The 112,960-nt window shown below is 68.7% G+C and carries 100 protein-coding genes and 1 pseudogene (2 of these 101 cut by a window edge); 36 read left to right on the top strand and 65 right to left on the bottom strand.

Translation table 11 applies throughout. The annotated features are described in order from the left end of the window. Window positions 1-1,018 carry the 3' portion of a benzoate/H(+) symporter BenE family transporter gene (locus SLW52_RS07900; protein WP_295929006.1) on the top strand. Its footprint begins 161 nt before the window's first position, so 1,018 of the gene's 1,179 nt are visible here — the last part of the coding sequence; its start codon lies beyond the left edge, outside the window; the stop codon is at window positions 1,016-1,018. 21 nt (window positions 1,019-1,039) lie between these two features. Here SLW52_RS07900 and bphP read toward each other — a convergent pair whose 3' ends face one another. The 5 genes from bphP to SLW52_RS07925 all read right to left on the bottom strand — a co-directional run bounded on the left by bphP (window position 1,040) and on the right by SLW52_RS07925 (window position 8,586). Further along, the gene (gene bphP, locus SLW52_RS07905; RefSeq protein ID WP_295957480.1) at window positions 1,040-2,944 is read right to left on the bottom strand and encodes a bacteriophytochrome BphP; all 1,905 of its coding nucleotides are present in this window, start codon (window positions 2,942-2,944) and stop codon (window positions 1,040-1,042) included. Further along, entirely contained in the window at window positions 2,941-3,540 is a 600-nt protein-coding gene (locus SLW52_RS07910) for a biliverdin-producing heme oxygenase (protein ID WP_320739922.1), read from the bottom strand. Before SLW52_RS07910 ends, bphP begins: the two co-directional genes overlap by 4 nt. A gap of 157 nt (window positions 3,541-3,697) precedes the next feature. After that, window positions 3,698-4,948 carry a TCR/Tet family MFS transporter gene (locus SLW52_RS07915; protein WP_209248015.1) on the bottom strand — a complete coding sequence of 417 codons (1,251 nt, stop codon included), beginning with the start codon at window positions 4,946-4,948 and terminating at the stop codon, window positions 3,698-3,700. A gap of 691 nt (window positions 4,949-5,639) precedes the next feature. Then, complete coding sequence (locus SLW52_RS07920) at window positions 5,640-7,925, bottom strand: lytic murein transglycosylase (RefSeq protein ID WP_320739923.1); 2,286 nt, start codon at window positions 7,923-7,925, stop codon at window positions 5,640-5,642. A gap of 268 nt (window positions 7,926-8,193) precedes the next feature. Beyond that, a complete protein-coding gene (locus tag SLW52_RS07925; RefSeq protein WP_082028817.1) occupies window positions 8,194-8,586 on the bottom strand; it encodes a YchJ family metal-binding protein in 393 nt (130 codons plus the stop codon). A gap of 96 nt (window positions 8,587-8,682) precedes the next feature. Between SLW52_RS07925 and SLW52_RS07930 the strand changes: the two genes are divergently transcribed. After that, window positions 8,683-9,456, top strand: coding sequence for a TSUP family transporter (locus SLW52_RS07930; protein ID WP_017912277.1), 774 nt, complete (start codon window positions 8,683-8,685; stop codon window positions 9,454-9,456). Here the strand turns inward: SLW52_RS07930 and SLW52_RS07935 are convergent. The 6 genes and pseudogenes from SLW52_RS07935 to SLW52_RS07960 form a co-directional block, all read right to left on the bottom strand. Beyond that, window positions 9,362-13,375, bottom strand: a pseudogene (locus SLW52_RS07935) (SbcC/MukB-like Walker B domain-containing protein); the annotation flags it as partial. The gene SLW52_RS07930 and the pseudogene SLW52_RS07935 overlap by 95 nt on opposite strands. Window positions 13,376-13,470: 95 nt before the next feature. After that, complete coding sequence (locus tag SLW52_RS07940) at window positions 13,471-14,160, bottom strand: DUF4194 domain-containing protein (protein WP_267084947.1); 690 nt, start codon at window positions 14,158-14,160, stop codon at window positions 13,471-13,473. Further along, complete coding sequence (locus SLW52_RS07945) at window positions 14,147-15,616, bottom strand: DUF3375 domain-containing protein (protein WP_153753350.1); 1,470 nt, start codon at window positions 15,614-15,616, stop codon at window positions 14,147-14,149. Before SLW52_RS07945 ends, SLW52_RS07940 begins: the two co-directional genes overlap by 14 nt. A 31-nt stretch (window positions 15,617-15,647) precedes the next feature. Beyond that, the gene (gene folE / locus SLW52_RS07950; protein ID WP_017909619.1) at window positions 15,648-16,247 is read right to left on the bottom strand and encodes a GTP cyclohydrolase I FolE; all 600 of its coding nucleotides are present in this window, start codon (window positions 16,245-16,247) and stop codon (window positions 15,648-15,650) included. A 169-nt stretch (window positions 16,248-16,416) separates the two neighbouring features. Then, the gene (locus SLW52_RS07955) at window positions 16,417-17,766 is read right to left on the bottom strand and encodes an MFS transporter (protein WP_017909620.1); all 1,350 of its coding nucleotides are present in this window, start codon (window positions 17,764-17,766) and stop codon (window positions 16,417-16,419) included. Window positions 17,767-17,862: 96 nt separating this feature from the next. After that, window positions 17,863-18,408 (bottom strand): YdeI/OmpD-associated family protein, encoded by a 546-nt coding sequence (locus SLW52_RS07960; protein WP_295931599.1) that lies wholly within the window; start codon window positions 18,406-18,408, stop codon window positions 17,863-17,865. A gap of 337 nt (window positions 18,409-18,745) precedes the next feature. On the opposite strand from SLW52_RS07960, the gene SLW52_RS07965 reads away from it, so the two are divergent. The 5 genes from SLW52_RS07965 (at window position 18,746) to SLW52_RS07985 (ending at window position 25,080) form a co-directional block, all read left to right on the top strand. Beyond that, entirely contained in the window at window positions 18,746-20,854 is a 2,109-nt protein-coding gene (locus tag SLW52_RS07965) for a methyl-accepting chemotaxis protein (protein ID WP_320739927.1), read from the top strand. A gap of 222 nt (window positions 20,855-21,076) precedes the next feature. Then, the gene (locus tag SLW52_RS07970; protein WP_320739929.1) at window positions 21,077-21,982 is read left to right on the top strand and encodes a type II toxin-antitoxin system RelE/ParE family toxin; all 906 of its coding nucleotides are present in this window, start codon (window positions 21,077-21,079) and stop codon (window positions 21,980-21,982) included. A gap of 782 nt (window positions 21,983-22,764) precedes the next feature. Then, window positions 22,765-23,220, top strand: coding sequence for a hypothetical protein (locus SLW52_RS07975; RefSeq protein WP_320739931.1), 456 nt, complete (start codon window positions 22,765-22,767; stop codon window positions 23,218-23,220). A gap of 311 nt (window positions 23,221-23,531) precedes the next feature. Then, complete coding sequence (locus SLW52_RS07980; protein WP_320739932.1) at window positions 23,532-23,744, top strand: hypothetical protein; 213 nt, start codon at window positions 23,532-23,534, stop codon at window positions 23,742-23,744. Between the two features lie 73 nt (window positions 23,745-23,817). Further along, entirely contained in the window at window positions 23,818-25,080 is a 1,263-nt protein-coding gene (locus SLW52_RS07985) for a lipase family protein (RefSeq protein WP_320739933.1), read from the top strand. Window positions 25,081-25,373: 293 nt separating this feature from the next. Here SLW52_RS07985 and SLW52_RS07990 read toward each other — a convergent pair whose 3' ends face one another. The 3 genes from SLW52_RS07990 to SLW52_RS08000 form a co-directional block, all read right to left on the bottom strand. Next, entirely contained in the window at window positions 25,374-26,087 is a 714-nt protein-coding gene (locus tag SLW52_RS07990; protein WP_320739934.1) for a DUF2306 domain-containing protein, read from the bottom strand. A 231-nt stretch (window positions 26,088-26,318) separates the two neighbouring features. After that, window positions 26,319-27,215, bottom strand: coding sequence for an MIT C-terminal domain-containing protein (locus tag SLW52_RS07995; protein ID WP_320739935.1), 897 nt, complete (start codon window positions 27,213-27,215; stop codon window positions 26,319-26,321). Then, complete coding sequence (locus SLW52_RS08000) at window positions 27,215-28,624, bottom strand: DUF3696 domain-containing protein (protein WP_320739936.1); 1,410 nt, start codon at window positions 28,622-28,624, stop codon at window positions 27,215-27,217. The genes SLW52_RS07995 and SLW52_RS08000 overlap by 1 nt, the downstream gene beginning before the upstream one ends. A 714-nt stretch (window positions 28,625-29,338) precedes the next feature. On the opposite strand from SLW52_RS08000, the gene SLW52_RS08005 reads away from it, so the two are divergent. Continuing rightward, a complete protein-coding gene (locus SLW52_RS08005; RefSeq protein WP_320739938.1) occupies window positions 29,339-29,671 on the top strand; it encodes a hypothetical protein in 333 nt (110 codons plus the stop codon). A 101-nt stretch (window positions 29,672-29,772) separates the two neighbouring features. Here SLW52_RS08005 and SLW52_RS08010 read toward each other — a convergent pair whose 3' ends face one another. The 5 genes from SLW52_RS08010 to SLW52_RS08030 all read right to left on the bottom strand — a co-directional run bounded on the left by SLW52_RS08010 (window position 29,773) and on the right by SLW52_RS08030 (window position 45,267). Then, a complete protein-coding gene (locus SLW52_RS08010) occupies window positions 29,773-30,753 on the bottom strand; it encodes a virulence RhuM family protein (protein ID WP_320744239.1) in 981 nt (326 codons plus the stop codon). A gap of 99 nt (window positions 30,754-30,852) precedes the next feature. Further along, a complete protein-coding gene (recD, locus tag SLW52_RS08015) occupies window positions 30,853-32,832 on the bottom strand; it encodes an exodeoxyribonuclease V subunit alpha (protein WP_320739939.1) in 1,980 nt (659 codons plus the stop codon). A gap of 240 nt (window positions 32,833-33,072) precedes the next feature. Continuing rightward, window positions 33,073-36,930: an exodeoxyribonuclease V subunit beta gene (recB, locus tag SLW52_RS08020; RefSeq protein ID WP_320739940.1), complete on the bottom strand. Its 3,858-nt coding sequence runs from the start codon at window positions 36,928-36,930 to the stop codon at window positions 33,073-33,075. After that, the gene (gene recC, locus SLW52_RS08025; RefSeq protein ID WP_320739942.1) at window positions 36,927-40,334 is read right to left on the bottom strand and encodes an exodeoxyribonuclease V subunit gamma; all 3,408 of its coding nucleotides are present in this window, start codon (window positions 40,332-40,334) and stop codon (window positions 36,927-36,929) included. Before recC ends, recB begins: the two co-directional genes overlap by 4 nt. Before the next feature lie 319 nt (window positions 40,335-40,653). Beyond that, window positions 40,654-45,267, bottom strand: a complete 4,614-nt coding sequence (locus tag SLW52_RS08030; RefSeq protein WP_320739943.1) for a putative Ig domain-containing protein — start codon at window positions 45,265-45,267, stop codon at window positions 40,654-40,656. Between SLW52_RS08030 and SLW52_RS08035 the strand changes: the two genes are divergently transcribed. From SLW52_RS08035 to SLW52_RS08055, 5 genes are all read left to right on the top strand, one after another. Beyond that, window positions 45,167-45,571, top strand: coding sequence for a hypothetical protein (locus SLW52_RS08035; RefSeq protein ID WP_226978665.1), 405 nt, complete (start codon window positions 45,167-45,169; stop codon window positions 45,569-45,571). The two genes, SLW52_RS08030 and SLW52_RS08035, sit on opposite strands and share 101 nt — an antisense overlap. A gap of 51 nt (window positions 45,572-45,622) precedes the next feature. Further along, window positions 45,623-46,168, top strand: a complete 546-nt coding sequence (locus SLW52_RS08040) for a tail fiber protein (protein WP_043093989.1) — start codon at window positions 45,623-45,625, stop codon at window positions 46,166-46,168. A gap of 68 nt (window positions 46,169-46,236) precedes the next feature. Next, complete coding sequence (locus SLW52_RS08045) at window positions 46,237-46,764, top strand: tail fiber protein (protein WP_043093987.1); 528 nt, start codon at window positions 46,237-46,239, stop codon at window positions 46,762-46,764. A gap of 58 nt (window positions 46,765-46,822) precedes the next feature. Continuing rightward, entirely contained in the window at window positions 46,823-47,359 is a 537-nt protein-coding gene (locus SLW52_RS08050) for a tail fiber protein (RefSeq protein WP_017909949.1), read from the top strand. Window positions 47,360-47,366: 7 nt separating this feature from the next. Next, entirely contained in the window at window positions 47,367-47,936 is a 570-nt protein-coding gene (locus SLW52_RS08055) for a GNAT family N-acetyltransferase (protein WP_320740085.1), read from the top strand. Here SLW52_RS08055 and SLW52_RS08060 read toward each other — a convergent pair. After that, complete coding sequence (locus SLW52_RS08060) at window positions 47,929-48,216, bottom strand: hypothetical protein (protein ID WP_017909947.1); 288 nt, start codon at window positions 48,214-48,216, stop codon at window positions 47,929-47,931. The two genes, SLW52_RS08055 and SLW52_RS08060, sit on opposite strands and share 8 nt — an antisense overlap. A 329-nt stretch (window positions 48,217-48,545) precedes the next feature. On the opposite strand from SLW52_RS08060, the gene SLW52_RS08065 reads away from it, so the two are divergent. The 6 genes from SLW52_RS08065 to SLW52_RS08090 all read left to right on the top strand — a co-directional run bounded on the left by SLW52_RS08065 (window position 48,546) and on the right by SLW52_RS08090 (window position 52,790). Next, entirely contained in the window at window positions 48,546-49,337 is a 792-nt protein-coding gene (locus tag SLW52_RS08065; RefSeq protein ID WP_043093985.1) for an ATP-binding cassette domain-containing protein, read from the top strand. Beyond that, entirely contained in the window at window positions 49,337-50,086 is a 750-nt protein-coding gene (locus SLW52_RS08070; protein WP_010341089.1) for an MlaE family lipid ABC transporter permease subunit, read from the top strand. Before SLW52_RS08065 ends, SLW52_RS08070 begins: the two co-directional genes overlap by 1 nt. A gap of 103 nt (window positions 50,087-50,189) precedes the next feature. After that, window positions 50,190-50,729 carry an outer membrane lipid asymmetry maintenance protein MlaD gene (mlaD, locus tag SLW52_RS08075; protein ID WP_017909944.1) on the top strand — a complete coding sequence of 180 codons (540 nt, stop codon included), beginning with the start codon at window positions 50,190-50,192 and terminating at the stop codon, window positions 50,727-50,729. Beyond that, window positions 50,726-51,394: an ABC transporter substrate-binding protein gene (locus SLW52_RS08080; RefSeq protein WP_017909943.1), complete on the top strand. Its 669-nt coding sequence runs from the start codon at window positions 50,726-50,728 to the stop codon at window positions 51,392-51,394. Before mlaD ends, SLW52_RS08080 begins: the two co-directional genes overlap by 4 nt. Further along, window positions 51,384-51,701: an STAS domain-containing protein gene (locus tag SLW52_RS08085; protein ID WP_043093981.1), complete on the top strand. Its 318-nt coding sequence runs from the start codon at window positions 51,384-51,386 to the stop codon at window positions 51,699-51,701. Before SLW52_RS08080 ends, SLW52_RS08085 begins: the two co-directional genes overlap by 11 nt. A gap of 3 nt (window positions 51,702-51,704) precedes the next feature. Next, window positions 51,705-52,790 carry a VacJ family lipoprotein gene (locus SLW52_RS08090; protein ID WP_320739947.1) on the top strand — a complete coding sequence of 362 codons (1,086 nt, stop codon included), beginning with the start codon at window positions 51,705-51,707 and terminating at the stop codon, window positions 52,788-52,790. Between the two features lie 11 nt (window positions 52,791-52,801). Here the strand turns inward: SLW52_RS08090 and SLW52_RS08095 are convergent, their stop codons facing one another. The 3 genes from SLW52_RS08095 to rmuC form a co-directional block, all read right to left on the bottom strand. Beyond that, window positions 52,802-53,086 (bottom strand): hypothetical protein, encoded by a 285-nt coding sequence (locus tag SLW52_RS08095; RefSeq protein ID WP_320739949.1) that lies wholly within the window; start codon window positions 53,084-53,086, stop codon window positions 52,802-52,804. A 770-nt stretch (window positions 53,087-53,856) separates the two neighbouring features. Next, window positions 53,857-54,399 carry a glutathione peroxidase gene (locus tag SLW52_RS08100; RefSeq protein WP_320739950.1) on the bottom strand — a complete coding sequence of 181 codons (543 nt, stop codon included), beginning with the start codon at window positions 54,397-54,399 and terminating at the stop codon, window positions 53,857-53,859. A 531-nt stretch (window positions 54,400-54,930) separates the two neighbouring features. Next, on the bottom strand, window positions 54,931-56,520 hold the full coding sequence (rmuC, locus tag SLW52_RS08105; RefSeq protein ID WP_320739952.1) for a DNA recombination protein RmuC: 1,590 nt from the start codon (window positions 56,518-56,520) through the stop codon (window positions 54,931-54,933). A gap of 380 nt (window positions 56,521-56,900) precedes the next feature. Between rmuC and SLW52_RS08110 the strand changes: the two genes are divergently transcribed. From SLW52_RS08110 to SLW52_RS08135, 6 genes are all read left to right on the top strand, one after another. Then, complete coding sequence (locus SLW52_RS08110; protein WP_320739953.1) at window positions 56,901-57,227, top strand: hypothetical protein; 327 nt, start codon at window positions 56,901-56,903, stop codon at window positions 57,225-57,227. Between the two features lie 126 nt (window positions 57,228-57,353). Continuing rightward, window positions 57,354-58,082: an MgtC/SapB family protein gene (locus SLW52_RS08115; protein ID WP_148827367.1), complete on the top strand. Its 729-nt coding sequence runs from the start codon at window positions 57,354-57,356 to the stop codon at window positions 58,080-58,082. Window positions 58,083-58,124: 42 nt separating this feature from the next. After that, the gene (locus SLW52_RS08120; RefSeq protein WP_320739954.1) at window positions 58,125-59,195 is read left to right on the top strand and encodes an ATP-binding protein; all 1,071 of its coding nucleotides are present in this window, start codon (window positions 58,125-58,127) and stop codon (window positions 59,193-59,195) included. Next, window positions 59,192-59,809, top strand: a complete 618-nt coding sequence (locus SLW52_RS08125) for a response regulator (protein ID WP_267098970.1) — start codon at window positions 59,192-59,194, stop codon at window positions 59,807-59,809. The genes SLW52_RS08120 and SLW52_RS08125 overlap by 4 nt, the downstream gene beginning before the upstream one ends. A gap of 293 nt (window positions 59,810-60,102) precedes the next feature. Then, window positions 60,103-61,548, top strand: coding sequence for an amino acid permease (locus SLW52_RS08130; protein WP_320739955.1), 1,446 nt, complete (start codon window positions 60,103-60,105; stop codon window positions 61,546-61,548). After that, complete coding sequence (locus SLW52_RS08135; RefSeq protein WP_152239766.1) at window positions 61,545-62,270, top strand: DUF6882 domain-containing protein; 726 nt, start codon at window positions 61,545-61,547, stop codon at window positions 62,268-62,270. The genes SLW52_RS08130 and SLW52_RS08135 overlap by 4 nt, the downstream gene beginning before the upstream one ends. A gap of 45 nt (window positions 62,271-62,315) precedes the next feature. On the opposite strand, the gene SLW52_RS08140 is transcribed toward SLW52_RS08135, so the two are convergent. From SLW52_RS08140 to SLW52_RS08150, 3 genes are all read right to left on the bottom strand, one after another. Further along, window positions 62,316-62,717 carry a DUF2628 domain-containing protein gene (locus SLW52_RS08140; protein ID WP_017909243.1) on the bottom strand — a complete coding sequence of 134 codons (402 nt, stop codon included), beginning with the start codon at window positions 62,715-62,717 and terminating at the stop codon, window positions 62,316-62,318. Between the two features lie 424 nt (window positions 62,718-63,141). Further along, window positions 63,142-64,299, bottom strand: a complete 1,158-nt coding sequence (locus SLW52_RS08145; protein WP_152180920.1) for a glycerate kinase — start codon at window positions 64,297-64,299, stop codon at window positions 63,142-63,144. Window positions 64,300-64,386: 87 nt separating this feature from the next. Next, complete coding sequence (locus tag SLW52_RS08150; RefSeq protein WP_152180921.1) at window positions 64,387-65,568, bottom strand: class I SAM-dependent rRNA methyltransferase; 1,182 nt, start codon at window positions 65,566-65,568, stop codon at window positions 64,387-64,389. Between the two features lie 258 nt (window positions 65,569-65,826). On the opposite strand from SLW52_RS08150, the gene SLW52_RS08155 reads away from it, so the two are divergent. The 5 genes from SLW52_RS08155 to SLW52_RS08175 all read left to right on the top strand — a co-directional run bounded on the left by SLW52_RS08155 (window position 65,827) and on the right by SLW52_RS08175 (window position 71,063). After that, window positions 65,827-66,780, top strand: coding sequence for a TerC family protein (locus tag SLW52_RS08155; RefSeq protein WP_010343036.1), 954 nt, complete (start codon window positions 65,827-65,829; stop codon window positions 66,778-66,780). A gap of 102 nt (window positions 66,781-66,882) precedes the next feature. Continuing rightward, window positions 66,883-67,668, top strand: a complete 786-nt coding sequence (locus tag SLW52_RS08160) for a rhomboid family intramembrane serine protease (RefSeq protein WP_320739957.1) — start codon at window positions 66,883-66,885, stop codon at window positions 67,666-67,668. Window positions 67,669-67,866: 198 nt separating this feature from the next. Continuing rightward, entirely contained in the window at window positions 67,867-68,703 is an 837-nt protein-coding gene (locus SLW52_RS08165; protein ID WP_152237222.1) for a phosphatase PAP2 family protein, read from the top strand. Between the two features lie 106 nt (window positions 68,704-68,809). Next, complete coding sequence (locus tag SLW52_RS08170) at window positions 68,810-69,823, top strand: TIGR00266 family protein (RefSeq protein WP_017908407.1); 1,014 nt, start codon at window positions 68,810-68,812, stop codon at window positions 69,821-69,823. A gap of 205 nt (window positions 69,824-70,028) precedes the next feature. Further along, entirely contained in the window at window positions 70,029-71,063 is a 1,035-nt protein-coding gene (locus tag SLW52_RS08175) for a patatin-like phospholipase family protein (RefSeq protein WP_148827390.1), read from the top strand. A 170-nt stretch (window positions 71,064-71,233) separates the two neighbouring features. On the opposite strand, the gene SLW52_RS08180 is transcribed toward SLW52_RS08175, so the two are convergent. From SLW52_RS08180 to SLW52_RS08195, 4 genes are all read right to left on the bottom strand, one after another. After that, complete coding sequence (locus tag SLW52_RS08180) at window positions 71,234-72,565, bottom strand: XVIPCD domain-containing protein (protein ID WP_226977888.1); 1,332 nt, start codon at window positions 72,563-72,565, stop codon at window positions 71,234-71,236. Window positions 72,566-72,598: 33 nt separating this feature from the next. Further along, window positions 72,599-73,468: a hypothetical protein gene (locus SLW52_RS08185; RefSeq protein WP_152239771.1), complete on the bottom strand. Its 870-nt coding sequence runs from the start codon at window positions 73,466-73,468 to the stop codon at window positions 72,599-72,601. Window positions 73,469-73,600: 132 nt separating this feature from the next. Further along, window positions 73,601-75,802, bottom strand: a complete 2,202-nt coding sequence (locus tag SLW52_RS08190) for a TonB-dependent siderophore receptor (RefSeq protein WP_152239772.1) — start codon at window positions 75,800-75,802, stop codon at window positions 73,601-73,603. A gap of 232 nt (window positions 75,803-76,034) precedes the next feature. Continuing rightward, window positions 76,035-76,514 (bottom strand): Lrp/AsnC family transcriptional regulator, encoded by a 480-nt coding sequence (locus tag SLW52_RS08195; protein WP_152239773.1) that lies wholly within the window; start codon window positions 76,512-76,514, stop codon window positions 76,035-76,037. A gap of 127 nt (window positions 76,515-76,641) precedes the next feature. Between SLW52_RS08195 and phhA the strand changes: the two genes are divergently transcribed. Beyond that, window positions 76,642-77,532, top strand: a complete 891-nt coding sequence (gene phhA / locus SLW52_RS08200; RefSeq protein WP_017914533.1) for a phenylalanine 4-monooxygenase — start codon at window positions 76,642-76,644, stop codon at window positions 77,530-77,532. A 55-nt stretch (window positions 77,533-77,587) separates the two neighbouring features. Here the strand turns inward: phhA and SLW52_RS08205 are convergent, their stop codons facing one another. The 3 genes from SLW52_RS08205 to SLW52_RS08215 are packed head-to-tail and all read right to left on the bottom strand — an operon-like array spanning window position 77,588 to window position 79,514. Continuing rightward, complete coding sequence (locus tag SLW52_RS08205; protein ID WP_320739958.1) at window positions 77,588-78,247, bottom strand: DUF799 domain-containing protein; 660 nt, start codon at window positions 78,245-78,247, stop codon at window positions 77,588-77,590. Continuing rightward, on the bottom strand, window positions 78,244-78,615 hold the full coding sequence (locus tag SLW52_RS08210; RefSeq protein ID WP_017914534.1) for a DUF4810 domain-containing protein: 372 nt from the start codon (window positions 78,613-78,615) through the stop codon (window positions 78,244-78,246). Before SLW52_RS08210 ends, SLW52_RS08205 begins: the two co-directional genes overlap by 4 nt. A 20-nt stretch (window positions 78,616-78,635) precedes the next feature. After that, window positions 78,636-79,514, bottom strand: coding sequence for a CsgG/HfaB family protein (locus tag SLW52_RS08215; RefSeq protein ID WP_320744240.1), 879 nt, complete (start codon window positions 79,512-79,514; stop codon window positions 78,636-78,638). 341 nt (window positions 79,515-79,855) lie between these two features. Here SLW52_RS08215 and SLW52_RS08220 point away from each other — a divergent pair, with 341 nt between their 5' ends. Continuing rightward, window positions 79,856-80,374, top strand: a complete 519-nt coding sequence (locus SLW52_RS08220; RefSeq protein ID WP_320739959.1) for a hypothetical protein — start codon at window positions 79,856-79,858, stop codon at window positions 80,372-80,374. Window positions 80,375-80,453: 79 nt separating this feature from the next. Here SLW52_RS08220 and SLW52_RS08225 read toward each other — a convergent pair whose 3' ends face one another. The 9 genes from SLW52_RS08225 to SLW52_RS08265 all read right to left on the bottom strand — a co-directional run bounded on the left by SLW52_RS08225 (window position 80,454) and on the right by SLW52_RS08265 (window position 88,976). Then, window positions 80,454-81,110 carry an RpiB/LacA/LacB family sugar-phosphate isomerase gene (locus SLW52_RS08225; RefSeq protein WP_026144165.1) on the bottom strand — a complete coding sequence of 219 codons (657 nt, stop codon included), beginning with the start codon at window positions 81,108-81,110 and terminating at the stop codon, window positions 80,454-80,456. Between the two features lie 121 nt (window positions 81,111-81,231). Then, on the bottom strand, window positions 81,232-81,987 hold the full coding sequence (gene kduD, locus SLW52_RS08230) for a 2-dehydro-3-deoxy-D-gluconate 5-dehydrogenase KduD (protein ID WP_010343054.1): 756 nt from the start codon (window positions 81,985-81,987) through the stop codon (window positions 81,232-81,234). Window positions 81,988-82,048: 61 nt separating this feature from the next. Next, the gene (kduI, locus tag SLW52_RS08235; protein ID WP_320739960.1) at window positions 82,049-82,903 is read right to left on the bottom strand and encodes a 5-dehydro-4-deoxy-D-glucuronate isomerase; all 855 of its coding nucleotides are present in this window, start codon (window positions 82,901-82,903) and stop codon (window positions 82,049-82,051) included. Between the two features lie 157 nt (window positions 82,904-83,060). Beyond that, complete coding sequence (locus SLW52_RS08240; protein ID WP_017907810.1) at window positions 83,061-83,450, bottom strand: VOC family protein; 390 nt, start codon at window positions 83,448-83,450, stop codon at window positions 83,061-83,063. Window positions 83,451-84,058: 608 nt separating this feature from the next. Then, the gene (locus SLW52_RS08245) at window positions 84,059-85,117 is read right to left on the bottom strand and encodes a LacI family DNA-binding transcriptional regulator (RefSeq protein ID WP_017907811.1); all 1,059 of its coding nucleotides are present in this window, start codon (window positions 85,115-85,117) and stop codon (window positions 84,059-84,061) included. A 188-nt stretch (window positions 85,118-85,305) separates the two neighbouring features. Next, entirely contained in the window at window positions 85,306-86,589 is a 1,284-nt protein-coding gene (locus SLW52_RS08250) for a TRAP transporter large permease (protein ID WP_017907812.1), read from the bottom strand. A gap of 2 nt (window positions 86,590-86,591) precedes the next feature. Next, a complete protein-coding gene (locus SLW52_RS08255; protein ID WP_043090705.1) occupies window positions 86,592-87,110 on the bottom strand; it encodes a TRAP transporter small permease in 519 nt (172 codons plus the stop codon). 10 nt (window positions 87,111-87,120) lie between these two features. Continuing rightward, the gene (locus SLW52_RS08260; RefSeq protein WP_017914540.1) at window positions 87,121-88,122 is read right to left on the bottom strand and encodes a TRAP transporter substrate-binding protein; all 1,002 of its coding nucleotides are present in this window, start codon (window positions 88,120-88,122) and stop codon (window positions 87,121-87,123) included. A 35-nt stretch (window positions 88,123-88,157) separates the two neighbouring features. After that, complete coding sequence (locus SLW52_RS08265) at window positions 88,158-88,976, bottom strand: 2-keto-4-pentenoate hydratase (RefSeq protein WP_320739963.1); 819 nt, start codon at window positions 88,974-88,976, stop codon at window positions 88,158-88,160. A gap of 286 nt (window positions 88,977-89,262) precedes the next feature. On the opposite strand from SLW52_RS08265, the gene SLW52_RS08270 reads away from it, so the two are divergent. Both SLW52_RS08270 and SLW52_RS08275 read left to right on the top strand, forming a co-directional pair. Next, window positions 89,263-90,366, top strand: a complete 1,104-nt coding sequence (locus SLW52_RS08270) for an alpha/beta hydrolase (protein WP_320739964.1) — start codon at window positions 89,263-89,265, stop codon at window positions 90,364-90,366. Between the two features lie 302 nt (window positions 90,367-90,668). Continuing rightward, window positions 90,669-92,168, top strand: a complete 1,500-nt coding sequence (locus SLW52_RS08275; RefSeq protein ID WP_320740087.1) for a carboxylesterase family protein — start codon at window positions 90,669-90,671, stop codon at window positions 92,166-92,168. A 179-nt stretch (window positions 92,169-92,347) separates the two neighbouring features. On the opposite strand, the gene SLW52_RS08280 is transcribed toward SLW52_RS08275, so the two are convergent. The 6 genes from SLW52_RS08280 to SLW52_RS08305 all read right to left on the bottom strand — a co-directional run bounded on the left by SLW52_RS08280 (window position 92,348) and on the right by SLW52_RS08305 (window position 101,319). Continuing rightward, window positions 92,348-93,523, bottom strand: coding sequence for a GGDEF domain-containing protein (locus SLW52_RS08280; RefSeq protein ID WP_320739965.1), 1,176 nt, complete (start codon window positions 93,521-93,523; stop codon window positions 92,348-92,350). 203 nt (window positions 93,524-93,726) lie between these two features. Next, a complete protein-coding gene (locus SLW52_RS08285; protein ID WP_320739966.1) occupies window positions 93,727-95,274 on the bottom strand; it encodes a PepSY-associated TM helix domain-containing protein in 1,548 nt (515 codons plus the stop codon). Then, on the bottom strand, window positions 95,271-95,543 hold the full coding sequence (locus SLW52_RS08290) for a hypothetical protein (protein ID WP_017916978.1): 273 nt from the start codon (window positions 95,541-95,543) through the stop codon (window positions 95,271-95,273). Before SLW52_RS08290 ends, SLW52_RS08285 begins: the two co-directional genes overlap by 4 nt. After that, entirely contained in the window at window positions 95,533-95,823 is a 291-nt protein-coding gene (locus SLW52_RS08295; protein WP_017907895.1) for a hypothetical protein, read from the bottom strand. The genes SLW52_RS08290 and SLW52_RS08295 overlap by 11 nt, the downstream gene beginning before the upstream one ends. Beyond that, window positions 95,823-98,078, bottom strand: a complete 2,256-nt coding sequence (locus SLW52_RS08300) for a TonB-dependent receptor (protein ID WP_320739967.1) — start codon at window positions 98,076-98,078, stop codon at window positions 95,823-95,825. Before SLW52_RS08300 ends, SLW52_RS08295 begins: the two co-directional genes overlap by 1 nt. A gap of 862 nt (window positions 98,079-98,940) precedes the next feature. Then, entirely contained in the window at window positions 98,941-101,319 is a 2,379-nt protein-coding gene (locus tag SLW52_RS08305; RefSeq protein WP_320739968.1) for a TonB-dependent receptor, read from the bottom strand. Between the two features lie 205 nt (window positions 101,320-101,524). Here SLW52_RS08305 and SLW52_RS08310 point away from each other — a divergent pair, with 205 nt between their 5' ends. Next, window positions 101,525-101,728 carry a hypothetical protein gene (locus SLW52_RS08310; protein ID WP_267084904.1) on the top strand — a complete coding sequence of 68 codons (204 nt, stop codon included), beginning with the start codon at window positions 101,525-101,527 and terminating at the stop codon, window positions 101,726-101,728. A 31-nt stretch (window positions 101,729-101,759) separates the two neighbouring features. On the opposite strand, the gene SLW52_RS08315 is transcribed toward SLW52_RS08310, so the two are convergent. From SLW52_RS08315 to SLW52_RS08345, 7 genes are all read right to left on the bottom strand, one after another. Further along, window positions 101,760-102,077: a hypothetical protein gene (locus SLW52_RS08315; RefSeq protein WP_226975198.1), complete on the bottom strand. Its 318-nt coding sequence runs from the start codon at window positions 102,075-102,077 to the stop codon at window positions 101,760-101,762. Window positions 102,078-102,105: 28 nt separating this feature from the next. Next, window positions 102,106-102,597: a nuclear transport factor 2 family protein gene (locus SLW52_RS08320; protein ID WP_267123442.1), complete on the bottom strand. Its 492-nt coding sequence runs from the start codon at window positions 102,595-102,597 to the stop codon at window positions 102,106-102,108. Window positions 102,598-102,880: 283 nt separating this feature from the next. Then, the gene (locus SLW52_RS08325) at window positions 102,881-103,333 is read right to left on the bottom strand and encodes a hypothetical protein (protein ID WP_267123441.1); all 453 of its coding nucleotides are present in this window, start codon (window positions 103,331-103,333) and stop codon (window positions 102,881-102,883) included. Between the two features lie 97 nt (window positions 103,334-103,430). Next, window positions 103,431-103,823 carry a hypothetical protein gene (locus tag SLW52_RS08330; protein WP_148828267.1) on the bottom strand — a complete coding sequence of 131 codons (393 nt, stop codon included), beginning with the start codon at window positions 103,821-103,823 and terminating at the stop codon, window positions 103,431-103,433. A 447-nt stretch (window positions 103,824-104,270) separates the two neighbouring features. Further along, entirely contained in the window at window positions 104,271-104,753 is a 483-nt protein-coding gene (locus SLW52_RS08335; RefSeq protein WP_320739969.1) for a hypothetical protein, read from the bottom strand. A gap of 407 nt (window positions 104,754-105,160) precedes the next feature. Further along, window positions 105,161-105,442 (bottom strand): hypothetical protein, encoded by a 282-nt coding sequence (locus SLW52_RS08340; protein WP_320739971.1) that lies wholly within the window; start codon window positions 105,440-105,442, stop codon window positions 105,161-105,163. Between the two features lie 113 nt (window positions 105,443-105,555). Continuing rightward, entirely contained in the window at window positions 105,556-105,918 is a 363-nt protein-coding gene (locus SLW52_RS08345; protein WP_320739972.1) for a hypothetical protein, read from the bottom strand. Between the two features lie 319 nt (window positions 105,919-106,237). Here SLW52_RS08345 and SLW52_RS08350 point away from each other — a divergent pair, with 319 nt between their 5' ends. Continuing rightward, window positions 106,238-106,915 carry a hypothetical protein gene (locus SLW52_RS08350; RefSeq protein WP_320739973.1) on the top strand — a complete coding sequence of 226 codons (678 nt, stop codon included), beginning with the start codon at window positions 106,238-106,240 and terminating at the stop codon, window positions 106,913-106,915. Between the two features lie 106 nt (window positions 106,916-107,021). Here SLW52_RS08350 and SLW52_RS08355 read toward each other — a convergent pair whose 3' ends face one another. From SLW52_RS08355 to SLW52_RS08400, 10 genes are all read right to left on the bottom strand, one after another. After that, complete coding sequence (locus SLW52_RS08355) at window positions 107,022-107,198, bottom strand: T6SS immunity protein Tdi1 domain-containing protein (protein ID WP_320739974.1); 177 nt, start codon at window positions 107,196-107,198, stop codon at window positions 107,022-107,024. Beyond that, a complete protein-coding gene (locus tag SLW52_RS08360; RefSeq protein WP_320740092.1) occupies window positions 107,147-107,482 on the bottom strand; it encodes a hypothetical protein in 336 nt (111 codons plus the stop codon). Before SLW52_RS08360 ends, SLW52_RS08355 begins: the two co-directional genes overlap by 52 nt. 70 nt (window positions 107,483-107,552) lie before the next feature. Next, window positions 107,553-107,816 (bottom strand): hypothetical protein, encoded by a 264-nt coding sequence (locus SLW52_RS08365; protein ID WP_320739975.1) that lies wholly within the window; start codon window positions 107,814-107,816, stop codon window positions 107,553-107,555. Between the two features lie 51 nt (window positions 107,817-107,867). After that, complete coding sequence (locus SLW52_RS08370) at window positions 107,868-108,314, bottom strand: ankyrin repeat domain-containing protein (protein WP_320739976.1); 447 nt, start codon at window positions 108,312-108,314, stop codon at window positions 107,868-107,870. A gap of 557 nt (window positions 108,315-108,871) precedes the next feature. Beyond that, on the bottom strand, window positions 108,872-109,207 hold the full coding sequence (locus SLW52_RS08375; RefSeq protein ID WP_320739978.1) for a hypothetical protein: 336 nt from the start codon (window positions 109,205-109,207) through the stop codon (window positions 108,872-108,874). A gap of 46 nt (window positions 109,208-109,253) precedes the next feature. Next, window positions 109,254-109,646 carry a DUF4288 domain-containing protein gene (locus tag SLW52_RS08380; RefSeq protein WP_320739979.1) on the bottom strand — a complete coding sequence of 131 codons (393 nt, stop codon included), beginning with the start codon at window positions 109,644-109,646 and terminating at the stop codon, window positions 109,254-109,256. Window positions 109,647-109,741: 95 nt separating this feature from the next. Beyond that, window positions 109,742-110,194 (bottom strand): hypothetical protein, encoded by a 453-nt coding sequence (locus SLW52_RS08385; RefSeq protein WP_320739980.1) that lies wholly within the window; start codon window positions 110,192-110,194, stop codon window positions 109,742-109,744. A 638-nt stretch (window positions 110,195-110,832) separates the two neighbouring features. Further along, window positions 110,833-111,102 carry a hypothetical protein gene (locus tag SLW52_RS08390; protein WP_320739981.1) on the bottom strand — a complete coding sequence of 90 codons (270 nt, stop codon included), beginning with the start codon at window positions 111,100-111,102 and terminating at the stop codon, window positions 110,833-110,835. A gap of 883 nt (window positions 111,103-111,985) precedes the next feature. Then, window positions 111,986-112,474 (bottom strand): hypothetical protein, encoded by a 489-nt coding sequence (locus SLW52_RS08395; RefSeq protein ID WP_295911702.1) that lies wholly within the window; start codon window positions 112,472-112,474, stop codon window positions 111,986-111,988. A gap of 131 nt (window positions 112,475-112,605) precedes the next feature. Further along, on the bottom strand, window positions 112,606-112,960 hold the 3' portion of the coding sequence (locus tag SLW52_RS08400) for a hypothetical protein (protein WP_295911705.1). The gene runs 41 nt beyond the window's last position; only the last 355 of its 396 coding nucleotides appear in the window; its start codon lies off the right edge, out of view; its stop codon occupies window positions 112,606-112,608.

Here is a 112,960-nt window from a genome sequence, read left to right on the forward strand (position 1 = left end):
GGCGTTGGGGCTGGGCATGGGCCTGACCTGCATCGGGCTGTCGCTGCGCTACCGGATGCCGGTGGTCACCGCCTGGTCCACGCCCGGCGCGGCCTTGCTGATCGGCAGCGGTGGCGGACTGCCGCTGTCCGATGCGATCGGCGCCTTCGTGGTGGTGGCGGTGTTGTCTGCACTCGCCGGGTTTTCCGGCCTGTTCGAACGCCTGCTGCGGCGCATTCCGCTGTCGCTGGCCTCGGCGATGCTGGCAGGCGTGTTGCTGCGCTTCGGCCTGGACGTGTTCGTGGCGATGCAGCACCAACTGGCCATGGCGCTGGCGATGTTCGCCACCTATCTGCTCGGGCGCCGCACCTTCCCGCGCTATGCGGTGATCGCCACCCTGCTGGTCGGCATCGCCGTGGCCGCGGGCAGCGGCACGCTGCACCTGGAGGCGGCGCGGTTGCGCCTGGCGCAGCCGGTGCTGGTGTGGCCGACGCTGTCGTGGCAGGCGCTGTTCGGGATCGCGCTGCCGCTGTTCGTGGTGACGATGACCTCGCAGAACCTACCCGGGGTGGCAGCGATCCGCGCGTCCGGCTATGCGGTGCCGATCTCGCCGACCATCGGCTGGATCGGCGTGGTCAACACGCTGCTGGCGCCGTTCGGCGCCTACGGACTGAACCTGGCGGCGATCACCGCGGCGATCTGCATGGGCCGCGAGGCGCAGGAGGATCCGCAGCGGCGCTACATGGCCGCGGTGTTCGCCGGGGTCTTCTATCTGCTGATCGGCGTGTTCGGCGCTACCGTGGCCGCACTGTTCGCGGCCTTTCCGCGGGAGCTGGTGATGGCCATCGCCGGCATCGCGCTGTTCGGCACCATCGGCAACAGCCTGGCCTCGGCGCTGCGCGAGGAACATGAGCGCGAGCCGGCGCTGATCGCGTTCCTGGTCACCGCGTCGGGACTGTCGCTGTTCGGTATCGGCGCGGCGCTGTGGGGCCTGCTGGCCGGTGCGGCGACGCTGGCGCTGTGGCGGCGCAGCCGCTGAGGCCGCGCCGCCGCACCGGACTCAGCGCGGGTCGCGCAACTGCAGCAGCCAGTGGCTGGGCACGCCGGAGTGATCGGGCAGCGGTTCGAAATCGAACTGGCGGTGCACGGCGGTGGTGCCGTCCACGCGCAGCGGCAGGGTGACGTAGGCGGCTCGGCCCTGCCGCAGCAGCGTGTCGATACGCTGGGTCTCCGCCAGCGAGGCCTCGCTGGCGTACAGGCGCTCCAGGTCGCAGCCGATCAATTCTGCGACCTCGCGCTCGTACAGGGCGGCGAAGGCCTCGTTGACGAAGGCCAGGCGGCTGCGCCGCGCACCCTCGCCGCGCTCGACGATCGCCACCGGATCGCGCAGCCGCGACAGCGAGGCCTCCAACAGGGCGAAATCCTGCTGGAAGCGCTTGCGCTCCATCAGTTCGATCAGTACCCGCAGGCTGCGTGCCGATTCCAGGCTGATCGGCGACCAGGGCCGTGCGCGGCCACGCACGGTCTCCTGCCACAGGTCGAAGCTCTTGCGCGGCGACAGCCGCGAGCCGGCGATGTCCTGCAGCTTGGCCAACTGCGGATTGCCCGCCCAGTTGACCGTGCGCACCTGTTCGCGACGGGTCCACAGCAGCGCGCTGCGCGCCTGCGGCATCAGCGGCACGAAGATGAAGCCGGCCGCCAGCGGCGCCAGATCGGCCAGCGCCGGGAAGGTCTCGCCGATCTGGTCCGAGTGCAGGGCGCCGACCGCGTCGTGGCGCAGCGCTTCGTGATGGGTGGACTCGATCTGCTCGCGGATCCGCGCCAGGTCCTCGGTGGCCGGCAGCATGCCGTGGCGGGTGACGTGGTCGCCATGGAACACCGCCACGCCGTCGGCATCGACCACGTCGAGCAGGTCCGAGGCCATCTCGTCGAGCATGGACGCGGTCAGCATCTCGGCGTCGTTGAAGTTGGTGATCAGCTTCTCGCGCACGGTCAGCAGCACCGACTCGGTGCGCGCGCGCGCCACCGCGGTGATCGCACCGATGCGCCCGGCCAGCGCCCGACTCAGCGCATCGGCGACATCGCGCATCTCGTGGTTGCAGAAATACGGGCGGTAGTGATGGCAGGCGATCAGCCCCCACAGCGCATCGTTGACCACGATGGAGGCCACCAGGGTGGCGGTGACGCCCATGTTGGCCAGGTACTCCAGGTGCACCGGCGAGACGCTGCGCAGGCTGACGTCGCTCAGGTCCACCGGCGCGCGCAGGCGCGGATGCAGGGTGGGCTGGATCGGCGACGGCACGTAGCCGACGTTGGCGATCTGGCGCACGCGGTTGCGCAGGTACAGCGCGCGGGCCTGCGCCGGAATGTCGCTGGCCGGATAGTGCAGGCCGAGATACGGCTCCAGTTCCGCCGCGCGCGCCTCGGCGACCACGTCGCCGTTCCAGTCGTCGTCGAAGCGGTAGATCATCACCCGGTCGTAGCCGATCAGGCTGCGCAGGCTCTTGGCGGCGCGTTGGCAGGCCTCCTCGATGCTGTGGTCGGCCTCCAGTCGGCGCAGCACCGGCAGCGCTTCGCGCAAGGTGGCATCGGCCAGCGGCGCGTCGCGTGGCTCCAGTTCCAGCAGCCACTGCTCCGGATACAGATGCCAGGCGCCGACCCAGCGCTGCGTGGCGGCCGCGTCCTTGAACCCCACTTCGACATAGGCCAGGTCGCTGCGCTCGGCCGCGTCGGGCAACAGACGCGTGCGCGGATCCTCCAGCACGAGCAGGGCGTCGTAGCGCTGTCCGAGCAATTCGTCCAGCGGCCGGCCGAACAGGTCGGCGGCACTGGCGCTGGCCTGGACGACGCGCCCGTCCTGCGGCTCGATCACCAGCAGCACGCCGTGCGGCTGCACCGAGCCGGGGATATGGATCGGCTCGCGTGCGCATGCGTCCATGTCCAGGGGCACGACGATGTCGCTCATGCGGCGATCTCCAGGGCGAAGTGGGTGTGGAAGTGCGCGAACATGGCGCGGGCGCCGTCGACCGCGGCCTGCTGCAGCGGCGCGGTCGGCAAGGCCCGCTCCAGGCGCCGCTGGAAGTGTCGCCAGGCGGCCGGGTCGGCATGGCCGAGTTCGAAATAGGAGAGGGCCGGCGCGGCGGTGGGCAGGGTCTGCCGCAGGTGCCGGGCGATCACCCGCCCGCCCAGGCGCGAGCCTTCGACCACGTAGAGCATGCCCCAACGCGCGCCGACGTCGACGGCCGGCGGCAGCGGCTGCGGCGCTGGCGGCGTTGCCTGCAGGGCATGCAGATCCTGCGCCAGCAGCGGGGTGCGCGGCTGGTACTGCCACTGCGCATCGCCGCAGTCGCGCAGCCAGGCCGCTTCGCGCTGTTCCCAGCCGGCCAGCACCGCGTGATGGCGACGCAGCACCTGCACATAGGCGGACAGCGACAGTGCCGGGTCCATCAGCGCGCGCATCGCCGGCAGGTCTTCCACCGCCTGGTGCTGCTGCGCAGTGGCCTCGCGCAGCAGGCGCGCAGCGGTCAACGGCAGGGCGGTTCCGTCGGGAGGGGACATCATGCAGGCGACTGGTACAGCAGCCGGCCGGCCGCGACGAAAGAGAGGACACAGCGTAACAATCGCGACCGCGCGGTGCCAGGCGAGGCAGCGCGGGAGTCGCGACGCCCATCCCAGCAAGCTGAGCCGTTCACGCCGGCCGCGCTGCCTGCGCCGCGCCTCAGCCGGCGGCCACCCCGGCAGCCGGCACTCGCGCACGGCGCCAGGCCACGATCCAGCCGCCGCCCAGCAGCAGCGCCGCCAGCAGCCATGGCACGCCCGGGAAGTGCAGCAGCGCATGCGGGCCGATGAAGGCCGCGAACACCCATGCGTACAGCAACGGCCCGATCACCCCGGCCAGGCTGACCAGGCTCATCAGCGCGCCCTGGATGCGGCCCTGCGCATCGGCGCCGACGTGGCGGGTGACGATCGCCTGCGCCGCCGGCCCGGCCACCGCCCACAGCGCGCTGATCGGCACGCCGAGCAGGAACAGCGCGCCGCTGCCGGCGACGCTGTAGATGGCGAAACCGATCACGCCGCAGCCCAGGCCGAACAGCAGCGCGCCGCGCTCGCCGAAGCGCCGCACCACCCGCGCCACCAGCACGGCGTTGACCACGATGCTGCACACGCCGACCAGGGCCAGCACCCAGCTGACCTGTTTCGGGCCCCAGCCGAAGCGGTAATCGGCGAACAGTACGAAGATGCTCGGGTAGACGTAGTGCGCCAGGTTGGCCAGGAAGATCACCGCGGCCAGCGCGAACACCTGCGGGTAGCGCTGCAGCAGGCGCAGCGCCCCGAATGGGTTGGCGTGCGCCCAGTCCACCCGCGCGGTGCGTCGCTCCGGCGCCAGCGATTCGGGCAGCACCCACAAGCCGTAGAGGAAGTTGAGCAAGGCCAGCCCGGCGGCGAACCAGAACGGCGCGCGCAGGTGCAGGCTGCCGAGCCAGCCGCCCAGCAGCGGACCGACCACGAAACCAACGCCGAACGCGGCGCCGATGATGCCGTAGGCCTGGGCGCGCTTGTCGGCCGGGGTGATGTCGGCGATGTAGGCGTTGGCCGAGGTGAAGCTGGCCGAAAACACGCCGGAGACCATGCGTGCCAGCAGCAGCACCGGCAGGCTCTGCGCCAGCGCCATCACCATGAAGTCCACGCCCAGCCCCAGGCACGAGGCCAGGATCACCGGGCGCCGGCCGTAGCGGTCGGACAATGCGCCCTGCAGCGGCGAGCTGACGAATTGCAGGGCGGCGAACAGGAAGCCGAACCAGCCGACCCAGCGGGCCGCGGCAGCGAAGTCCCCGCCGGTGAAGCCGCGCACCAGCGTGGGCAGCACCGGGATGATGACGCCGAAGGACAGCACGTCGATCAGCAGGGTGACGAAGATGAAGGCGACCGCGGCGCGGCGTGAGCGGACAGCGGGAGTCGGAGCGTGCACGGCAGGCCTCCTGGCGGACGCGGCAGTGTAATCGGCGTACCTGGCCATCGGCGCACCCGTGGGTGTGGGAGGTGGCCGATTGGAACGGGCGGCGTGCCTGCGACACCGTGGTGGCTCGGCTGGCCGTCGCGGGAGCGCTTGCACCGCGACCGGTGGGGTCATGGCGTCGGGACTGAAGTCCCTCCCACAGAAGCGTCGGGGCTGGCCAATTGCGGGTCAGGGCTCAACCCTTTCTGCACCAGCGGCGCAGCCAGGCCGCTTGTCGTAGGGGCGGTTTCAACCGCGACCTGAGGGACCGAGGTGTCGGGACTGAAGTCCCTCCCACAGAAGCATCGGGGGTTGGCCAATTGCGGGTCAGGGCTCGACCCTTTCTGCACCAGCGGCGCAGCCAGGCTGCTTGTCGCAGGAGCGGTCTCAACCGCGACCTGAGGGACCGAGGCGTCGGGACTGAAGTCCCTCCCACAACAGGGTCGAGGCTTGGCGGATTGTGTCGGAACCGACGTCCTCTACACCGAGCGACTCCCCTCTCCCGTCGGGAGAGGGGTCGGGGGTGAGGGTCCGGCGGAGGCAGCGGCGCCACTCATGCCACCAGGGCGCGGCGGCGCAGCAGTCACGGCCGTACCGTCACCAATGCCGACTGGCGGGCCGCAGCAGGTGGTGCCGCCGTCCGGCCGCGGTCACTCGGCCGGGGTCACAACGCCGCGACAGAGATCGTCTGCTGCAGCACGTGCTGGGCGCCCGGGGCCAGTTCGATCACCTCGGGTCCGGCGTTGGCCGCTTCCAGGCACACGAACTGGCGCCAGTGCGGGCCGACGTCGGCCATCTTCTGTGCGCCGGCCTCGCCCGGGTTCCAGGCCACCAGCGTGCGGCTGCCGGTGGTGGCGATCTCGATGCGGCGCTGCAGGCCCGGGTCCAGCAGGGTGTAGCGGCCGCCGGCGCCGGTGTAGATGCGGTCGCTGCGGCCGGGGTCGCGCGAATCCTGCAGGCTCCAGTCGCCGTGCTGGCGATGCGGCGTGGCGTAGTTCTCGAACTTGTCCAGGTAGTCCAGGCCGTCCAGGCCCTGCACCCGCACCTGGGTGGCGTCGGCGACACGGAAGTAGTTGTGCAGCGCCTGGGTGAAGCGGGCGGGCGCGGTGCCGACGTTGTCGGTGACCAGGCGCTGCTCCAGGGTGGCGCCGATGCGCAACTGCATGCGCAGGCGCAGCGGCAGGTCGTCGAAGTCCGGCGGCGCCAGGGTCAGGACCAGCGTGCCGTCGGCCTCGCGCCGCGCGTCCTTCAGTTGCCAGGGTACGGTGCGCACGAAGCCGTGCGCGGGCACGGCGTCGCTCTGGCCCTGGCGGCCGAAGTACGGCCAGCACACCGGGGTGCCGCCGCGGATCGGGGTCGGCGTGGGCTGCGCGTCCGGCGACAGCCACAGCGCGTCGGTGCCGCCCTTGGGCACGAACGACAGCACCTGGCCGCCGAACAGGCTGATCGCGGCGGTGGACTGCGGGGTCTCCACCAGCAGCGAGGGATAGCCGTGGAAATCGCCTGTGCTCAGGCCGGGGACGTCGGACATGGGGTGGATGCTCCGTGGCGCGGGGGAGTGGGCGAAGGCCGGGTAGGCGGCCGGCAGCCGGAATGCGGTGGGCGGCGTGCCGCCGAACGGCGTCTTTGTAGGTGTAGGTGTAGGTGTAGGCGCCGGTGCTGGCGACGATGCCGGTGCAGGCGATTGCGGCGGCGTGGCCGGTGTCGGCACGGGCGTCGCAGGCGCGCTGCCGGCCTCGCGGCGCAGCGCATCGAGGATGCGTTGCCCGGCGCGACCGTCGGCCGGCTGCAGGCCCAGGCGTTGCTGCTCGGCCTGGATCGCACGGCGGGTGGCGGTGCCGATGGCGCCGTCGGCCTGGCCGATGGCGTGGCCGCGCGCCAGCAGCAGGGTCTGCAGTTCGCGCCGCTCGGGGCGGCCCAGGCCCGGATCGTCGGTCGGCCAGGCCGCGACCAGCCCGGGCTTGCCGCGCAGCCGGTCGGACAGCAGCGCGATCGCCAGCGCATAGCTTTCGGCGGCGTTGTAGGCGTAGATCGCGTCGTAGTTGCGGAACACCAGGAACGCCGGGCCATGCACGCCGGCCGGGATCAGCACCGCTGCCGGCGTCTGCGCGGCCAACGCCGGCAGCGCGCCGCCGTCGGCGGCGGTGAGGCCACGCGCGCGCCAGTCCGACAGCGGCCGGCGCTGGGTGCGCCCGGCCAGCGCCGGGTCGAAGCCCGCCGGCAGCTTCACCTCCAGCCCCCACGGCTGGCCGCTCTGCCAGCCGGCGAGCTTGAGATAGTTGGCGGTGGAGGCCAGCGCATCGGGAATGCTGGCGACCAGGTCGCGGCGGCCGTCGCCATCACCGTCCACGGCGACGCGGGCGTAGGTGCTGGGCATGAACTGGGTATGGCCGAAGGCGCCGGCCCAGGACCCGGTCAGGCCCTCGGGGCGCAGGTCGCCGGCCTGCAGCAGCTTCAGAAGCGCGAACAGCTCGCTGCGGAAGAACGGCTGGCGGCGGCCTTCGCAGGACAGGGTCAGCAGCGACACCAGCAGCGGGCGCTTGCCGGAGATGCGGCCGTAGTCGCTCTCCACGCCCCACACCGCGACCACCGTCTCCGGGTCGACACCGTACTGCTGCGCCACCTGCGCGAGCAGGTCGCGATGCGCGGCGAGCATGGCGCGACCATCGTCGATGCGCTGGCTGTCGACCAGGCCGGCCAGGTAGTCCCAGATCGGCGTGGTGAACTCGGGCTGGGCGTCGAGCAGCGGAAGCACGCTCGGGTCCGGCTGCAGACCGGCGGTGAAGCGGTCGAAGGACGCCTCGGCGACGCCCGCCTTCGCCGCGGCCGTGCGCAGGCCGGCCACGCAGCTGGCGAAGGCCGGATCGGGCGCGGACGGCGCCGCCGCGGGCGGGGTCTGCGCGAGCGCGCAGGGCGCCGCCAGCAGCAGGATCCAGGCGAAACGCATCATCGAAACTTCCTCGCCGACGGCAGGGCCGACATCATAAACAACCGGCGCGTGTGCGCTCCGCTCACGCGGCGCGGGCGGCAGGCACGCGACCGGCAGCGCGTTCCGAGCGTGGCCTGGTTGGCGGATCGCGCGGCACGATGTCGCGGCCGCGACACGCATGGCGTTCGGGCCGCTGCGGCATTCCGTCGGAGCGCCAGAGGGCCAACGCTTGCCCCGCCAACGAACGGCGGTGTGCAGGCGTGCGCCCCGTCGGCGCGACGCGCGACGCTCAGTCCAGCGCGTCGAGGTAGTACCAGCGCCCGTCCTCGCGCACGAAGCGGCTGTGTTCGGTCATGCGCACGGCGCTGCCGCCGCCGATGCGATAGCGCGCCAGGAAGGCGACCTCGGCGCTGTCGGCGCCGGTCTGCAGCACGCGCTGCACGGTGAGGCCGAGCCACGCCGTGCGCGGATCGATCTCCACCTGCGGCGGGCAGGTCGACGGATGCCAGCTCGCGCGCAGGTAATCGGCGTTCTGGCGCACGTAGGCGCTGTAGCGGGAGCGCATCAAGGATTCGGCATCCGGCGCAGGGGTGCCGGCGTGGTACGGCCCGCAGCACTGCGCGTACTCGCGCGGACGGCCGCAGGGGCAGGGATCGGCAAGGCGCGGGGCGGACGGAGACATGTGCCGATTGTGCCGGCTGCGGCGACACGGCGCACGCCGCGCACGCGTCGCGGCCGGTGGCGGCTATGCTTGCGGCCCCTTGCGCGGAGCGCCGGCGTGCTCGAGTCGATCCCCACCGAACTGCCCTGGCTGCTGTGCATCGCCTTCGTCGCCGGGCTGGTGGACGCGGCGGTGGGCGGCGGCGGCCTGATCCAGTTGCCCGGGCTGTTCGCGACCTTGCCGCAACAGGCGCCCGCGGTGATCCTGGGCACCAACAAGTTCAGTTCCATGGCCGGCACCGGCACCGCCGCCTGGCGCTATGCGCGCCACGTGCGCCTGCCGTGGCGGCCGGTGCTGTACGCGACCGCCGCCGCGTTCGTGTTCGCCTTCCTCGGCGCCACGGCGGTGAGCCTGCTGCCGAAACAGGCGGTGCGCCCGCTGATCCTGGTGCTGCTGATCGCGATGCTGGGCTACACGCTGGTCAAGAAGGACTTCGGTGCGCTGCACCGGCCGCGCCACATCGGCCGCCGCGAACTGGCCATCGCGCTGGCGATCGGCGCGGCGATCGGCTTCTACGACGGCTTCTTCGGGCCGGGCACCGGCAGCTTCTTGATCTTCCTGTTCATCCGCTTCTTCGGCCTGGATTTCCTGCGCGCCTCGGCCGCGTCGAAGGTGGTGAACCTGGCCACCAACCTGGCCGCGCTGTGCTTCTTCGTGCCCAGCGGCAAGATCCTGCTGGCCGCGGCGGTGCCGATGGCCGTGGCCAACGTGGCCGGCGCGGTGACCGGCACCCGGCTGGCGCTGCGCGGCGGCACGCCGCTGATCCGGCAGTTGTTCCTGGTGCTGGTGGTGGTGCTGATCGGCAAGATGGGCTGGGATCTGCTGCACTGAGCGCAGTGCGCGGTACCGTGTGGTTGCCGCGTGCCATCCCTCCCAACGATGGTGCAGCGCGCGGCCGATCGGCACGCGCGACCGCAAGTGCCGCTCAGTGGCCGCGGCGCTTGCCGCTCGCAGGCGCCGTCTTGGCTGCTGCCGCCTTGGCCGGCTTCGCAGGTTTGCTGCCTGTGCCTGCTTTCACCGGCTTCGCCGACGCCGACCGCGCGGCTGGCCGCGTTGCCGCGGACGCAGCTGCCGCAGCCGCGGTGGACGTGCGTGGCGCCTTCGCCGAGGTGGCCATGGCCGAGGACGGCGCGACACGCGTGCCGGCGCGTTTGCCCGGCGCCGCTGGCGACGCCTTGCGCGGGGTCGACTTGGCGCCATTGCCGCAGCCATCGCGCGCCTTGGCGGAGGCACGCGCCGGCGTGGCAACGGTGTCTGCCACAGTCGCTGCGCCGGGCTCGGCGATGGTGGCCGCTGCGTCCGCGGCCGGCGGTGGCAGATCGGCGCCAGCCTGATCCATCGCCGCGCGGGATTCCACCGCAGGCGTCGCCGTCTCGTTGCGGCTGCGCTCGGGCAGCTTCAACCGGTGCGCCTGCTCGTCGTATTCGATCAGCAGCACGCCGGAGTTGTGGCGGCCGCTGATCTCGACGAAGCAGGCGCCGCCGATGAACGGCTCCAGCGTCATCACCGACTTCAGCGGCGTGGCCACCACCATCTGGAAACCGAAGTTCTCGAAGATGTTCATCGCCAGCGCGGTGAACTCGTTGTCGGCCTTGTCGAAGGCCTCATCCAGCACCACTGCGGCATAGCGCGGCAGTTCGCCGTCCTCGCCGCCGAGCTGGTAGCGCAGCGCCGCGGCCAGGCAGGTGGTGGCCAGCTTCTGGCGCTGGCCGCCGGACTTGCCGGCGCCGCTGCGGTAGATCTCCACCTGCGCGCGGCTGTCCGCGTCCAGTTCCACGCCGACGAACTCCACATGCTGGCGCACGTCCAGCACCTGCTCGCGCCAGCGCCGCAGTTCCGGCTCCTGCGCGCCGAGCCGCTGCACCAAGCCGCGCAGCATGGCGAACTGCGCCTCGGCCAACGCACGATCCTCGGTCTGCTGATGGCCGAGCACGGCGCGCAACTGCTGCTGGAACTCCTGCACCTCGAGCAGGCGCCGGTCGCTGACCTCGATGGTCAGCAGGGTGCCGCGGTTGAACGGTACCTGCTCCAGGCTGGCGTTGACCTCGTCCATGCGCTGCTTGATCGCCTTGTGCGCTTCGGCGGTGTAGCGCTGCAGGGCCAGCAGGTTGTTCTTGCTCTGGGTCTGCAGCAGATCGAAGAAGCGGCCTTCGTGGCGCGGCAGGCCGTCGCTCTCCAGCCGCTGCAGGCGCGCCAGGAAGTCGTCGGCGCTGGCCAGGCTGACGGTGAAGTCACCGCTGTCCTCCGGCCACTGCTGGCAGTAGCGGCGGAAGCAGTCCAGCACCTGCTGGCTCAGCCGCGCATCCTGCGCCTGGCTCTGCGCCAGCTGTTCGCCGAGGCCGCGCTCGACGCTGCGCAGATGCGCCTCCAGGTTGTCCAGGCTCAGCGGCGGCAGCGCGGCCAGCCGCGCGTCCAGCCCCGCCACCTGCGCCGGGCCGATCACCGCGGTGGCCACGCGTGCGGCACAGGTCTCGCGCTGCGCTTCCAGGCGCGCGCGCTCGCGGCTCACCTGCGCGCGCTCCAGGCGCACGTCCTCGTAGGTACGGCGTGCCTGATCGCGGCGCGCGCGGACGGTGGCGATCTGCTCGCCCAGCGCGCGCAGCGCGGTGTCGCCCTCGCGCAGTTGCAGCAACTGCTCGGCGATGTCGCTCAGGCGCTGCAGCTTGGGCGCGACGTCGATCTCGTCCCACTCGCGCTCGGCCAGGGTGTGCGCAGCCAGTTGCCGGCCCTGGTCCTGTTCGCGCTGCTTGCGCAGGGCGGCGACGTCGGCATCGCAGGCGGCGATGCGCTGCGCCAGGGTCTGCCCCTCGCGCTCGTAGACCTTGAGCTTGTCGCGGTTGTCGTAGCCGAGCAGCCAGCGCTTGCGGTCGCCGACGGCGTGGCGGTCGTCCTTCTCGTAGCGGTCGCCCGGATGCTTGACCTGGCCCTCGCGGGTGATCGCACGCTCGGCATCGCGCAATTGCGCCACGGTATCGACGCAGGTGTAGTCGAAACGCCGCGCCAGTTCCTGGCGCAGCCACGGCGCATAGGCATGGTCGCGCAGTTCCAGCTTGCGCAGCAGCGACTTCGCGTCGGGCTCGCGCTGCTGCAGCGGCGCGTTGTGGCGCACGCGGAAGTACACCAGGCGGGTGCCGAGCTGGGTCTTGTTGACCCAGTCGGCGACGCTGGCGTAGTGGCGTTCGTCGACCAGCAGCGACTGCGCGAAGCCGTGCAGCACGCGCTCGATCGCGCCGCGCCAGGCAGCCTGGTCGGCCTCCACCTGCACCAGCTCGCCGACGAACGGCAGGGCGGCTTCGGGCAGGCCGGTCTCGGCGCACAGCCGCGCGCGCAGCGCCTGCATCGGCGCGGGAATGCTCGAGGGCGCCTTCAGCAGCGCCTCGATCTCGGTGCGGATGACCGCGAAACGGCGTTCGTCCTCGCGGCGCTCGGCCATGCGCTCGGCGATCGCCTCGTCCAGGCTGCTGGCCTCGCCGGCGACGCCGTCGCGCAACGCGCGCGCCTGCGCCACCTGCTCGGCGAAACCGCTGGCGCTGCCGGCCAGGCCCATGCCGAGTTGGCGGCAGGCCTGTTCGACCTGGCTGCGGCGGCGCATGCGCTCGTCGCGCTCGCGCTCGACGCGGCCGCGTTCGCGCTCCAGCGCCTCGACCTGTTCGCCGCCCTGCACGCGCTGCTGGGTCTCCAGCTCGGCCAGGGTCTGCTCGTGGTTGTCCAGCGCTTCGCGGCGCTGCCCTTCCTCGCCGGCCAGGCCGCGATCCTGGGTATCCAGTTCCTGCAGGCGCGCGTCCAGCAGGGCCAGGCGGCGCTGCTCGCGGTAGCCGTCGATGCCCAGCTGCAGTTCGCGCAACTCGCCGACGCTGTGGCGCAACGCCAGCAGTTCGGCGTGGTAGTCGCGCGCCGGGGTCAGGGTTTCCACCTGGCGCCGCGCGGTCACCACCGCGTGGTGCGCGCCGTCGAGTTCGGCGAAGTCCTCGACCAGGCGGTCGGCGGCCTCGAAGGTGCGCGGCTCGTCGAGCATGAAGCTGCGCAGGAAGGCGTTGAGGTCGCCCAGGTTCTTCGCCGACTGGGTCTTGTGCAGCAGCCGCAGCGCCATCTCGTTGCCGATGCCGAGCAGGTGGCGGAAGCGCTCGGCGTAGCCGGCGAAGCTGTCGAAGTGGTGCACGTCCTCGCCCAGGCGCAGCTTGAGCCGGCGCAGGTCCAGGTCGAAGCCGTCCAGCTCGGCGGCCACGTCGAAGCCGCGCGGCACCACCATGTAGTGCTTGCGCACGTCGGCCGCGGCGGTGCCGCTGCCGGCGATCCAGAACAGCCGCACCAGGCTCACCGCCTGGCCCTGCGCGTTGCGGTACTCCAGCGCCAGCGCCGACCAGGTCGCGCCCTTGCGCAGGTACTGGGTGGCGATCTCGCCGGAGGCGCTGTCCTGCTGGTCGGCCCAGGCGCCGCGCACGTAGGACACCAGGCTGCGGTCGCGGCCGCTGCGCTCGGCCTCGCGCGCGGCGGCGTTGAAATCGACGATGCTCGGCGGCGTCAGCAGCGCCGACATCGCATCGAGCAGGGTCGACTTGCCCGAACCGGAGCGACCGACGAACAGGAAGCCCTTCTCGGCGATCGGCACGTCGGTCAGGCCGTTGAAGGTGCCCCAGTTGTGCACCTGCAGGCGGCGCATGCGGTACTGCTGCGCGCGCTGCTCGGCCAGGGTCTCGGCGAACAGGGACGGGGCGACGGGGACGGTGGACGATTCGGACAGGGACGTCATCGGGAACTCATCGGAAAACGGGGACGGCCGCCACGGCGGCCGGCGCACGGTGCAAAGCCAGCGCTAGGCGTGCGCGACCTGCGGGCGCGGGCCGGTCACGGCGCCGCCTCGGCCACGCCGTCGCGCAGGCCGCGATAGGCCGCCGCCAGCGCCTGCACGTCCTCGGCCGAGAACAGCAGCTTCAGCGCGGGCGAGACTTCGTAGCGGTCCTCGCTGCCGCGCAGCTTGGACAGCAGGTGGTTGTCGCGCATCTTGGCGATCGCCGCCAGCACCCGCCGGGCGAAGCCGGCGCGGTCGGTGGACACGTTCTTCTCGTACACCGACAGCACCTCCAGCAGCTGCGCCTCGTCGACCACCGCGCGCTCGCCACGGGTGTCGGCCTCGGCCAGTTGCTGGCGCAGGAACAGCAGCAGCACCGACTCGATGAAGGTCAGCGGCGCGGTGCGCAGCAACGCCGGGGTCTCAAGCTCGCCGGTATCGGCCTGGCGCGCGAACGCCACACCGCCATCGCGGTCCAGCACCAGTTCCAGGAACAGCTCGCTCAGCACGCGGCGGACCGCGGCCTCGTGGCGCAGCAATGCCTGCCACAGCGAGCCGTGCCGGTAGGCATCGACGCTGGGGCCGGACAGCAACTGGCACAGCGCGCGCCGCGCCTCCAGCGGCAGGCTGCCGCTGTCGCCGGCGAACAGCGCGGTGCCGGCATCGGCCGCCACGGACGTGGCGGCGGCCGCGGCGACATCGCCGGCATCGGCGTCGTGGCCATGGAATTCGTCAGACCAGCTCATTGCGTTTTTCCTTGGTGAACCACACCAGCGGGATGCGCGCGCGCCGGACCTGGCCGTCGCCGCCCTCCCATTGCACCGCTTCCCATTCGCCGTCGACCACCACGCCATGGCGGGTGCCCAGCGCCAGGTAGCCGATCACGCTGCCCAGGCCCTGCGCCGCCGGGCGCTGCCGCAGCGCCTCGCCGATGCTCAGTTGCGGCTGGCGGCCGAGCAGGTCGTGCAGGTCGTTGCGCAGGCCGCGCAGGTCGATCTCCGACTGCGCCACCAGGTCGCCGACGCTGTCCAGCGAGATCATCGCCGCCTCGGCCGCCTGCACCCGCCCGTCCACCAGCTGGCTGCGCGGGTCGTGCAGGCGCCACTGCGACGGCGAGCGCAGCCGCGCGCTGCTCAGCGGCAGCACGTAGCCGGTGGCCGCGGTGGCATGCAGCTGGTCGCGCAACTGCAGCGCCTCGCCCTGCGCCTGCTTCAGCAGCTGGTTGAGCCGGCGCTGTTCCAGGTAGCCGCGGCTCTGCACGAACCCGCGCAGGCTGCGCGCGAAATGCTGCATCACCTCGTGCACCTGGCCGCCGCGTTCGAGCAGGGTGCCGGTGAGCCCGCGCAGGAAGGCGCGTTCGTGGCGGTCCAGGCGGCGGGCGAAGCCGCGCGCCAGCAGCGCCTCCAGCGCCGCATCCAGCTGCACGCTCTGCTCGGCATCGTTGAGCAGACTCCAGAACGCCTGGAAACTGCGCCCGGCCTCGCTCTCGCCGATCACGTCGATGCCGGCGAACAGCTTCTCCAGCACGTCGCCGCGCGCGCCCTCGTCGTCGATGATGCGCTCGCGGAACTCGCGGTTGAGCCGCTCGAAATCGTCGCGGACCCGGCGGAAATCCTCGGTCAGGTCGTCGGACAGGCGGATGATGTCGCGGGTACGTTCGAGCGCGCGCTTGCCGTCCAGCGCGGCCAGCTTGCCGGCGGCCACGCGCTCGATCTCCGCGTCCAGGCGCTCGCGCTCGGCGCGCAGCGCGGCCAGGCGCGCGTCCGGATCGGTCTCGGTCTGCCCGGCCAGTTGCACCAGCTGCTGGATCACCAGCGACAGCCGGCTCTCGGTGGCCACGCTGGCGCTGTCGCGCACGCCGGCGATGAAGCGGATGGCCTGCGCCGCCTGCCGCGACAGTTCGTATTCTTCCTGCGCGTCGCCTTCGGGCAGGCGCCGCTCCAGCCAGCCCTGCGCCAGCCAGTGCGCCACGTAGGCCTGCGCGGTGCGCGGCAGTTCGCGCGACAGCTCGTCGTCCTTCAGCGCATCGAGCTGGCGCTGCAGGCGCTCGTGCAGCACATCGGCCGGCAGCCGCCGCTGGGCGTCGCCAAGCAGGGTCTGCAGCAGGCCGATCAGCTCGGGGGCATGGTCGGCAGCGAGCAGTTTCCACAACGGCTGTTCGCGCAACTGGCGATAGCCGGCGATCCGGACATGCGGCTTCATGCAGGAACCGACCGCCACCGCATCCGCAGACTCAGCGCACGCGCTCGATGAAGCGCAGGAACTCGGCGCGGGTGCGCGCGTCCTCGCGGAAGGTGCCGAGCATCTTCGAGGTGACCATGCTGACGCCGCGCTTGTGGATGCCGCGGGTGGTCATGCACTCGTGCGCGCCTTCCACCACCACGCCCACGCCCAGCGGCTGCAGCACGTCCTGGATGCACTGGGCGATCTGTGCGGTCATCTTCTCCTGCACCTGGAAGCGCCGCGCGTAGGCCTCGACCACGCGCGCCAGCTTGCTGATGCCCACCACCTTGCCGCGCGGCAGGTAGCCGACGTGGACCTTGCCGATGATCGGCGCCATGTGGTGTTCGCAGTGGCTTTCGTACTCGATGTCGCGCAGCACGATCAGCTCGTCGTAGCCGGCCACTTCCTCGAAGGTGCGCAGCAGGTACTCGCGCGGGTCGGCGCGGTAGCCGCTGAACCAGTCGCCATAGGCCTCGGCCACGCGCCGCGGGGTGTCCAGCAGGCCCTCGCGGGTCGGGTCTTCGCCGGCCCAGCGCAGCAGGGTGCGCACTGCGTCTTCGGCCTGCGCCTGGGTCACCGGGGGAGTGGAGCTGTTGTCGGAATCGGCCATGGGGGGAACGCCCGTAAGGGGGCTGCATGGTACCCGAGTCGCCTGGCAGCCGCCGCATGCGCGGCCTCCGCGCGGCGGGGCGACCCGGCCGATACCGGGTGCGCCGTTCAGCGTCCATCTGCTCCGCGCCCGGGCGGCACGCGCATCGCCCGGGCCAGCGCCGCGCCGGTCAGCGCCGGCGCGCGTGCATCTCGCCCTCGTGGTCGAGCCAGTTGGACCCCTTGTTGGTCAGGAAGAACATGTACACCACCAGCGACACCGCGATCACCGCCGTGGCATACCAGACGAAGGTGGTGACGTGGCCGGTCTTCAGCGAGGCCTGGTACAGCAACGGCGCGGTGCCGCCGAAGGCCGAATTGGCCAGCGCATAGCCCAGGCCCACGCCCAGCGCGCGGATATGGGTGGGGAACAGCTCGGCCTTCACCACCGCGTTGATCGAGGTGTAGCCGGTGAGGATGACGAAGCCGGCGGTGAGGATGGCGAAGGCGCTCAGCCAGTCGCTCTGCCTGGGCAGCTCCAGCACCAGGAACCAGGTGTAGAGCACGCCGCCGATGCCGAAGAACACCAGCAGGGTCTTGCGCCCGATCAGGTCCGACAGCCAGCCGCCCACCGGCTGCATCAGCATCAGCACGATCAGCGCGGCCAGGTTGATGATGGTGCCGGCCATGACGTCGTCGCCGGCGAAGGCGGTCTGGATCATCTTCGGCCCGGTCACCGAGTAGGTGTAGAACGCCACGGTGCCGCCGGCGGTGATCAGGAAGCACAGCAGCAGCGGGCGCCACTGGTGCACGAACAGCTCGCGCAGCGAGCCGGAGGACCTGTCCTTGCCCTGCTTGGCCGCGGCGATGGACTCGGAGGTCAGCGACTCGTCCATCGTGCGCCGCAGCCAGAACACCACCAGCGCGCCGATGCCGCCCAGGCCGAAGGCCACGCGCCAGCCCCATTCGGAAATCTGGCCCTTGTCGAAGAAGTGCAGCATCCCGAACAGCACCGCCTGCGCCAGCACGTGGCCGCCGACCAGGGTGACGTAGTGGAACGAGGACAGGAAGCCGCGCCGCCCGGGAATCGCCGCCTCGGACATGTAGGTGGCGCTGGTGCCGTACTCGCCGCCGGTGGCGAAGCCCTGCAGCAGGCGCGCCAGCAGCAGCACCACCGCCGCAGCGCCACCGATGCTGGCGACGGTGGGCGTCACCGCGATCAGGAACGAGCAGGCGGCCATCACCGACACCGACACCGTCAGCGCCAGGCGGCGGCCGTAGCGGTCGGCGAAGCGGCCGAAGTACCACGCGCCGATCGGGCGCATCAGAAAGGTCACCGCGAAGATCGCCCACACGTACAAGGTGGCGTTCTTGTCCTCCTTGGAGAAGAACTGCGATTCAAAGTAGGTGGCGAACACCGAATAGACGTAGACGTCGTACCACTCCACCAGGTTGCCGGCCGAGCCCTTGAGCGTGTTGGACACCGAGCGGCGCAGGCTGCCCGGTGCGGCGGCGGCGGACGAAGAGGTGGATGCACTCATGCAGTGGGCCTCATGGATGGACGTCACGGAGTATAGGCAGGCGCTTGCGAGGATCCTGTCGCGACGGCGGCCACGCCGGGCGTGCGCGCCATGACCTCATTGCGCCTGCGGCGCGGCGAAGGCCTTGCTGTACATGCCCGAGCGGTCGAAGCAGCAGACCCGCCGCTTGCCCGCGGCGAGCATGTCGCAGGTGCTGGCGATGCGCTTGACCCGCGTCTGCGCCTGCTTGCCCGCGCCGATCCAGAAGATCCAGTCGCGCCGCGCCACCGTGGTCAGCGTGTCCCAGGCCGCACGCGCAGGCGGATGCGCGGCCAGCGCGCGCGCCAGGTCGTCGGGCAGCACGGGTTCCGGTTCCACCGCCGCCGGCGCGATCTCCAGGGTCACCGTGGTACCGACCTCGACCGCCGCGGCCGCCCGCAACGCCTCCTCGACCTGCAGCCAGTGGCCGCCTTGCCCATCGGGTTGCAGCGTGGCCTGAAACGGATGCCCGGCGAACCGGCCCTCCACGCTGGCCAGGCCACGCGTGGGCAGCGCGGCGCTGGCCGCCGCAGGCAGCAGCAGGAAACACCAGGACGCGTCCGGCGGCGTGGCTGGACGCAGCAGTGTCGCCTGGAAGCGGATCGGGTCGGCGGCGCCGGTCATGCCCGGACCTTAGCACCGGCCACGCGCGGTGCCATGCTGCACCTGCGCGCGGCGGCGGCGCGACGCGCTCCTGGTCTTGTCGCTCGCCAGGCACTACGCCCTGCCTGACCTGCCCGGCGGCCACCGCCGCGGCAGACCGGCACAACGTCACGTTCCCGATACGGCACAGGGGACGCCCTCGCCCCTTCCCTTCAGTTCGACAGGCCATCGCCGCTATCCATGCGCCGGCCCGGGGGACCCGCGCCATGCGCGCGTCACGCGGGCGCAGGCAACCTGCCCGCCCGTCCGCCGTCACCTACCGTCGATCCCTCTTCCTTCCCCCCATTCCCCCGATCCCATGCACGCCCTTTCCAATCTGCGCATCGGCCAGCGCCTCGCGCTCGGCTTCCTCACGATCATCGTGCTGATGGTCCTGCTCACCGTGGTCGGCATCCAGCGCGTGCACAGCATCGACCAGCGACTCACCGCGATCAACGAAGTCAACAGCGTCAAGCAGCGCTACGCGATCAACTTCCGCGGCAGCGTGCACGACCGCGCCATCGCCCTGCGCGACGTGGTGCTGTTGGACGATGCGGCCAGCCGCCAGGCGACCGAGCGGACCATCGACAAGCTGGCCGGAGACTACGCGCGCGCCGCGCAGCCGCTCGATGCCTTGCTCGCCGTCTCCAGCGACGCCCAGGAGAAAACCATCCTGCAGCGCATCCAGGGCATCGAAGCGCGCACCATGCCGCTGATCGCGCAGGTGCGGCGGCTGCGCGATGCCGGCGACACCGTGCAGGCGCAGGCGCTGCTGCTGCAGCAAGCGCGCCCGGCCTTCGTCGACTGGCTGGCCAGCATCAACGCCTTCATCGACCTGCAGGAAGCCAAGAACCGCCAGGCCGCCAAGGAAGCGATGGCCACTGCGCGCGGCTTCGCCCTGCTGATGGTCGGCTGCACCGTGCTGGCGCTGCTGCTGGGCACGCTGATCGCCCTGCTGCTGACCCGCCGCGTGGTGCGGCCGCTGCGGCAGGCGCTGGGCATGGCCGAGCGCATCGGCGCCGGCGACCTGAGCAGCCCGGACATCGTCACCACCCGCGACGAGGCCGGGCAGTTGCTGCGCGCCATGCAGCAGATGCAACGGCGCCTGCACGAGGTGATTTCCGCACAGCGCGAGATGGCCGCGCGCCACGATGCCGGCGCCATCAGCTACCGCATGGATGCGCAGCGCTTCCCCGGCGAGTACGGGCGCATGGTCGCCGATACCAATGCCCTGGTGGATGCGCACGTGCAGACCCAGCTGCGCATCACCGAGGTGATGGGCCGCTACGCCATCGGCGACCTCAGCCAGGACATCGCCCACTACCCCGGCGAGAAGGCCGCGATCACCGCGGCGATGCAGCAGGTCAAGCAGAACCTGCACGCGATCAACGTGCAGATCCAGACCCTGGCCGAAGCCGCCTGCGCTGGCAACTTCGCCCACCGCGGCCAGCCGGAGAAGTTCGAGCACGCCTTCCGCACCATGGTCGAGAACCTCGACACCATGATGGCCACCGCCGACGCCAACCTGGCCAAGTTCTCCGCGCTGCTGCGCTGCATCGCCGACGGCGACCTCACCGTGCGCATGAGCGGCAACTTCCACGGCGTGTTCGCCGCCATGCGCGACGACGCCAACAGCACCGTGCACCGCCTCACCGACATCGTCGCGCACATCCAGCGCACCACCAACAGCATCGGCTTCGCCGCCGAGGACATCGCCAGCGGCAACCAGGAACTGGCCAAGCGCAGCGAGCAGCAGGCGGCCAGCCTGGAAGAGACCGCCGCCTCGATGGAGGAACTGACCTCCACGGTGAAGCAGAACGCCGAGCACGCCCAGCGCGCCAACCACTTGGCGCTGGGTGCGGCCGGCGTGGCCAGCGAAGGCCGCGACGTGGTCGGCCAGGTGGTGGAGACCATGGACGGCATCCAGGCCGCCTCCAGGCGCATCGCCGACATCATCGCGGTGATCGACGGCATCGCCTTCCAGACCAACATCCTCGCCCTCAACGCCGCGGTGGAAGCCGCGCGCGCCGGCGAGCAGGGCAAGGGCTTCGCGGTAGTGGCCGCGGAGGTCGGCACGCTGGCGCACCGTTCGGCCGGCGCCGCCAAGGAGATCAAGACCCTGATCGACGACTCGGTACAGCGCGTCGCCCACGGCGCCACGCTGGTGCACCAGGCCGGCGCCACCATGGACCAGGTGGTGGCCAGCGTGCAGCACGTCACCGACCTCATGGGCCAGATCTCCGCCGCCTCGCACGAGCAGGCCAACGGCATCGCCCAGGTCAACCAGACCATCGCGCGCATGGACGAAACCACCCAGCAGAACGTGGCGCTGGTGGAAGAAGCCAGCAGCGCGGCGCGCTCGCTGGAGGAGCAGTCGGCGCAGCTCACCCAGGCGGTGGAAGTGTTCAAGGTCGGCGCCTACGTCTGACCGGCCGGGGCGGCGCCGTCGCGTCCCCCACGCCGGCCCCCGATGCTGTGCCGCCGCGGGCCGCGGCAGCCCAGCGCGTGAACGCCAGGTGTCGGCCGATGGCAGCCATCGCACCGGCGGCCATGGCCGGCGCCGGCACAGGCGGTACGATGGCGCCCTCCCACGTTCGCCCCCTCCCCGGAACCGCATGAAGGCTGGCCTCTCCGACGCCGCCGCGACGGCATGAGCCGCGCGTCGCCCCGCGCACCCGTCGCGGCCGAGACCCGCAGCGAACGCTGGCAGCGCTGGATCGCCTGGCTGCTCAGCGCGCTGCTGCACGTGCTGATGGCGCTCGCCCTGCTGTACGCGGCCAAGCCCACCATGTCCACGCCGCAGGGCGCGGCCGGCGGCAGCCGGATCCGCGTGGACTTCCTCGGCGACAGCGACAAGCCGGCGAAGCCGCTGCCGCCCAAGCCCAGCCCGCCGCCGGCGTCCGCCGCGCCCAAGCGCACGCGCGCCACCACCACCGTGCAATCCACCCTGGTCGCCCAGTCCGACGACCCGGTGCCGCCGCCCGATCGCGTCGACACCCCGAAAGCGGCGGACACGCCCACGCCCGCCCCGGTGCCGCAACCGCGTCCGGCACCGCCGGCGCCCACCCCGCCCGCGGACGCCCCGGCGCCGAGTCCGGCGCAGACCGCCGACAGCAATCCGCCGCCGCCGACCGAGCGCCGTCCGCAGACCTGGACCGGGCGCCCGCCCGGCGCGCTCGACACCGACACCGCGCCGGACAACAGCGGCCTGGCCGCCGGCCCCGGCAGCCGTGGCAACCGCCACGACATGGACGCGGCCCAGCCCAGCCTCGAAGTCGGCGGCTACCTGGTCTATTACGACCTGGGCAGCGAGAGCCAGCTGCGCACCTGGCAGCAGCAGGGCATGAAAGAGATGTTCATCCTGCTGCCCGGCACCGAGTACCGCATGGTCTGCCCGCTGGAAATCGCCCTGACCCGCGGCTCCGGCAAGTGCCGCGCCCTGCCGCCGGACTCTCCCGAGCTAAAAGGCATCGGCGACGCCCGCCAGGTCATCACCATGCTGCAGGTCTACCACCAGGGCGAGCTGGTCTGGCGCGGGCCGGGGCCGTATCGCTGAGCCGACGCGCGCGATCGCGGCATCCAACCTCGGTGCAGTCGGGACTGAAGTCCCTCCCACAAGGAGTAACCAACCTTCAGCGTTGCCGTCGGCACTCGCACCGGCGACCAGGGTTCCCCCCTTGTGGGAGCGGCTTCAGCCGCGACGAGTGAACCCGTCGGCGCATGCGAATGCACTGCCGTCGGGACTGAAGTCCCTCCCACAAGGAGTAACCAACCTTCAGCACGTCCGTCGGCATTCGCACCGGCGACCAGGGTTCCGCCCTTGTGGGAGCGGCTTCAACCGCGACGCGCGAACCCGTCGGCGCATCCGATCTCACTGCAGTCGGGACTGAAGTCCCTCCCACAAGGAGCGACAGCCTGCAGCGCTGTCATCGGCACTCGCACCGGCGACCAGGGTTGGGCCCTTGTGGGAGCGGCTTCAGCCGCGACGAGTGAATCCATCGGCGCATGTGAATGCACTGCCGTCGGGACTGAAGTCCCTCCAACAAGGAGTAACCAACCTTCAGCACGTCCGTCGGCACTCGCACCGGCGACCAGGGTTGCGCCCTTGTGGGAGCGGCTTCAGCCGCGACGAGTGAACCCAGAACCAGGCGATGCGCTGCGAAGCGAAGGCGCCGCAACGCCCGCACCTGCAGCAACACCACCCGGCGCCATCACGCCCGCTTTGCATTCGCTGCCGGCGCGGTTGCTAGAGTCTGCCCGCGCCGCCGCGGCCGCCTGTGCCCCGCTTTGTAGGTATCGCCAGGCCCGGCGCCTTTCCTCCATTGAAGGAGTCTCGACATGCCCCGGACATTCCCCCTCGCAACACTCGCCCTCGCCGCCGTCGCCCTGCCCGCGCTGGCCCAGTCCGACCGGCAGGTGGTCGAGGACATGCTGACCCGCTCGGCCAATGTCTGCCCCGGCCACAGCACCGACCGCACGTCGCCGGCGGTGAAGGCCGTGCCGGTGGGCGCGCTGCGGGTGATGCTCGATCGCGGCTTGGTGATGTGCCCCGACCGGCGCCTGGACGCCACCGCCCCGGCCGTGTTCTACGGCAGGCTCGGCGTGTTCGCCTGGAACCCCGACGTCGCCGCCGGCTCCAGCGTGATCGTCAAGCAGATCGACGCCATGACCCGCAAGGACGAATACCCGTCCGACACCCTGGTGTGGGACGCCAAGGGCACCGCGCTGAAACAGCAAACCGTGCCCGCGTTCGAACCCAGGCCCGGCGCCACCGTGCTGTACCAGGTGCGCTGACCCGTTCCGCTGGCCCACGCGCGGGTCGGCAACGTCGATGGCAGCCGGCGGCCCGCAAGGTCCGCCGGCTTTTTTTTGCTGCGGCGCGAGTTCCACCGCAACCGCACACAGCGACAGACAAGACACGCCGTGACGCGCACGACGTCGACGATGTCCTGCTCCTGTCCTTGCGTCGCCCACCCGTTTCCTGGCAGCGGACAATACTCGGATCATCAGGCGCGATTATCCATCGCCACCCTCCGATTATCTTGAAATCAAGATTATTAACTTCTGAAAAGTCCGCTTCAGAAACGTAGACAAATTCCCGTGACGTGCACGCAGCCAGCCGAAACAGCGGAATTCGGCTGGATTCGCGCGAAACCATGCGGATCTTTCATCCTTTCCTCGTCGCCACTGTGGCGCAGCGCACGCCGCAGCATCGATGGATCGCGGGATTTTCCGACGCGATGTGTCGTGAAATTCCATCAGGTGCGATGCGAATCAATACCGCAGCTAAATATTATCTCGACGTGTCGCCAAAATAATGCGAACGACATAGTAGCGTTTGCGCCCTCCCCCACCCCCCGGGCGACCGGGATTCGACACGAGGATGTTTCCATGGCCACACAGCGGAATCGACTGGCGCTGCGCGCACTTTCCCTCATCGGCATCGCAGGCGCATTGCTGCCCCTGGCCGCATCGGCAGCGCCGGCGCGCGGCACCGTGCTCAAGAGCAATGTCCTGACCAGCTACACCCGCCAGGCGATCGCCACGCTGCTGGCCAACGACCAGTCCCCCGACCAGGCCAAGTGCGACGTGCGCGTGGCCGAGTTCACCTACGCCACCATCGGCGTCGATGGCGAACCCACTACCGCGTCGGCGGCGCTGCTGGTGCCGGGCGGCAGCCAGTGCCCCGGTCCGTTCCCGCTGGTGAGCTACAGCCAGGGCACCGAGTCGCAACGCCGCGCCGAGCAGGCCAAGGAGATCCGCGACGACAAGGGCGACGACACCATGGTCACTCACCTCGCCACCCAGGGCTACGTGGTGGTGAGCAGCGACTACCTCGGCATCGGCCAGTCCACCTACGCGTTCCACCCCTACCTGCACGCCGCGTCCGAGGCCAGTTCCACCATCGATGCGATGCGCGCCGCGCGCCAGGTGCTGCAACGGCTCAACACCCCGCTGTCGGGCAAGGTGATGCTGACCGGCTTCTCGCAGGGCGGCCACGCCGCCATGGCCACCCAGCGCGAGATCGAAGCGCACCTGTCCAACGAGTTCAACCTGGTCGCCAGCGCGCCGATCTCCGGCCCATATGCGCTGAGCCAGACCTTCCGCGACAGCTGGAGCGGCCGCAACGCGGTGGGCGAAAACACCTTCGGCATCGTGCTGGCCAGCTACGCCATCGTCGGCATGCAGCACACCTACAAGAACCTCTACCTCGACCCGTCGCAGGTGTTCCAGGATCCGTGGGCGAAGAAAGTGGAGAAGCTGTTCCCCGGCAACCAGAGCCTGACCGACCTGGTGCTCGGCGACACCCTGCCGGGCGTGGACAAGATCCGCCAGTACTTCCAGCCCGGCTTCTACAAGGACTTCGCCAGCAACGCCAACGACCCGTTCCTGCGCGACCTGGAGCGCAACGACCTGCTCGACTGGGCGCCACGCACCCCGACCCTGCTATGCGGCTCCGACAACGACGCCACCGTGCCGCTGAAGAACGCCACCACCGCCCTCGCCGCGTTCAAGGCCCGCGGCAGCAACCAGGCGACCGTGCTCGACCTGGGCACCGGCAAGCCGAGCGACAACAGCGCGCTGGAGCATCTGTTCACCGAAGACGCCTGCACCATCGCCGTGCGCCAGCAACTGTTCGACAAGCTCCGCTGAGGTCGCGGCGGGCGACAACGCAGGCGCACTCCTCCCCCGGCGCCTGCGATCGTCCGTCCCGCTGGCTGCCACGCCTGGGCGCAGGCGTGGCAGTGTTTTTCTGTGCGATGCGGGCGCTGCACGATGCGGGCGCCGATGCGGATGACGACGATGACCGCGCGTTGCGCGCAGCTGCGCGACAGCGCATGCACGAGCGCTGGCACACCTGACTCAGATTGGGATGACGGCAGATCGGCGTGGCGATACCGGCAGCGGCAATCACCGGCCGGCACACAATCCCATACGCCCGGCCATCACCCCGTGCCGACGCCGACGCCGACGCCGACGCCGCGCGGCAACATCGCCGATTGCTTGCGCCGGCACCGTGCATCGGCAATCACGCGCCCGACGCCATACACCGACCACGGCACCACCCAACTGGCCCACAGCAGCAGCGCGATCAAGCCCGGCGACGGCGTCAGGCCCAGGCCGATCGCCGACGGCAACGCCACCCGGAACACCACCGGCGCCAGCGTCGCCAGATAGGCCCGCACCATCCAGTGCTGGTGCCGCAGCACCTGCCCACGCCAGATCGCCACCAAGCCGACCGACGCGGTGACCAGCCACGCCAGCGCCGTGGCCGCGAACGCCACCCGGATCGCAGGCGGGGCTGGCGAGGTCGCAATCAACCCGACCACTCCGATCATCGCCACCAGCATCCCCGCGAAATACACCCGCCCCACCCAACGATGCAGCCGCGGCCAGCGCCGCCACCGCTGCGTCGCGAACTGCAGCGCCCCCAGCAACAGACCGACCGCCCCGCCACCGAGATGGCACCACAGCCACCCGCGGCGGGTCAGGAACATCGCATAGGCCGGCGACTGCAGCGACGCGTACTTCAGATACACCGAATGCACGAACTCCGCGGCGAACAGGGCCAGGGCGAGCCAGAGCAGCCACCAGGCCAGGCGCACGATCGGCTTGATGCGTGGTGGCGCCAAGTGGAGGCGCGTCGGCTCGCTGTTCATTCCCTGCCCCACGCTGCGCCGGACCCTCGGCAGCGCGACGCTAGCATGGAAGCAGCCGTTTTACATGGCATCGGACAACGGTCTTTATCGAACAATGCGAGGGTGCATACTCCGAAAGCCGGCCAAAAAGACGCAAAATATTATCTGCGCTCCCGGCTCACATTACGGCCAAAAATTTAAAATAAAATAAACCAAATCACTTCATTCCAATGGCGCAAAAATAGATACCGATCAGGCTATAACGCAAGCCTTTAATCGGATATCCCTGCGCCGTTTACCTCGGCATGGCTCAAAGGAAAGGCTGATATCAGTTCCAAGCGAACAGTCGTACACGCAAATTTCTCCATTTAAGTTATTCCAAGTGGACGCCCTCCCAAATATGTCAAGGCCACGCGCAATATGTATTTGGTAATGGCTCCCTACAAATATGTGCCTGTCATGGAAAATTTCCGTGGTTCTTGAGTCAGCGGTTTCTACAAATATCTTTTGCCTTTTTTTTGCAACCAGCCCCGCCCTAATCTTATCTGTGCTAATAATTGAATTTTTGGACGTCACAACTGCTATCGTGCAATCATCTGCGAGCCTGGGGATGAGAAAATTAATCAAGTCAATAGAAGACGAATTTATGTGTTTATCATAAAAAGTAACGCATTTCTCTTTTTCAAAAAATCTACCTATTATGTCTGGACTTTTATTATCACCGATTTTTAAAATGAATTTCTCAAAAGGAGAAAACCCAATCAGGCAAGTTGGTTCAAATAAGCAATTCAAATCGCCATATCTTATGCCTAGCAACTCCAGTATACTTTGATCCGCTGGTGAAACTTTACAGGCAGAAGAAATCATAAGATTTTTCCCCCCATAGTTCGCAGCGGTTTGCAAATCACCACCAATACTGGCTATCGGCGTTGTTGGAACACACTTCACCAATTTCAATCTAGAGCCCAAGCTCGATAATAGGCTTTGAAATATTTGCCTCTCAGTAATGCCACTAAACTTCCTCTCGTATTCATCGATTAAGCCAGGAGTGACCGTCAACCGAGAGTGCGAGAATACGTTATCAAACGGATCGATTTGGTTTGAAATTATATTCTCATATAGTGCTTCAGGGTTAGCAGCAAATAACATTATTGAGAATCCCCCATTTTATTGGCAAGCAATATTCTCAGGCTCTTATAAGATTCGTCAAAAAACCCGCTAGGCCATTCATGCAGAAGCTCACCAAATTCATTCATCTCCAGTGGCAAGCAACTCGAGGATCCCCTCTTAAGATAATAAAATCTTATTGAGATAGCCTCAATTAGCTTATTGGATTTTCGGTTTGCCGATACAGAAAGCTGAAGCCCACGCACAAAATGCTCACTATGCGTTTCCACAATTATTTGCTTGCCCGCGTGTATGGCCTCAGCCATTACTTCGCCAAGACGAGTCTGAGCAACTGGATGAAGGTGTAATTCCGGCTGCTCAATTAGCAGAACCCCTCCATGAGGCATGACCGCGATTTGCACTAATATTGGCAGGACCTGAGAAAATCCAAAACCAACATCGGTTATGGCGTCAGACTTATCTGAGGACGCGTAAGTTGCCGTACTTGGACTTGAAACCATTAACTTGACAAGTTCATCGTATGTTTTTGTTGCAACAACGTGTCCCGGAAATATTTTTGCAATAGCTTTTTTCAACCAGTCCAATCTGTCTCTAATTTCGCTATGCCCGGTCGTGGCCTTCCGAGCTCGGCTTTCAAGATTAGCCAGAACACTAGGAGTATGTTCACCGCCAACACCTACTGCTAAGTTATGGGAACTGCGAACGTAGCTCCTGGAAGGACTCGAACGAAGTGGAGCGAGATAGAAAACTTTCTTCTCTAAATACTCGCTCAAACTAGCTAGATTTTCACTTACAAGTCGAAAAGCAAGATAGGTTGTGAATCCAATTTTTTTATCCAACTCAAAAGAAAACCTTTCGAGATGCTGCAAAATAATTTTCTCGCCAACTTGCAACTCCCCGTCACTTTGCGGCAAAGGAAAGTTTTTCTTAAAAGCTGCAATCAAACTTTTAGAAAACGTCAGGGCATAACTATTTCTAGTTTTCTGTCGCTGAATCAGCCATGACATATTCGACGCAGGCTGCATGAAGTTAACTTTTATTTCCTTAAATCTTGCTTGCGCCGTAATGCTGTCATAATCGTACTCTAGCGTTAAATTTACGGCAGCAGCATTTTTAACTATGCTTGACATTAAAGAATTCGGATCTAAGGTGTCTGCATTTAAAGTTAAGCTGATCGCGAATGCTTTTTTTATATCCTTCTTGTGAATATAGTCTCGGTAAGTTCCTAAGTCGACATATTCGCCATTAGCCGCCCACCCCTCGTGCTCATTACTAGCAGCAACCGTTTGCTTGAGGCCCAAAATCGCCTTTAGTATTGAAGACTTTCCTGAGCTATTTTCTCCGAGAATCGCTATAACCCCCCTGTCGAGATCAATGGAAAATCGGTCGAATCTTTTGAAATTACGTAATGCCAGAGTTTTTATCGACATTTCAGATCTTCATAATTGCGGGGTTCGAATTTAAAAAACTAAGCCTCAGCGCGCGACCATCGACTTCTCTGGCTTCAGCCATTCCAGCAGATGCCAACGATGCGTGCGCGGGGCTTTCATCTCATTTTCCTTAATCATATATAGAGGGCATAAAAATTTGATAGGCCTTATGTAGACAAATCCACAGATATTTTATCGGGCACGTATAGATGCACCATGCAATGTAGCTGGTGCTGTACTAAGAGATAAGATCCGCAGCAACTTGCTATGCTTTCCTATGAGGGAAGCTTTCGCGCCAAGGATGGAAGTCAGTATTAGAAATAGACTTATTGGCCCCCTATTCAGAATAAATACTAGGCTTTATGTTAATGAAAACAAGGTCCGAGTACAGTACTGCATCATTACCACGGCCCTACAATCCAGCAAAATTGAACGAAAGCTACCGGCAGTGACAGATAGGAGCGGGGACAGTGGCGGATGCCTCCACCGCCATGTGCAACATCAAGTAGTCGCCATGCATGTAGATGCGCAACGCTCCGCCGCTCCCGCCGACAATGCTGCCAGTTGCTCAAGTGTCGGACAGCAAGTTCATAACGCGACGCGGCGGCGGATTCGGGCAAGCCGGCGCATGATGGGATCTCCTCCGCGCTCTTGACCTCCCATACATCCAACCCATCGCATCCTCGCCCCGATTCCAACACCGGAGGCGGGGACATGACGAAGTGGATGGGAGCCGCGCTGGCCGCGGCGATGCTGGTGACCGGCTGCGCCAGGGTGGAGGGCGAGAAGTTCGTCGGCCACTGGGTCAATGTGGAGTCGAAGGACGACACGATCGACATCGAGCGCAACGGGGAGTCGTTCATGGTGCGCAACACCACCCCGCGCTTCTTCACCCGCAAGCCCAAGACCGAAAACTACCCGGCCATCTACAAGGACGGCGTGCTGCAAGTGACCAACGACGGCGAGACGGTGAACTTCGCCATCGACGAGGCCGATGGGCACCTCAACACCGGCAGCGACGAGTACCAGCGGGTTCCGGCCAAGTAGTCCTGCGACGTCGGGCCCGACCACCGGGCTCGCCTGGCCTGCCCGCATCGGAAGGTTGCTGCGGGCCCGGCAGTTCGCGGGTTTCTGGGACGCCGCTTCGCTTACTCGCCAGTGGGACGCTTGGTCCGCGTGGACCGGCGCTTCTCGCTCTCGAGCGCTTTCAGCCTGCGCGTTGCCTCTTCGAAATCGCGCTCTACCGGCGACGGTTCTTCCAACGTGCGCTGTCTGTAGCGGGCGAACTCGGCCTTGGAAAATTCCAATGCCTGTTCGCGGCCGATGCGGCCGGCATGGGTCAGCACGTCGCGGTCGCTCAGGCGCAGGAAGTCGTCCAGCTTGGCGATCCAAGCGTCCATGGTCATCGGCCTGCGGTTCATGGCCTGCAGCTCGGCGAACTCCAGGTAGGCGGTGACGATGCGGTTCAGCGCCTCCAGCTCCTCCGCGTTCAAGTAGCTCTTGGCGACGATCGCATCGGACGCGCGCGGCGCGGCGCCCACCCAGTTGGTCATGCCGCTGTGCGGCTTGCTGGCGTCGGCGCGCTCCATGAGCAGTTCGGCGGCGGTGTGGCCATGGGCCGCCCAGTGCATCTTGTTCTGCACGGTGGCGAAGAAACGCTGGCTGGCCTCGGCCGATGGGTCGTAATCCACGCTGGTGGCGTAGATGTCCAGCACCTTGCGCCAGAACATCTTTTCCGACGAGCGGATGTCGCGGATGCGGCCCAGCAGTTCTTCGAAATAGCCATCGTCGGGCCCGCGCTTGAGCCGTTCGTCGTCCAGCGCGAAGCCCTTGACCAGATACTCGGACAGCCGCGCCGTCGCCCACTGGCGGAACTGGGTGCCGCGCGCGGAGCGGACCCGGTAGCCGACGGCGAGGATGGCGTCGAGGTTGTAGTGATCGATGTTGCGGCGCACCTGGCGCTCGCCTTCGGCTTGAACTATTCGGAATCTCCGAATAGTTCGTTCATGTTCAAGTTCACCCTCGGAAAAAATGCTGCCGAGATGTTCATTGATCGTTGGGACAGAGACTTGAAACAGTTCTGCGATCTGCCGCTGCGTCAACCACACCGACTCGCCTTCCAGCCGCACCTGGATCCGCGTCTGCGCATCCTCGCTGCGATACAGGATCAATTCCGAGGTGGGGGCGTCCTTGTCGTCGCTACGCATGCCGGCTCCTGATGCGGTTCGTCAAAACAGCGCGCCCTGGATCGGCGTGCCGGCGGGTACGGGAAGGATATCGGCTGCAGGCGGTGGCTGCCGCTCCGCCCCACCCAACCGCCACGCCAACCCCGAGATCCGCGCCGCGTGCCGAGCGAGCGCGGCGCGCAGCACCGGTTCGCTGGCGGCGATGTGCAGCGCGCGGCGGGCGCGGGTGATGCCGGTGTAGACCAGTTCGCGGCTGAGCACGCGGGCGTCGCGGGCCGGCAACTGCAGCCAGACTTCCTCGAATTCGCTGCCCTGGGCCTTGTGCACGGTCATGGCGAAGGCGCTTTCGTGCGCGGGCAGTGCGGCCGGGTGGAAGCCGCGGACCTGGCCGTCGCCGGCGCCGTCGAACCAGGCGACCAGGGTGCCCTGCGCGTCCTTCAGACAGATGCCGACGTCGCCGTTGAACAGGCCGTGGCGGTAGCTGTTCTCGGTGATCAGCAGCAGGCGGCCGTGGAACCAGGGCGCGGCGGCGCCGAGGCGGCGTGCGCCGCTGGCGGCCTCGGCCAGCAGTTGTTCGATGCGCGCGTTGAGTCCGCGCGCGCCCTGCGGGCCGGCGCGCACGGCGGTGAGCAGACGCAGGCGCGCGGCGGCGCGCAGGGCCTGCGCCGGATCGTCGGTGTCGCCGAGGGCGCGCCAGTGCGCGAGCAGGGCGTCGCCGCCGGCAGCGAGCGCGTCGTCGACGCCGTCGTGGAAGTGCACGCCGGCAAGCTGGCCGTCGTGCAGCAGTTGCAGCGCGCCGTCGGCATCACCGCTGCGCACCGCGTCGGCCAGCGGCGCCAGGGCGAAGTCCTGGGCCTGGCGGTAGCCGCGCAGCAGATGCACGCGGTGCCCGGCCAGGCCACCCTGGTCGTGCGCGACCGCGCTGTGGCCGAGCAGCGGTTGCAGCGCCTGCGCGTCGTCGGGCTGTAGCGCGTCGCCGTGGCCGGCGGCCTGCAGGATCGCGGCGAGCACGTCGCCGGCCTCGACCGAGGGCAACTGGTCGGCGTCGCCGAGCAGGATCAGTTGCGCGCCGTTGGCCACGGCGTCGACCAGCTTGCACATCAGCGGCAGGTCGACCATGGAGGCTTCGTCGATCACGATCAGGTCGAACGGCAGCGGGTTGTCGGCGTCGTGGCGGAAGCGCGGCAGGTCGGGGATGACGCCGAGCAGGCGATGCAGGGTGCTGGCGCCGGCCGGCAGGGCCTCGGCCAGGGTCGGGTCGACGCCGTCGGCGAGCGCGCGCGCCACCGCGGCGCGCAGGCTCTCGGCCATGCGCTCGGCGGCGCGGCCGGTGGGCGCAGCCAGGGCGATGCGCGGCGGCGGCAGGCTGGCGGCGCGGGCCTGGGCGATGCGCAGCAGCAGCAGGCGGGCGATGGTGGTGGTCTTGCCGGTGCCGGGGCCGCCGGTGACCAGCAGCAGGGCGCGGCGCAGGGCCAAGGCTGCGGCTTGGGCTTGGCGGTCGGATGGATCGTTAGCAGTCGTACCCTCACCCGCCCTGCGGGCACCCTCTCCCGGGGGGAGAGGGAAGAGCTGGGCGAACAGGGGCGCGAGCGCGGCGAGGTCGTTGTGCGGCAGCGGCTGTGCGGCGAGGCGGCGCAGGCCCAGGGCCAGGCGTCGCTCGTACTCGCGGTAGCGGCGCAGGTAGAGCAGGCCGTGTTCGAGTACGAGTGGGCAGTCGGGGCTGGCCGGGTCTTCGGCGGCGGGTTGTGCGACCCAGCGCGAGGCGGCCAGGGCGCGGGTCCAGTCGTCTGCGGTGGGCAGCGTGGGGGCAGCGCCGTCGCGGCTGTCGAGCAGGAGGCTGGCGCGTGCCGGGTCGAGGCCGGCGTGGCCGCTGGCCACTGCCAGCGAGGCCAGGGCGGCGCCGACCAGGACCAGGTCGGGGGTGTTCGGGTCGAGGCGGGACAGGCTGTGGGCGAAGGCGTGGTCCAGCGTGCGCAGGGTGCCGGTGCGGTAGAGGGTGGCCAGGAGGTTGGATTGGCTCACGGGGTGGGGGCTCCGTGGGCGGACGTACCCTCACCCCAACCCCTCTCCCGGGGGGAGAGGGGCTTGAGCGTGCGCAGGGTGCCGCTGCGGTAGAGGGTGGCGAGGAAGTTGGATTGGCTCACGGGGTGGGGGCTCCGTGGGCGGACGTACCCTCACCCCAACCCCTCTCCCGAGGGGAGAGGGGCTTGAGCGTGCGCGGGGTGCCGGCGCGGTAGAGGGTGGCGAGGAGGTTGGATTGGCTCACGGGGTGGGGGCTCCGTGGGCGGACGTACCCTCACCCCAACCCCTCTCCCGAGGGGAGAGGGGCTCGAGCGGGGCGCCGGCGAAGAGGGCGTCGACGCCTTCGATCAGGTCTGGGTCGAAGCGCCAGGCGTGCACGCCTGGCGACGGGTCGCGGGCGGCGTCCAGGCCGCGGCAGAACAGGTAGCGCACGCCGCCGAAGTCGCGGGCGTAGTCGTAGGCGCCGCCCAGGCGGAAGCGCAGCCAGCGGTGCAGCGCCACGGTGTAGATCAGCGCCTGCAGGGTGTACTCGCTGTGCGCCATCGCCCGTGCCAGTGCGTCGGGGTCGTAGGCCGGCAGGCGGTTGGACTTGTAGTCGAGCACGTACCAGTGGCCGTCGTGCTGGTAGGTCAGATCGATCAGGCCGGTCATCAGCCCCTCCAGGCGCTGCCGCGCGCCGAACGCCTGGCGCTCGCCGGCCACGCCGAAGCGGTGCAGCAACGCCAGCAGCGCGTCCACGCGCGTCGGGCGCATGGCGAAGTGGAATTCCATTTCGTTGCGCCGCTGCTCCTCCGGCACCGCGGCCAGGCAGGTGCCCTCCGGCAGCGCCACGGTGAGGGTGTTGCCGACCAGGGCGGTGAGCATGGCGGTGCCGTCTTCCAGTTCGTCCTCGGCATAGCCGCCGCGTTGCAGCGCTTCGACGATGGCGGTGGCCTGCCCCGCTGGCGCCGGCTGGCCCGGGTGCCAGTCGCGCCAGGCGGCGAAGTCGCAGCGCTCGAACACGTCGTGCATGGCCACGCCGAAGCGGTTGCCGACGAAGCGGCGGTCGACCATGTCCACCTCCACCGCGGCGCTGACCGGCTCGCTGGCGGCGGGTTCGTCGCTGCCGCCGCTGCTGGGCACGGTGGCGCTGGCCATCGGGTCGCTGCCGGCATCGGCATTGGCGAGCTGGGTGAAGCTGTACACCCACCACTCCGGCAGCACGCGCCGCTGCGGCACGCGCGCCGGCGGCACCGGCGGCGCCGGCTCGTGCGGCAGGCGCGGCAACTGCACCGGCGGCGGGGTGCTGTCGATGGCGATGGCGCCGGGAGCAGCGGTGGCCTGCAAGGCGTCGAGGTCGCGCAGCATCGGCGCCAATGCGGTGCGCTCGTGCTGCGGGAAGGCGCCGGTGGCGATCCACAGCGCATGTTCGGCGCGGGTCAGGCCGACGTAGAGCAGGCGCGCGTCCTCGGCGCGCTGCTCTTGTTTCCACGCGGCTTCGGCGGTGTCCCAGGCCGGGTCGGACTCGCCGCCGCTGCGGCCGGTGTTCCACTGCAACTGGCGCCCACCCTGCGGCGCCGGCACCACGCAGTGGCGCCCGGGGCTGCGCTCGCTGCGGCCGATGCCGGCGTACGGCAGGAACACCAGCGGATACTCCAGGCCCTTGCTCTTGTGCAGGGTGACGATCTGCACGCGGCGCGCGTCCGACTCCAGCCGCAGTTGCTGCGCCTCGTCGCTGTCGTCGGCATTGGCGATGCGCCGCGCCAGCCAGTCGACCAGGCCATGCGGGCCGAGTGCGCGGGTGTCGGCTTCCTGCAACAGTTCGGCGAGCTGCAGATAGTTGGTGAGGCGGCGCTCGCCATCGACCAGCGCCAGCAGGCGCTGCCCGTGTGCGGCGCCGAGGTCGCCGATCAGGGCCAGCGGTCCGCCGCGCTGCCAGCGCTCGCGCCAGTCCAGCGCCTGTTGCTGCCAGCGGCGGTGGCGCTCGCCGTCGTGGTCGAGTGCGGCGATGGCCGCGGCGTCCTCGCCGATCAGCACGGTGGCCAGTGCCGCGCGCAAACGGCCGTCGTCGCCGGGGTCGAGCAGCGCTTGCAACAGCGCCAGCAGTTCCAGCGCCTCGTCGGTGGCGAACAGGCTGCGGCGACCGGCGGCGACCGCGGGAATGCCGGCGGCGGCAAGCGCCTGCTGGATGCGCGTGGCCTCGCCGTGACTGCGCACCAGCACGGCGATGTCGCCGGCCTGCACGGGGCGGCCGAGCAAGCTCGCGCGGCCGTCGCGCGCATCGGCCAGCCAGCCGCGGATCGCCGCCACGCAGGCGGCGGTGCACAACTCGCGGGCGCGACCGGCGCTCCACGGCTTGGGCTTGCCCGGCGCCTTGGCGGTGGCCGGTGGCGGCGGCGGTTCCGGTGCGCGCCACACGGTCAGCGCCGGGGCCGGCACGCCGCCGCGTTGCAGGTCGGCATCGCCGCGCTTGCTGCCCGGCTGCACCGGGTGGAAGGCGATGCCGTCGGTGAGGAAGGCCTCGGCGTAGCCGGCCTGCGCGTACAGCGCGTCGATCGCCGCCAGCAGCGCCGGGCGCGAGCGGAAGTTGTGCGCCAGCGGCGGCGCGCGTTCGGCGTCCGCGGCGGCGGCCAGGTAGGTGCGCACGTCGCCGCCGCGGAAGCCGTAGATGGCCTGCTTGGGATCGCCGATCAGGGCGAGCAGCGGCGGCAGCGTGTCGTCCGGCGCGGGCAGCGAGGGCGCGATCGCCGCGTCGTCCTGCGCCGCAGCGGGATTGGCCGTGTCCGGGGCGAACACCTTGCGGAAGATCGTCCACTGACGGTCGTCGGTGTCCTGGAATTCGTCGACCAGGGCCACCGCGTACTGCGCGCGCAGCCGCTGCGCCAGAGCGGCGCCGTGCGGGCCTTCCAGCGCGCGCGCCACGCCCTCGACCAGGTCGTCGTAGGTCTGCACGCGGCGCTGGCGCTTGAGATGGGCCAGCCGCTCCCCCGCGTCGGCGCGCAACGCGTGCAGCAGGCAGATGCGGCGTTGCGTGCGCCACTGCGCCAGTTGCGCCAACGCGGCGAGGTAGCCGTCAATGGCGTGGCCCAGCGGCGAGGCCGGGGTGCGCTCGGCGTGCTTCTTGTTGGTGCCGGCGATCAGTTCGGCGGCGGTGAGCTTGATCAGCTTCGGATGCGGTGGCGCGTCCGCGGTCGGTGCCGCGGCGAAGGCGTCCAGCCAGTGCCACAGCGCGGTCAGCCAGTCGGACTTGTAGCTGACCTTGCTCAGCACGCCGGCATCCATCGCCGCGGCGATCGCTTCGAAACAGGCGGTGCCGTGCGTGCGGAACGCCTCGGCCAGCGCCACGCCGGCGCGCTGCGCGGCCTGCTGCAACACGGCGCCGTCCTCGGCGGAAAAGACCGGCGCGGCCGGCAACAGCGTCGGATGCCGCACCAGTTCACGCAGATCGGTGGCCATGCCGTCCGGTCCGCCCGGCCACAGCGCCACCAGGTCCTCGGCCATCGCCGGATCGGCGGCGCGTTGCCGCCACAGGTCGGCGGCGACATCGCGCAGCAGTTCGCGGTCGTCGGTGAGCAGTTGCGGCGCGGCGAAGGCCTGGCCGCTTTCCAGCGCGTGCTCGCGCAGCACGCGCGCGCAGAAGCCGTGGATGGTGAAGATGGCGGCGAGGTCGATGTCCTCGGCGGCCTGCTGCAGGCGGCGGCGCAGGGCCGCTGGGGTTTCGGTGCTGGCGGCCAGGTGCGCGGCGAGGATGGCGCGGGTGAGGGCGACGTCGGGTGGGTCTTGGTGCGGGGTTGGCTGCGATGGGTCGGTCGCGAGGTCGGTCGCGGCTAATCCCGAAAAGGGGACAAGAGCCGCTCCTACGAGGTCCGGGGCAGCATCCGGCACCAGGCTGGCCGCCAGCGCCAGGCGCTCGCGGATGCGCCGGCGCAGTTCCTGGGTGGCGGCCTCGGTGAACGTGACGGCGAGGAGTTGGCCCAGACGCAGGCCGCGTTCGACCACCAGGCGGGTGAACAAGGTGGCCAGGGTGAAGGTCTTGCCGGTGCCGGCGCTGGCCTCGATCAGGCGCACGCCGTGCAGCGGCAGCTGCAGGTAGGGGTCGCGGTCGGGTGCGGCGTTCATTCGGCGTCTTCCTGGGTGCCGCGCCAGCGCTGCCAGCTCTCGCTCAGTCGGTCGGGATCGAGTGCGGGGCCGGCGTCGCCCAGTTCGAGCAGGCCGAACACGCGCTGGCTGGTGGCGGCGAAGTCGGCGAAGCGCTGCGCATCGGCGAACGGGTCGCGGCCGCGGCCGACCAGGCGCAGTTCCGGGCTGTCCGCCTCGCTCCAGCCGAAGCTGGCCTGCCATTGCGCGGCAGCGTCCTTGATCGCCTTGTCGAGATCGCCGGCGCGCGCGGCCTGGTAGTACTTCCAGCTGCTGTACGGCGCGAACGCCAGCGGCGCCTGCCGGCCATGCCGGTACAGCTGCAGCAGTTCGCCCAGCGCCTGCTGCGCCTGCGCGGCGGGCAGCGGCTCGCGATCCATCGGATGCGGGCCGAGGCTGTCGTCGTGGTCGAAGAAACGCACGTAGGGCGCGCGTTCGCCGGCGGCGCGCAGCAGCAGCCATTCCAGGCCGTGGCGGATCGCGCTGCGCCCGCTCAAGGCGCCCACCTGCACGCGTGCCACGCCGGGCGCGTACCAACCCGGCAGGCGGCCATGCAGCGCGGTGCCGTCGAGGTCCACCTGCAGCCGCGGCGCCAGCGGCGCGTCGTCGCCACCGCGCCACTGCCGGAACGCCTCGGCGTACGGGCGCAACTGGCGCACGCGCTCGTCGAGCTGGCGCCGGCCCAGCGGCCCGGACGGCAGCAACGCGCGGGCGCGCAGGCGTTCGTACAGGGCCTCGGTGTCCTCGCGCAGCACCGCTTCGAACACCTGCTGCTGCAGGCCGTACTGATCGAGCCCGCGGCTGGGCGCCAGCAATGGTTCCAGATCGCTGTCGGCCTGTGCCGGATCGGGCAGGCGCAGGCCCAGGCGCTGGCGCAGGAACTGCCCGGCCGGATCGACCAGCAGCCGGCGCAGGTCGTCGATGGACAGTTGCGCCGGCAGCGCGTCGTCGGCCGCGGCCGGCAGCGCGTCGATCCACGGCGCCAGCGGCTGGCGCTGGCCGACCAGGCTGTCCACCGCCGGCCGCCATTGCCGGCGGTAGCTGAACCGGCGCGGATCGGCGTCCTCCGCACCGGTGGCGCCGAACGCGGCGGCGGCGAACGGCTGCAGCGGATGCCGCACCACCAGCGCGGCGGCGGCGGCCGGGTCGGCATGGTACTGGGCTGCGCAGGCCAGCAGTTCGCCGACCAGCGGCGAGGGTTCGCGCACGCTGCCGTCGCGCGCGTCGGCGCCCAGGTAGCTCAGGTAGAACACCTCCTGCGCCGAGGCGAACAGCTGCAGGAACAGGAAGCGGTCGTCCTCGCGCGTCGAACGGTCGCCGTGGCGGCGGCGCGTGGTGCCCAGTTCGGCGGTGAGGCGGTTGAGCCCGGCGGCCGGATCGCGGCGCGGGAAGTCGCCATCATTCATGCCCAGCAGGCAGATGACCCGGAACGGCAGCAGCCGCATCGGCACCATGCGGCCGAAGCTGATGCCGCCGGTGAGCAGCGGCGCGCGCGTGTCCGATTCGCCCAGCACCGCGGCGAAGTGCGCGCGGACCACTTCGGCCGGCACCGCGTCGGCGTAGTCGGCGCGCGCGGCATCGCGCGCGAACTGGTCGATCAGCGCGCGCAGCCGCTCCAGCGCGCGCTGCTGGCGCGGCGCCGACGGACTCTGCGGCAGCAGCGCCTCGAGCAGGCCCAGCAGCACTTCGCGCCACTGCGCCGGCGGCATCGGCTCGGCCAGCGCGGCCTGGTGGCGATCGAGCACGCGCAGCAGGCGCAGCAGCGTGTCCAGCGCGGCCAGCGCGCTGCCTTCCAGTTGCGGCCAAGGCGCCACACCGTCGATGTCGTCCTCGGCGCCGCTGGCGTGACCGAGCAACAGCCGGTCCAGGGCGAAGCGCCAGGTATAGGCGTCGTCGGCCGGCGCCTGGTGGCGCTGCCGGTGCGCTGCGTCCAGGCCCCAGCGCGCGCCGGCGGCGTGCAGCCAGCCGCGCAGGCGTTCCAGCCCGGTTTCGTCCAGGCCGGCGGCCTCGGCGATCGGCGCGCTGGCGAGCAGGTCCAGGATCTCGTGCAGGCCGAAGCGTGCGATCGGCAGGCCGAGCAGCGCCAGGAACACTTCGGCCAGGGGCTCGCTGGCCAGCGGGCTGGCGTCGGCCAGCGCATAGGGCAAGGCGTCGTCGCCGGCGTGGCCGCCGAACACCGCGTCCAGGTACGGCACGTAAGGGTCGATGTCCGGCGACAGCACCGCGATCTCGCGCGGCTGCAGCGGCGGCTCGAAGCGCGGGTCGTCCAGCAGCGCCCGCAGTTGGTCGTGCAGTACCTGCAGTTCGCGCAGGCGGGTGTGGCAGGCGTGCACCTGCAGGCTGGGATCGTGCGGGTCCACCGCGGCCAGCGGCGCCGGCCGCGCCGGCGCGCGGCGATGGAACAGATCGCTCTGCATGCGCCGCAGCAGGCTGTCGCCGAGGCCGCCATCGGCCAGCGCGCGCCGGCCCGACTCCAGCGGATCGGCATAGACCGCGATCTCGGCCAGCGGATGCACCACCTCGTAGTCGCCGATCAGCGCCATGAAATCGCGCCCGGCCGCGCCCCAAGCCTGCAGCAGCGGGTTCTCCTGCACCTGCTCGGCGAACAGCTCCACCGCCCCACCCTCGCGGCGGCGCTGCCACAGCGTCTGCAGATCGCCCCAGTAGCCCTGCGCCGGCGTCGGCAGGTAGAAGTGCAGCGTGCCGGCGCGCGCCTGCGTGGCCAGCACACGCAGCACGTCGGGGGAAATGTTGAGCACGGCGAAGGCGAACAGGCGCCGCGGCAGGCCCTGCGGCAACGGCCCGTCAGGGCGCGCGTAGCGGTCCAGGTACTGCCCGATGCGGCGTGCGCGGTAGGCGCGGCCCGTGGCGATACGCCGCCACATGCGCGCCTGCGGATCGTCCGGGTCGGCGCCGCCTTCCCAGCGCAGCAGCCAATCGCGACGCCAGGCCTGGTACTTCTCGAACACGTTGCTCAGCTCGCCGGCCAGGCTCCACGGCTTGAGCGCATCGCCATCGGCCAGATAGCCGGCCAACGGCGCCAGCGCCGCATCGCTGCCCAGGTCGCCCTGCAGTGCCGCGTACAGGCGCCAATGCATGGTCGCCATGTCCAGGTCGTCGGCCGCGGCACCGAGATTGCGCTCCAGCGCGCGCGCGACGAATTCGCCGGGGGTCAGGAATTCCAGGTTCGCCGCCACCCCGTGCACCGCGGCCAGGGTCGACTGCAGCCAGCGCCGCATCGCCACCTGCGGGATCAGCACCACCTCCGGCGCCAGCAAGGGCTGCCCCGGCGGCGGCCGGCGCAGTTCTTCGGCGAGCAGGGCGGCCAGGGTATCCAGCGCGTTGGACGGATACAGCCGGAAATCGGGCGCGGACGGGGCAGGCATGTGCCGGGCATTGTGCCGGATGCGGGCAGGCGGCGCTGTTTCCTTCTCCCACTGGGAGAAGGTGCTCCGCAGGGCCGGATGAGGGTGCGGGCGCAGCCTCGTGCACCCGAACATCGCGCGTCGCTTCGCGCCGGACCCTCACCCCACCCCCTCTCCCGGCGGGAGAGGGGCTAGCCGCTCCCTTCTCCCCTCGGGAGAAGGTGGCCCGAAGGGCCGGATGAGGGTACGGGCGCCAGCCTGGTGCACCCAAACATCGCGAAACGCTTCGCGCCGGACACTCACCCCAACCCCTCTTCCGGGGGGAGAGGGGCTCAAAGCGTCAGTACTTCTTCTCGACGTTGAACATCCAGGTCTGGTCGCTGCCGCTGTCGCCGTCGGTCACGCCGCGGTACTCCACGCGCGTGGACAGGCCCTGGTCGGTGCTGAACACCACGCCCACGCCCAGCATCAGCCGGTTGCGGTCGTACACGCTCTGCCCGGTGCGGTACAGGGTGCCGCCGACGATGTCGGCATAGCCCAGCGTGGCGTCGCCGCGGCCCTGGAAGTCGTGCTGGTACTCGAGCCGGAACTGCGGCGTCAGCCGTCCCCAGGTCATCTGCCGGCGCCATTCCAGGCGCAGGCCGAGGTTGCCGGTGGTGGTGGCCACGTCCATGTCCTCGTAGCGCAGCGCATACGGCGCCATCGCCGCTTCGCTGTAGGCGTCCAGCGTGGCGCGCGCGGCATCCACCCGCGCGTACGGGGTAATCTGCCAATCGCCGCGCTGCAGATCGGCACCGGCCGACAGCGACGCGATCCACTGGTGGCCGCTGCGGTCGCCTTCGGCCAGGGCGCCGTTGTCGGTGACGTAGCGGCGCAGGTCGTAGGACAGCAACTGGTAGCCGACCAGGGTGTCGAAGAACAGCGTCTGGCCCGGGTGATAGCTGGCATACAGCGCCAGCGTGTACGCGGTCGACTTGCTGCGGCTGCCGTCGCGGCCGACATCGCTGTCGTCGCGGCCGAAGCCCACGCCCGCGCCCAATGCGAAGGACGAGGAGACGCGGTAATCGGCGCCCAGGCTCAGGCCATCGGTCTGGAAATCCACGCCGGCGCGCTGCGACTGCCTGTCCAGGCTGCCGGAGCGGATCGCACCACCCACCCACAGGCCCAGATCGCCTGCCGCAGTGGCATCGCGTGGTGCCGCCGACGCGGTGTCGGCGCCGCCGTCCATGGCGCCGTCGCGCAGGTCGCGGTTGGCCGGGTCGCACGCTTGCGCGTCCAGATTGCGATCGCTCTGCAGCGTGCGGTCGCGCTGGCGGCACTGCGAGCTGGCCTGGAAGCTCACGCCGTTGTCGAAGCCGCGCGCACCCCGGTGGGTCGCCTCCAGGCGGCGCTGGAAGTTGTCGATCTGCGCCTTGGCGAAGCGCCGGGTCGACTCGGCCTGCGCGTCGATCAGGCCACGCACCTGCGCATCCTGGGTCGGATCCCGGCGCGGCGCGATCACGAACACGATGTCCGCCGGGGCCGAGGTCGCGTATGCATTAGACAGGGTGAAGCGCACCGTGGCGTTGCCGGAGAAGGCCGGGTTCGGCACGAAGGTCAGCATGAAGCCCGGGCCGTCGTCCGCGGCCGCGGTCGGCACGCCGGCGGCCCTGGCGGCCGCGCGGGTGATCGTCGCGGTACCGGCGTTGGCCGGCAGCACCGCGACCACGGCGGCCGCCACGAACGGACCGCCGGTGGCGTCGCGGGTGACGTCCAGGGTCTGCGTCTGCCCGGTCACCGCCGGCACCGTCACCGACACCGCGATGGGGCGGGCGTTGACGGTGATGGTGACCACGGCCGGGGCCGAACTACCGCCGGCGCCGATGGCGGTGTAGTGCACGCTGTCCACGCCCACGTAGCCCGGCGCCGGCGTGTACACCAGGCGCACGCCATCGACGGTCGCGGTGCCGTGGCTGGGCGCGGTGGCGATGGCGATGCTGTCGATGCTGCCGGTGTCGTTGCCGGTGACCGCCAGGGTCAGCGCGGTATCCACGAGGGTGGCGCCGGTGTCGTTCGCCGCCACCGGTGCCGGCACCGCCGAGGCGATGGTCAGGGTGTAGGCCTGCGTGGCCGAAAAGCCGTTGGCGTCGCTCACCTTGATGCTGAAGGCGAAGCTGCCGGCCGCGCTCGGCGTGCCGGACAGCACGCCCGCCGGGGTCAGGCTCAGCCCGGTCGGCAGCGCGCCGCTGACCACGCTGTAGCTGTACGGTGCGGTGCCGCCGCTGGTGCTCAGGGTCTGGTTGTACGCGGTGCCCGCGGTGCCGGCAGGCAAGGTCGGCTGCCCCGGAGTCAGGGTCGGCGCCGCGATGCTCAGCGTGTAGCTGCGGCTGGCCTGGCCGGGGACGCCGGCGGTGCTGTCGGTGACGGTGGCGGTGAAGACGAAACTGCCCGCCTGGGTCGGGGTACCGGACAGCACGCCGGCCGCGCTCAGGCTCAGCCCGGCCGGCAACGCGCCGGTAGCGAGGCTGTAACTGTAGGGCGCGGTACCGCCGGTGGCGCTGAGCGCCTGACTGTAGGCGCTGCCCGCGGTGCCGGCCGGCAGCGCCGGCGGCGACAGCGTCAGCGTCGGAGAGGCCACCGTCAGGGTGAACGCCTGCGCCGCAGTGAAGGCGTTGGCGTCGGTAACGCCCACGGTGAACGCGAAGTTGCCGGCCGTGGTCGGCGTACCGGACAGCACGCCGCCCGCGCTCAGGCTCATCCCGCTCGGCAAGGCGCCGGCATTGAGCACATAGCTGTACGGTGCGGTGCCGCCGCTGGTGCTCAGCGCCTGGCTGTAGCTGGCGTTGATCGCCGCTGCCGGCAACGTCGGCGGGGTGATGGCCAGGGTCGGCGAGGCGATGGACAGGGTGTAGGCGTGCGAGCCGCCGAAACTGCCGGCATCGGTGACGCCGACGACGAAGGTGAAGCTGCCGGCCACGGCCGGGGTGCCGGATAGGACACCGGCACTGCTCAGGCTCAGGCCCGCAGGCAAGGCACCGGAGCTGAGCGCGTAGGTGTAGGGCGCCGTCCCGCCGCTGGTGCTCAACGTCTGGCTGTAGGCGGTGCCCGCGGTCCCGGACGGCAGCGTGGACGGGGCGACGGTCAAGGTCGGCGCCACGATCGCCAGCGTATAGCTGCGCGACGCCTGGCCCGGCGTTCCGGAGGTGCTGTCGGTCGCGACCAGGGTGAAGCTGAAATTGCCGGTCACGGTGGGCGTGCCGCTGAGCGCACCGGTCGCACTGTTGACGGTCACGCCTGCCGGCAAGGCGCCGGCCGTGACGGCATAGGTGTACGGCGCGATGCCGCCGCTGGCCTGGGTGATCGCCGCGCTGTAGGCCTGGCCGGCGGTGCCGTTGGGCAGGGTCGTCGCCGGCAGCGTCACGGTTGGCGCAGCCACCGTCAACGTATAGGCACGGCTACCACTGATGGGCGACGCGCCGCTGTCGGTCGCGGACACGGTGAAATTGAAGCTGCCGCTGCCGCTGGGCGTGCCGGTCAGCACGCCGGCGGAACTCAGCAGCATGCCCACCGGCAATGTGCCGGTGGTGATCGCGAAGCCATATGGCGCCGTCCCACCACTGGCCGTCAAGGTCTGGCTGTAGCTGGTGCCGGCGGTGGCCGCCGGTAGCGACGTCGGCGAGATCGTCACCACCGCATCGTCGTTGAGGATCGTGCCGGTGGCGGTGGCGCGGGCGATGGTGGCGTTGCTGGCAGCGGACAGGGTCACCGTGAACGTCTCGTCCGGCTCGACGGTGGTGTCGCCGATGATCGTCACTGCGATGCTCTGCACGGTGGTGCCGGGCGCGAAGGCCAGCGGACCCGAGGTGGCGACATAGTCGCTGCCGGCAGTGGCGGTGCCGTCGGCGGTCCCGTAGTTGACCATGACGGTTTGGCCGCTGGCGGCGCTGAGGGTAACCGTGAACGTCGCCGTGGTGGTGCCGCTGTTGCCTTCGATGACGCTGACATCGCCGATCGAGAGCGACGGCTGCGCATCGTCGTTGACGATGGTGCCCTGGCCCTGTCCGTCGGCGACGGTGGCGCCGCTGACGTTGCTGACGTTGACGAAGAAGGTTTCGTCGGGTTCGTTGAGCGTGTCGCCGATCACCTGCACGGTGAAGGTGGCACTGCTGCTGCCGGCCGGAATGGTCAGCCCGTTCACGCTGGAGGAGATGTAGTCGGTGCCCGCGGTCGCGGTGCCGTTGGCGGTGGCGATGTCGAAGCTGACCCCGCCACTGCCGGCCGGCTGGCTGAGCGAGACGGTGAAGGTGAACGCGGTGTTGCCGGAATTGCCCTCGTTCTGCGACACGTCGTTGACCGACAGCGCCGGCTGGTCGTCGTTGAGGATGGTGCCGGTGGCGCTGGAGGGGTTGCCGATCGAGTAGCCGGTACCGTTGGCCACCTGGAAGATCACCGTCTCGTCCGGCTCCACAGTGGTATCGGTGACCGGGGTGACGCTGAAGCTGGCGGACGTCGCGTTGGCCGGCACCACGACGCTGCTGACCGCACCGGTGTAGTCGGTCCCGCTGGTGGCCGTGCCGCTGCGGGTCAGGTTCACCGTGGTCGCCGAACTGTTGGTCGAGCTCAGCGTCACCGTGTAGACGAAGGGCGTGCCGCTGTCCTCGTTGGCGCTGGACGGGGAGACCGTGATGCTGGCGCTGCGCGAGGGGTTGATGGTGATGTTGAAGACGACCTGGTTGTTGTCCTGGTCCAGCAGGTAGAACGAGTCCGAGGTCGCGCCGTCCCCGTTGTTGGTATAGGTCACCGTCTGTGTGCCAGGACCGGACTGCTGGCTGAGCACGAAACTGCCGTGCGCAGGCTGCACAAGAGGATCGGTCATGCCACCGTTCGAGTCCCCGTCGCAGTCGCTGACGTCGAACGTCACCGATTGGCCCTGGTTCACGGTCGCGGTTTTAGGCGACGGGCAGTACAAAGCCATGCAAACCTGCGACGTCGTCATCAACAGCAGCGCCATCAGCCAACGCAACATCCGTCGCACGCCGCTCGATGCGGAGCATTTTGTAGACATATTTCGATTCCCCCAAAACGCGCCACCCCATGGGCGCTGGCAGCCATCCTGGTGCCTCGGACTTCGCGGAACATCGGCCCAGCAAGCATCGGCCGTGCGCGTCGCGCGGCCATTGGAACAGCAAATCCGACGCCGCGTAAAGCAACAAATGCGTCACGTCTGTCTGGTTCAGCGAAATCGTCGCTTGCAAGTCGCCGAAGTCGTGATTAAGTAGTCTGGCGCCAGACACGAGGTCTGCCGCCATCCACTCCGGGGGGAGATCCGCATGAGCGAGTTCTTCATCGGTCAGATCATGCTGACCGGTTTCGCGTTTGCGCCAAAATATTTTGCGCAGTGCAACGGGCAATTGCTGCCGATCAATCAGAACCAGGCCCTGTTCAGTCTGCTCAGCACCCGCTTCGGCGGCGACGGCAAGACCACCTTCGGCTTGCCGGACATGCGCGGGCGCACGCCGGTGGGCTATGGGCCGTCGGCCGATCCGGCGTGGCAGCCGCCTGCGGTGCCGATGGGCCAGGCCGCCGGCGCGGAGACGGTGACGCTGGTAGGCGACAACCTGCCCCCGCATACCCACCTGATGACTTGCAGCAGCGCCAACGGTGACAACCGCATACCGACCGGCCGCCTGTTCGCCAACAACTACATCCCTACTGGAACTCCGCACGCGCTGTACGCTGCGCCAGGGGCAACGGTGCCACTGGCGCAGTCCACCATCGCCAATAGCGGCGGCGGCCAGGCGCATCCGAACGTGCAGCCGTACACCACGATCAATTTCTGCATCGCGCTGTCCGGCATCTTCCCTTCGCGCAGCTAGGCGCATCCGCATCCGGGCACGCCGCGCACAGTCGTGCGCGTGGCGCCTCATCGACCAGGAAGCATCTCATGGGCACTCCCTTCATCGGCGAAATCCGCATGTTCGGCTTCGGCCGTACGCCCCAGGGCTGGCAGGCGTGCGACGGCTCGCTGCTGCAGATCTCCGAATACGAACCGTTGTACGTCCTGCTCGGCACTGCCTACGGCGGCAACGGCACCAGCACCTTCGGCGTGCCGGATCTGCGTGGTCGCCTGCCGATCCACCAGGGTCAGGGACCGGGCCTGAGCAACTACCCGCTCGCCCAGCGCGCAGGCACCGAGACGGTGACATTGACGGAGCTGCAGATGCCGGCACACACGCATACCGCGCAGGCCACCACCGCCGCGGCCACCACCACCGCGCCCGCCGGGCTGTTGCCGGCCGCGGTCAACGGGAGCCAGTTCTATACAAGCGACGTCACCGGCGCCACGATGCTGGCGCTGTCGCCGCAAAGCACGTCCTTCGCTGGCGGCAACCAACCGCACGACAACGTCATGCCGACGCTGACCGTGCAGTACTGCATCGCCACCACCGGCATCTTCCCGCAACAGGCCTGACCTCTGCGCCGCGCCGACACGGCCGCGGCACGCATCCGCTCATCGGAGGAATCCGCTCATGACCGAACCCTATATCGGCGAAATCCAGCTGTTCGGCTTCGACTACAACCCGTACGGCTGGGCGTTGTGCAACGGCGCCACCCTGCCGATCACGCAGAACACCGTGCTGTATTCCCTGCTCGGCGTGGCCTACGGCGGCAATGGCACCACCACGTTCCAACTGCCGAATTTCGTGACGCGCGCCGGCTGCCAGCAGGGCGCGGGGCCTGGACTGACGCCGCACACGCTGGGCAGCAATTTCGGCTCGGCGTCGGTGAGCCTGCAGAGCACGCAGATCCCCATGCACCAGCACGGGGTCACTGCTGCCTCACAGCCGGATGGCACGAAGAAAACCGCTTCGCCTGCGAGCGGTGTCGCCCTGTCGACGCTGAACGTGAATACCGAGCGTCCGTTCCTGGCCGTCGCGCCGAACACGCAGTTCTCCCCGACCATGTTGATGCCCACCGGCATCGGCCAGGCGCACGAGAACCGGCAGCCGTATCTGGCGGTGAACTTCTGCATCGCCTTGCAGGGCAACTATCCGGTCTTCAACTGAGGACATGATGTCGATCGCCGCGTCGCCCGGCTTTCCGCAACGGGACGCCGGGCTCGCCGCGCCGCCCGCATTGCGGGCGCGCGGCATCGTCCTGCGCGCAGCACAGGCCGCGGACCTGGACTGGCTACGCGACCTGTACGCCAGCACGCGGCGCGACGAACTGGCCGCAGTCCCCTGGCCGGAGCCAGCCAAGCGCGCCTTTCTCGACCAGCAGTTCGCCTTGCAGCATGCGCACTATCTGCAGCACTTTCCCGGCGCGGACTTCCTGGTCGTGGAAGACACGCACGCGCGGCTGGGCCGGCTGTATCTGGACCGCAGCACGGATCCGCACGTCCTGGTCGATATCAGCCTGCTGCCGGACTGCCGCGGCCACGGCATCGGCGGCGCGCTGATCGCGCAGGCACAGGCGCTCGCGCATGCGGATGGGCGCGCACTGACACTGCACGTGCTGCATGCCAATCCCGCAGCGCAGCGGCTCTACGCGCGGCTGGGCTTCGTTGCCGGCGAGGCCGGCCAGACCCATCTGGCCATGCGCTGGGATGGCGCTGGCACGAAGCCGGACGCGCGCGTCAGTTGAACACCGCCTGATACAGGAAGCCGTCGCGTTCGCGCGCGACCGGCACCAGGAAGATGCCGATCTCGCCCAGGCGCGGATGGCGCATCTGGTAGGTCTGCTGCGGAAACAGGAACGCCGAGCCGTTGCGGAACAGCAGCGAGAACGGGGCGCGCCGCGCCGCGGGCGGCGTCGGCAGCGGCCGCGCTTCGACCAGCACGAATGCGACCTCGCCTTCGTTCAACTGCGCCGAGAACGTCTCGTTCACGCTTCCAGCGAAGTGTTCCAAGCTCAACAGCTCCATCCTTGACTCCAGGTGTGGTTCGGCACGGTCGCCATGCCGGCATCGTCGCGTGCCGTCGCGACGCGCACAAGCGCTGTGCGGGCATTTGTCCACACCGCCTTTTGTCCACACCTCAATTGCAGCTGCGAGGCGCTGGCGCGGTGGCGGCCATCCCGAGCCGATGCAGCGTCGCCGGCGGCCAATGCGCGGCCGTATGACACGCTGTTGCATGAACGGGGTGAAGCGGGCGCGCACACCGGCCCGCGCAGTGCGACAATACTGCACGGGCCAGTTCGGTTAAGTTCAGCCGAACGGATCGATCCTATGTTGTATTTTCGTTAAAGGTCGCGATGGCGTCTTCCGAATCCAATCTGGTGCAGTTGTCGGGCGTGCGCATCGACCGCGGCGGCCGGGCGATCCTGCGTGACGTTTCGCTGAGCGTGCCGCGCGGCAGCATCACCGCGGTGCTCGGCCCCTCCGGCAGCGGCAAGTCCACGCTGCTGGCGGCGCTGACCGGCGAACTGGAGCCGGCCGCGGGGACGCTGCAGGTGTTCGGCAAGCCGCTGCCGCGCGGCAGCCGTGCGCTGCGCGAGACGCGCAAGAGCATCGGCGTGCTGCTGCAGGGCAACGGCCTGCTGACCGACCTGAGCGTTGCCGAGAACGTGGCGCTGCCATTGCGCGCCCACACCCGCCTGCCCGAACCGGTGCTGCAGCGGCTGGTCGCATTGAAGCTGCACGCGGTGGGCCTGCTGGCCGCTGCCGACGCCTGGCCGCGCGAGCTGTCCGGCGGCATGGCGCGGCGCGTGGCGCTGGCGCGGGCGCTGGCCCTGGACCCGCCGCTGATGATCTACGACGAACCCCTGACCGGGCTGGACCCGATCGCCTCCGGCGTGATCATGAGCCTGATCCAGCGCCTCAACCACACCCTGGGCCTGACCAGCATCATCGTCAGCCACCACGTCCACGAGACCCTGCCGATCTGCGACCAGGCCGTGGCCATCGCCAACGGCGGCGTCGTCTTCGCCGGCACCCCGCAGGAATTGCAGGCCAGCAGCGATCCGCTGCTGCAGCAGTTCCTGCACGGCCGTCCCGACGGCCCGATCCCGTTCGATGCGCCGCAGCGCGCGCGGAGCGCCGCCTGATGGCCATCGTTGCCCCGATCCGTTCCCTGGGCCGTGCCGGGCTGTTCTTCCTGACCGTGCTGCGCGGCTCGCTGCCGACCCGGGACCTGCTGGCCGAGCTGATCCGCGAGATCTACAAGGTCGGCGCGCGTTCGCTGCCGATCATCGCCGTGGGCGGCGCCTTCGTCGGCCTGGTGCTGACCCTGCAGGGCTACCGCACGCTGCAGACCTACGGGGCCTCCGATGCGTTGTCCACGCTGCTCGGCCTGTCGCTGTACCGCGAGCTGGCGCCGGTGCTGACCGCGCTGCTGTTCATCGGCCGCGCCGGCAGTTCCATCGCCGCCGAGCTCGGCCTGATGCGTGCGACCGACCAGATCAAGGCGCTGGAGCTGATGGCGATCGATCCGGTGGCCAAGGCGGTGGCGCCGCGCTTCTGGGCGGCGGTGCTGACCGTGCCGCTGCTGACCGGCATCTTCTGCTCGCTGGCGATCAGCGCCAGCTACTTCGAGGCCGTCGGCGCGCTCGGCCTGGACCGCGGCACGTTCTGGTCGGCGCTGTCGAGCAGCGTGGATTTCTGGGACGACTTCGGCGTGGCGATGCTGAAGTCGGCGGTGTTCGGCGGCACGGCGGCGCTGGTGGCGGCCTATGTCGGCTTCCATGCCGAGCCGACCATCGAGGGCACCTCGGTGGCCACCACCCGCGCCGTGGTCAACGCCTCGCTGCTGGTGCTGATGTTCAATTTCGTCATGTCGGCGCTGCTGTTCCGCTGAGCGGCACCAACGCGGAGCCGGCCGGCGACGGCAGGCCCCGCGGCAACATCCCGGTCGCGGCACTGGCGCCGCGGCCACGCTGAATCAACAAGGTAGACACGTTATGGCTCTCCGTGGTCCCCGTCTCGAGTTCGCCGTCGGCGCCTTCCTGCTGCTGGGCCTGGCCTCGCTGCTGGTGCTGGCGCTGGCTTCCACCAACCGTCAGTGGGGCTTCGGCGGCCACCGCTACGACCTGGTCGCGCGCTTCTCGCAGATCGGCCAGTTGCGTGCGCAGGCGCCGGTGAAGATCGGCGGCGTCATCATCGGCCAGGTCGCCAAGATCGACCTGGACCCGACCAAGTTCGACTCGGTGGTGACCTTGTCCATCGACGACAAGTACAAGGACCTGCCGGCCGACACCTCGGCGGCGATCCTGACCAGCGGCCTGCTCGGCGAGAGCTATGTCGGCCTGCAGCCCGGCGGCGACCCCGACACGCTCAAGCCCGGCCAGGAAATCGCCTTCACCCAGCCGGCGGTGGACCTGATCCAGCTGGTCGGCAAGTACATGTTCGGCGGCGGCAGTGCCGGCGGCGACAAGAACGCAACACCCGCTGCCGCACCCTCGGCCGACCCCACCACGCCCGCAACGGAACCCAAGCCATGACGATCAAACTGCTTTCCGCCGCTCTCGCCGCCGCGCTGGCCGTGGCCGCGCCCTCCGCCGCCCTGGCCCAGGCCGCCGCGCCGGCCGCCGCCGCCACCCAGGCCGGTTCGGCCAGCAAGGTGGTGCTGGAGAACAGCACGCGCATCCTGACCACGCTGGAACAGCGCCGCAGCGAGTTCAAGAGCAACCCGACCGCGCTGCGCCAGTTCATCGACAGCGAGATGAACAAGTCCTTCGACCGCGACTACGCCGCCCGCCTGGTGCTGGGCGTGCACGGCCGCGGCGCCTCCGACGCCGACGTCAAGCTGTTCGGCGACGCGATGGCCGACAACCTGATGCAACGCTACGGCACCTCGCTGCTGACCTTCGAAGGCAAGCCGCAGGTGCGGGTGAAGTCGGAAACCCCGCTGCCCGGCGGCCGCGGCGTCAAGGTCTCCACCGAACTGCTGCGCAGCGGCGGCGACCCGGTGCCGGTGGACTACCTGCTGCGCAACACCGGCGCGGGCTGGAAGATCTTCGACGTGATGGTCGAGGGCGTGTCCTACGTGCAGACCTTCCGCAACCAGTTCGACACCCCGCTGCGCAACAAGTCGATCCCCGAGGTTGCGGCCGAGCTGCGCAACGGCACGCTGCAGGCGGCACCGGCGGGCAACAGTGGCAAGTGATGCGCCGCAACTGCGCCGCGACGGCGACACGCTCGCGCTGAGCGGCGTGCTCGACCGTGCGGCGGCCACCGCGCTGTGGCCGGCAGCGCTGCGCGCGCTGCCGGGCGCACGCGCGCTGGACCTGCAGGCCGTCTCGCGGGTGGACAGCGCCGGCCTGGCGCTGCTCGCCGAACTTGCCGCGCGCCTGCGTGCCCAGGGCCAGGCCGAGGTCGCCATCCACGGCGCCCCGGCCGGCCTGACCGACCTGAGCGCCGCCTACCGGCTGGCCTCGACCCTGGACTTCCACTCTCCCCCTGCGGCGAGCTGACACATGAACGTGCTGCGTATCCTTACCTCCCTGACCCTGGCCGCCGCCCTGGGCGCCTGCGCTGGCGCGCCCAAGCGCACGCCACCGCCGCCGCCGCCGGTGGCACAGACCGCGCCGGCCGCCAGCGACAGCGCCGCGACTCCCGATACGCACGCCGCGTCGGCGACCGCGGACAGCGCCACCGGCATGGACACCGGCGCCGCGCCGGCATCGGCAAGCGCGCCTGCGGCGATGCAGCCGGCGAGTGCTGCCCCGGGCGCCGGGTCGGCCAACGGCACGCCGACCTCGGCCGAGGACGACTACGCCGCGCTGTACGGCGGCGACCCGTACAACCCGGTCGCCGATCCGACCCTGCCGGAGGGCGTGCCTGCACCGCAGAGCTACGATCCGTGGGAGAAGTTCAACCGCAAGGTGCATTCCTTCAACAACGTGGTCGACCGTGGCGTGGCGCGGCCGCTGGCACGCGCCTACGTCAACGTGGTGCCGCGGCCGGTGCGGTTGGGCGTGACCAACTTCTTCGACAACCTCAGCTCGCCGCTGACCATGGTCAACCAGCTGCTGCAGGGCCGTCCGCTGCAGGCGGGGCAGACCCTGAGCCGGTTCCTGATCAACAGCACGCTGGGTATCGGCGGCATCTTCGACCCGGCCACCGACGCCAACCTGCCGCGGCGCAGCGAGGACTTCGGCCAGACCCTGGGTGTGTGGGGCTGGCGCCGCTCGCGTTACCTGGAACTGCCGTTGTTCGGCCCGCGCACGGTGCGCGATGCGTTCGGCCTGGTCGGCGACGCGCCGCTGTCGCCACTGCAGCAGATCGAGGAAGACCGAGTGCGCATCGGTCTGCAGGGCCTGCAGTTGGTCGACACGCGCGCGCAGTTGCTGTCGTTGGACAGTCTGCGCGACCAGGCGCCGGACGAGTACCAGTTGACCCGCGATGCGTGGCTGCAGCGCCGCAACTATCAGATCGAGAGCGACATGCGCGGGCACAAGCGTCAGGACGACGATCTGCCGGCCTATCTGCGCGAGGAAGAGACCAATCCGACGGTGCCGGTGGATGCGATGCCGGTCCCGGAGTGGCGCGGCGGTCGCTGAGTCGCCTGCACTTAGGCAGCACAGAAAACCCCGGCTTCGGCCGGGTTTTTTGTGTCCGAAGCTTTTGCCGCCATCGCCTGTGGGCGCAGCGCGATGTGCGGGATGAGCGCGCGGTTTGCAGTGGGTGATCGGGTGTCGCGGCGGACTACAGGGTGCAGCCGGCTTTGCTCCTGCTCCTGCTCCTGCTCCTGCTCCGGTTCCTGTTCCTGCTGTTGCTGTTGCTGTTGCAGTTGATTTACCGGGGTCCCCTCGGCGCGGCAGCCACGGCGGGGAAAAACCCGAAGGGCGGCGTACATGGATGTACGCCGTTCGCGGCAGGGGCAGGATGCCCCTTCCGCGAATCCCCGTCGTGGCTGCGAACCTGGAGCGCGAAGCGCGGAAGGCGCGCTGCGGGGTGTGCTTTCTTTTGGTTACTTTTCTTTGCACAAGCAAAGAAAAGTGACTCGCCGCAAGGCGAAAGCCTTTGCTGTTGCTTTCAAGCTTCCAAACGAAGCAACCACATCAACGACAACAGCAGAAGCAAAGCTTTCGCCCTTGCGGGCGAGTTACTTTTCTTTGCTCGCGCAAAGAAAAGGTAACCAAAAGAAAGCGCGCCCTGCCTCGCGCCCTCCGCGCTGCGCGCTCCGGGTCCGCGTCCAGCCCGGGGATCCGCGGAAGGGGCTTGGCTGCTTCGCAGCCAAGTCCGGGGCAGTCGCCTCACGGCGCCAGCCCGCCCGCCGGGGCGAAGCAGTGCTTCGCCTTTTTCCGGCGAGCCCTGCCCTGCCGCGGACGGCGTACATCCATGTACGCCGCCCTTCGGGTGTTTCCCCGCCGTGGCTGCCGCGCCGAGGGGACCCGGTAGATCAAAAGCCAGAGCAACAGCCAAAGCCAAGCAAGAGCAACGGCAACGGCAACGGCAACGGCAACGGTTTCGATGCTGCACGCCTTGCGTAGGAGCGGTTCAGCCGCAACAAGCGACGCCGGCCAACGAGGACATCGATCACCTCTCCGGCTCGTTCACCAACTACCTAGACGCCGAAACACACCTTCAGCTCGTCCAAGCACAGCCAGATGACGCCGCGCGCCGTTACGCCAGCGCCGCGTCGATCGCCGCGCGCAGGCGCGGGTCCTCTGCGGTGACGTCCGGAGCAAAGCGCGCGCGGACCTGGCCGTCGCGGCCGACCAGGAACTTCTCGAAATTCCACAGCACGCCTGGCGCCGGATTCGGCTCGATGCCGTAGCCGGCCAGCTTCTCGCGCATCGGGCCCTCGCCCTCGGTCTGCGGCTGCGCGGCGATCAGCGCGCGGTACAGCGGATGGGTGTCCTCGCCGGTGACCGCGATCTTGGAGAACATCGGGAAGGTCACGTCGTAGGTGAGCTGGCAGAACTGCTGGATCTCCGCCTCGCTGCCCGGCTCCTGGCCCTTGAAGTCGTTGGCCGGGAAACCGAGCACTTCCAGGCCGGCGGCCTGCTTCTCGCGGTACAGCGCTTCCAGACCCGCGTACTGCGCGGTGAGGCCGCACTTGGAGGCGACGTTGACGATCAGCAACACCTTGCCCTCGAACTTGGCGAGGGTGGCCGGCTGGCCATCGATGCGGGTCAGCGGAATGGCGGTCAACGACTCGGACATGGGGCATTACCTCGATCGAAAGGGAGCGCCAGCATAGTCGCTGCCGGCGCAGCATGCGCAGTGCCGTGACCGCGTGACTCAGCGCACCGACAGCTAGCCTGTGCAAGCTCGTAACACCCGCTTTTGCTGCGGATCATGTGATCCCGCAGGAGCGGCTTCAGCCGCGACGGCCGCGTCCGCAACACCTGCTCGCGACTGCCGCAGAAGGAACAAGAGCCGCCGCTACACATGTGCCTCTCGTCGTGATCGGCAGCGCGCGTATCGGCCAGCGGGCGAGCAGGCGAGCGGCCTGGAGACGACAGCGCATCCGCGATGTCGAATCGCATCGACACTGCAGGCAAGACCCGGACACCCGCATGCTGTGCCATCTGTACAGCGCGCGCGTACGAAGCGGCCGCGCTGGCCCGTCCAGGTCGCGGCGCTGCATCCAACATGGCGCGTGCCGGTCGCACACCATCTCGCGTCGACGTAACCGCCACGGCGCCCTGCCATCCCGACTCGCCGCACCGCCGCCGCGGGCACCGCAAGCCCTCACTCCCGGTCGTCGCCTGCCGCCTCGTCCGCTTCGGCATCGTCCAGCGGCAGCGACAGTTCCAGCAGCGGCGCGGCCTGCGCGTCGGCCAGGGTCTCGACGCCGCGCAGGCGGCGTTCGATGGTGCGGGTCTTGCGGCTGGCCTCGCCCAGGCTCTTGCCGACGGTGCTGATCTGCTTCTCGGCCTTTTCCAGGATGCCGGCGAACTTGCCGAACTCGCTCTTCACCGCCGCCAGCACACCCCAAACTTCGCTGGAGCGCTTTTCGATGGCGAGGGTGCGGAAGCCCATCTGCAGGCTGTTGAGCAGGGCGGTGATCGTGGTCGGCCCGGCGACGACGATGCGGTGCTCGCGCTGCAGCAGGTCGGCCAGGCCGGGGCGGCGCAGGGTCTCGGCGTACAGGCCCTCGGTGGGCAGGAACATCACCGCGAAGTCGGTGGTGTGCGGCGGGGCGATGTACTTGTCGCCGATCGACTTGGCCTGCACCCGGATCGCGCGCTCCAGTTGCACGCCGGTCGCCTGCACCAGTTCCGGATCGCCCTGCTCCTGCGCGTCGAGCAGGCGCTCGTAGTCCTCGCGCGGGAACTTGGCGTCGATCGGCAGCCACACCGGCGTGTCCTCGTGGCCGCGGCCGGGCAGGCGCACCGCGAAGTCGACCATTTCGTTACGTTCCGGGCGCACCCGCACGCCGCGTGCGTACTGTTCCTGGGTCAAGGTCTGCTCGAGGATGTTCTCCAGCTGCACCTCGCCCCAGCCGCCGCGGTTCTTGACGTTGCTCAGCACGCGCTTGAGATCGCCGACGCCGGTGGCCAGCTGCTGCATCTCGCCCAGGCCGCGCTGGACCTGCTCGAGCCGTTCGGAGACCAGCTTGAACGAGGCATCCAGGCGCGTGTTGAGGGTGGTCTGCAGCTTTTCGTCGACGGTGCCGCGCATCTGCTCGAGCTTGGCCGCGTTGTCGGCCTGCAGTTCCTTCAACCGCTCCTCCAGGGTGGCGCGCATCTCGCCCATCCGCTGCTCGTTGCGCTGGACCAGGTCGCCCAGGCGCTGGCCGAGCGTGTCGGCGAAGCGCTGCTGCGCGTCCGCGCCTTCCTGGCGGCCCTTGCGCGCATCCTCGATCAGGGCCTCGCGCAACGCGCCCAGCTGCGCGTCGATGCGCGCGATCAGCTCGGCCTGCTGCTGGCCGAACTGGGCCATGCGTGCGTCCTGCTGCTGGCCGAAGGCGTCGAGCTGGCCGCGGATCTCGACCAGGCGCTGGCTCAGCAACTCGGCCATGCGCTGCTGCGCGGCGCCGGCCTCGACCCGGCCGCGCCGCGCGTCCTCGGTGAGGGCTTCGCGCAGCAGGTCCAGGCGCTGGTCGGTGCGGGTGGACAGATCCGCCAGATTGCGGGCGAAGCCTTCGCTGCGCGCGTCCTGCTGGCGCGCCAGGCTGTCGAGCTGCTCGCGCAGTTCGCCGCGGCCGCCGCGCTGCTCCTCGCGCAGGGCGGCCTCCAGCGCGGCGTGGTTGCCCCGCCGCAGCAACACGGCCAGCAACAGGGCGATGACGGCGCACAACAGGCCGGCGAGGATCAGGAAATGGGCATCGTTCTGCATGCGGCCAGTGTAGCCGGCCGCGTCTCAATCGCTGCGCCACGCGCCGGCAGGCGGACCAGACCGGATATACCTTGGTATCGCCGTCATGGCCTCATGCAGGCTGGTGCACACCTGGGCCGCATGCCAAGCTTTGCGCCACCCGCTCCTGGCCCGGCCAGTGTGCGGTACCGCGGCATCCGACCGCGCCAGGCGTCGCGCACCGCGCGATCCGTTCCCCTGATACCGGAGGCGAGCATGGACCCCGATCCGCATCGACGCGGCATCAGCGCCGCATTCCCCCGCCGTTCCCCTCGCCTGGTCGCTGCCCGGCGCTGAGCCGGAAGACGCACGCCGCGCACACGCTGCGACGTCCTCCGGCCACGCGCCGCAAGGAGGTCGTCATGTTCCTGTTCTCGCTGTTCTCCCGCCGTTTCCGCCTGCAGCGCGGCCTGCAGCGCGCGCTGCGCGCCGCGGTCGCCATGCGCCGCACCGAGGCGCTGCGCCATCTGCTCGCCACCCACGGCGCACGCGCCTTCGCCCTGGCCCTGTCCGCGCAGTCGCCGCGGGTCATGGCCGATGCGCTGTCGCTGCTGTCCGTCGCCGACCGCATCCGGGTCCGCGCGCGCTTGCCGCATGCGGCGCAGCGGCGCCTGCACGAGGCCGGGGCGAACACTCCGGCCGCGCACTGGCTGCATGCCGCGCTGGCGTGGTGGCCCGGGGTGCGCTGAGCCGCGCGCGCCTGCCGCCGCGGTATCGGATGCCATCTTGCCCCGGCATCATGCGCCACCCGCATCCGCTCACTCCTTTCCCGGAGCCGCCATGACCGCTCCCCCCACCTACTGGAACGCGCCCTGATGGAAGCACTGCGTCTGTTCAATCTCGGCTCGCTGCTCGACACCCTGGTCAGCCTCACCGCCGCCTTCGTGCTCGGCGCGATCATCGGCTTCGAGCGCCAAGTGCGCCAGCGCACCGCCGGGCTGCGCACCAACACCCTGGTCGCGGTCGGCGCGGCGATCTTCGTCTCGCTCGGCGATCGCCTGTTCGAGATCCACGGCGGCACCCAGGGCGCGGTGCAGGTGGTGGCCTACGTGGTCTCGGGCATCGGCTTCCTCGGCGCCGGCGCGATCATGAAGGAAGGCGCCAACGTCACCGGGCTCAATACCGCGGCGACGTTGTGGGGGTCGGGCGCGGTCGGCGCCTGCGCCGGTGCCGGGCTGGTCGCCGAGGCGGTGCTGGCGGCCATGTTCGTGCTGCTCAGCAATACCCTGCTGCGGCCGATGGTGAACCGGATCAACCGGCATCCGCTGAAGGAATCCTCGCTGGAAGCCACCTACATGTTCTATGCGATCTGCGCGCGCGAGGTGCACGGCGAGGTGCGCGAGCGGCTGATCGAACTGCTGGAGGAAGCGCACTACCCGGCGCGCGAGGTCGAGCAGCATCCGTTCGGGCAGAAGGACGTGGAGATCGCCGCCACCCTGTACGCCACCGCGGTGCGTGCCGAGGAACTGGATGCGGTGGTGCAGCGCCTGGAGGGCGAACCGGGTGTACAACAGGCGTTCTGGAACGCCGGCGCCGAAGCCTGAGCCAGTCATGCCTATCCCCGTCACTCCCACGCCACGCCGCCGATGATCGCCTGGTTCAAGCCGCTGCCGCCGCATCGCCGCCTGCTCGGCCTGGCCGCGCTGGGCCTGGCGCTGGGTGCGATCTTCGTCGCCGACACGGTCACCGACTACGCGGTGGCGGCGGCGCTGTTCTACACCGTGGCGATCCTCGGCGCGGTGCGCTTGCTGGCCCCGGCCGGGCTGGGCGTGCTGGCGGGCATCTGCGTGATGCTGGTTGTGCTCAGCTTCCATCTCACGCATGCCGGGGCCTACCACGTCGGCGTGATCAACTCGGCGATCAGCATCGTGGTGGTGGCGGTCACCGCCTCCATCGCGGTGCGCATGGAGCGGGCCAAGGCCGCCGCGCACGCGGCGCAGGCGCAGTTGCTGCGGCTGGCGCGGGTACGCAGCCTGGGCAGCCTGACCGCGTCGATCGCGCACGAGGTCAACCAGCCGCTGGCGGCCATCGTCACCAGCGGCAACGCCTGCCAGCGCTGGCTCGACCAGCAGCCGCCGAACCTGGACAAGGCGCGTGCGGCGCTGGCGCGCATCCTCGCCGACGCCGAGCGTGCCGGCGAGGTGATCGCGCGGGTGCGCAGCCTGACCCGGGGCGAGGCGCCGCAGCAGCGCGCCTTCGACCTCAACGCCGCGGTGGCCGAGGTACTGGCGCTGTCGCAGGGCGAACTGGAACGCAGCGCGGTCAGCGTGCACACCGAACTGTCGGCGCTGCTGCCGCCGGTGTCGGCCGACCCGGTGCAGATCCAGCAGGTGATCGGCAACCTGCTGCTCAACGCGATCGAGGCGATGGCCGCCACGCCGCCGGCGCAGCGTGCGCTGCGCATCGTCACCGAGCGCGAGGACGCGCGTTCGGTGCGGCTGAGCGTGGCCGACAGCGGCGAAGGCCTGTCCGCGCAGGCGCAGGCGCATCTGTTCGATGCGTTCTGGACCACCAAGCAGGGCGGCATCGGCATCGGCCTGAGCATCAGCCGCAGCATCGTCGAGGCCGGCGGCGGGCGCATCTGGGCCGAACCCGGGCGGCCGCGCGGCGCGGTGTTCTGCGTGTGCCTGCCCACCGCCGGCGGAGCCACGCTATGAATGACGCGACCGCACGCCCGGTGGTGTACCTGATCGACGACGACGCCTCGATCCGCGCCGCGCTGGAAGACCTGTTCGCCTCGGTGGACCTGCAGGTGCACGCCTTCGCCTCGACCCGCGACTTCCTGGCGCATCCGCGCGCCGACGCGCCGAGCTGCCTGGTGCTGGACATCCGCATGCCCGGGCAGAGCGGCATGGACTTCCACCGCAACATGCGCGAGGCCGGGCTGGCGCTGCCGACCATCTTCATCACCGGCCACGGCGACATCCCGATGAGCGTGGAAGCGATGAAGAACGGCGCGATCGAGTTCCTGACCAAGCCGTTCCGCGACCAGGACCTGCTCGACGCGATCGGCCAGGGCATCGCCCGCGACCGCGCGCGCCGCGCCGCCGATGCGGCGCAGGCGGAACTGCAGGCACGCTGGGCGCGGCTCAGCGCCGGCGAACGCGAGGTGGTGGAGCTGGTGGTGCAGGGCCTGTTGAACAAGCAGGTGGCGGCGCGGCTGCAGCTCAGCGAGATCACGGTGAAGGTGCGCCGCGGCAATGCGATGCGCAAGCTGGAGGTCGGTTCGCTGGCCGAGCTGGTAAGGCTGGCGGAGCGGCTGGGGCGGTAGGTCGGTTGCGAGAACCCACGATTGCCGGGCGCGGCGGAACAGGTCCTGACGCACCGGTATTCCGCAGCAGCGGCTTCAGCCGCGACGGGCTTCATCGGGAAAGCCCGTCGCGGCTGAAGCCGCTGCTACGAGACAGAGAGAGAGAGAGCGAGCGGTCTCCGCTCGATAAGGCCGGACTTGCGCTTCGCATCGACCTCCACAAGCGCCGTGCCATACCGCGCCGCAGGCGTAGCTTTGCTGCACCGCATTCGGCGACACTGCCGGGCTTGTCACTTCCGCACCCCGAGGCCCGCATGTCGTTCCTGTTCCGGCGCAAGTCGCTCGACCTGGTCACCGTCCACGAGGCCGGCCGCCGGCTGGTGCCCTCGCTGAGCTGGTCGCATCTGGTGGCGCTGGGCATCGGCGCGATCGTCGGCACCGGCATCTACACCTTGATCGGCGTCGGCGCACAGCTGGCCGGGCCCGCGGTGCTGGTGTCGTTCGCGGTGGCCGGGGCGATCTGCGCCTGCGCCGCGCTGGCCTATGCGGAGATGGCGACGATGATGCCGGCCGCCGGCAGCGCCTACACCTACAGCTACGTCGCGCTGGGCGAAGCGATCGCCTGGGTGGTGGGCTGGAGCCTGATCCTGGAGTACTCGCTGGTGGTCAGCACGGTGGCGGTGGGCTGGTCCGGCTACTTCGTCGGCTTCCTGCACTGGGCCAGTGCGCAGACCGGCATGGACCTGAACCTGCCGGCGGCGCTGACCGCGGGGCCGCATGCCGGCGGCATCGTCAACCTGCCGGCGGTGCTGATCACCTTCGCCGTGGCCGGCCTTCTGATGGCCGGCACCAAGGAGAGCGCCACGCTCAACGCGGTGCTGGTGGTGCTGAAGCTGATCGCCCTGGGCATCTTCGTGGCGGTGGCGCTGCCGGCGTTCCAGAGCGCCAACTTGCACCCGTTCATGCCCTACGGTTTCCCCAAGACGGTCGGCGCCGACGGCGTCGCGCACGGGGTCATGGCGGCGGCGGCGATCATCTTCTTCGCCTTCTACGGCTTCGATGCGATCTCCACCGCCGCCGAGGAAACCAAGAACCCAAAGCGCGACCTGGCGATCGGCATCGTCGGTTCGATGATCGGCTGCACCCTGATCTACATCCTGGTGGCGCTGGCCGCGGTCGGCGCGATGCGCTACGACGTGTTCGGCGCCAGCGCCGAGCCGCTGGCGCTGATCCTGCGCGAACTCGGCCAAGGCAAGGCGGCGGCGGCGATCGGCGTGGTCGCGGTGATCGCGCTGCCCACCGTGCTGCTGGCGTTCCTGTACGGGCAGAGCCGGATCTTCTTCGTGATGTCGCGCGACGGCCTGCTGCCGCGCGGGCTGTCCAAGGTCAACGCGCGTACCGGCACCCCGGTGGCGACCACCCTGTTCACCGCGGTGCTGGTGGCGGCGCTGGCCGGCGTGGCGCGGCTGGACGAGATCGCCGCGCTGGCCAATGCCGGCACCCTGGCCGCCTTCATCGCCGTGGCCGCGTGCATGCTGGTCCTGCGCCGCCGCGAACCCGGCCGCGCCCGCACCTTCCGCACGCCGCTGGCGTGGCTGGTCGGGCCGCTGGCGATCGGCGGCTGCCTGTACCTGTTCTGGAGCCTGCCGGATACCACGAAGATCTGGTTCGGGCTGTGGAACGCGCTGGGCGTGGTCGCCTACCTGCTGTACGGCCGCCGCAACAGCCTGCTGCAGCGCGCGCCGCAGACGCCGCGATGAGCCCGGCGTTCCAGGCAGCGCTGGCACGGCACATCGGCAGCGCCTACGCCCGCCAGCTGGCGCTGGCCGACGTGCTGGCCGAGCGTCGCTGGCAAATGGACCTGGGCGAAGGCCAGGTGTACTTCGGCGAGGACCTGCAGTTCCCGATTCAATTGCTGGGCACCGCCGCAGAAGCCAGCGCCAGCTGGCTGTGGGCCTGGGCCAACACCGCCAGCAACCTGCCACCGGCCCTGCTGGCCGATGCCAATGCGCTACGTGCGCACGGCGAGCGCGAGGGCATCGCCGAACTGGCCGCGCCGTCCTCGGCGCTGGGCGAGGACGGCGGCCACCAGATCGCCCTGCTCGCCGGTGCCCTGCGCGGGCGCTGCTACTACCGCGCGCCGTACGACGGCGGCGCGCTGTTCTTCCTGCTCGAGGACGTACCGGCCGCGGTCTTCGCGCCGTGCGACGACGCCCGCGTGCTGCGCCTGCTCGGCGAATTGCCGATGCAGTTCGAACTCGACCACCGGGCCATGACCGACGGCTTCCTGGCCGATCAGGGCTATGCCCTGCAGCGCGACGCCGCGCAGACCGTGGCGACGCGCGGCAACACCCGCATCGTCCTGGCATTCGATGCGCAGGCGCGGCTGACCGGCATTCAGGGCCAGCTGGCCCCGGCGCAGGCCGCGGCGGTCACGCCGAAGCCGGCACCGGCCTGGCAGTTCTGGAAGCGCAAGCGTTGAGCGCAGCGGCGGCGTGTCGCACCTGCGCGCCGCCGTGCCCGACGCTTACCACCAACGCAGGCCTTCGAACGGGTTCCAGCTGACGCTGCCCTTGCGCTGGTCCAGGTAGTAGGCGTAGTTGGCGGCCATGCCGACCAGCAGCGAGTAGGCGATGCCCAGGCCGCGGCCGATCGCCTCGGGGAGGAACGCCGCGACCACAGCCAGCGCCAGCCAGATGCCGATCAACCCCAGCGCCTTGCGCCACATGCCGAGGATGAAGAAGTAGATGAAGCCGAAGAACAGGGCGAAGAAGTTCATGTTGATCTTCAACCGTTCCATGAACGGCAGTGCCTTGAACGCGGCCTTGTACTCGGGCGTGGACGGGGCGCCGTAACGGTCGAAGAAGTCGAAGCGGAACTGCCACTTCGGGCTGAGCGGCGCACGTTGCGGGAGATTGGGGGTTTCCATGGCGTTAGAATCCGTGTTGTAAACGTTTTCAGTTTACCTGAACGGGGCAGCGCGCGCCAAATGGGCGCGGCTGCCGCACCAGTTTGGTGCGGGCCTGGAGAGTTGGGATTGGGGATTCGGGATTGGTCGCAGCGGGCGGGCGCCGACGTCAGGCCTGGCTTGGGGACGGGCTTCCCTGCCAGCATTGCGGAGACCGACAGTCGTCGCGTCGGGACTGAAGTCCCTCCCACAGGGCTTGCCTGCACGTGGCGCATCCGCTGCGACATACCCATATGTGGGAGCGGCTTCAGCCGCGACGCGCGGGGCAACCGCCTCGCGGGGTCCTGCGGCAATCACCGGTCACCGCGTCGGGACTGAAGTCCCTCCCACACAGGACTCCCAACGCTGCGGCTTGCAGCGCCAAGCCGAGCCGACAGTGAGACCGCTATTGCGCCCGGGAGCCGCCGAGGCGCTGGCCCAGGGCGATCGCCGCGGCCACGTTGCGCGCGGACTGGCGCAGGGCGTCCGCAGCGTCGGCCAGCGCGGCCTCGCGCGTGGACACGCGCTGCACAGCGCCGAACAGCGCGTCGATCCCCTGCGCCTGCAGATCCGCCGCGCCCTCGCCCAGACCGCCGGCGATGGCCAGCACCGGCACGCCGTGGCGCCGGGCGATGCGGGCGAGGCCGACCGGCACCTTGCCCTGCGCACTCTGCCCGTCCAGGCGGCCTTCGCCGGTGACCAGCAGATCGGCGCCGGCCAGGTGCGCTTCCAGCCCCAGCGCCTGCGCGACGATCTCCACGCCCGGCCGCAGCCGCGCGCCGAGGAAGGCGAGCAGGGCCGCGCCGATACCGCCGCCCGCGCCGGCGCCGGGCAGTTGCGCCACTGCCACGCCCAAGGTGCGTTCGATCGCCTCGGCGTAGTGCCGCAACCCGGCATCGAGCTGCGCGACCATCGCCGGCGTGGCGCCCTTCTGCGGCCCGAACACCGCCGAGGCGCCGCTCGGCCCGGTCAGCGGGTTGTCGACATCGCAGGCGACTTCGATGGTGCACTCGCGCAGTCGCGGGTCCAGCCCGTCCAGATCGATGCGCGCCAGCGCGCCCAGCGCCGCGCCGCCGGCGGCCAGGTCGCAGCCGTGCGCGTCCAGCAGGCGCACGCCCAGGGCCTGCGCCATGCCGGCGCCGCCGTCGTTGCTGGCGCTGCCGCCGATGCCGATCAGCAGCCGGCGCGCACCGGCATCCAGCGCGGCCAGGATCAGTTCGCCGACGCCGCGGGTGCCGGTCAGGCATGGATCGCGCTGTTGCGGCGGCACCAGCATCAGCCCGCTGGCCGCGGCCATCTCGATCAGGGCGGTGCCGCCGTCCTTGCTCAGGCCGAACTGCGCGGCGACCGGCGCGCCCAGCGGCCCGGTCACCGTGCAGGCGACCCGGCGCCCACCGCCAGCGGCGACCAGCGCGTCCACCGTGCCCTCGCCGCCGTCGGCGAACGGCAGCAGCACGTACTGCGCGGCCGGGAACACGCTGCGGAAGCCGGCCGCGATCTGCGCGGCCGCCTCCGCCGCGGACAGGCTTTCCTTGAACGCGTCCGGGGCGATGACGATCTTCATGCAGCGGCGGCGTCGATCGCCGGCCGGCGCACCCGGATCAGGCCGTCACGCAGGCATCGCCGCTCGGCCTTGCGCATGCGTGGCGCGCTAGTCCAGCACGCGGCAGAACACCGCCTTGAGGTAGCGCGATTCCTGCACGTGGGCCATGAACGGGTGGTCGGCGCCGGCGCCGGCCACCTTCAGGATCTGGATGGTGCGGCCGGAGAAATAGGCGGCGCGGCGCAGCATGTCCAGGAACTCGTGCTCGGCGACCAGGCCGGTGCAGGAGAAGGTGGCGAACAGGCCGCCCGGAGCGACCACGCCCAGCGCCAGCTTGTTCATGTCCAGATACTTCTTCAGCGCCGGGATCACCTGGTCGCGGTCGCGGGTCATCTTGGCCGGGTCCAGGATCACCACGTCGTACTGGTCGCCGCGGGCAGCGGCATCGCGCAGGTACGGGAAGATGTCGGCCTGCACGAACTTGGGCCGCACGTCGTTGAGGCGAGCGTTGCCCTTGGCGATCTCGATCACGTCCTCGTCGATGTCCACGCCGACCACCTCGGTGGCGCCGCGGACCTTGGCGTAGACCGCGAAGCCGCCGGTGTTGCAGCACAGGTCGAGCACGCGCTTTCCCTCCACCTGCTGGCTCAGCCACTGGCGGTTCTCGCGCTGGTCGGCGAAGAAGCCGGTCTTGTGCGCGCCAGCCGGATCGGCGCGGAAGCGCACGCCGTATTCGCTGATGATCGCCGGCTCCGGGCGCTCGCCGCTGCTGGACACCGGCCGGTAGTCGAAGCTCTCCTGCTTCTGCACGTGCTCCTCGGCGAAGCTGTAGAAGCGCGCGCCGGGGAACTGCGCGCGCAGCGCGGCGTAGATCCACTCGCGGTGGCGGAACATGCCGGCGCTGAAGAACTCCACCACCAGCAGGTCGCCGTAGCGGTCCACCACCAGGCCGGACAGGCCGTCGCCCTCGGCATGCACCACGCGCCAGGCATCGCTGACCGCGTCCAGCTTGAGCACGTCACGGCGCAGCGACACCGCCTCGGCGATCTTGCGCGCGAACCAGGACTCATCGACCGCGATGTCGGGGTGGGTCTCGAGGATGCGCACGGCGATGCGCGAGTGGCCGTTGTAGAAGCCGCGGCCGATCCAGTCGCCGTCCACCCCGACCACGTCCACCAGCGCGCCCGGCTTGGGCCTGGCGGCGGGTTTTTCGACCAGTTTCTGGAAGATCCAAGGATGGCTGGAGCGCCAGGCGTTCTTGAGACGGACTACGGGCAGGGGACTATTCATGAACGCCATTGTAGCCGCCCCGATTGACGGCACCGCCGGCAGCCGCAAGAATGCGCGCAGAAGGGGAGTAGCTCCCGACGTTGTCGCCGTCAATTCGAGCCTGCGGGCTCCGGTGCAACGGCAACCGGTCCGCCGGTTGCGAGCGAGACCTTCGCCGCAGTGGCGAAGGCACCCTCTGGACGACATCCGTCGTCTCCGTCCGGAACGCCTCCGCCACCGCGGCCCCGAGGTTCCCTGTTCACTGACGGAAAATTCCCAATGGAAACGATAGGCAACGTGTGGTTGTGGGGCGGTTTCGCGATCGTTGTGGTCGTGGCGCTGCTGGCGGACCTGGTGCTGATGCGCCACGGCGGTCCGCACAAGGTCACCTTCAAGGAAGCGCTGTGGTGGAGCATCGGCTGGATCGCGCTGGCGCTGGCGTTCAATGCGGGCCTGTGGTGGTACCTGCGCGAGACCATCGACGTGGCCACCGGCAACCGCCTCGGCCTTGAGTTCCTGACCGGCTACCTGGTCGAGAAGTCGCTGGCGGTCGACAACATCTTCGTGTTCCTGATGATTATGAGCTACTTCGCGGTGCCGGAGGAGCAGCGCCAGCGCGTGCTGGTGATCGGCGTGCTCGGCGCGATCGTGCTGCGCGCGGTGATGATCTTCGCCGGCTCGGTGCTGCTGACCAAGTTCCACTGGCTGCTGTACGTGTTCGGCGCGTTCCTGCTGCTGACCGGCATCAAGATGTGGTTCTCGGCGGGCAAGGAGCCGGACCTGGAGGCCAACCCGGTGCTGCGCTTCATGCGCAAGCATCTGCGCCTGACGCCGCAGTACCACGGCAACGCGCTGAGCGTGACCCAGGAAGGCAAGCGCTGGTTCACTCCGCTGTTCGCGGTGCTGATGCTGATCGCGATCACCGACGTGATCTTCGCGGTGGACAGCATTCCGGCGATCTTCGCGATCACCACCGACCCGTTCATCGTGCTGACCTCCAACGTGTTCGCGGTGCTGGGCCTGCGCGCGATGTTCTTCCTGCTGGCGGGCATGGCCGACCGCTTCCACCTGCTGCCCTACGGCCTGGCGATCGTGCTGGTGTTCATCGGCACCAAGATGCTGATCATCGACCTGTACAAGATCCCGGTACTGGTGTCGCTGCTGGCGGTGGCGGTGGTGATCGGCGCCACCGTGGTGCTGAGCCTGCTGCGCCCGGCCAAGCCGGCGCACTGACCCGGCGCGGGCGCCGCGGCCGCGGATTGTCCCGCGGCCGCGGCCAGTCCCTCCCATCGGCGGCGCCTTGCCTTGGACGCCCGGCGCCGCCATCCAGGGAGGATGGACACCTCTTCGCTCCCCTCGCCCACGCCCGAACCCGATGCGCAGGGCCGCTTCGACCGCGCGCGGATCCTGCGTGCGTTCAATGCCAGCCTGGCCTTCGTGGCGGTGCTGGTGGCGGTGTTCGCCAGCCAGGGCCTGTTCGACTGGCGGCCCTGGGCGGTCGCGCCGCACACGGCCGCCGGCCTGCTCGGCGTGCTGACCGCACCGCTGCTGCACGGCTCGCTCGAGCATCTGGGGGCCAATGCTGGCGCCCTGCTGATCCTGGGCACCCTGGCTGGCAGCGTGTATCCGCGCGCCACCCTGGCCGGGCTGCCCTTGCTGTGGCTGGGCTCGGGCCTGGGCGCCTGGTGGCTCGGCGATCCCGGCAGCCATCACCTGGGCGCCAGCGGCGTCGCCCACGGCCTGCTGTTCCTGGTGTTCGTGCTGGCCTTGCTGCGCCGCGACCGCGCCGCGATCGCCGCCAGCATGATCGCCTTCCTGTTCTACGGCGGCATGCTGGTGACGGTGCTGCCGCACGAGGACGGGGTGTCCTGGCAATCGCACCTGGGCGGTGCCGTGGGCGGCGTGGTCGCCGCGCTGCTGCTGCGCCATCGCGATCCGCTGCCGCCGCGCAAGCGCTACAGCTGGGAGGACGAGGACGAGACCGACGATCTCCTCGTCGCCGACGACGAACTGGAACCGCCGCCGCCGACCCAGGTGCCGGTGCTGTGGCAGCCACCGCCGGCGCCGCCGCGCGGGGTCGTGCTGCGCTTCCCGCCGCGCGAGGAGCGTGACGGGGGCTGAGGCGGGAACGGTGCTTCCAGAAATACGCAAACCTGCTTCCGGAGGAGCGGGTTCAGCCGCGACGGGCCTTCCCGGTCACGCCCGTCGCGGCTGAAGCCGCTCCTCTCCGCAGTCGCGCGCCGCGGCATGCCGCCTCGGGCGACCCGTCGCTGCATCGCACCGTACACTGACCGATCCGCCGTCGCTGTCCGAGTCCGCATGCCCGTGTCGCCCGCCTGTCGTGTCCGTTCCGTCGCCGTGGTGCTGGCGCTCGCCCTGGCCGCCTGCAGCGGTCCCGCGCTGCGTGCACCGGCGCCTGCGCCTGCGCCGGCCAAGGCGGTGGGCTATCTGCCGGCCGCGGCGGTGCCGGACAGCCTGCAGCTGCTGCCGGCGCCGCCGGCAGCCGACTCGCCGGGTGAGGCGTTGGACATGGCGATCAACCGCGAGGCGCTGGCCCTGCGCGGCAGCGCGCGCTGGCAGCAGGCCGCGCGCGATGCCGACCTGAGCTTCCCGAACGGCGCCGGCCAGTTCGCCTGCGCGCTGGACGTGGCGATCGATGCGCAGCACACCCCGCACCTGTACACCTTGCTGGAGCGCAGCCGCATCGACGCCAGTGCCGCCACCAAGGCGGCCAAGCGCCGGTACCAGCGCGCGCGGCCGTTCCTGCGCAACGCGCAGGCGGTGTGCACCCCGGGCGATCTCGACGACCTGCGCCAGAGCGGCTCCTATCCCTCAGGACACAGCGCCATCGGCTGGGCCTGGGCGCTGATCCTGAGCGAGATCGCGCCCGAACGCGCCACTGCGCTGATCGCGCGCGGCCGCAACTACGGCGAGAGCCGGCTGGTGTGCAACGTGCACTGGCAGAGCGACGTGCTCGCCGGCCGGTTCATTGGCGCGGCCACGGTGGCGCGGCTGCACGACGATGCGGCCTTCCGCGCCGACCTGGCCGCGGCGCGCGGCGAGATCGCCGCCGCCCGCGCGGCCGGGCGGATGCCGGCAGGCGACTGCACCGCGGAGAACGAGGTTCTGCAGGTGCGCCCGGCCAGCGCGTTGTAAGGCGCAGCGTGCGGACCGGCTGCACCGCCCCCTGCCTTTGGGCAGATGCGAACGGTCCGGGACGGCAGGCTAGACTCGCGCGACTTCCCGCCAAGGACCTGCACCCATGACCCAGTGGTACTTCCTGACCGGCAGCGAACAGACCCGCTCCGGCCCGTTCGACGATGCCGATGCAGTCGCCTTCGCCCGCAACAACCCCACGGCACTGGCCTGGAGCCAGGGCCAGAACGGCTGGCTGCCGGTGGCGCAGATCGCGGCCCTGCAGGGTGGCGCGACGTTCCTGCCGCCGGGCCTGCCGCCGCCGCCGGCCGCAGGCGGCCGCGCCGACGAGATCGACTTCCGCATCGTCGGCCACGAAATGCAGTTCGTGGAGATCGAGCTGGACCCCGGCGAGAGCGCGGTGGCCGAGGCCGGCGCCCTGATGTTCAAGGACGCGGCGGTGCAGATGGACACCGTGTTCGGCGACGGTTCCGGCGGCAACCAGGGCGGGCTGATGGGCAAGCTGCTGTCGGCCGGCAAGCGCCTGGTCACCGGCGAGAGCCTGTTCACCACGGTGTTCACCCACCAGGGCCAGGGCAAGGCCAAGGTCGCCTTCGCCGCGCCCTATCCCGGCACGGTGCTGGCAATGAAGCTGGACCAGCACGGCGGCCGCCTGATCTGCCAGAAGGACAGCTTCCTGGCCGGCGCACGCGGCGTGTCGCTGGGCATCCATTTCCAGCGCAAGATCATGACCGGCCTGTTCGGCGGCGAAGGTTTCATCATGCAGAAGCTGGAGGGCGACGGCTGGGTATTCGTGCATGCCGGCGGCTGCGTGATCGAGCGCGAGCTGGCGGCCGGCGAGCGGCTGGACGTGGACACCGGCTGCGTGGTCGCCTTCCACGCCTCGGTGGACATGGACGTGCGCCCGGTCAGCGGCATCAAGAGCATGTTCTTCGGCGGCGAAGGCATGTTCCTGGCCACCCTCACCGGCCCCGGCAAGGTCTGGCTGCAGTCGCTGCCGTTCTCGCGCCTGGCCGGACGCATGTTCGCCGCCGCGCCGCAGGGAGGCGGGCAGAACCGCGGCGAAGGCTCGGTGCTGGGCGGCTTCGGCCGCATCCTCGACGGCGACAACAACTTCTAAAGCGGCGCATTAGCCCCTCTCCCCCCGGGAGAGGGGTTGGGGTGAGGGTACGTGCGCGCAGCGCCTCGCAACATCAGGCGCACAAACCCCAGGCCTCAGAAACGCGCGCACACCCCACCCCATGACCTCCAGTCGTGGGCGGTGCAGGAGGATGCGGCTATCCTCGCGCCGGCTCCTCCCTTCTTCTTCCTTCCGCGACGCATCCATGACCGTGTTCCGCTCCCCGCGCCTGCTGCTGTCCCTGTCCCTGTTCGGCCTGCTTGCCGCCTGTGGCGGCGAACCCAAGCCGGCACCGCCGGCCCCGGTGGTGAGCGGACCGGCACCGCTGCCCACGCCGGCCGCCCAGCCGCTGCGCATCGGCATCGCCCTGGGCGGCGGTGCGGCCAAGGGCTTCGCCCACATCGGCGTGATCAAGATGCTGCAGGCCAATGGTCTGGAGCCGACGGTGGTGTCCGGCACCAGCGCCGGCAGCGTGGTCGGCGCGCTGTACGCCAGCGGCATGGACGCGTTCCAGATGCAGCAGGCGGCGGTGGCGCTGGACGAGAGCAGCATCCGCGACATGCGCCTGTTCTCCGGCGGCCTGGTGCAGGGCCAGGCGCTGCAGGACTACGTCAACGCCCAGCTCAAGGGCAAGCCGATCGAGAAGCTGGCCAAACCGTTCGCCGCGGTCGCCACCCGGCTGGAAGACGGCGAGCGCACCGTGTTCGTGCGCGGCAATGCCGGCCAGGCGGTGCGCGCGTCCAGCAGCATCCCCGGCGTGTTCGAGCCGGTGACCATCGGCAAGTTCCATTACGTGGACGGCGGCGTGGTCAGCCCGGTGCCGGTGGACGCGGCGCGCCAGCTCGGCGCCGACTTCGTCATCGCCGTGGACATCTCCAGCAAGGCCAGCGGCAAGAACCCGGGCAGCATGCTCGGCACCGTCAACCAGTCGATCGCGATCATGGGCCAGCGCCTGGGCCAGCAGGAACTGGGCCGCGCCGACATCGTGATCCGGCCCAAGGTCAACGACATCGGCGCGGCCGACTTCGCCCAGCGCAACGCCGCGATCCTGGAAGGCGAAAAGGCCGCGCTGGCAGCGATGCCGCAGATCAAGGCCAAGCTGGCGCAACTGCAGCAGCAGCGCGCGGCAGCGGCAGCCGCGGCGGCAAAGGCCGCGCAACCGGCGCCGCCGCCGTGCGAGCCGCAATCGCGACTGGGCCGCCTGCTGCGCCGCGACGATCCCTGCAAGCCGAAAGACTGAGCATTCGCTCCCCTCTCCCGCCAGGAGAGGGGCCGGGGGTGAGGGTAAGCACACCAGTCAAGTTTGCAGAACCGCGCGCGCCGCTGTGACGCCTGGCGTGGGACGCACAGCAGGCGCATCCAGCATGCGCACTGCGGACATGACCACAGGTCCCGCAGGCGTCGCGTCACTCAGATCCGCGGCACCGCACTCTGCCGCTGCGCGTCCTGCTGGTGGACATCCTGATGCAGGGCGACCTGCTGCGCCTGGACCAACGCCTGCTGCCGATCGAACTCGGCAAGCCGCTCGAAGGACTGCGCTACCGGCGTGCGGATCGCCTCTTCGGTGGACATGTGCGCGCGCAGGTGCGCCGGATCCTTCGGATCGCCCTGCACGACGAACACCAGCTCGCCCGGCTGCGCCGTGCGCCCGCGCTCGCTCAACAGCACGTGATCCACTCGCTGCAGACCGTTGCGTGCGGCCAGGTCGGTGACGCTGGCCGCCATGCAGGCGCTGTCCGCATCGGGGCTGCGCCCCAACTGCCGATCCAGCGCCTGGGTGCCGGCGGCGCACTGCTGGTACAGCGCATGACGCGGATGGCCTGGCTCGCTGGGATCGGACGTGCGCGCGGCCTGCGCGGTCGCCGGACCAACCCGCACCGGATCGGCTTCGGCCAGCGTCTGCGGGCTGCGCAGGATAGGCTGGTGGCGGTACGGATCCTCGGGATGGAACTGCTCGCGTAACTGCTGGCGCTCCAGTCGCAGTGCACGCGTATCGTCAAGCTCGCGCAGCTGCTGCGGGTCGCGCACCGGCTGGGCGATGGTCTGCTCGCCGCCATCGACCCAGTTGGTCCATTTGCCGGTCCGCGCATCGCGCTCGTAGTAGACGCTCCGATCGCCGATCCGCTCCGGATCGGCGATCGGCCGCGCTTCGTGCGCGAGCGCCCGCGCAGCGGTCATGCGCCCGATGTAGGACATCGCATCCAACTGCGCGTCGTCGTACTTGCGCACGTCGTTCATGGTGAAACCGGCACGGCTCAAGCCGAGTGCGGAATTGTCGAGCATCATCGACCAGACCTTCTCCGCCTCGGGCTCGCCACCATGGCGGCGCGCGGCGTCGAGCAGTTCGCGCGGCGTCCAGCCATTGGGGTTGATGTGGTGCTTCTGGAAGGTGGCGTCGTGGACGGCTTCAACGTCCTTGACTGGAAGATTGAGCGCCAGATCGGGGCGATGCGCTTTCTTCTGATAGAGCTCACGCTGCTCGAAATCACTCCTCATCAAGTCGACACCGAAACCATTCCATTGGCGCTCACTCATGCGGACGCCATCTTCCCGCGCCTGGCGATCTGCAAACGCATTGGCAGTGGCACCTGGCGCGTTGTCGTTGCGAACTACGCCAAGCGCAAGCAAGCCATAACCGTCATTGCCCTGCTTGTGCGCGAGGTAGTTCCAATAAAGCTCCCGGTTTCCATCTTGGGCATAGTATTTGAGGATTTCGATATCCTTTTCATCAAGTCCTGTCATCAGAGATTCTCCTTATCCCGAATAGATCGCACCTTACAGCCCTCGACTCTGCACCATGAACTTCTTCAGATTGTCGCGCGCGGCTGCTTCGATCTTTTTCCAATCTGGCAGCGCGAAGCGGACGTACCGGATTTCCACCATGGCGCTCAAATCTTTTATGACAAACAAATGAGTACAGTCCGGAAGTGGATCTTCTTTGCTTCGGACTAGTCTCCCATCGCGGTACTCGACACCTGACTCGGTCACTTCATGAGAGGTGCACTTGATCAGCGTGCTGATCTGCCCATTGTGGTCGCGCGCCACATACCAGTCTTTTTGACTGGCGACATTGAAAATGCTTGTTGGCTCATCCGAGTGCGACTCGTTATAGCCATTTTTGCGATAATAGGTGAAGGATTTTTTCAGATCGGCATAGTATGGCGTCAGGCCATAAATCTCCTTACCCTGAATTCTACCCTCAAGACGTTCAGCCGGGTCGCCATCATCCGTAGAGTTCGGCGCGTATAGGACGTTATTTGGATCCACGCCATTCAAATAGTGGTACCCGATATCGACCGTCCGCGTCGACACATCCAGGCTCAGATGTGCGCGTTCGCCCGGTGCGAACGGCTGCAGCGACGGGTATTCCAGGTACAGGCCGAAACTGTCGTCGAAGTTCGGCCCCATCTGGTCGCCGAAGTAGTTGGCCGGAATGCGTAGCTTGTACGGACCCAGGCATGCCTCCATCAATGGCGGCGGCGTCTTGAACGGATCCTGTGGGCCGAGCTGGCGCTGTCTCACGCAGCCCTGGGCATTGGTGGAGGTAGCCGCCGGCGTGTCGGCAGAGCCGGACTGTGCGCACCCTGCCAGGGGCAGGATGCCGGCAAGCAACAAGCACTGGGCCAAGCGCGTGGCGGGTCGCATCTGCATCCTCCGATGATGGCGGCGGCAGTATAGACGCGCAGTGCCGGCCATCGGCACGCATCGCCACGGCGACCACCATCGCAGCAATACCGGGCTGCGCGACGGGCGTCCTTGCCTGTCATGCGCCGTCGCTCAGTACCGCCAGCGCAGCGTAACGCTGACGAACCGCGGCTCGCCGTAGTTCTGATAATCCAGGTTGGCCCAGTACTTCTTGTTCAATGCATTGGTCACCGCCAGCGTCGCGGTCCACTGCGTGCTGAGCTGGTAGTTGGCATTGAAGTGCACCAGCGCGTACGGATCCTGCACCACGGTGACCGGCCGCGTGGCGGCGCTGCCGTCGCCGAGCGGGCGCTGGATGTTGTAGCCGCGCACCGCGCTCTGCCAGCTCACGCCGCCTCCCAGGCTCAGGCGCTGCCAGGCGCCGGGCAGGCGCACCTGGGTGGACAGCTGCAGATAGTCCTCCGGCAGGTTGGCGTAGATCGCGTCGGTCGGCGCACGGGTGACCTTGGCGTGGGTGTAGCCGGCATTGAGCGTCCAGCCCGGGCGCAACTCGCCGTTGTATTCCAGTTCCCAGCCGCGGCTCTTGGTGCCGTCGACGCCGATGTAGGCCGAGCTGCCGTCGGGCAGCGAGGCTTCCGGCTGGGTCATGTCGCGCACCGCATAGTTGTCCTGCCTGGCCTCGAACACCGCCGCACTGAGCAGCGCGCGGCCGTCGGCCAGCTGCGCCTTGATGCCCGCTTCCAGGTTGGAGCCCTGCACCGGCGCCAGCAGGTTGTTGTCCTTGTCCTTGTAGTTCTGCGGATTGAAGATCTCGGTGTAGCTGGCGTAGGTGGAGATGGCCGGGGTGAGGTCGTAGACCAGGCCGACGTAGGGCGTGACCTCGTCGCTGACCCGGTAGCGGCCGCTGGTGCCGGTGTAGCTGCCGTCGGCGGCGAAGGCCTGGGTGCGGGTCTGCCAGGAACTCAGGCGTGCGCCGGCAATCAGTGACAGCGGTTCGACCAGGCGCAGCCGGGTGGAGGCGTACACGCCGCGCTGGGTGGTGCGTGCCTCGCGCCGCGCGCCGGTGCGCGTGGTGGTGATCTGGCCCACGTCGCCGTGCCAGTCGTAGACGTTGGGGATGTAGTAGCAGCGCTCGCGGCCGCAGGTGGTCCAGTCGCCCGGGTAGCGCAGCGCCAGGGTCGGCGTGGTCGACTGCAGGTCCTGCCAGCTGCCGCCGACCACCACGTCGTGGTCGCGGCCGAACAAGGGGAACGTGCCGGACAGGTACACGTCCAGGCCGTCGCGGGTGTCGGTGGCCTGCCCGGCGGCGGCGCGCAGGTAGATGCCGCTGCCGTCGCGCCTGGGATAGCCGCTGCCGTAGACGCGCAGGTTTTCGACCTCGCCCTCGGTGCGCGCCAGGTTGACCTTCAACAGCCAGTTGTCGCCGAAGCGCTGTTCCAGGTTGGCGAAGGTGGTGTGGGTGTTGCGCTGCCAGCGCGCCCACTTCGGCGCCAGGTTGGTGGAGGTCGGCAGGTCGGCGAAGCTGCCGTCGGCGAAGAAGTACGGCACCGTGCCCCAGGTCGAGCCGACCGGGTCGTTGTCCTGGCGCTGGTAGCCGACGGTGACCGTGGTGGTGTCGGTCAGGTCGCCTTCCAGCACCGCCATGCCGGACATCTTCTTCTCGGTGTAGTGGTCGTAGTAGTAGCCGCGGTCCTGCCAGGCGGCGACGAAACGGCTGCGGAAGCGGCCGTCGGCGGTCAGCGGCGCGGTGACGTCGGCCTGGGTGCGGCGGAAGTCCCAGGTGCCGAGCGAGGCCGCGAACGACGCATCGAAGCTCTTGCCGGGGCGCTTGCGCAGCAGGTTGACCGTGGCCGAGGGAATGCCGGCGCCGCTGAGCAGGCCGTTGGCGCCGCGGATCACCTCGACGCGGTCGTAGAAGACCATGTCGTATTCCTGGTTGGTGGAGCCGCTGTAGGTGGGCAGGCCGTCGACCTGGAAGTCGGTGATCTGGAAGCCGCGCGCGAAGTACAGCGGGCGCTGGGTGTCGTAGAAGGACACGTTGACGCCGGTGACGTTGCGCATGACGTCGTTGACGCTGAACAGCGATTCCTCTTCCAGCCGCTGCTGGCCCAGCACGCTCACCGACTGCGGCGTCTCCTGCAGCGTCAGCGGCAGGCGGGTGGTGGTGGACGGCTGCGCACGGCTCGGGCTGCCGCTGACCTCGACCTTGTCCAGCGTGGTCGGCTGCACGTCGGCCGCGGCCTCGGCTTCTGCGGCGAGCAGCGGTGCCGAGGCGGCGGAGAGCGCGGACAGCACGGCGAGGGACAGCAGACGGCGTGGAGCGGAGGAAAGCATGAATCGATCTCGCGAAGTTTGGGCACGGGGCGACACGGTCGCGCCGCGGGTGGCAGGAAAAGGACAGGCGCAGCCGCACTCCACGGCGGAAACCGGCGTGGCTGGCCCGGCAGGGCTGGCGGAGGGGCTGTGGCCGTGGATGGCCGTCGCAGAACGCAAATGTAAATCGTTAGCAACAACTTAACAAGGGTGGCCACGCACCGACACGCTGCGACACATCGGCGATGGGCCGCTAAACGCGCGGCAGCGGCAGGCCCGCGAAGTCCTTGACCGTGCGCAGCACGAAGCTGGAATTGACGTCGGCGACGCCGGCGGCATTGAGCAACTTGTCCAGCAGAAACGCGGAGAAGTGAGCCAGATCGCGGACGTAGACGTGCAACAAGTAGTCCATGTCGCCGGTCAGCGCATGGCAGGCGACCACCTCATCCCAGCCCTGCACGCTGTCGGCGAAATGGGCGATGCCGCTCTGGCCGTGCTTCTCCAGCTGCACGCGCACGAAGGCCTGCAGGCCCAGGCCGATCGCCGCCGGCACCAGCCGCGCGGCGTAGCCGGCGACCACGCCCTCGGCCTCCAGCCGCTGCACCCGGCGCAGGCAGGCCGAGGGCGACAGGTTCACCTGCGCGGCCAGCTCGGCGTTGCTGGCGCGGCCTTCCCGCTGCAGCAGGGCGAGCAGGCGCAGGTCGGTGCGGTCGAAGGTCGGCGATCCGGTCATTTATTGCTCTGCAACATGGCTTATACGCAATAATCTTGCGCGCAGCGCGCCGATCCGTGCAACTTCGCAAGCCCATTGCGCGCCCGCGCGCCTACCATCGTGGCTATTCCTTTCCGGAGCGTCGACCATGGACACCGCACCGCGCCGCGTCGAACACCAGCAGACCGACAAGGGCTACGTGCCGGTCTACACCACGGCCGTGGTGACCCAGCCGTGGGACAGCTACAGCGCCGACGACCACGCCACCTGGGGCACGCTGTACACGCGCCAGCGCGAGCTGCTGGTCGGCCGCGCCTGCGCCGAGTTCCTGCAGGCGCAGGACGCGATGGGCATGAGTTCGCAGGCGATCCCGCGCTTCGACGAGCTCAACGCGGTGCTGCAGGCGACCACCGGCTGGACCCTGGTCGGCGTGGAAGGGTTGCTGCCGGAGCTGGACTTCTTCGACCACCTGGCCAACCGCCGCTTCCCGGTGACCTGGTGGATCCGCCGTCCCGAGCAGATCGACTACATCGCCGAGCCGGACCTGTTCCACGACCTGTTCGGCCACGTGCCGCTGCTGATGAACCCGCTGTTCGCCGACTACATGCAGGCCTACGGGCGCGGCGGCGTCAAGGCGCACGCGATCGGTCCGGACGCGCTGCAGAACCTGACCCGGCTGTACTGGTACACGGTGGAGTTCGGCCTGATCGACACCCCCGACGGCCTGCGCATCTACGGCGCCGGCATCGTCTCGTCGAAGGGCGAATCGCTCTACTCGCTGGAGTCGGACGCCCCCAACCGCATCGGCTTCGACCTGCAGCGGATCATGCGCACCCGCTACCGCATCGACACCTACCAGAAGACCTACTTCGTCATCGACAGCTTCGAGCAACTGATGCAGGCGACCGCGCCGGATTTCACCCCGATCTATGCGGCACTGGCCGACCAGGCGCATCTGCCGGCTGGCCAGGTACAGGCGCAGGACCGCGTGTTCCATGCCGGCAGCGGCGAAGGCTGGGCGGACGGCGGCGACGTGTGAATCGCGGCATTACCCGTCTCCGCCAAACCTGACGGAGACGGGGCAGGGCGCCGGGTCAGTCGGTGCCGTACTTCGGGTTGTAGGGCCCGTACAACAAGCCGCCAGGGTGGCCGGCGGACAGCAGACGCTGGCTGGCCACGTTCCCCATCTGATGCCCTTGGTCGGTGACCTGGTTGACGACCTGATTGATCGCAGCCGTCACCAGCATTCCGACCAGGCCGCCCCCGGCGTTGTTCTGATTTTCGCCGCTCGACGCCTGTGCCTGGCCCTGCCACAGCACCGTCCCGGTGCGCAGATCCACCAGCTTGGCGTTGGCCGAGACCACGACCACGCTGTTGATGATCTGGTAGACAGCACCGTACTTTTCCACGGTGATGTACAGCGCGGCGTCGGCGCCGAAGATTTCCCGCAACTTCTCCGGAGACACCGCCTGTGCTTCATCCGCCACGGTGATGCCGTTCTGCTTGAAGGTCTCGTAGACCGGCGCCACCGGCATCACGTAGTAGCCCGCTTCGGCCAGCGGCAACGTGGTGACCGACAGCACGCTCAGGCTGGCGTTGACGTCCGGTGCATGGCTGACCGGCGGCAAGACCAGGATCGACCGCGGCTTGCTGGCCTTGTACGCGCTGTAATCTTGCGACATCGGCTGCGTCGCGCAGGCGCTCAGCAGCAGACCGAGCACGGCCACGCAGGCCATTCTTGCGACGTTCTTCATTGCGCGCTCCTCGCGTTGCTGGCGTTCTTCAACAACAGATCGATGTAGGTGCCGGACTCGGGATACTGCGTCTTCTCGGCGAGGAGTTCCTGCTGCGCTTTGGCATCGTTGCCGGTTTCGGCGTACAGCATGCCCAGATGCGCCTGCAGTCCCGGCGGCGGCCTGCGGTTGGCGGCCTGCATCACCTGCAGGTCCTTTTCCAGCGCCTGGATCTGCTGTTCCGGGCTACCGCCCTTGAAGTGGCTGTAGACCTGATCCTGGTAGCTGCCCCACTGGTAGAGCGAGGCGCTCTGGTGGGCGCAGCCGACCAGCGCGAGCATGGCGCAGGCGCCAAGCCAGAACCGCGTGCGGACATTGAGGGTATTCATGTGCAAGGGTCCGTTGCGGGTCACTTGACCGGCTTCCAGGCGCCGGAGTCGATCGCGGCGGTGAGATTGTTGACAGCCTCGCGGATCGCCAGATCCAGGACTTTGCCGTTGAGCGTGGAGTCGTAGCTGGAGGTCCCGCCGAAGCCGACGACCTCGCGGTTGGACAAGGTGTACTCGCCGCCGCCCTGCACCGAATACACCACTTCGGATGTCGCGCTATCGACCACGTTCAGGCTGACCTTGGCATAGGCCTGCTGCTGCTTGCCACGGCCGAGAATGCCGAACAGCTGCGTATCGCCGGTCTCCTTGCGGCCGAACTCGGTCACGTCGCCAGTCACGACGTAGTCGGCGCCCTTGAGTTGCTGCGCCTGGCCCTTGATCTGCGCTTCCTGCTTGATCTCGCCCATGTTGTCGCGATCCAGCACACGGAAACGATTGGTCTGCTGCAGATGGGTGATCAGGATGGTCTTGGCCTGGCTGCCCAGGCGATCCGCACCATCGGAAAACAGGCCGCGCATGAAGGACGAGCGGTTGTCGAACTTGCCCACCGCGATCGGCGCGCGTGCGCCGGCGTAAGGCACGCTGGCCGCCGAAACTGTCTGCGGTTTGACGCTCTGATGGGTTTCGGTCGCGCAGGCCGCCAAGCCCAACGCAAGCGTCAACCCCATGGCCCCCTTGATCACACTGTCCTTCATCGATTGCCCCTTGTTGATACAGCTACGAAAAAACGCATCGCCATCGGCTCTGTCCTTGCCCAGCGTCGCCGCATGCGACAGGCATGCACGATCGCGTGCGGACGGCGCGATCCGGGCCATCGGCGAAAGCAGGGAAACAGGCGCTGCAGAAGAGTGATGTCGCTCCATGACCATCCTGCGCAGGGCAGGGAAAGAAAAATCCATGTCGTCCCGCGACGCAGCGGGACCCAGCTAGGTGATGTGTATCGGCGGCGCTAGGTGGAACTTTAGAAATTTTTGCGGGGCTGTCGCAATGCGGGCGTGCCCGGGCCGTGTTGCTCGGTCGCCGGACCTGGATGCTGCGCCATCGCGCTGCGGCACACTGCATCGCGCCAGAGATCGGCCAATCCACAGCGGAGAATCGGCAATGCGCCGATCCCGGGCCACCGACGGCGACCCTACGCTGCGCAGCGAGCAAGATCGGTGCGCCACGACGCGGCCACCCCGGATTCCCGGATGCTCCCGCCCAACGCATGTTGGCGGTCCTGTGCGTCGGGAGAATCCTCATGCTCATTTATGTCGGCCTGGACGGCGATCAGGCGGATCAGCGCGGCGCCAAGCTGAAAGCCTTGCAATCCCACTTCGGCGAAAACCAATCGCATGCGCTGACCCTGCTCGACGCGGCCTCGCTATCGTCCAGCAACAAGACGCGCGGCAAGCGCTTGGTGATCAATTCGCACGGCAACGTCAACGTCTTCGCCGGGCTTGCACCGGAGGCATTCCTGCAGCAACTGCTGGCCAAGGGACTGGGCAAGGAGTCGTTCGAGGAGATCGTGCTGATGGCCTGCCAGGTCGGCGCGCAGAGCCAAACCAACTCCATCGCCAACAACTTCGCCAAGGACCTGAAGCGCTTGCTGGTCGGCCACGGCATCCTCGCCAAGCTGTACGCGCCGCGCGGCACGCTGACCTACCTCGTGCACACCGAGCAGAAGCTGGGCCAGACGTTCTACGTGGTGGACACCATGCATATTGCCTGCCCGGAGCGGAACTATTCGCTGGCGGAAGGCCTGCTGCTGGTGCAGTAAGTTCGCATGCCAACGCCCCGCAGATGCGGGGCGTTTGGCGAACACGCTACCGGACACACCCGCCTGGGCGGGCGCGACCTCAGGCCGCGGCGGCGTCGGCCTTGCCCAGCACGCCGGCGACGAAGGCGCGCAGGTCGGCGTCCTTGGCGTTGTCGAAGAAGCACTGCTGGAAGCGCGGGCCGCCCACGGCCTGCTTGACCAGTTCCGGATCCAGCGCGCGCAGGCCGTCCAGGTAGGACTTGGCCAGGGCCTGCTTGACCTGGGTCAGGATGCCGGCGTTGGCCTGCTGCGATTCGCGGCGCTCGGCCGGGTAGCCCATGCCGCGCTCGCCGCTGAAGGCCTTCTCGAAGATGTAGCGCACGTTGATCTCCGCGCCCCAGCCGTAGCCCTTGGCGAAGGCCAGCGCCAGCGCGTTGCCGTTGTTGACCTGGGCGAACAGGTAGGCGTCGGTCGGCTCGATGCAGTAGCCGCAGAACACGCCCGGGTGCGCGTTGAGCGACATCATCGCGCCCTGCCCGGTGCCGCAGCCGGCGACCACGAAGTCCACCGCGCCGGCATTGAGCAGCAGGCCGGCGCAGATGCCCAGGTGGATGTAGGTCAGGCGGTGGTCGGCGTCGCCGTCCATGCCGACGTTGAACACGCTGTGGCCCTGTGCGGCGGCGACGTCGTTGAGCTGCTGCAGGATCACCGGGTTCTTGGCGGCCTGGCTGAACTCGTTCATTAGGGCGATTTTCATGGGGGTCCTTTGCGTGGGGGATTGGTTGGTGGGGGCAGGTTGGGCGGAACACGGGTCGGCGGCTGACGTACCCTCATCCGCCCTGACGGGCACCTTCTCCCGAAGGGAGAAGGGACGGCAGTTAGCGGGCGAGCCAGCCGCCGTCGACCGGGATCACGGTGCCGTTGACGTAGTCCGAGGCGCTGCTGGCCAGGAACACCGCGGTGCCGCCCAGGTCCTCCGGTACGCCCCAGCGGCCGGCCGGGATACGGTCCAGGATCGCCTGGTTGCGTGCGGCGTCGGCGCGCAGCTGCGCGGTGTTGTCGGTGGCCATGTAGCCCGGGGCGATGGCGTTGATGTTGACGCCCTTGGCGCCCCACTCGTTGGCCAGCAGACGGGTGATGCCGGCGATGCCGGACTTGCTGGCGGTATACGAGGGCACGCGGATGCCGCCCTGGAACGACAGCATCGAGGCGATGTTGATGATCTTGCCGCTGCCCTGGGCGATGAAGTGGCGGCCGGCGGCCTGGCACATGAAGAACGCGGACTTGATGTTGACGTTCATGACGTCGTCCCAGTCCTGCTCGCTGAAGTCCACCGCATCGGCACGGCGGATCAGCCCGGCGTTGTTGACCAGGATGTCGAGACGGCCGAGCCCGGCCAGGGTCTCGTCGAGAATGCGCTGCACCGGCTCGATGCTGATCAGGTTGGCCTCGATGGCGACGAAGCGGCGGCCCAGCGCGGTGACCTTGGCCTCGGTCTCGGTGGGCGCGGCGATGCCGGCGGCGGCGATGTCGGCGCCGGCCTGCGCCAGCGCCACGGCGATGCCTTGGCCGAGGCCGGTGTTGGCGCCGGTGACCAGGGCGACCTTGCCTTCGAGACTGAACGGGTGGGTCATTGCGTGGACTCCTTGAGGGAATGCGGACGACGGGAATGGGAGCGGCGCGCGGGACGGCGGCCTACTTGAGCTGGCAGATGTCCAGCACGTGCATGTCGGTGTAGTCGAGGTTCTCGCCGCCCATCGCCCAGATGAAGGCGTAGTTGGCGGTGCCGGCGCCCATGTGGATCGACCACGGCGGCGACACCACGGCCTCGTTGTTCTGCACCACGATGTGGCGCTGCGCGTCCGGCTCGCCCATGAAGTGGTAGACGCGGTCGTTGGCGCCGAGATCGAAGTAGAAATAGACCTCGCTGCGGCGGTCGTGCAGGTGCGGCGGCATGGTGTTCCAGACGCTGCCCGGCTTGAGCACGGTCAGGCCCAGCAGCAGCTGCGAGGACTGGCAGGTGGCCGGCACGATGTACTGGTAGATGGTGCGTTCGTTGCTGGTCTCCAGCGCGCCGCGGTCCAGCGCCACCGCCTCGGCGATCGACAGGCGCTTGGTGGCGAAGCGCGCGTGCGCCGGCGTGGAGGCCAGATAGAACTGCGCCGGGTTGGCCGCGTCGTCGGAGGCGAACACCACCTCGGCGCTGCCCATCGCCACGTACAGGCCGTCCTTCGGGCCCAGCGGATACACGGTGCCGTCGACGGTGACGGTGCCGCTGCCGGCGCCGACGTTGATCACGCCCAGCTCGCGCCGCTCCAGGAACGGGTGTCCCGCGGCCGAGGCCGGTTCGCTCTGCGCCGGCAGCGTCAGCGCCCGCGTGCGCGGGGCGGCGCCGCCGAGCACGAAGCGCTCGTAGTGGGTGTACTTCAGGGTCACCGCGTCGTCGACGAACAGGCCATCGAGCAGGTACAGGTCGCGCAGCTGGTCGTTGCTGGCGCCCTTGATCGCGTCGGGATGGGTCGCGTAGTGGGTCTTGCAGTACAGGGACATGGGGCGCTCCAAGGCAGGCGACGGCGTGTGTCAGCCCGCCACGGAGGACAGTCTAGCGGGTCTGGTAAACCGGTGTCATTCCGCAGTGCACGAAGGGCCGGGATTGGGGATTCGGGAGTGGGGATTGGCAAGCGGCGCCGCCCAGGCGGCGCGGGTCTCACCGCGGGAGCTGTTGGCCGACGTCGATGCGGTTGCCGTCGGGGTCGGCGAAGACGAAGCAGCGCAGGCCGAAGTCGGCATCGCGGATCGCCTTGATGATGCGCACGCCCTGCGCCTGCAGGCCGTCGTACAGGGCCGCGGCGTCGTCGACGATCAGGTGGGCGACGTTGCTGGTGCTGCCGCGGTGGTCGGGACGCAGGGTCAGGTGCAGTTCGGCGTCGTCCTTCTTCAGGATCACGAAACCGACCGGATTGCCGTTCTGGAACACGCTGCGGAAGCCCAGGCGCTCGGTGTAGAAGGCGACGGCGCGGGCGATCTCGGCGACGGGCACGGTCGGCGCCAGGCGGCCGAAACGGACCGCGACGGGGGCGGGGATGGGGGACGACATGGCGAAGGCTCCTCGCAGGAAGGCCGCGCGGTCCGCCCGGGCGGTGCCGGAACGGAGCGGGCCTTCGATGGGCGGAGCGGTGTCCGCACGGTCGGCGGCAGTGTAGACCGTTTGCGGCGAGTCGGGAGGCGGTGGGGGACACGTGCCCCGGCCGACATGTGGGTGCGACGCATGGATGGCGTTGAAACGCGCACGCCCCGCGGTCAGCAGGCGCTTCACTGCTGCCTGGGAACGGCTCCCGGTCTGCCGGGAATCGTTCGCCGCGGCAGTTCGGTTCGTGCGCGTCGGGGCTGAAGCCGCTCCCACAAGAATGCGCTGGGCCTCCCTGTGGGAGGGACTTCAGTCCCGACGACGGAGGGTGTCAGTCGGCTTTCGGCTTCGCTTGTCGCGTCTGCACGACCGTCGACTCCCCACAAAGCGCCTGACACCCGCATTGCAGGTCGCTGACGCCGCTCCCGCAGCGGCGGATGCGCGTGCGGCGGAGCCAGGCGAACTGGCGGGGCGCGAATCATGCATCTCGCCGTGTCGTCGCGAGCGCCTGGCAGGCCGCAAGCCTCCGTCTGCCACCGCTCGCTGCGGCAGCTCGCCGCGCCGCCGCGCCGCCGCGCTCAGTCTTCCGGCGGCTGGCAGGAGTCGCGCACGATCAGGTGCGGGCGCACGCTGGCCACCGCCAGCGACGGCGTGCCCTCGGGCTGGATCAGCATGGCCGCGGCGGTGCGGCCGGTGTCGCGGGTGTGCCGGCGCACCGAGGTCAGCGACGGCCACAGCCGCGAGGCCAGCGGGCTGTCGTCGTAGCCGATGATCGACAGCTGGCGCGGGATGTTGATGTTGGCGCGCAGCGCGACCTTGTACACGCCGGCGGCCATTTCGTCGTTGCCGGTGAAGATCGCGCTGGGGCGCTGCTTGCCCAGCAGCAGCTTTTCCGCCGCGGCCACGCCCGATTCGAAGGTGTAGCCGGCCTCGACGATGCGCGCCGGCGGCAGTTCGATGCCGCGCCGGGTCAGCGCGTCGATGAAGCCGGCGGTGCGCTCGTGCGCGGAGCGGTAGGCGCTGGGGCCGGTGATCAGGGCGATGTCGCGGTGGCCCAGCGACAGCAGGTAGTCGGCGGCCTCGGCGGCGCCGTCGCGGTCGTGGGTGACCACCATCTGCGAGGTGTCGTCCAGCGGCAGCGAGGCGATGCGGGTGTAGCGCACGCCGATGCCGGCGAGCATGTCGGCCAGGGCCTGGTCCTCGGAGGCGCGCGGCACCAGGATCACCCCGTGCAGCTTCTGCTGCTGCACGAAGCGGCGCACGCCCTCGATGTAGCCGGGACTGCGACTGTCGCAAGGATGCACCACCAGTTCGAAGCTGGAGCCGCGCAGTGCGTCCAGCGCGCCGTACTGCATGTCCACGATGTACTGCGCGGTGGGGTTGTCGTAGACCATGCCGATCAGGAACGAGCGACGGAACGCCAGCCCGCGCGCCAGCGGGTCCGGCGCATAGCCGACCTCGCGCATCAGCGCCTCGACCTTCTCGCGGGTGTCTTTGCGCACCAGCGGCGAGTTGTTGATGATCCGCGACACGGTCTTCTTCGACACCCCTGACAGGCGCGCGATGTCGTTGATCGTCGCGGCCTTGCCGTGGGCGGAAGCGGGAGCATCGACGGAACGGGGCTTGTTCGGCGCCATGGACGGAAAACCGGGCGAAAGAAAGGGGATTCTACTGGGTGTCATGTTCGCTCCAGCGCACGGTCACGGAAGCGGTGTAGGCGCACCGCCCCGGTGACCGGCCGCGGCGCTGCCAAGGCCTGCAGCGGCCATCGGCGCGAACGGCCCACGGTCACCCGCCTGGCGCGAGCCGGCGCCGCCGGACCGGCTCAGGCGCGCAGCGCGCGCGGCAGCCACAGCGACAGCTCCGGGAAGAACGCCACGATCAGCAGCACGCACAGCGCCGCCAGCCAGAACGGCCAGATGGTGCGCATGCTCTGGGCCACGGTGATCTGTCCGATCGAGGTACCGATGAACAGCACCGAGCCCACCGGCGGGGTGATCAGGCCGATGCCGCCGGCCAGCACCATCACCAGGCCGAAATGGATCGGGTCGATGCCGTAGGCCTTGGCTACCGGCAGGAAGATCGGCGTGCAGATCAGGATCTTCGGCGCCAGGTCCATGAACATGCCCAGCAGCAGCAGCATCACCACGATCATCAGCAGCACGGTGTGCTGGCTGTGGGCGATGGACTGCAGGAAGTGCACCGCCGCCGCCGGTACCTGCAGGTAGGCCAGCAGCCAGCCGAACACCGCCGCGGTGGCGATCACGAACAGGATCACCCCGGTTGTGCGCGCGGCATGCGTCACCGCACCGAAGAACTCGGCCCAGCGCAGCTGCCGGTACAGCAGCGCGGTGACCAGCAGCGCGTACACCACCGCGATCGCCGCGCTCTCCACCGCGGTGAAGATGCCGGCGCGGATGCCGACGAAGATCAGCGCGACCAGGCCCAGGCCCGGCAGCGCGCCGACCAGGCGCAGCGCCACCGCGCGCCAGCCCGGGAACGCCTCGGTGCCGTAGCCGCGCGAGCGCGCCACCGCGTAGCCGGTGAGCATCATCGCCGCGGTCATCAGCAGAGCCGGGACGATGCCGGCGGCGAACAGGTCGGCGATCGACAGGCCGCCACCGGCCGCGGCCGAGAACAGGATCAGGTTGTGCGAGGGCGGCACCAGCAGCGCCACCAGCGCCGCGGTCATGCTCACGTTGACCGCGTAGTCGCGGTCGTAGCCGCGGTTGATCATCTGCGGAATCATGGTGCCGCCGACCGCCGAGACGTCGGCGATGGCCGAGCCGGACACGCCGCCGAAGAACAGCGAGGACAGCACGCTGACCTGGCCCAGGCCGCCGCGCATGCGCCCGACCAGCGAGGACGCCAGCGCAATCAGGCGGTCGGAGATGCCACCGCGCAGCATCAGTTCGCCGGCGAAGATGAACAACGGGATCGCGATCAGCGACGCCGAGCCGCTGCCGGCGGAGATCTGCTGCACCAGCACCACCGCCGGCAGGTCCAGATACAGCAGCGTGGCCAGCGCGGCCGTGCCCAGCGCATACGCCACCGGCACGCCGATCAGCAGCAGCACCACGAACAAGCCCAACAGGATGGCGATGGCCATGCTCAGTTCCTCCCCATGGTGGTGCCCGGGCGCAGCACCCGCCAGGCCTGGTACAGCGCGAACACGCTCATCAGCGCGCCGCCGATCGACAGCGGCAGGTAGTTGATGCTCTGCGGCATCTGCGCGCCGGCCATCTTGATGTCCAGCCCGTCCAGCAGCAGCACCGCGCCCCACCACGCGATCACCGCACCGATGGCGGCCACCAGCAGCGGGCGCACCAGGTCGATGACGCGGCGCAGGTTGGCGTGCAGCGTCTCGGCCAGCAGGAAGAAGCCGAAGTGGCGGCGGGTGTGCACGCCGGCGGCGGCACCCAGGCTCATCGCCGTGCTCAGCAGCAGCAGCGTCACCGGCTCGGTCCAGCTCGGCGAGTCGTTGAGCACGTAGCGGGTGAACACCTGCCAGCCCTGCACCACCACCAGCCCGAGCAGGGCGGCGGCGGCGGTGCCGATGGCGAGGTTGGCGATCCGGTCCAGCAGCCGCTGCAGCGGCGGCACCGGGAGGGCGGGGGCGTGGTCGGTCATCGGCATGGGCTCAGGCGAAATCGCGAATGCGGCGGTAGAGGGCTTCGATCTCCGGCTGCTGCCGGTACTCGGCCAGCAGCGGCGCGGCGGCCTTGCGGAAGGCCGGCATGTCCACCTCGTTGATGGCCACGCCGTAGTCGATCACCTGCTGCCGCGCCTGCGCCTCGGAGGCATCCCACAGCCGGCGCATCACCGTCACCGACTGCCGCGCCGTCTCCAGCACCAGCGCGCGCTGGTCCGGCGTCAGCGTCTCGAAACTGCGCCGGGACATCACCAGCACGTCCGGCGCGTACGAGTGATCGCTCTGCGACCAGTAGTGCGCGGCCTCGAAGTGGCGGCTGGACTGGAAGCTGCGCATGTTGTTCTCGGCGCCGTCGATCATGTGCGTTTCCATCGCCGAGAAGGTCTCGCCCAGCGACATCGGCGTGGGGTTGGCGCCGAGCATGCGCATCAGCTTGAGGAAGATGTCCGAGTTCGCCACGCGCAGCTTGAGCCCGTGCAGGTCCTTGGGCTGCCGCAGCGGATGCTTGGTGTTGTAGAAGCAGCGCGCGCCGGAGTCGTAGATCGCCAGCCCGACCAGGTCGCGCTGTTCGAAGCTGCGCAGGATGCTGTCGCCGACATGGCCGTCGATCGCGCGGCGCAGGTGCGCCACCGAGTCGAACACGTACGGCAGGCACAGCGCCTGGGTCAGCGGGAAGGCGTTGTTCAACGCACCGGAGTACACGCGGGTGATGTCGATGGCGCCGAAGCGCGCCATGTCGATCGCCTCCGCCTCGCGACCGAGCTGGCCGGAGTGATACTCGCGCAGGCGCAGGCGGCCGCCGGTCTTCTGCTCCAGGATCTGCCCGAACCAGCGCACCGCCTCCACGGTGGGGTAGTCGGCCACGTGCACGTCGGTGGCGGTGAGCAGGCGCGTACCGCTACCGCCGGCCTGCGCCAGCGCACCCAGCGGCACGCCGGCCGCGGCCGCCGCGGTCAGGCCCGCGCCCAGGAATCGTCTACGAGTGATCATGCTGCGCCCTCCCGCGCGTCATTGCCGTCGCCAGCCTAGGCCGCGACCGCCCTGCAGTGAAGTTCGCCGTAGCCGTCGAAGCGGATCGTCGCCTGCTGGCCGATGGCGATGTCGTGGATGCCGGTGGCGTTGCCGGTGGCGATCAGCTCGCCGCGGCGCAGCGGCCGGCCACGCCTGGCCGAGCGCGCCAGCGCGAACGCGAACGCCGCACGCAGGCCGCCCGGCAACAGCGTGGCGCCGCCGGTGCCCACGCACTGACCCTCGATCCAGGTCTCGGCGCGCAGCGCGGTCTCGTCCAGCGCGGTCCAGTCCGGCACCTGCGGCCCCAGCAGCAGGCCGTTGTTGTTGCCGAAATCGGAGATCACCACGCGCGGCCCCAGCTGGTTGATCGTGGCCAGCGGGCTGCTCGCCACCTCGACGCCGACGAACAGCGTCGCCGGCACCTGCGCGGCCTGCTGTGGAGTCCAGTGCAACTGGTCGGCCGGCACGTCCGCGTCCAGGCGCAGCACGTACTCGGCCTCGACCGCGCCGAAGCCGCCCTCGAACACCGGGATGTCCGTTGTTCCACCGGTAGCATTCCACAGCGCAGCCGCGAAGATCGGGCCCAGCAGGCGCTCGTCCCCGGAGTGATCGCGACGCTCGGCGGCGATGTAGCCGACCTTCCAGCCGACCACACGGTCCGGCCATTGCGCGATCGCCAGGTCCTGCACGCGGTAGGCGGTCTCCAGATCGTCGGGGATGACACCGGGGAAATCGGGCAACGAGCGGCCCTGGCGACGGGCCTGGACGAAGCGGGCCGCGATGTCGGCCAACGCGGGCGGTGGCGTCTGCGACGGGCCGGAAGGAAGGCTCAAGGGCATCTCCGCAAGGAATGTGGGGGATCGGAATTGCTGCGCCGCGCATCGACAGCGCGTTGCGCCGTTGTATATGGTAAACCGGTGTCATTGGCAATGTGCGGTGCGGCAAAAGGCCGGGAATCGGGAATCGGGAATCGGGAATCGGCAAAGGCAACAGCAACAGCAACAGCAACAGCAACAGCGATACAGCGCCATGCGTTGGCGCAGGCGGCGCGCACACTGGGGCCATCGTGCCCTCGGCCACGCGCCGCGGGTTTCTTCCATCCACGACGAGATCTCGATGATGTCGGCCCGACTCCTCGCCACCCGCCTACGTCCCGCCGAACCACTGTCCCCATCCTGCGGCAGGCACAGCCCCCGCTCCGGCATCGCCCTGCTGGCAGCGCTGTGCCTGTTGCTGGGCGCCCTCGGCCCGACGGCAGCGGCCGAGCGGCCGGCCAGCGAGAGCGCTGCCGAGGCGGCGGCGCGGCTGCCGCTGTGGCCCGGTCCGGCGCCGGGGTCGACGGCCGGCTCCGAGCACGCGCATCTGGTCGAGCGCAGCGACGACCCGGCCCTGCCCGATCGCGCGCTCAGCGGCCGTTACCAGCCCTACATGGTGGTGTACCGGCCGAAGCACCCGAACGGCAGCGCGCTGCTGGTGGCGCCGGGCGGCGGCTATGCGCGCGTGGTGCTGGACAAGGAAGGCACGGCATTGGTATCGATCTTCGCCGAACAAGCCGGCATCACCCTGTTCGTGCTGCGTTACCGGCTGCCCGATGCGGCCGCCGACGGCGCCATGGCGCGCGACCAGCCACTGGCCGATGCGCAGCGCGCGCTGCGCCTGATCCGCGCGCATGCCGCCGACTACGGCGTGGATCCGCAGCGCATCGGCGCGATCGGCTTCTCCGCCGGCGGCCACGTCGCCGCCAGCCTCGGCACCCGCTACGACGACGTGGTGTATCCGGCGCGCGATGCGATCGACCGGGTCAGCGCGCGGCCGGATTTCCTGTTGCTGCTGTACCCGGTCATCGACATGGGTAGCGGCACCGCGGCGCACACCGGCTCACGGCTGCGGCTGCTGGGCCGCCATCCGGACGCGGCGACCATGGCCGCCTACTCGCTGCAGAACCGGGTGCATGCCGGCATGCCGCCGACCTTCCTGGTGCACGCGCAGGACGATCCGGTAGTGCCGGAAGAGAACAGCCTGCTGTTCTACCAGGCGCTGCGCCAGGCCGGGGTGCCGGCCGAGCTGCACCTGTTCGCGCACGGCGGCCATGGCTTCGGCACCCGCGGCATCGCCGGCCTGCCGCTGGCGGCATGGCCGCAGCTGGCGCTGGGCTGGATGCGCAGCGTGCAGGACGATCCCCGCGCCCGCGCGCCGATCCCGCCACCGGCGGGCACGCCGTGAGCCCGTCCGTGAGCGACCTCTCCACCACGCGGCGGCGCCCGCCTCGCCCGGTCCACGCACGCCGCCGGACCGCCGGCCGTCGCAAACACGGCCACGCCGCCACACCTCTCGCGTCCCCGATCGCCTAGCCAGGACACCGTCCACGCATGACCGCCCGCCCTCGCCTGCCCGCCCCGCTCCCCACCGCGCCCGACGCGGCCGCCCCCGACGACCATGGCCGCCGCCGCTTCCTGCGCGACGGCGCGCTCGGCGCCCTGGCCTTCAGCGGCGCGCTGCCCGGTCTGGCGCCGGCCTCGGTGCCGATGCGGGCGGCGCCGCTGGCGCGCACCCGCAGCGGCCGCATCCGTGGCGTGCGCGAGCAGGGCGTGTGCGTGTTCAAGGGCATTGCCTACGGCGCCGACACCGCGCCGCGACGCTTCCAACCGGCGCTGCAGGAACGGCCCTGGCACGGCGTGCGCGACTGCGGCGCCTATGGTGCGTCGGCGCCGCAGCGCGGGTCCGAGCCGGTCAGCGAGGACTGCCTGTTCCTCAACGTCTGGACCCCGGGCCTGCGCGACGGTGCGAAGCGTCCGATCCTGTTCTACATCCACGGCGGCGCCTACAACAACGGCTCCGGCAGCGACCCGCTGTACGACGGCGTGCGCCTGTGCCAGCGCGGCGACGTGGTGGTGGTCAGCGTCAATCATCGCCTCAATGCGTTCGGCTATCTGTACCTGGCGCCGTTCGGGGGCGACGCCTATGCCGCCTCCGGCAATGTCGGCCAGCTCGACCTGGTGCAGGCGCTGCAGTGGGTGCGCGCGCACGCGGCCGAGTTCGGCGGCGATGCCGGCAACGTCACCGTGTTCGGCCAGTCCGGCGGCGGCGCCAAGATCGCCACGCTGATGGCGATGCCGGCCGCGCAGGGGCTGTTCCACCGCGCCTGGACCATGAGCGGGCAACAGGTCACCGCCGCCGGGCCACGTGCCGCCGGCCAGCGCGCGCAGTTGCTGCTGCAGGCGTTGCAGTTGGAACCATCGCAACTGGACGCGCTGCGCACGCTGCCGCTGCAGCGCGTGCTCGAGGCCACGCGCATCCGCGATCCATCGCGCGCGGAGGACACCGCGCTGTACCTGGGCCCGGTGCTGGATGCGCAGGTGCTGCACCGCCATCCGTTCTGGCCGGACGCGCCGCCGCAGTCGGCGCGCATCCCGATGGTGATCGGCAACACCCACGACGAGACCCGCGCCTTCCTCGGCCACGATCCGGCCAACTTCGCGCTGACCTGGGACGCGCTGCCGGCCAAGCTGGCGCAGGAGCAGTACGTGGACCTGCCGCCGCAGGTGGTGATCGCCGAGTACCGACGGCTGTATCCGCACTACACGCCGAGCGAGGTGTTCTTCGCCGCCACCACCGCCGGCCGCTCCTGGCGTGGCGCGGTCGAGGAAGCCGAGGCGCGCGCGCGGCAGGGCGCGCCGACCTGGGTCTACCAACTGGACTGGGGTTCGCCACTGGACGGCGGCAAGTTCGGCGCCTTCCACACCCTGGACATCCCGCTGGTGTTCGACAACATCCGCCAGCCCGGATCGCGCACCGGCGATGGCGCCGACGCGCAGCGCATGGCCGATGCGATGAGCGCAGCGCTGCTGGCCTTCGCCCGCCACGGCGATCCCAACCACCCCGGCCTGCCACGCTGGGCACCGTACTCGCTGGCCCAGCGCGAAACCCTGCTGTTCGACACCGACAGCCGCCTGGCGCACGACCCGCGCGGCGGCGAGCGCCAGCTCTACGCGCAGGTGCCGTTCGTGCAGCGGGGGACGTTCTGAGGCGGCGGTGGTCAAGTGCCGCGTGCAGCGTTCGCGGCCGTGACGAAGCACGTGTGCGCCCCCGTCGAAAGCAGAGGCGGGCTTCCCAGGTCGGTCGGTGTGCCGCGTCGGGACTGAAGTCCCTCCCACAATGGCGGCTGCGGCGTCGGTCGCGAGGGCTGGTGCGCCGGCTCAGCGCGCTACCAGCCGGTGTCCTCGGCCAGCACCACGCGGTTGCCGACGGCGCGCGCGGAATCCAGCAATGCCTCGGCCCGTTGCATCAGCGTGGCCGGCGTGTCCTCGGGCGTGGCCAGCAGCGCACCGACGCTGACCGTCAGCGCCTGCGCGTCCGCCGCATCCTGGGCGATCGCCATCACCTCGACCATGTCGCGCAGCGCCGGCGCCACCTGGCGCAGGTGCGCGCCGCTGGCGTCGTACAGCACCAGCGCGAAGCGGTCGGCGCCGATGCGCATGGCCACGTCCAGCGGCCGCAGCAGGCATTGCATGGCCTCGGCCACCTCCAGCACCGCGCGGTCGGCGGCCCCGGCGCCGCTGCGCTGGTTCAGCGCGGCGAAGCCGTCGAGTTGGACCAGGATCAGCGCCAGCCCGCGCTGCAGGCGCCCGCGCTCGGCCAGCGCCACCGCCAGGTGTTCGTCGAAGCGGCGGCGGTCGCCCAGGCCGGTGAGCGCGTCGCGCAAGGCCTCGTCGTCGCGTACCCGCCGCTGCAGGAAGCCTTCGCGGCGCGAGTGTTCGCGCAGGTAGCCGCCGGCCGCACCGACCGGCACCGCGGTCCACAGCAGCCACTGCAGGCGCAGGTAGGCATCGTGCGCCGCGCCCTCCAGCAGCAGATGGCCGGCCACGGCGCTGATCGCGCACAGCAGCAGCGCCACCGCCACGCTCTGCCACAACGCCATGCCCAACGGGAAGAAGCCGGCCACGATCACCAGGGTCATCACCGCCGCCGCATAGCGCAGTTCCTGCGGCGGGTAGCCGATGCTCGACAGCACCAGCCCGGTGCCGCCGACCAGCAGCAACAGCGCGGCGCGGCCGGGGCCGTGCGTGTCGGCGCGATGGATCGCCGCCGCCACCCACAGCAGCGCCAGCAGGGTCGCCACGCGCACCGCCACCGCATAGCCGAGCAGGCCGCCGCCGCGCCAGCCGAAATGCACCGCGTCCCAGCCCAGCAGCAGCAGCGCGATCAACACGCCCAGCGAGGCCGCCACGCGCTGCGCGAAGCCCAGCGTGGCGGCGGTGTAGTGGCGGTACGCCCGTTCCAGCGGAGGATCGAAACGCAGCGCGGCGAATCCCTTGCGCAATTGCGCCGCGTAGGCCTCGCCCGGCGGTGCGTCGTGTGGCTCCTGGTAACGCTCGTGCATGCAGTCCCCTGTCGACGGCAACGCGGCGCGAAGTGCGGATCAGGTCACATCAAATCGTGTCACCCGATTCGGTTTCGCGCGGACGCTGCGGTGCCCACGTCGAGACCATGAAAAAGCACCGGCGCGTGATTGTCCACTTTTGGGACGATCGGTTGCGTGACAGCAGCGCCCTGCCGCGCCGCCTTGGCACGGCAGGGCGAGCGTCAGCGCGGCGGCGGGAACGCCCACACGCTGTGTGGATCGCCGCCCTGCCCGCGGCGATACGCGGCGCGCGCCATCTGCCAGTAGGCCCAGGCCAGCGCCAGCGCGCAGGCGTCGATGGCCAGCAGCGTCCCGCTGCTCCACGGCGCCACCCAGCCGGCGGCGCCGCGCAACCCGGCCAGCGGCACCAGCGCGGTCAGCACCGCACAGGCCAGCAGCAGTTCGTAGGCGCCGCGCGCGGTCGGCCGCAACAGCGCCCAGGCCACGCCGAGCGCGAACACGGCGTAGTACGCCCAGCGCTCCATCCCCGGCGGCAACAGGCGCGCGGCCACGAACAGCGCCGACACCCCGGCCACGCAGCCCAGGCAGACGCCGGTGGTCAGCCGCGCCATGACGTGGGTGCGCAACGGCTGCGCGACCTGGCGGCGCTTGCGCCGCGCTTCCACCCACAGCAGGTTGCCGCTGTAGAACAGGAACGCGCCGCCGAGCCCGAGCAGGAAGTACAGCCACTGCAGCGGCCAGCGCCCGTAGTCGCCGAAGTGCAGGGTCTGCAGGCCGCGCAGCGCGGCCACGCCCGGCGACATGGTCTGCGGCGACAGCACCCGCAACACCTTGCCGTCGGCCGCGCGCAGCGCCACGCCGCCGAGCGTGTTGAGCCGGCGCTGCTCCTGGTGGCCGTAGAGCTCCACCTGCGCATTGGCGTCGCCGGCATCGTGGAAGGACAGGCTCTCCGGCACGAAGCCGGGATTGGCCGCGCGCGCCCGTGCCACCAGCTCGGCCACCGGCAGCATCGGCGCAGGCACGTGCGCGGGCTGCACGTGCGGCGCCAGTTCGAAGTCCGGCTGCAGCACCTGCATCAGCTTGCCGTCGAACACCAGGTACTGGAACGGCGCCAGCAGCAGCACGCCCAGGGTCAGCACCGCGCCGGACCAGGCGAAGATCACGTGGAACGGCAGCGACAGCATGCCGATGGCGTTGTGCGCGTCCTGCCACAGGCGCTTGACGTTGCGGCCGCGGCGCAGCGCGAACAGGTCCTTGAGCAGCACCGGCGCGTACAGCACCACGCCACTGACCAGGGCCACTCCGTACAGCAGGCAGACCACGCCGAACAGGTAGGTGCCGAAGGTGCGCGGCAGCCCGGCAGTGAAGTGCAGGTCGTACAGGAACGCGACGAAGCCACTGCGCTGCGGCAGTTGCACCGGCTGCCCGTCGGCACCGGGCTGGAACTGCACCATGCCGCCGAAGGCCTGCTGCGCGGCCGGCCCGAACGCGAACAACTGCGGCTGCGTGCGGCCCTCGCCGGGCAGCATCAGCGTGTACGACGCGGCCAGCGCCGGATGCCGCGCCAGCACCGCATCGGCCAGCGCCTGCGCGGCCTGCTCCGGCGGCAACGCCGGGGCCTGCACCGCGGCCGGGCGCGGCCACTGCTCCAGGTCGTGGGTGAACACGTTGATCGCCCCGGCGTAGAAGGCGATGAACAAGGCCATGCCGGCGAGCAGGCCCATCCAGCTGTGCGCCGACAGGAACTGGCGCAGGGTCGCGGCCTTCATGCGCTCACCTGCACGAGATGGGTGGCCTTGAGCAGGTAAAGCGCCACGTAGCACAGTGCGGTCGCAGCGCCCAGCCACAGCCACGCGCGCGCGCCGCTGCGGAACACGAAGGCCAGCGACATCGCGCCGACCCACAGCGGGAACACCAGCAACAGCCAGGGCAACGTATGCACCTGCAGGTCGCCCGGCCACAGCAGCACGCACAAGCCGATGACGCCCACCGCCAGCGGCAGGCCCAGCACGATCGCCGCCAGCCACCTAGCCCACATCGCCAGCCCCTTGGTGCAATTGTCGCCACGCATCCAGGTACGGCAGGGCCACCGCCGCAAGCATCGTCGCGCTCAGCGCGGCGAACACGCCGGCCCACACGCCCAGCGCCGAAATCGCCGCACCCAACGCGGCCACGCACAGCAGCGTGCCGGCCACGCGCAGCGCGCGCGCGTGCCGATGCCAGGCCGGACGCAGCCGCTGGTGCGCGGTGGCCAGGTAGAACGCCAGCGCCGCCAGCGCGGCGGCGAGCAGATAGGCGACGGTGGCAAAGGCGAGCATCACCAGCGCGCCTCGAAGCCGATGCCGACCACACGCGGCGCGCCCAGGATCGCGACCGGATCGGTGGCCCAGCGGTACTGCATGTAATGGCGGTCGAGCAGGTTGTTGGCGAAGATCCACGCGCTCCAGTCCAGGTTCTCGTAGCCGAACTTGGCATTGACCACGGTGCGCGAGGCCAGTTGCACGGCACCGGCACCGATGTCGGTGTAGACGCGGTCGCGGAAGCTGGCGTTGAGGTTGGCCAGCCAGCCCTCGGCGAAGCGCCAGTTGGCGCCCAGCGCCGCGGTCCAGTGCGGCGCGTAGGCGAATTCGCGGCCGGCGTAGTCGATGACCGAGGCGCCGGCGATGGTGGCGAAGCTGTCGTAGCGGGTGCGCGCATAGCCCAGCGAGCCGTACCAGTCGAAGGCCTCGCTGGGGCGGTGGCTGGCCTCCAGCTCGGCGCCGTATAGATGCGCGCGGCCGGCGTTGACGGTGTTGAAGTCGAAGCTGTTGAGGCCGAAGTAGGCGGTGGTCTGCTTGTCCTTCCAGTCGATGTAGTAGGCGTTGGCGTTGAGGGTCAGGCGCCGGTCCAGCCACTGCGAGCGCAGCGCGGCTTCGTAGTTCCAGGTGTATTCCGGATCGTAGGGGAAGGCCTGGCTGCGCGCCGAGTTGAAGCTGGAGCCGCCGGAGCGGTAGCCGCGCTGCACCACCAAGCTGGTCGACAGGTCCGGGTTCCAGTCGTAGCGCATGCCGAGCTTGGGCAGCAGCGCATCGAAGTCGCGCGTGTTCCAGGCCACCTCGCCGTTGGCCGAGCGCACGATGCCGGCCACGCCCTGGTTGATCGCGACGATGGCCCGATACAGCGCGGTGCCGCTGGCGGCGAAGGCGGCCGGGTCGGGATAGCGGCCGGCGAAGGCCGCGGTGGTGTCGGAGGCCATGGCGTAGCGCTGGCGGTCGTAGCGCAGCCCACCGAGCAGCGAGAACCCGCTGCCCATCTGCCATTGGCCGTCGGCGAACAGCGCGCGGTTGCTGGAGCGGGTCGGGCTGGCGCTGACGTAGTCGACCGGAATCACCGGCAGCGCCTGCGCGTAGCGGGTGGCGATCGCGCTGGCGGTGGCGGCCGGGAAGCCGGCGCTGCGCAGCAGCCCGGCGATGGTGGTGGTCGGCGTGGCGACGTTGTTCAGCAGTTGCGCGTCGTTGTCTTCCACGTGCCGCGCCCAGTACGCGCCGAGCAGGCCCTGCACCGCGGCGCCGGCGTAGTGCAGGCGCAATTCCTGCGAGGCGGTGGTGTCGTCGAGCTGGCGCCGCGCGTAGCCGGCGTTATCCGGGCCATGGTCCATGTCCCACAGGCTGGACGAGGTGACCTTGTTCCAGGCGCTGACCGAGGACAACGACCAGGCGTCGGAGAGCGCGTAGTCGGCCTGCAGGGTGACGATGTCGCTGTCGCTGCGGGTGCGGTCCGGGGTGTTGTTGGTGGTGTAGCGGTGCGCGAAATAGTCGGGCATATCGGTGCGCACGTAGCTGTACATGTACGGGCCGGTGCGGTGCGAGCGGGTGTAGCCCAGCTGCACCTTCAGCCCGGCGATCGCCGACGGCGTCCACAGCAGCTTGCCGCGGTAGATCGCCGAGACCTGCGCGTCGTCGGCGGCCTGGCGGGTGAGGTTCCAGGTGTAGCCGTCGAAGCTGCGCTGCTCCACCGAGGCGCGGAACGCCAGTTCGTCGGCGACGATCGGGCCGCCGACCGCGCCGGCCACGCTGCGGTCGGACGGATCGGAGGCCAGCACCCGCAGCTTGCCCTGCCAGTCCATGGTCGGCTCGGCGGTGCGCAGGACGATCGCGCCGGCCAGGGCGTTCTCGCCCTGCAGGGTGGACTGCGGGCCGCGCAGGATTTCCACCTGCTGCAGGTCCCACAGGCTCAGCGGCGCCCAGCTGATCGCCTTCCACGGCAGGGCGGCGCCGTCCAGGTAGATGGTAGCCAGCGGCGCATCGCTGCCGCCGTCGATGTTGCGGATGCCGCGGATGCTGAAGCCGGCATCGCCGTAGGTCTGGGCCATGTTGGCGGTGCGGTTGAAGACTTCGTAGGCGCTCTGCAGGTTCTCCTGCTCGATGCGCGCTTCGGTGGTGACGGCGACCGAGCTGGTGGTGTCCTGCACGCTGCGGCCGCTTTTCTCGCCGGTGACGACGATCTGGTCGAGAGTGGTGGGATCAGGAGGCGGCGCGGCATCGGCGCTGGCAGCGCGCGTTGGCGGCGCCCAGCTCAGCAAGACGGATACCACGCATAAGGACAACACGGACCGCGCGACGCGCATACACCACTTCCCCCGAAAGACTCACGGTTGAAGGCATGGCGGCGGCTGTGCCTGGCTGCCGGACGCGGCAGCGCTGGGCGCGGACTTTAGCAGAGCGGGGGCGGAGCTGCCATGGGATTTGGGATGGGTGGCAGGTTTGCTCGGGGGTCTTGGGAGCGTAGGAGCCGCTCCTACGGGTGGGCATCGCCAACGTATGCGTCACGCGCAGACACGTGTTGTGGGAGGGACTTCAGTCCCGACGTCGTGACCGGCGGCTGCCGCGATGCAGGGGGCCATCGTCCCAGAGGCATAGCGACGCTGGCGCGTCGCGCGTAGCGGCTGAAGCCGCTCGCTACTACGGTTCTTCTCATCCAACAGTAAAGCTTGAAGCAACAGCAAAGGCTTTCGCCTGGCGGCGAGTTACTTTTCTTTGCTCGCGCAAAGAAAAGGTAACCAAAAGAAGCGCTTTACCACAGCCGAAGGCTGGTCAAGCGCGCCCTGCCTACGCGCCCTCCGCGCTGCGCGCTCCGGGTCCGCGGATGCACCGGGGATTCGCGGAAGGGGCATCCTGCCCCTGCCGCGAACGGCGCACGTCCCTGTGCGCCGCCCCTTCGGGGTTTTTCCCCGGTCCATCCGCCGCTTCGGAAGGGAACCCGGCAAGGCAAAAGCAAAAGCCAACGCCAAGCAACAGCACGACAACAGCACGACAACAGCAACAGCAAGGCTATCGCCATGGCTACAGTTACCGGCTATTTACTGCTGCGAAAACGTAAACGGGCGGGAGGACTGTCGCCCTCCCGCCCGCTGGTGCCGGTAGGTGCTGCCGGCGTGGTGCTACGACGTGCTGCGATCAGTGCCAGTGCAGGTTGAACGAGACGCCGACGATGCGCGGTTCGTTGTACACGGCCGCCATGTAGTTCTCGATCACGCCCTTGAGGTTCTTCTCGTTGGTGATGTTGCGGGCGAACGCGGCCACTTCCCATGCGCCGTAGTCGCCGGTGTAACCCAGCTTGAGGCCGCCCTCGAAGTTGCCGTTGGAGGTGAACTCGGTGGAGTCGTACAGCACGAAGCTGGTGTAACCCTGCTTGTTCCAGTCGGTGGCGACGAAGAAGGCGCCGCCGTCGTTGACCGGGATGTCGTAGCGGGCGGCCAGGTTGACGTTGTACTTGGGCGCGTTCGGCAGCGGGTTGCCGTCGATCTGGGCGAAGGTGTTGTTGCCGATGCGGATGGTCGGGTCCTTCACCGTGCACACCACCACGCCGTTCAGGCCGCACACCTGCGCATACACGCGTTTGTCCTGGATCTCGCTGTGCAGCAGGCTCAGGCCCGCGGTCAGCGACAGGTTGGGGATCGGGCGCCAGTCCAGGTCCGCTTCCATGCCGTAGGCCTTGGCCTTGTCGGCGTTGAACAGCACGCCGTTGCCGTTGGAGTCGTTGCCGTTGAGCTGGATGTCGTCGACGGTGTAGGTGAAGCCGGTGACGTTCAGGCGCAGGCGGTTGTCGAACAGGTTGCTCTTGATGCCGGCTTCCCACGACAGGATGGTTTCCGAGTCCGCGGTGGTGAAGTCGGAGTTGAACACCGCCGAACGGCCCTGGATGGTCGGGCCACGGAAACCGCGCGCGACCTTCGCATACACGTTGACGTTCGGGTTGATCTCATACATCGCGCTCAGGTCCCAGCTCGGCTGGGTGTCGGCCAGGCGCACGTCGCGGCGGCCCTTGTAGGTGACCACGCCGGCCGCGGTGTCGGCGGTCTTGAGCAGCTTGGTCTCTTTGCTGTCGCGGGTCTGGCGCACGCCGGCGGTCAGGGTCAGCGCGTCGGTGACCTTGTAGGTCAGCTGGCCGAAGCCGGCCCAGGAGGTGTTGCTGTTGTGCAGGCGCACCCAGTTGTTGGGATTGCGCGCGGCGGTCTGCAGGAAATAGGCGCGCTGGTAGAAGTCGGTGGTGTCCTTGCCGTCGAAGTAGAACGCGCCGGCCTGCCACTGCAGCGGGGCGTCGCCTTCGCTGGCCAGGCGCAGTTCCTGGGTGTACTGGTCCAGGTCGCGCACCTGGCCCATCGACTGGCCGTAGCCGTTGGGCACGCCGTTGACCGGGAAGTTGGCCGCGGCGCCGCCGTCGGTGTCGCCGCGGCTGTAGCCGGAGGTGGTCTCGTAGGCGCTGATCGAGGTCAGCGACACGCCACCGAAGTCGTAGATCGCCTTCAGCGAGGCGCCGTGGGTCTTGTACGCCTGCGGGTTGTCGTGGGCTTCGTCGTAGGCCACCTGGTCGCGCGGCACGTCGAGCTTGTTCGAGCCCTTGCGCAGCGCGCCGCGCAGGAACAGGGTGGAGGTGCCGTCGTAGTCGCGGGTATGGAACGAACCCAGCAGAGAGAAGTTCTCGCTCGGCTTCAGCAGCAGCTGCAGGCGCGCGTTGCGGTCGTCGTAGCCGCCCATCGCGTCCTTCTTCGGGGTGACCGTGCCGTCGGCGCTGGGGCCGGTGTAGGTGTTGTCCACCCAGTCGTCGCGGTGCTGGTACAGCGTGGACACGCGGAACGACAGCACGTCGTTGATCGGGCCGCCGATGCCGCCGTCCACCGAGACCGTGTTGTAGCTGCCATAGCTGGCGGTGACGCGGCCGGTGTAGTCGTCGCTGGGCTTGATGCTGTCGAACTTGACGATGCCGGCGGTGGTGTTGCGGCCGAACAGCGAGCCCTGCGGGCCGCGCAGCACTTCCACCTGATCCACGTCGTAGACCGGGTTGGACTTCAGCACCACGTGCTCCAGCACCACGTCGTCCTGGATGATCGACACCGGCTGCGAGGCGCCGAGATAGAAGTCGATGTTGCCCAGGCCGCGGATGTAGAAGCGCGGGAAGATGCGGCCGGTGGTGGTTTCGGCGTAGAAGCTGGGCACGCGGCCGGACAGCGCCAGCAGGGTGTCGTCGCCGCCGGCGGTGAAGTCGCGCATCGCCTCGCCCTGCACCACGCCCACCGACACCGGTACCTCCTGCAGGTTCTGCTCGCGGTGCTCGGCGGTGACGATGATGGTGTCCAGCGAGGTGGCCGCATCGCCAGTGCCGGCGGCATTGGCCGGGCGGGTCTCGCTGCCGGCCAGCGACGGCGCGCTGTCCTGCGCGGCGGCGGCGGCGGCGACCGAGGCCAGCACCAGGGCGGCGCAGGCCTGCGCCAGGCGGGTACGGGCCGGCGCGGCGCGCGCGGTCAGCGGCCGCGGGGAGAGATGGGGATGCAGCATGTCGGATCCTTGTGAGCGCGCAAAATCGAGTCCGTTCGGCTTGCGCAGCAGCCCGCGACGGCATGCGCCAGACTGTGGCGCAGCGCGGCACGATATGTCGTCTGTGTTGCACCGCCGTTGCAATGACGGCGCGGCGGCCACGGCGCGACGATGCGTGACCGCATCACGTCACGCCACGCCGTCGCAGCGGACATCTACGGACCTCATGCATCGCGACGGCGAACTGCAGCCGGACCTGCAGGCCCGCCGCGACGCCATCGCCCCGCACCGCAGCGCCGAACTGCGCGCCGACCGCCAGGACCTGACGCCACTGGCCAAGCCACAGCAGGGCGTGCACCTGCTGCGCGAGGCGTTTCCCTCGGCGACGCCGATTCCCGGGGCGGTGGACGCGGGCACGGGGGAACGATAGGACCCAGGATGCCACGCGCCAGCGGCGTGATTCAGGCCGAAGCGTCCGGTTCTGCGCGACGGTATGCCACGTGCTGCAGGGGCTGCAGCGGCTCCGGCATCGGCACGGCGACATGCACTTCTTCGAGGTCCCAGCTCGCCGGAAAGTCCGCGATCACCTCGGTGGCGGCGCACGAGCAGCTTTCGCGAGGCGTTTCCATCGGCGGGCCGTCGTATTCGAAGCGCAACCGGACCACGCGGCGCGCCTGGTCGGCCTCGATCGAGGCCTGCCGCAGTTGTGGGTGCACCTCACCGAGCAGGGCGCGCTGCAGGCTCAGCAATAGCGCGGTACGACTGCCGACGTCATCCATCGCGCTTCCCTCGTCTACGCCGGCGACTTCATTGCGTGCAGCGCTGCGCGGCAAAGTCGGCCAGGCGTCGGGTGAGCGTTCCTTCCTGCCACGCGATGTCGAGGATCACCCAGCGATCGTCCTGGCGACCGAGCACCAACGTATCCGTCCACTGCTGGTCATCGATGGCAAGCCGGGCGCGCACCTGCGCGGCGTCGCCGGTGACTTGCGCGGTCGTCGAGACCAGCGCCGTCGGTTGGTCCGGCCACAGGAAGAATGGGCTCTGGTCGAGCATGTGCGGCTTGACGTCTGCAGGCACAAGTTTGGCGCAGGCTGCCTCGTAGGCGCGCTGCGCCTCCAGCGCCGCGAACAGTTCCCGCCCAAGCAGATGCCGCACCTGCGCAACGTCGCCATCGGCGTGCTTGGGCGCGATCGCCCAGGCATAGAACGTCTGGACCGTGCGCACCGGCGACTCGCCCGCGATGGCGGCGAACGCGCTCAGCCACAAACTTATCGCACACAGAACGCGCATTCCCCTCATGGATCGTTGCCACCTTGGGCCGCCAGATGCGGCATGGCGATCCTCGACCAGTGGCTGCGCGGCGTCAATGCGAGCGCTGCCTCGTGCGCCAGCGGCCGGCGTGGCCGCAGCAACCAGATGCCTAGGAACAGGAGACATCCGATTTCACCGGAACTCCAACCACGTAGAGCGGCTTCAGCCGCGACAGGCTTTACCGGGAATGCCCGTTGCGGCTGAAACCGCTCCTACAAGGCCACGACACATGCCGCTAAATCGCAGCGAAAGCGCATCACCAGGGCATCCTTCAGTCGCTGTCCACCCCGAGCACGCTCAAGCGCAGCGGCGGTGCATCCGGCCCGATCGGCGCATGCGCGAGGGTTCCGGTCACCCTCACCACCTGGCCGACACCTTCTTCGCGCAGGTGTGCGGCCTGGTCCGCGGTGACCGCCAGCCGCAACTGGCGCACCTGCTCGTGCCGCGGCTGGCGCCCATCCGCCGACGCCGCCACGCACAGCGGCTGCGGCAGGATCAGTACCTCTTCCTGGGTCGCTGCCGCACCGGCAGCGGCGTCCGGATGCGTATGCGCATGCGTATGCGGGACAGCAGGCGGGGCGGCGTCGGTGGGCGACGGCGCCAGAATACCGGACAGGGTGACCTGAGTCGGGCCATACGGCAGGCAATGCCTGGGCGCCGCCATCAGCTCGGGCGAGGTGCCGATCAGGAGCAACGGGAACAGCGACAGGGTACGGATCGGCATGGTGGCACGCGGATGGAGAGGGACCGCCGAGCATACCCAAGCGCGATGGCGCGTGTGCTGCAGTCCGCGCCATCGCGTCGCGCAGCCCTACCGGCGGTCAGGGTTCGCGTTCCACCACCACGTCGGTGAACCGCGGTTCCGCCGCGATCAGCGCATGCAGCCGCGCAAAGCACGGATCGTCGTCGCGCATCGCATGGCGGCCGAGCAGCCGCTCCCAGAACGAACGCTCCTTCTCGATCTGCAGCATCCAGGTATGGTTGCCATCGACCTCTTCCTCGGCGTAGGCGCCGACCAGATAGGTGCGCCCCTGGCATTCCGCTTCGGAGGCCCAGCCCCAGTCCTCCGGGTCCGGCTCGGACAGGACCATGGCGTCGCCCACACGCACGCGCAGCCAGTCCAGCAGCGAGCTGCCGCGGATCGGATTGATCGGATTCTCCGGCTCGGCGCTCACCTCGAGCAGACGGGAGCGGAAATGGATGACAGGATGCATGCGGCAGCTTGACTCTCGAACGATCGGGGGGCGGACGCGCGCATCGGCGCGGCTGCGTCATGGCGCGCAAGCGCGGATGGGCGGTCCCGGAGGGTAACGCACGCGCGGCGGTCCAGGTGGACAGCGGTGCGGCACGTCATGTGGCTCGTGCGGCCTACGCACGCGCCTGCGGCACGCAGACACGCCACTCGCAGCACCCAGCGACCAGCGCCGGACACCATGGTGCCGCAACCGGCCAGATCCATTGCAGCATGCCTGCATGACAACTCATCGCATCCGCCGTAGACAGGCGCATGCGCCCAAAGACGCCCAGCGACCGATCGCGGCGGTGAGCCACACGTCGGCGACCTTGCGGCAGGGCGAGGCGCAGGCCAGGTAAAGGGTTGGCTAGAGGAGCCTGCCGCGGCGGCACCGTCATGCCCTAACGTGGCGCTTGGCGCTCCTTATTCAGCGTGTCGCGATCTCACGCCATTGCAGCAATCTGTGTGCAGCCCGTTCGGCTTGTTGCTCCATCCCGGGGAGTTCCATCCGCTGCTCGCTGAGCTGCACAAGATGACGAACCAGCACCGGATGCTCTGCGCCTTGCCAGAGAAGACTGCAGATCGGCTCGACATAGCCATCGTACTCGTCGCGTGCCTGCGGGGTCCCTGCGATGCCGATAGGGTCCCAGATGTAGTGCAGCACCTCGCTGACCGCGCGACGCAACGTCAGCATTTCGTCCGGACGGCGGGCCGATGCGAAGTAGCGCACATCCACATCATTCCGCAGACGTCGCAACAATGCGTCGTCTTCGATGTAGAACATCTCCCGACACGGCAATTCTGGCTTTACCGCAATCATCATCAACTGACCCAGACGCAGGTCGGGATCGCGCTGCCATGCCTCCCTCACCGCGGCGAGCACGCCATCAATTCTTTCTGGATCTCGCATTCTTTGCTCCCTTGTCACCGATATGCGCCCGCGTGTGTTGGCTGGTCCCGATCCATCCGCATGCAGCGAGGCACATCAGGTAGAGACGCTCCTGCCACACGCGGCACAGAGCTTCGCCCGCGGGGTTCGCAGTGGCTTTCCGCAGACGTGACACGGAGGACCATAGATGGAGAGGCGCCAGCAGTAGAGATCCTTTGCCATCGCGTAAACCTTCATAGAGCAACGTTGGTATGGATGAAGCAGTGGCAGGCAAAACAAGACAGCGAGATTCTCGATGCCGCGTGCTCAGCCAGGCCCCAATCGGATTTGCGTCACGCATGTCGCGCCTGGATGAGGACGGCGCCACGGAACGCATCATGGCTGCTCTCCTGGGCAACCCACTACTTTGCCGTGCCCCAGCCTTGGCCTTAGCTGCCCGCTGCCTGCCACAGCGCATAGCCCAACAGCCCCAAGCCCACCAGGGCAAACCCGCCCCAGAAGGCCGCCGCGTCGGCCGAGACCACGCGTGGGGCCAGGTACGCGCTGCGCTTGCCGGATTTGCTGCGCCGTTTGCTGCTCCACGGTTCGACACTGTAGTAACCGAACGAGAACGTCGGTACCACGAGCATGCCGACGACATAGCACAGACCGTAGAGGACGATCTCGACCAGCGGGCGCAGGACGACCTCGGTCAACAGGCTTGCGGGCATGGTGTCACCTGATCCAGACAGAAGTGATGTGCGGCGTTGGCCTCGCCCCTGCGCCGAGGCTGCATGCGATGCTCGCCGAGCGGGCACTGTCCGTCAACGGCCGGCGCCCTCGATCACCGGCTGTCGCTCAGCAGCCGCTGCACCAGCTCGAATCCGAGCACCGACATCGACGGATAGCGCGCGTACTCGTCCACCGACAGCATCCGCGCGAAGGTGTCGTCTTCGTGCAGGGCGCCGGCGATGTGGAATGTCAGCAACTCCCCGGCGTCTTGGGGCAGCGGCGCGCGGCCGACGATCTGCCATTCGCCGCTCCTGAGTTTCTGGGTGCCGGTGAACAGCAACCGGATGTCCTTGTCGCCATCGCGCACCGGCAGCGGCCGTGTCGGCGACGCGCCAAGCGTCGGTTCCGATGCCTGCTGTTCCAGCACACAGAAGCCGACCACCTTGCGATAGTCGCCCCGCGGCGCCCACAGCACTTGGCAGGCGCGTACGTTCCAGCATCCGACGGGATCGCGAAGACATCGCCCGCCCGGTACTTCACTGCCATTCCACCACCCTCTGAAATCTGGACCGCGGCAAGGTATCCCCACGGCGTGCCTGATGGCAGCCACCTTACTGGTCGAGGTGTTCCTCGGCGTCGCTGCGGCTGGCCGGCGCGCATGGGTTACGGAGGCCACGCCACGCACCACAGCGACGGTGTCCAGCGGGCAGCATGATGTCCTCACCTACTGATTCGCTCGCCACCGGTTCACCCGGCATGCACCACACTATTGCCCCACCTCTGGAGCGACTGTGATGCACAAGACCTGGCTGCTCGCCTTGTTGGCGGTTCCCGCACTGGCCTACGCGGCGCCGGACGAGGACACGGCAATGTGCCGCAACGGCGGCTTCCCCATGAGTACGGCCGGGTTCTCGCTCGCCAAGGTCGCAGTGCCGCGCCTGTACCTGCTCAACGACGACGACGGTTGCCCGGCCAAGGGCGAGGCCGCGTGCCGGCAGCGCGCCTATGTGGTCAAGGACGACACCGTGATCCTGGCGCAGCGCCAGGGCGGCTTCGTCTGCGCGTTCTACCCCAACAAGGTCGGCGGCAGCGCCGGTTGGGTGGCAGCGTCGAGCGTGCAGCCGCTGCCGGCGACGGCCGCACCGAAGCCGCAGGCCTGGGTCGGCCAGTGGCACGACGGCGACAACGAACTGCAACTGATCGCCAACGGCGACGGCACCATCACCGCCAACGGCGATGCCTACTGGCCCAGCGCCAACCCGACCCCAGATCAAGCGCCTGGTGGGCCGCACCTTGGCGCCGTCACCGCGCGCGGCTTTCCCGAAGGCAATCGGCTTGAACTCAGCCAGGACGACTGCAAGGTCCGCCTGCAGCTAGTCGGCGACCTGCTGGTGGCCTCGGACAACCTGGAGTGCGGTGGCGCCAACGTCAGCTTCAATGGCGTGTACCGGCGCAAGTCGGCGAAGCGCTGAGGCGCGGCCTCTGCGGTGCTGGCATGGGGTTTGATCCAGGCGGTGATCCGGTGCCGCCTGGGTTCTCGCTAGAAGATCGCATCCCGCGGCTTCATTCCAGTTTGCGTCACAAGCCCACGCTTTGCGCGACCAGGTCCGCAAAGACCCATACATCCCCCTTGTCGTACGTCTCGGGCGCTTCCGTTCCGCCCAGCGTCGGATACGGCTGCGGGATGTAGATCTGCCCAGGCTTCAACGGGCCAAGACGCGCCGCGATCGCCCGCACGTGGTCGCCGCACAACACGTACGCCTCGAAGCCCGGAGATCGCGCAGGATGGCCGCCTCGAACGCCGCTGTGGACGCATGTGCGCCATACGACTTGCCGGCAGCCTTGAACGGATGCAGCACCGCGTACTCCTGGCTGGCCGGGTCGTGCAGAAAGAAGTGGCCGAGACTCGAGTAGCCGACCACGACGGTATACGCCGGGAACGCGTCCGCCCAGGGGCCGAGCACCTCGTGCGATTCCGGCACGATTAAGTAATACAGCAGGACGTTCGTCGCGTCGGCGCGCTCTGCACTCTGGCTCATTGGAAACCTTTCTGCGATGGCGCGCCAGGATACCAAGCCAGGCGCATCCACCTGCTGTCAGCGTGTTCACCTAGACCTTGGCGATGGAGCCATAGCACTTGGCCGATCCATCCAGGAAGAACTGCACGTCGCGCGCCTGGCACCAGGCTTCCAGCTCGGCCTTGAACACCGGCCACAGCTCGCGCGCCCACGCAGGTGCACTCTGCGCCCAGGCATGCTCGGTGGGCACGTAGACCGTCGGCACGCCCATCGGGAAATCCAGTACGAACTCCCCGCCCGGGCCGGTGCAGACGAGTTCTTCCTTCCAGCGTGGTTGGAATTGGAATGTGGTCATGCGTCCGTTAGCGGCAGATTGATGCGATCTCGCACGAACAAGGCACTGCGCCTATCTTCCGCCATGCTCAAGCAGCAGTTGCAGGATGGCCGGAGAAGCCATGCCGCGTGCAATTCCCGTTGGGGTCACCGACTCTCCTTCCGGAAGATTAGGATCTGCCCCATATTTCAGTAGCAAGCGAACGAGGTCGGCGTTGCCATTCCTCACTGCCAGTGCGAGTGGGGAGCTGAACTCGCCTGGAAGGCCAACGCACTCCGTGATCTGCGCATAGCCACGGCCGTTTGGGTCTGCGCCTCCTTCAAGCAAAATTTCTACCCCTGTCCAATCCTCGAACGCCACGGCCCTATTGAGGAAGTGATAATCGTACGCGGCCTTGCAGCGATCTTTGGCGAAGAGGTCTTTGGCATCGACGGCGGGTGGCAACACGCTGAGCGCCAACACGGCGAGTAGAGAGACCCTTTTCATGTTGCAAGTTGCCTCTTTTGAGTCGATCCGCACGAACTGTCGTTGGGTTGGATAAATTCCAGTCTATAGGGAGGAACCACGTGACTCCAATCCATACTCTTCACTACGGCTTCTCCAAACGACCGCCCAGTGCGCACAGGCCGCCAACAGGTTCCTGGTTCAGAGAGGCGCCAGTCCCAGCCTTCAGCTCAGCGGCACAGCGCTGGTTGACGACCAGGCGGTCGCGGATGGCTCACCATGCCCGACAACTTAGTTTGCCCTTGTACATCCTACCGCGCATGGTCAAGGTCGTGTCCGGCCCTGCTCCCCTTAGCTTGAAGCTCGGTGGAAGCGAGGGATCGCCTGGATCGGTGTAGGTCAGGTCGATCCTGCTAGTGACGAGGATGAATCGCATACGGAGCTCCTGAAAGCTCGTGGTCGACAAGCAAGAAGCGCCTGGGTATGGGACGGATATGGCATGTTCTTGAGCCACGCGTGACCACATGATGCCCGCCTTGCGCACCATCGAGATCACACTTATCACAAGGCCAATCCAATACGTCATGGGATCAGCCGCGATCATCGACAGGTGACCGTGAACTTTCAGATCGCTAGTCGACCGACGGTTTGATGGGACCGGATGCCACCTTGGCAACCGCGCGATCAAGCGCGACGCGCACATGAAACGCCAGGCACCTTGCCTCTTTGCAGAATGTGATAATGCGCTCAAACAGCGGGGAGAGCGTTCCCTCACCACTACGCCGGTAAGCGTTGTAGACGTGATGCTGGATCTCATTCAGCCACTTCAGCGCCTCCAGCTTGCTCGATTGGTCGAGCTTAGCGTCGCTCCAGATGGCGCGTCCCGCAATGGTGAGCTCGTGCCACAAATGGAGACAAAAGTCCTGTTGCTCTCTTTCGGAATAGAACCTGATCTTGCTGCGGTCCATGGCAATTCACCCTCGCTGATGGCCCGGTGGCAGTTCGAGGTCGCCGTCATGCATTCAGTTGATCCTTCAAAGCATCCAGCGACATCACCCGCTGTCTCAGCACATCGAGCCGCATTGACGCGTGTTCCTCGTACATGATTTCCGACCCATCTTCGAGCGACTCGTAGATCGGCAGGAGTTGCGTGACACCTTCGAAGACCCACTGGACAGGCACCCCGCCGGGACCGCCCTTGTAGGGGTCGGTTGTCGTCTCGGCCACGGCAACAACCTTCCTGTAGGCCTCGTCAAAATCTGGCGCGCTGGCGATGATCGTGTTCTCCCATACGAGGAATTCCTCTTGCGGATCGTCGTTACCGAGAACATCGAGCTCGACGAAGCGAATCACGTAGCTACCGACATACCAGCCGACGGGAGAAAGGACTTTTGGGTGGGTGGTCATGAGCGGATATCCATGTTTAAGTGCGTCGCCTTGTTAGCCAGCATCGGCCTAGTGTCGGGGCATGCTCCAGCTACAAGGACCATGTCCGTGTCTGCTCAAGCGCCGAGCGCATCGGATGAGACTTGCTTGAAGAAATCACTGAAGACCTCTCCGTTCATCAGTGTTTCCCGCTTCTCGACGTAACTGAAGACAGGAACAGAAATCTTGGCAGGGTTCGGGCCCAGCCGACCCATCGAGAAGAAAGTCCCGTAGCTGTCGCGGACCATGCAGCAACGCAGGGTGGTGCGTTGCTGCAACAACTTGCCAAAGGCGAAACCAAGCCCCTCGACCAAAATCGAGTGTTCGGGACGGTCGCTCGCTTCATCCAGCAACCAGGACGTGCGAACCACATCGAGATACTCCGCGTCCAAGAGGTGACCTTGCGAAAGATCCACGTGTGGCGTGTACCGCAGGTTGAGCATCCGCAGCGAAGGCGCACACTCTGCCTCGAGTGCAGCGACTTCGTGGTCGGACAGAAAATGCTCTATTTCGAAGGTGTACTTACTCATGGGTTTCCAATCGGTGTCCGATCGCCTGGGCTAGGCCTGCAGTGATCCTTGCCGAGTGGACGACCACAGTCAATCCGTCCTTGACTCGACGCCGCCATCCTGAAAGTTGCTTCCGGATCGGCAACGATGCCAGCCCGGCCAGTAGCCGTGCGATATACATACGGCGGTCGGCAGGAGAACTGGGGTCGGAGAACTGGGGTCAGAGTGCATCTTCAAGACAAGTGCACTCTGACTCTTTTTCCTAGACCGGTGATCAGAGTTCTAAAGCATCACCGGAGTCGTTGTGCCAGCAGACGAAAGTTGGTGGCTTTCCCGTGTCTCGGAAGGAGGCGAAGGCTCGCTCAATCGTTGCGAGCGGCAGCGCCCATGAAGCTGGATATAAATCGACTTGGCCATTGGAGAGCCTGTATTCGATCATTTCGTCAAGCGGTCCGGAATAGGAAGGGTTGCGACAACTGAAGCCTGGATCTTCAGACGAAGGCAAGAACATAAGCCAGCCGATGTCGCCGTTGATGAGAGCGCAAAGAGACGACCCATTTGGAGCCGATTCCCAGACCTCCCGACAGTTAGCGCAACTCAACATATAAGGACGAACACCTGATTTAAACCGAACCGCGAGGCAGCTTCCGCTTGAATAACTAGTTACGCCGCAGTGCACGAATTTTTAGGCGCAAACGTATGCCGGCAACAAGCATTGCGCTCCCCACAAGGATAAAAATGTATGGCAGATATTCCGGCCAGGGTAGCTCGGCAGGGACCGCCCGAAGGTATTGATGGGAGGTCTCTCCATCACTTGGCAACATCAAGGAGATCGGAAGCTGATGCAGTACTAATGGCGTGCCGAATAGCCCGGTCAGCGAGAATAGCACGCCGAGCACTGTTACTAGGTTTGCGAGAATCTTCTTCATGTGACCTAGCGCTTAAATTATCTCAATCAGCGAAGTCGGTTCGGCCTGAATGGAACTGTCAGCTGCCGTTTCCGGCGCTGACGTAGTTGTAACAGCCGACTGCAACAAGCGCGACCGTCAGCGCAATGAGACCGACGCCCTCGATATCTAAGTTCGACCGAAGAAGCTTGCGACGCCAAGACGGGACGAGCAGGCAAGGCGACACTACCAGCAGCCCAGCGCCGAGGCTAGCCAAGCCGAGTCCGAGGTTGAACTGCCATGATCCCCAAAGCTGGCTAAGCATCTGACGTGGCACCTAGCGCTTGAACTAAGCGGACCCACGCAGCGACTTCGGCGTCGGCTTGAGTGAACTGTTGGGGGCCACTGTTCGGCTCCAGCGACGATGATGCATCAAGGTATTCCTGCGGCGGAGACTCAAGCTGAGGATTGGCAAGCCAGTGAGCTTCTCCGTGGATGCGAAGCATGGCCCAATGCCATGCCTCGTCATGAAAGATTAGCCCGTGTAGATCATTTGGCTCCTCGTATGGATAGCATGCAACTGCCGCGTCGTCAGCGTCCGCCGGTGAGTACGACCCGTAAGAGCTAAGAACCCGCGCGAACAAGTGGCATTCGTGCTTCAGGCACTCCACGTATTCTTTCTTTGTCCAGGTTTGGGTTGCCATGAAATTGGCATGTTAAAACTAGGGTCAGGGTGAACTATAAAGGTATAGCACACAAGAAAAGTGCACTCTGACCCCTAATTTCGGATCAGTGCAAGCGCGCCGGTCGCCTACTCTTGGCGCATTTCCTGGAGGTGGTCGTCGTGGCCGTACGTGGCCTAAATTATTGCTCGGCCTTGTGCCGCAACCGCCAGCGCAGCGCTACGGCAAACGCCACCAACACGTCATTGCTGCTCCGCGCGGTTGAAGCGATTCATCGTGATCGCCGGCTCGCCGTTGATGTTCAACCAGACCACGGTTTCTGTCATCGTCTTGCCGTCAGGGGCGACGGTGTAGGTACGCGTCGTGCGTGGCATTCCCTTCAAGTAGAACGCGGCGACCATCACGTTCGGCGCCGGCAGCCATACGGCCGTGGTGTCGACCGTCGGGTAGCCTTTGCTTGGGGCTGCGGTTCCGTCGAGCGGATAGATGGCGACGGCGTGGATGTCATGCCCATCGCCGCCGACGATATCGGCATTCGTCTGCCACTTGCCCTTGCCCACATCGCTGTAGGTGAGCGAGGCGCTCTTTGGCCGCTGCGCGGGCGGCGCCGACATGCTCGCGACATCGAGTACCCATTTGCCGAGCAAGGGCGACTTGGAAGATTGGGCGTACACGGGCGCGCTACAGACCAGGCCCACGATCAGCAGCAGTACGGCGAGATGCTTTTTCATACTTTCTCTCCAGTAGCTGAGGCGCATTGTTGCATGACTTTTCCGTGGCGGCTCTCAAGGTATCGGACACCAAGAATTCTCAGATGACACGCATCGTCGCCGCATGCGATCTTTTTTCCGCGGTGGAACCGCTAGCGCCACGCCGAGTAGGTCGTTACGTGGGTGCGTTCGAGCCTTCCCTTCGCGTCCGTTTCCATCTCGATCACGTAGCCCGACTTTCGCAGCAGCGACTCTTCGGTGGCGATGACGCATCGCCGCCGCCGGGGTGCCGTTTCCTGGCAGGCGTCGAAGAAGTAGTCGCTCGAACCTGCGACAGTCGATCCTGCAAGATGGCGGTCAAGGCCACGTTGCAGCTGCTCCGCGTCATAGGTCCGATAGGGACGGTCGAACGGCAAACCGGACGCGGCATACACCAGCTGCCATGGCGTCTCGCAGGCACACGGCATCGGCGAATAGCCGACGAGCATGAATCCGGCGACACACGCC

It is taken from the genome of Xanthomonas sp. LF02-5, from assembly GCF_034105325.1.
In the GTDB taxonomy this organism is placed as follows: Bacteria; Pseudomonadota; Gammaproteobacteria; order Xanthomonadales; family Xanthomonadaceae; genus Xanthomonas_A; species Xanthomonas_A sontii.

What these genes read in the sequence shown, in the direction of transcription:
- bphP (WP_295957480.1), bottom strand. Translation starts at nt 2,944, where the DNA reads ATGAGCGACATCGTCGTGCCCCTGGACATGGACGCATGCGCACGCGAG.
- SLW52_RS07910 (WP_320739922.1), bottom strand. Translation starts at nt 3,540, where the DNA reads ATGATGTCCCCTCCCGACGGAACCGCCCTGCCGTTGACCGCTGCGCGC.
- SLW52_RS07920 (WP_320739923.1), bottom strand. Translation starts at nt 7,925, where the DNA reads ATGATGCGTTTCGCCTGGATCCTGCTGCTGGCGGCGCCCTGCGCGCTC.
- SLW52_RS07925 (WP_082028817.1), bottom strand. Translation starts at nt 8,586, where the DNA reads ATGTCTCCGTCCGCCCCGCGCCTTGCCGATCCCTGCCCCTGCGGCCGT.
- SLW52_RS07940 (WP_267084947.1), bottom strand. Translation starts at nt 14,160, where the DNA reads ATGAGCTGGTCTGACGAATTCCATGGCCACGACGCCGATGCCGGCGAT.
- SLW52_RS07945 (WP_153753350.1), bottom strand. Translation starts at nt 15,616, where the DNA reads ATGAAGCCGCATGTCCGGATCGCCGGCTATCGCCAGTTGCGCGAACAG.
- folE (WP_017909619.1), bottom strand. Translation starts at nt 16,247, where the DNA reads ATGGCCGATTCCGACAACAGCTCCACTCCCCCGGTGACCCAGGCGCAG.
- SLW52_RS07955 (WP_017909620.1), bottom strand. Translation starts at nt 17,766, where the DNA reads ATGAGTGCATCCACCTCTTCGTCCGCCGCCGCCGCACCGGGCAGCCTG.
- SLW52_RS07960 (WP_295931599.1), bottom strand. Translation starts at nt 18,408, where the DNA reads ATGACCGGCGCCGCCGACCCGATCCGCTTCCAGGCGACACTGCTGCGT.
- SLW52_RS07965 (WP_320739927.1), top strand. Translation starts at nt 18,746, where the DNA reads ATGCACGCCCTTTCCAATCTGCGCATCGGCCAGCGCCTCGCGCTCGGC.
- SLW52_RS07970 (WP_320739929.1), top strand. Translation starts at nt 21,077, where the DNA reads ATGAGCCGCGCGTCGCCCCGCGCACCCGTCGCGGCCGAGACCCGCAGC.
- SLW52_RS07975 (WP_320739931.1), top strand. Translation starts at nt 22,765, where the DNA reads ATGCCCCGGACATTCCCCCTCGCAACACTCGCCCTCGCCGCCGTCGCC.
- SLW52_RS07985 (WP_320739933.1), top strand. Translation starts at nt 23,818, where the DNA reads ATGGCCACACAGCGGAATCGACTGGCGCTGCGCGCACTTTCCCTCATC.
- SLW52_RS07990 (WP_320739934.1), bottom strand. Translation starts at nt 26,087, where the DNA reads ATGAACAGCGAGCCGACGCGCCTCCACTTGGCGCCACCACGCATCAAG.
- SLW52_RS07995 (WP_320739935.1), bottom strand. Translation starts at nt 27,215, where the DNA reads ATGTTATTTGCTGCTAACCCTGAAGCACTATATGAGAATATAATTTCA.
- SLW52_RS08000 (WP_320739936.1), bottom strand. Translation starts at nt 28,624, where the DNA reads ATGTCGATAAAAACTCTGGCATTACGTAATTTCAAAAGATTCGACCGA.
- SLW52_RS08005 (WP_320739938.1), top strand. Translation starts at nt 29,339, where the DNA reads ATGACGAAGTGGATGGGAGCCGCGCTGGCCGCGGCGATGCTGGTGACC.
- recB (WP_320739940.1), bottom strand. Translation starts at nt 36,930, where the DNA reads ATGAACGCCGCACCCGACCGCGACCCCTACCTGCAGCTGCCGCTGCAC.
- recC (WP_320739942.1), bottom strand. Translation starts at nt 40,334, where the DNA reads ATGCCTGCCCCGTCCGCGCCCGATTTCCGGCTGTATCCGTCCAACGCG.
- SLW52_RS08035 (WP_226978665.1), top strand. Translation starts at nt 45,167, where the DNA reads ATGCCACCGTTCGAGTCCCCGTCGCAGTCGCTGACGTCGAACGTCACC.
- SLW52_RS08030 (WP_320739943.1), bottom strand. Translation starts at nt 45,267, where the DNA reads ATGGCTTTGTACTGCCCGTCGCCTAAAACCGCGACCGTGAACCAGGGC.
- SLW52_RS08040 (WP_043093989.1), top strand. Translation starts at nt 45,623, where the DNA reads ATGAGCGAGTTCTTCATCGGTCAGATCATGCTGACCGGTTTCGCGTTT.
- SLW52_RS08045 (WP_043093987.1), top strand. Translation starts at nt 46,237, where the DNA reads ATGGGCACTCCCTTCATCGGCGAAATCCGCATGTTCGGCTTCGGCCGT.
- SLW52_RS08050 (WP_017909949.1), top strand. Translation starts at nt 46,823, where the DNA reads ATGACCGAACCCTATATCGGCGAAATCCAGCTGTTCGGCTTCGACTAC.
- SLW52_RS08055 (WP_320740085.1), top strand. Translation starts at nt 47,367, where the DNA reads ATGTCGATCGCCGCGTCGCCCGGCTTTCCGCAACGGGACGCCGGGCTC.
- SLW52_RS08060 (WP_017909947.1), bottom strand. Translation starts at nt 48,216, where the DNA reads ATGGAGCTGTTGAGCTTGGAACACTTCGCTGGAAGCGTGAACGAGACG.
- SLW52_RS08065 (WP_043093985.1), top strand. Translation starts at nt 48,546, where the DNA reads ATGGCGTCTTCCGAATCCAATCTGGTGCAGTTGTCGGGCGTGCGCATC.
- SLW52_RS08070 (WP_010341089.1), top strand. Translation starts at nt 49,337, where the DNA reads ATGGCCATCGTTGCCCCGATCCGTTCCCTGGGCCGTGCCGGGCTGTTC.
- mlaD (WP_017909944.1), top strand. Translation starts at nt 50,190, where the DNA reads ATGGCTCTCCGTGGTCCCCGTCTCGAGTTCGCCGTCGGCGCCTTCCTG.
- SLW52_RS08080 (WP_017909943.1), top strand. Translation starts at nt 50,726, where the DNA reads ATGACGATCAAACTGCTTTCCGCCGCTCTCGCCGCCGCGCTGGCCGTG.
- SLW52_RS08090 (WP_320739947.1), top strand. Translation starts at nt 51,705, where the DNA reads ATGAACGTGCTGCGTATCCTTACCTCCCTGACCCTGGCCGCCGCCCTG.
- SLW52_RS08095 (WP_320739949.1), bottom strand. Translation starts at nt 53,086, where the DNA reads ATGTACGCCGCCCTTCGGGTTTTTCCCCGCCGTGGCTGCCGCGCCGAG.
- SLW52_RS08100 (WP_320739950.1), bottom strand. Translation starts at nt 54,399, where the DNA reads ATGTCCGAGTCGTTGACCGCCATTCCGCTGACCCGCATCGATGGCCAG.
- rmuC (WP_320739952.1), bottom strand. Translation starts at nt 56,520, where the DNA reads ATGCAGAACGATGCCCATTTCCTGATCCTCGCCGGCCTGTTGTGCGCC.
- SLW52_RS08110 (WP_320739953.1), top strand. Translation starts at nt 56,901, where the DNA reads ATGTTCCTGTTCTCGCTGTTCTCCCGCCGTTTCCGCCTGCAGCGCGGC.
- SLW52_RS08115 (WP_148827367.1), top strand. Translation starts at nt 57,354, where the DNA reads ATGGAAGCACTGCGTCTGTTCAATCTCGGCTCGCTGCTCGACACCCTG.
- SLW52_RS08120 (WP_320739954.1), top strand. Translation starts at nt 58,125, where the DNA reads ATGATCGCCTGGTTCAAGCCGCTGCCGCCGCATCGCCGCCTGCTCGGC.
- SLW52_RS08125 (WP_267098970.1), top strand. Translation starts at nt 59,192, where the DNA reads ATGAATGACGCGACCGCACGCCCGGTGGTGTACCTGATCGACGACGAC.
- SLW52_RS08130 (WP_320739955.1), top strand. Translation starts at nt 60,103, where the DNA reads ATGTCGTTCCTGTTCCGGCGCAAGTCGCTCGACCTGGTCACCGTCCAC.
- SLW52_RS08135 (WP_152239766.1), top strand. Translation starts at nt 61,545, where the DNA reads ATGAGCCCGGCGTTCCAGGCAGCGCTGGCACGGCACATCGGCAGCGCC.
- SLW52_RS08140 (WP_017909243.1), bottom strand. Translation starts at nt 62,717, where the DNA reads ATGGAAACCCCCAATCTCCCGCAACGTGCGCCGCTCAGCCCGAAGTGG.
- SLW52_RS08145 (WP_152180920.1), bottom strand. Translation starts at nt 64,299, where the DNA reads ATGAAGATCGTCATCGCCCCGGACGCGTTCAAGGAAAGCCTGTCCGCG.
- SLW52_RS08150 (WP_152180921.1), bottom strand. Translation starts at nt 65,568, where the DNA reads ATGAATAGTCCCCTGCCCGTAGTCCGTCTCAAGAACGCCTGGCGCTCC.
- SLW52_RS08155 (WP_010343036.1), top strand. Translation starts at nt 65,827, where the DNA reads ATGGAAACGATAGGCAACGTGTGGTTGTGGGGCGGTTTCGCGATCGTT.
- SLW52_RS08160 (WP_320739957.1), top strand. Translation starts at nt 66,883, where the DNA reads ATGGACACCTCTTCGCTCCCCTCGCCCACGCCCGAACCCGATGCGCAG.
- SLW52_RS08165 (WP_152237222.1), top strand. Translation starts at nt 67,867, where the DNA reads ATGCCCGTGTCGCCCGCCTGTCGTGTCCGTTCCGTCGCCGTGGTGCTG.
- SLW52_RS08170 (WP_017908407.1), top strand. Translation starts at nt 68,810, where the DNA reads ATGACCCAGTGGTACTTCCTGACCGGCAGCGAACAGACCCGCTCCGGC.
- SLW52_RS08175 (WP_148827390.1), top strand. Translation starts at nt 70,029, where the DNA reads ATGACCGTGTTCCGCTCCCCGCGCCTGCTGCTGTCCCTGTCCCTGTTC.
- SLW52_RS08180 (WP_226977888.1), bottom strand. Translation starts at nt 72,565, where the DNA reads ATGACAGGACTTGATGAAAAGGATATCGAAATCCTCAAATACTATGCC.
- SLW52_RS08185 (WP_152239771.1), bottom strand. Translation starts at nt 73,468, where the DNA reads ATGCGACCCGCCACGCGCTTGGCCCAGTGCTTGTTGCTTGCCGGCATC.
- SLW52_RS08190 (WP_152239772.1), bottom strand. Translation starts at nt 75,802, where the DNA reads ATGCTTTCCTCCGCTCCACGCCGTCTGCTGTCCCTCGCCGTGCTGTCC.
- SLW52_RS08195 (WP_152239773.1), bottom strand. Translation starts at nt 76,514, where the DNA reads ATGACCGGATCGCCGACCTTCGACCGCACCGACCTGCGCCTGCTCGCC.
- phhA (WP_017914533.1), top strand. Translation starts at nt 76,642, where the DNA reads ATGGACACCGCACCGCGCCGCGTCGAACACCAGCAGACCGACAAGGGC.
- SLW52_RS08205 (WP_320739958.1), bottom strand. Translation starts at nt 78,247, where the DNA reads ATGAAGAACGTCGCAAGAATGGCCTGCGTGGCCGTGCTCGGTCTGCTG.
- SLW52_RS08210 (WP_017914534.1), bottom strand. Translation starts at nt 78,615, where the DNA reads ATGAATACCCTCAATGTCCGCACGCGGTTCTGGCTTGGCGCCTGCGCC.
- SLW52_RS08215 (WP_320744240.1), bottom strand. Translation starts at nt 79,514, where the DNA reads ATGGATTTTTCTTTCCCTGCCCTGCGCAGGATGGTCATGGAGCGACAT.
- SLW52_RS08220 (WP_320739959.1), top strand. Translation starts at nt 79,856, where the DNA reads ATGCTCATTTATGTCGGCCTGGACGGCGATCAGGCGGATCAGCGCGGC.
- SLW52_RS08225 (WP_026144165.1), bottom strand. Translation starts at nt 81,110, where the DNA reads ATGAAAATCGCCCTAATGAACGAGTTCAGCCAGGCCGCCAAGAACCCG.
- kduD (WP_010343054.1), bottom strand. Translation starts at nt 81,987, where the DNA reads ATGACCCACCCGTTCAGTCTCGAAGGCAAGGTCGCCCTGGTCACCGGC.
- kduI (WP_320739960.1), bottom strand. Translation starts at nt 82,903, where the DNA reads ATGTCCCTGTACTGCAAGACCCACTACGCGACCCATCCCGACGCGATC.
- SLW52_RS08240 (WP_017907810.1), bottom strand. Translation starts at nt 83,450, where the DNA reads ATGTCGTCCCCCATCCCCGCCCCCGTCGCGGTCCGTTTCGGCCGCCTG.
- SLW52_RS08245 (WP_017907811.1), bottom strand. Translation starts at nt 85,117, where the DNA reads ATGGCGCCGAACAAGCCCCGTTCCGTCGATGCTCCCGCTTCCGCCCAC.
- SLW52_RS08250 (WP_017907812.1), bottom strand. Translation starts at nt 86,589, where the DNA reads ATGGCCATCGCCATCCTGTTGGGCTTGTTCGTGGTGCTGCTGCTGATC.
- SLW52_RS08255 (WP_043090705.1), bottom strand. Translation starts at nt 87,110, where the DNA reads ATGACCGACCACGCCCCCGCCCTCCCGGTGCCGCCGCTGCAGCGGCTG.
- SLW52_RS08260 (WP_017914540.1), bottom strand. Translation starts at nt 88,122, where the DNA reads ATGATCACTCGTAGACGATTCCTGGGCGCGGGCCTGACCGCGGCGGCC.
- SLW52_RS08270 (WP_320739964.1), top strand. Translation starts at nt 89,263, where the DNA reads ATGTCGGCCCGACTCCTCGCCACCCGCCTACGTCCCGCCGAACCACTG.
- SLW52_RS08275 (WP_320740087.1), top strand. Translation starts at nt 90,669, where the DNA reads ATGCGGGCGGCGCCGCTGGCGCGCACCCGCAGCGGCCGCATCCGTGGC.
- SLW52_RS08280 (WP_320739965.1), bottom strand. Translation starts at nt 93,523, where the DNA reads ATGCACGAGCGTTACCAGGAGCCACACGACGCACCGCCGGGCGAGGCC.
- SLW52_RS08285 (WP_320739966.1), bottom strand. Translation starts at nt 95,274, where the DNA reads ATGAAGGCCGCGACCCTGCGCCAGTTCCTGTCGGCGCACAGCTGGATG.
- SLW52_RS08290 (WP_017916978.1), bottom strand. Translation starts at nt 95,543, where the DNA reads ATGTGGGCTAGGTGGCTGGCGGCGATCGTGCTGGGCCTGCCGCTGGCG.
- SLW52_RS08295 (WP_017907895.1), bottom strand. Translation starts at nt 95,823, where the DNA reads ATGCTCGCCTTTGCCACCGTCGCCTATCTGCTCGCCGCCGCGCTGGCG.
- SLW52_RS08305 (WP_320739968.1), bottom strand. Translation starts at nt 101,319, where the DNA reads ATGCTGCATCCCCATCTCTCCCCGCGGCCGCTGACCGCGCGCGCCGCG.
- SLW52_RS08310 (WP_267084904.1), top strand. Translation starts at nt 101,525, where the DNA reads ATGCATCGCGACGGCGAACTGCAGCCGGACCTGCAGGCCCGCCGCGAC.
- SLW52_RS08315 (WP_226975198.1), bottom strand. Translation starts at nt 102,077, where the DNA reads ATGGATGACGTCGGCAGTCGTACCGCGCTATTGCTGAGCCTGCAGCGC.
- SLW52_RS08320 (WP_267123442.1), bottom strand. Translation starts at nt 102,597, where the DNA reads ATGAGGGGAATGCGCGTTCTGTGTGCGATAAGTTTGTGGCTGAGCGCG.
- SLW52_RS08325 (WP_267123441.1), bottom strand. Translation starts at nt 103,333, where the DNA reads ATGCCGATCCGTACCCTGTCGCTGTTCCCGTTGCTCCTGATCGGCACC.
- SLW52_RS08330 (WP_148828267.1), bottom strand. Translation starts at nt 103,823, where the DNA reads ATGCATCCTGTCATCCATTTCCGCTCCCGTCTGCTCGAGGTGAGCGCC.
- SLW52_RS08335 (WP_320739969.1), bottom strand. Translation starts at nt 104,753, where the DNA reads ATGCGAGATCCAGAAAGAATTGATGGCGTGCTCGCCGCGGTGAGGGAG.
- SLW52_RS08340 (WP_320739971.1), bottom strand. Translation starts at nt 105,442, where the DNA reads ATGCCCGCAAGCCTGTTGACCGAGGTCGTCCTGCGCCCGCTGGTCGAG.
- SLW52_RS08350 (WP_320739973.1), top strand. Translation starts at nt 106,238, where the DNA reads ATGCACAAGACCTGGCTGCTCGCCTTGTTGGCGGTTCCCGCACTGGCC.
- SLW52_RS08360 (WP_320740092.1), bottom strand. Translation starts at nt 107,482, where the DNA reads ATGAGCCAGAGTGCAGAGCGCGCCGACGCGACGAACGTCCTGCTGTAT.
- SLW52_RS08365 (WP_320739975.1), bottom strand. Translation starts at nt 107,816, where the DNA reads ATGACCACATTCCAATTCCAACCACGCTGGAAGGAAGAACTCGTCTGC.
- SLW52_RS08375 (WP_320739978.1), bottom strand. Translation starts at nt 109,207, where the DNA reads ATGGACCGCAGCAAGATCAGGTTCTATTCCGAAAGAGAGCAACAGGAC.
- SLW52_RS08380 (WP_320739979.1), bottom strand. Translation starts at nt 109,646, where the DNA reads ATGACCACCCACCCAAAAGTCCTTTCTCCCGTCGGCTGGTATGTCGGT.
- SLW52_RS08385 (WP_320739980.1), bottom strand. Translation starts at nt 110,194, where the DNA reads ATGAGTAAGTACACCTTCGAAATAGAGCATTTTCTGTCCGACCACGAA.
- SLW52_RS08390 (WP_320739981.1), bottom strand. Translation starts at nt 111,102, where the DNA reads ATGAAGAAGATTCTCGCAAACCTAGTAACAGTGCTCGGCGTGCTATTC.
- SLW52_RS08395 (WP_295911702.1), bottom strand. Translation starts at nt 112,474, where the DNA reads ATGAAAAAGCATCTCGCCGTACTGCTGCTGATCGTGGGCCTGGTCTGT.